Raw genomic sequence first — 115,343 nt, forward strand, 5'->3', positions numbered from 1 at the left:
GAGAACAAGCGCCGCAAGGAGGCCGGAGAGCCGCCCATCGAGAGACAGGATTTCTTCAAGATCATTCAGGGTGTAGAGGCCTATGTTGTGGATGACCTCAAGGAGATTGTAACCAACAATAAGGGTCAGAGTCTTGATGACACCACCTTTGTTGTTTTCGATAATCGAGACTACGGGATTTTCTCCCATCAAAAACAGGATCATTGAGATCGGTGCGGTGAAGATCAAAAACGGCGAGATAATCGACAGATTCTCGGAGTTCATCAATTCCTCAGGTACCTATTCCCTACAGGATCGAGAAACTCACCAGCATTACCGATGAAAATGGTAATGGATGCACCTACCAGGGAAGTGATCGTCCCTAAGTTCGTTGAGTTCTTGCAAAGACGCGGTACTGGTGGGACACAATGTCTCTTTTGACATAAGCTTTATAAAAACCAGAACTGTACAGACCTTGGTATAGATGTGGATTACACCACTGTAGATACCATGTGGCTGTCGAGATATTTCTACCCTACAAGAGCCAAACACACTCTTGATGCGGTAGCCAAAGATCATGAACATTGTGCTGGAGCATCACCACAGAGCCGTGGATGATGCGGAATGTACGGCCCTTATTTTCAATAAATTTATTCCCATGCTGAAAGAGCCAGGAGCAAGCTAACCTTACGGATGTCAACATCCTTGGTAAGCCAACGCCGGATATGGTAAAGCACTTAAGGCCCAAGCATTGTATTATCCTTGCTAAGAATACTCTGGGAAGGGTTAATCTCTATACCCTTGTCAGCAAGTCACACCTTGATTACTTTAACGGACGATTCCCTCTTATTCCCAAGAGCTTGCTGATGGAGTACAGGGAGGGCTCATCATAGGAAGTGCCTGCTGTGCAGGCGAGCTTTACGGCGCCATTGTTGAGGGCAGGCCCCCCGAGGAAATAGCAAATATTGTGAGCTTTTACGATTATCTTGAAGTTCAGCCTCTTGGCAAATACCGCTTCATGATAACCAGTGAGGATATTGAAGATATCAACAGCGATGAGGATAATTCAGGGAGATAAATTAAAGAGATCATAAGGGACTGGGCGAGGAGTTCAATAAAGCCGGTTTGTTGCAAACCTGCGACGTGCACTTTCCTTAATCCCGAGGATGAGATCTACAGGGACCATCATCCAGGCAGGTAAGGGTTATTGGACGACGGAGGAGCCGGCCGCCCCTTTACCTTCGTACCACCGATGGAGATGATGGCAGAGTTTGATTATTCTCTCCATGGAACAAGGCAAAAGAGGGATAGTTATCGACAATCCCAAGAAAAGATCAATGGGATATGTGCGAGGAGTATTTCTCCCGTTCGTCCCGACAAATGCGCTCCGTCATCGAGAACAGTGATGAGATCCTTACCAAGATCTGTTATGACAGGGGCTCACGAGATCTACCGGCGAGGAGCTTCCCGAGATCGTTAAGGAGAGGCTTGAGAGAGAGCTGAACTCCATTATAAAGGAAACGGTTTCGCGGTTATGTACATTATTGCCCAGAAGCTGGTTTGGAAAGTCCAATGAGGACGGATATCTGGTTGGATCAAGAGGATCGGTAGGATCTCCTTTGTGGCATTCACTTCCGGTATAACGGAGGTTAACTCCCTTAGCCCGCACTATGTCTGCCCCAAGTGCAAGTACAAGCGATTTCGATTCCGAGGATGTTCTTAAGTTACGGCGGCAATTCCGGCTGTGACATGCCGGATAAGAAATGTCCCAAGTGCGGAACCTATATGTACAAGGACGGATTTGATATTCCTTTCGAGACCTTCCTTGGATTCAAGGGAGACAAAGGAGGCCTGATATCGACCTTAACTTCTCGGGAGAGTATCAGTCCAAAGCTCACAAATATACCGAGGTTATCTTTGGCTACGGCCCAGACCTTCAGAGCGGGAACCATTGCGTCCCTGGCGGATAAGACAGCTTACGGTTTCGTCAAGAAATACTACGACGGACTTGGAATAGTAAAAAAGAAAAAGTGAGATCAACAGGATAGTGCAGGGCTGTACCGGCATCAGAAGAGGAACCGGCCAGCACCCGGGAGGAATCATAGTTCTTCCTGTGGGAGAGGACATCAACTCCTTCTGTCCGTGCAGCATCCGGCCAATGATATGACAACGGCCACCATCACCACACATTACGATTACCATTCCATCGACCACAACCTGTTAAAGCTTGATATTCTGGGACACGATGATCCCACAATGATAAGGTTCCTTCAGGATTGTACCGGACTTGATCCCAAGACGGTGCCGCTGGATGACAAGAACGTGATGAGTCTTTTCATGAATACGAAGTCTCTGAACATAGAGCCTGAACAGATCGGAGGAACAAAGCTTGGATGCCTTGGTCTTCCAGAGTTTGGTACGGACTTTGCCATGCAGATGGTTATCGATGCCAAGCCTTCGTCCCTGTCCCACCTTATAAGGATCTCGGGACTGTCCCATGGAACGGACGTATGGCTGGGCAATGCCCAGACCCTGATCCAGGAGGGCACAGCTACCATCGACACCTGTATCTGCTGTCGAGACGATATTATGATCTACCTTATCCAGAAGGGAATGGACAAGTCCCTTTCCTTCAAGACCATGGAGTCTGTTCGTAAGGGTAAGGGCCTTACTCCCGAGATGGAGGAGGCCATGGTGGCGGCAGGTGTTCCCGACTGGTACATCTGGTCCTGCAAGAAGATCAAGTATATGTTCCCCAAGGCCCATGCTGCGGCTTACGTAATGATGGCCTGGAGAATCGCATACTTTAAGGTTTATGTTCCTCAGGCATTCTATGCCGCATGGTTCAGTATAAGAGCCAAGGCCTTCAACTATGAGCACATGTGCCAGGGTGAAGCCCATCTCAGAAGGATCATGAAGGATTACAATTCAAGGAAAGACGAGCTTACCAATGCCCAGCAGGCCGAGTACGGCGATATGAGACTGGTGGAGGAGATGTATGAGAGAGGCATAGATTTCATGCCCATCGACATTTTCAAGGCCAAGTCAAGGGAGTTCCAGGTGATCGGAGATAAGATCATGCCTTCCCTTACCAGTATCGACGGCATGGGTGAGAAGGCTGCCGACCAGATCGTGGAAGCTGCCAAGGACGGTCCTTTCCTTTCAAAGGATGACTTCCGTCAGAGGACCAAGTGTCCCCAGACCGTTATCGACAAGATGTCTGATATGGGACTTCTTGGAGATATACCGGATTCCAATCAGATCAGTATCTTTGACCTGATGAAACAGGCCTGATGAATCTGCGGAATTTCGGAATGCGAAGATAAGACAATAAAAATAAGGCTGTGGCTTTAAGCGTAGATGACGCTTAGAGCTACAGCCTTTTTCTTACACTCTTAACGGTTGCCGAGTAACTTTTTCATTTCCTGTGCTTCTCTTTGAACCTCTCTTTTCAGAAGAGAAACATTCCTGCGATGCAGTGCCTGCGCATGAAGTCTGTCCCTCATCAGATTTACCTCATACTGCGCGATACCTTTCAATTCACCCATATTTGTTACCTCCTGTAAGTGTTTTATTGGAACACCCCCTCAAGATTCACAAGTTAATTGTATATACAAATTGTGTTCAGTCTGGGTTTAAATTCTGAAATATTTATGAAATATTTCATATATGAACATATATTTAACAATTGTGAAATAAACTTAACGGGCATGGAAAACCCGGAACACTCAGGAGTGATCCGGGTCAGTGTCAGTTCAGTATTTTCAGGATTGTTACATTCAGTTTCTTCATCATATCGATGATGACACCTGAGGTGAGCTTAATCTTGGGCCTTGACAGGTACTTCTCATTATTTTCGATGACGGTACCCTGCTGACCCGTGGACAGAAGAACATCACAGCCGATAGGATAGGGCGCCAGGTATTTAATGAAGGTGTTGACTACGTCAATGTCAAACATGGACCCGCTGTTCGCCATCAGGTATTCTATGGCATCTGAGGGATTCGAGGCATCTTTGTAGGCTCTTTTGGCTGTGAGAGCGTCATAAACGTCAGCTACGTGAATGATCCTTGCAAATAAATGGATGGCCTCCCCCTTAAGTCCTCTGGGGTATCCGGTTCCATTCCAGTTTTCATGATGTGAGTATACTGCATTTTTTACAACGGCGTGTATTTCTTCAGTTCCCTGGGATCTTCCGTCACGCAGTCTCTTAAGTCCGTACTCAGGATGTTTTTTCATTTCCTCGTATTCTTCCGAGGTTAGTTTAGCGGGCTTATTTACGATTTCCAGAGGAACGTCGCATTTTCCTATGTCGTGAAGAAGAGCCGCCTGGGAAAGCTTTTCAAGTTCTTCGTTCCTGAGCCCCATACCTATTCCGATAATGACGGACAGTACGTCAACATTTACGCTGTGTACATAGGTGTAGCTGTCATAGGAACTTAAGGACATCTGCTCAATGATCAGGGATTTTGAGCTTCTGATCTCGTTTACGATGTCGTTTGCCAGGAATATACAGGCGTTTATATCAAGCCTTTTCAGTTTGTTGATGGCCTTCATCCTTGTTTCGTCGGATACGATCTGTCTGGCTTTTGCCACATCATCTTTTTCAAAGATATAGACACCGTCAAACTGAAGTTTGCTGATCCTGTTTATAAAATACTCCGTCAACTGAGTATTGGCTTTAAGAAGTATCTTCTCGTTGTTGTCATACAGATTACTGGAGATGACCATCCCAGGCTGGAGGTCTTTGCTGCTGACATATCTCATATATCACACCTCCTTTGCAAGCCCGGTGGTGCAATTGTGGGATATTACTCCGTTGGCGATAAAGTTCCTTGAGGAAGTGATGATCTCAAACATATCTTCACATTTGGCCTCTTCAACGGATATTACCTTGAGAGTGTCAGGATGATTGTATATGATCTCAAAGTTTTCTATATTGCTCGTGGTGACCGGCTGAAAGACATTGTAGAATCTAAGAAGCTCTGAGGGCCCGCCCACGAGAGAAGCGGTCATTTCCTGACTGTCAAATACATACTCAAAGTCGTACATTTGAAGACCCTGTTTCATCAGATTGAGGAAATCCCGCTTGCAGCGGCGGACTCTTTTGACCATGGGATTTTCTGAGCCTTCCGCATCATAGGCTCCTCCAACGAAGCCTCTTAGGAAATCTTCTTTATCCCTGTTTTTGGAGAAACGCTCGGAGAAAGTTACCAGCTGAACATATGGAATGCTGAGCTTTGCTGTAACGTAATATTCATTGGTGTCGTTATCATGGGCAAAACAGTAGTCCAAAGTAGCATCTGCACCCAGGTACAGAAGATAATTGTACAGCCGGGCGGTAACTCCGGCTTCCTGTAATACTAAGGACGCAGTTTCGCCGCCTTTAAAGCGGGTCATGTTTTTGCAGTTGATCTGGGAACCGATAAAATAGCCCTGCATATAGAGCCTGGACTCTTTGTAGGAATCCTTCAGGTTTCCTGAAATGCCGGACATTTTGACATCTTTTTCCAAAAAGAACTTACCGTGGCCCAGGGTGTCATCATCAAAAGAAAACATCCAGCCCATTTTTGTAAGCCACTGATGAGTGGGACTGCATATAAGAGTTCGTCCATCGTTTAAGGTGATCTTAACGGCATTGCTCCTGCGCTTGTTAATGATGAGGACCTCGCTTTTGACATACTGGTATTTGTCCCCATTATAGCGTACACCATAAACAGTATCGCCTTTTTTGACATCCTTGATCTTCTTGACTGTATTGTTGTACATGAGGATGTTCATGTTTCCGTCAACAGAATCGAAGTTTTTGCCCATGGATACTCCTTTACAAGAAAAACGATGATACGTGAGCAGATATATTTAATTTTCTCATACTAAAATTTAATAGTCAAAAAAATGAAAATGAAAAATATGTTACATTTTTATAGGGGAAGCCGGGTTTTGCCGCGGGCTGAGAAAACAAAAAAATAACCCGGAACACTGATGTGTTCCGGGTTTCGGGTTGGGCTATTCATTTAATAGCTAGTACCTCGTAGCGGAATCGAACCGCTGATTCTGCCGTGAGAGGGCAGCGTCTTAACCGCTTGACCAACGAGGCATTTAAGTCGTCCGCATCGCGGCGACTTGTTTATATTATTACAAATCAAAACAAAATGCAAGCCCTAAATTTAAATTTTTTCAAAAAAATTTTTTATGCTATAATAAAGCCTGTATTTTACCGGGAAAGGGACTGTTTTAAATGAAAAAGAAAATTGCTTTGGGAGATTTACTTCTCCTGGAACTTTCGGTTGTCGTATATTCACTTTCGACAGTAGCAGGTAATATGGCGGGACAGAATGAATTCCTCTCGGGGAAGTACATCCTGTTCTTTGGACTTGAGTTTGTAATCCTTGCGGTTTATGCGGTACTGTGGCAGCAGGTGATCAAGAGATTTGAGCTGTCCATCGCTTATTGCAACAAGTCTGTGACCTTATTGTGGTCGATGCTGTGGAACTTCCTGATCTTCAGCCAGGGCATTACACCGGGGAAGGTTGCCGGTGTACTTCTTGTCATGGCCGGAGTTGTAGTAATGAATCTGGGAGGTGGCAGCAATGATTAATGTATTCTTTATTATTATGATCTTTGCGGAGCTTCTTGCCTCCACATCTCAGATACTTTTAAAGAAGAGTGCCCAGAAAGAGTATCCTTCATTTATAAGGGAATACCTCAATATTCTTGTTATAGGTGGCTATGGCCTTCTGGTTTTATCCATGGTTCTTTCCATTTTCTGTTACGGCGGCCTTGGATACATGGGGGTTGTTGTAATGGAGCCCATGGCCTACATCATGGTCATGATCCTCTCGAGAATCGTATTTAAAGAGAAGATCACCCCAAGAAAGATCATCGGTGTCGTGCTCATATTGGCCGGGATCGTAGTATTTTACACTCTGGGATAAGTTTAAGACTTGACTAATGGGCATAACTGTGGTATTTTAGCAGAGGATATAAGGTAACTGTTGAGAGTGGGCTTGCAAAGAGCCCACTTTCTTTATGCCATGAAAAGGCATAAAGAAAATGAACGAGGTTATTCTATGAAGAAAAATGAAATTGAAAAAAGGACCGAGGATATCCTGATCCCTATCGCGCAGGCCAACGGCGTTTCCATCTATGATGTGGAATATGTCAAGGAAGCGGGGGAGTGGTACCTGAGAGCTTACATTGATAAGCCTGAGGGCGTGGACATCAATGATTGCGTCAATGTTAATCATGCCTTGTCGGATGCCCTTGATGAAGATGATTTTATTGAGGAAGCCTACACTTTGGAGGTTTCAAGTCCCGGACTTGGCCGCCAGCTCAAGAAGGACAGGCACCTTCAGAATTCTCTTGGGAAGGATGTGGAGCTCAAGCTTTACAAGCCAAGGGACGGTGTTAAAGAGTTCGCCGGTACACTGAAGAGTTTTACCGATTCGGAAGTTACCGTAACTATAAATGACAAAGACGAAACTTTTATAAGAAAAGAGATATCAGTTATTAAGCTTGCTCTGGATTTTTAATCCGGACGGAAATGGAGATTACGATGAGTAAAGAATTAATGGATGCCCTTGAGCTTTTAGAGAAGGAGAAGAACATCAGCAAGGATTCTCTGTTTGATGCGATCGAGAACTCTCTGATCACAGCCTGCAAGAATAACTTTGGCAAGACTGACAACATCAGAGTTGAGATTGACAGAGACAACTGTGACTTCAAGTGCTATGCCGACAAGGAAGTTGTTGAGACAGCCGATGACGTTATGGATCCCATGCTTGAGATCTCTCTGGATGATGCCAAGAAGATCAGCAAGAAGGCAAAGGTTGGCGATATGGTAAGCGTATCCCTTAACTCCAAGGAGTTTGGACGCATTGCCACACAGAATGCCAAGAACGTTATTCTTCAGAAGATCCGCGAGGAAGAGCGCGGCGCCATCTATAATGAGTACTTTGAGAAGGAGCACGACATTGTAACAGGTGTTGTTCAGAGATTTATCGGTAAGAACATCAGCATCAACCTTGGCCGTGCAGATGCCATCCTCAATGAGAACGAGCAGGTTAAGACAGAAGTTTACAGACCTACACAGCGTCTTAGAGTATATGTACTTGAAGTTAAGAACGGTTCAAAGGGACCCAGGATCCTTGTTTCCCGTACACATCCCGACCTTGTTAAGAAGCTCTTCGAGCAGGAGGTTGCTGAGATTCAGGACGGAACAGTAGAGATCAAGAGCATCGCAAGAGAGGCAGGAAGCCGTACCAAGATCGCGGTTTATTCCAACAACCCCAACGTTGATGCCGTAGGTGCCTGCGTAGGTGTAAACGGAAACAGAGTAAACCTCATCGTTGATGAGCTCAGCGGCGAGAAGATCGATGTCATCAACTGGGATGAGAACCCCGGTAACCTGATCCAGAATGCTCTTTCACCTGCCAAGATCGTAGCAGTATTTGCCGATCCCGAGGAGAAGAGTGCAAAGGTTGTTGTTCCTGATTACCAGCTCTCACTTGCTATCGGTAAGGAAGGTCAGAACGCAAGACTTGCTGCCAGACTTACAGGATACAAGATCGATATCAAGAGCGAGACTCAGGCTAAGGATGCTCCCGGATTCCGTATTGAGGACTATATGGATGACGAGGATGATGAAGAGTACGAGGGATATGAAGAATACGATACCGAGGCTTCTGAGGATGCAGCCGATGAGGGCTCAGAAGAGTAATCCCAGGTAGATCGGAGTATCTATGCAAAAGAAAATTCCAACCAGAAAATGTGTCGGATGCGGAGAGATGAAAGAGAAGAAGGAACTCATCAGGATCATCAAAACTCCTGAGGGAGAGATCCTCGTGGACACCACCGGCAAGGCCAACGGCAGAGGGGCATACATCTGCAGCAATGCAGAGTGCTTCAGAAAAGCTGTCAGGAACAAGGGCCTTGAGAGATCCCTTAAATCTTCAATTCCCGCCGATGTGCTTGAGCGTATTGAAAAGGAGCTTGGCTGATATATTGGATTCAAATAAAGTTTATTCGCTTCTTGGCCTTTGTATGAGGGCAGGGAAGCTAAAGAGCGGAGAGTTTGCCACCATGGAAGCTATCCGCAAGGGAACTGCCAAACTGGTGATAGTAAGCAGTGATGCTTCGGATAACACCACCAAGCAGTTCAGTGATAAATGTAAGTTTTACAAAGTCCCAATAGTTTTCTTTGGTGATAAGGAAAGCCTGGGACACGCAATAGGTAAGGATGTTCGAACAAGTCTGGCAATAACAGACACAGGGCTGTCTGAGTCACTTCGGAAGAACTTACTGATAGAAGAAGAGGACGGAGGAAATGTGAATGGCAAAAATTAAAATATCCGAACTTGCTTTTGAGCTTGGATGCGAGTCAAAAGAGCTGATAGCTTTTTTGCAGGAGAATGGGATAGAGGCAAAACGCTCCAACAGTTCTATCGAAGAGACAGACGCTGAAGTGGCCAAGAAGCACTTTGGTAAGACTTCAGGAAAAGAAGATAAGCCTGCCAAGTCTGATAATGCTGACAAGAAGGCAGAGCCTGCCAAAGAGGAGAAGAAAGCTCCCGAGGTAAAAGAGGCTCCTGCTGCAAAAGAGAGCGCTGCTCCCCGAAAGGAAGAGGCAGCAAAGCCTTCTTTGGACAGACCTGCTGATGCAAAGGCTCCCGTAAAGAAGCCTGTTGACGGCGGCGAGCCCATCAAGAAAAAGAAGAAGATCATTGTTGTCAGCAATATGAACAACTCTAACATGAGAAGCAACAACCAGGGCGGTAATAACGGTGGCTTCGGCGGTCAGAGAAGAGACAACAGGGATAACAGAAACGGCGGACAGGGTCAGAGAAAGACATTTGCCCAGTCGCAGAATGTTTATCATCCCATCAAGCCTCTTACAGCACCTTCACAGCTTGACAGCTACAATACACCTGTGAACAAGTCTGTAACACCCAAGCCTGCACCCAGGAAAGAGCAGGAGCAGCCTGCAGCAGCTCAGGTACAGACCAAGGCACCTGTTGTTGAGACACCTGTTTCAGCACCCGCTCCCCAGCATACTCAGACAGAGAACAGACCTGTAAGAGAGAACAGGGACAACAGAGATAATAGAGATAACAGAGATAACAGAGATAACAGAGACAACAGGGGTAACAGAGACAGCAGAGACAATAGAGATAACAGAGGACCCCGCCAGGGCGGAAATAACAATCGTCCCGGTGACAGACCCGGATTCCAGGGCGGAAGAGGCGACAGACCCGGTCAGGGCGGTCAGGGAGGCAACAGATTCCCCGGCAAGAACGACGGAAGATTTGGCGGCAAGTTTGACAAGAATGCCGGTCCTGCTCGCGGAGGCTTTGATGCACCTGCAGAGAAGAGCGGCCCCGGTCACAGAGATGAGGACAGACGTCGTCAGGGTCAGGAGAAGGATAAGAGAAACAAGAAGGACCTTGCTTACGAGCAGGAAGAGATGATGCCAAGAAGCAAGAGAGTCGGCAGATTCATCAAGCCTGAGGTTAAGAAGGTGGAGGAGCCTGAGGAGCAGATCAAGGTAATCTCCATTCCCGAGAAGGTTTCCATCAAGGAACTGGCTGAAAAGATGAAGATGCAGCCTTCAGTTATCATCAAGAAGCTCTTTATGGCAGGACAGATCTCTACCGTTAACACAGAGCTTACTTATGAAGAGGCTGAGAATATTGCCATTGAGTACGACATCATCTGTGAGAAGGAAGTTCCCGTTGATATCATCGAAGAGCTTCTTAAAGAGGATGAGGATGCACCCGAGACTCTTCAGAAGAGACCTCCCGTTGTCTGCGTAATGGGTCACGTTGACCATGGTAAGACATCACTGCTTGACGCTATCAGAAAGACCAGCGTTACAGACAGAGAGGCAGGCGGTATCACACAGAGAATCGGTGCCTATACAGTATCTATCAACGATCAGAAGATCACCTTCCTTGATACACCCGGTCATGAGGCCTTCACAGCTATGCGTATGCGTGGCGCAAATTCCACAGATATCGCAGTTCTTGTGGTAGCTGCCGATGACGGTGTAATGCCTCAGACCATCGAGGCTATCAACCATGCAAAGGCTGCAGAGGTTGAGATGATCGTTGCAGTTAACAAGATTGATAAGCCCAATGCCAACATCGACAGGGTTAAGCAGGAAATGACAGAATATGGCCTTATCTCTACAGATTGGGGCGGAACAACAGAGTTCGTTCCCGTATCTGCCAAGACAGGTGAGGGTATAGATACTCTCCTTGAGACCATTATTCTTACATCAGATATCCTGGAACTTAAGGCTAATCCCAACAGAGAGGCCAGAGGTCTGGTACTTGAGGCAAGACTTGATAAGGGCCGTGGTCCTGTTGCCAACGTACTTGTTCAGAAGGGTACACTTCATGTAGGTGACTTCATTTCTGCAGGTGCAAGCTCAGGTAAGGTTAGGGCAATGGTTGACGATAAGGGCAACAAGCTCAAGGAAGCTAAGCCTTCACAGCCTGTTGAGATCCTTGGACTTTCCGATGTTCCCAATGCCGGTGAGGTATTCCTTGGACACGAGACAGATAAAGAAGCCAAGCAGTATGCAAACACATATCTGCAGCAGCACAAGAAGGATCTTATTGAAGAGACCAAGGCTAAGATGTCCCTTGATGATCTGTATTCCAAGATTGAGGAAGGCAGACTTCAGGAACTCAACATCATCATCAAGGCCGATGTTCAGGGTAGCGTAGAAGCTCTTAAGTCCAGTCTCTTAAAGCTTTCAAATGATGAAGTAGTAGTTAAGATCATCCACGGCGGCGTAGGTGCCATCAATGAGTCTGACGTAACACTGGCAGCAGCATCAAATGCCATCATCATCGGATTTGACGTTCGTCCCGATGCTATGGCCAAGAGCATGGCTGACCACGAGGGTGTTGAGATCAAGCTCTACAAGGTTATCTACCAGGCTATCGAGGAGATCGAGTATGCCATGAAGGGTATGCTTGCTCCCGTATATGAGGAAAGAGTTACAGGACACGCTGAGGTTCGTCAGATCTTCAAGGCGTCCAAGGTTGGTAACATCGCCGGTGCCTTTGTTAAGGACGGTATCATCAAGAAGGATTGCAAGGTTCGTATCACAAGAGACGGCGAGCAGATCTTCGAAGGTGATCTTGCTTCCCTCAAGAGATTCAAGGATGATGTTAAGGAAGTTAAGGAAGGCTACGAGTGTGGTCTTGTATTTGACGGATTTTGATTCCATCAATGAAGGCGACATGGTAGAAGCCTATGAGATGGTTGAGGTTCCCAGAACCTGATAAGAAAATCTCAGTCGCTTCCTTGTTCCGTAAGGAGAATAAATGAGAAAAAACAGTAACAAAAACAGAAGAATTAATGGCGAAGTTCAGAAGGTCATCTCTGAGGCGATCCGCTACAGCAAGGATCCAAGGATCAGTCCCTTTACGTCTGTTATGGACGTAGAGGTTGCCCCTGACCTTAAGACCTGCAAGGTCTGGGTTTCCGTAATGGGCAATGACGAGGACAGAGAGCGCACCGCAGAGGGCCTTAAGAGCGCAGCCGGATATATTCGCAGTACTCTTGCCAAGGAGCTCAACATGAGATACACACCCGAGCTCAGATTTATCATGGATGATTCCATTGAGTATGCGATCAATATGTCCAAGAAGATAGACGAAGTAACAGCCAAAGACAACGAGGCAAGACTTGCAAGAGGCGAGGAACTGTCAGAGGAGTCTGACGACACAGATCCGGAGGAAGAATGAAGATAGATAATTTCCTTGGCAGTGTAAAGACTATCGGTATATCCGGGCACATCAGGCCGGATGGCGACTGTATCGGTTCCTGCATGGGCATGTATCTTTATCTTGCAAAGAACTATCCCGAAATCAGGGTTGATGTGTTCCTGGAGAAGATTCCGCCCGAGTTCCTGTTTATTAAGGATATAGACAAGGTCAGGTCAGATTTTTCAAGCGATATTGATAGCTATGATCTGTTTATCGTATGTGACTGCGGTAAGGACCGGACCGGAGACGCCGAAAAGTTTTTTGACTCTGCAAAAAAGACAGTGAATATAGATCACCATGTGAGCAACCCCGGAACCGGGGATGAGCTTTACATCGTGCCTTCAGCAAGCTCTGCCTGCGAGCTGGTCTACGATGTGATCGACCATGACAAGATGGACGTGGAGATTGCCAAGACTCTTTACACGGGTATTGTCACCGACACAGGTGTGTTCAAATACAACAACACCTCACCAAAGACCATGCAGGCGGTTTCCGAACTGATTTCCTACGGCTTTGATTTCGGAAGCCTTATAGATCATGTTTTTTATGAAAAGACCTATCTCCAGAACCAGATCCTCGGAAGAGCCCTCCTTGAAAGCATCCGTATCATGGATGGCAGATGCATCTTTTCATCCATATCAAAAGAGACCATGGAGTTTTACGGCGCGGACAGCAATGACCTTGACGGTATAGTCAATCAGCTTCTTTTAACCATAGGAGTTGACTGTGCAATATTCATGTATGAGATTGCACCTCTTGAGTACAAGGTCAGCCTTAGAAGCAACGGAGCAGTAAACGTGGCTGAGGTTGCGCAGATGTTCGGCGGCGGCGGCCATGTTCGTGCGGCCGGCTGTAATGTCAACGGTACCGTGCATGATGTGATCAATAATCTTACTATGTATATTCATAAGCAGCTTTCCTAAAGGAGCTGCTTATATTTTTAGAGGACACTGATGCCAAACAACTACAACGGACTTATAAATATATATAAGGAGCCCGGATTTACTTCCAACGATGTGGTGGCCAAAATGCGAGGCATCCTGCATCAGAAGAAGATAGGCCACACCGGGACTCTTGACCCGGATGCGGTAGGGGTTCTTGTGGTATGCTTGGGCACCGGTACCAAGCTGGTGGAGATGCTCACAGACCATGACAAAGAATATATTGCCGTGGTAAAGCTTGGAGTGGTAACGGATACTCAGGATATGTCGGGGCAGGTGCTGGAAACAGCTGATGTCAACGTGACAAGGGAAGAGCTCAGGGAAGCCGCCAAGGCTTTTGTGGGTGACTACGATCAGATCCCGCCCATGTATTCGGCCATCAAGCAGAACGGCAAGAAGCTCTATGAACTTGCAAGAGCAGGAATTGAAGTAGAGCGTAAGCCCCGAAAGATCCATATTGATGCAATAACCATCCTTGATGATTCCTTGCTGGAGTCGGAACATCTTTTTACCATGGAGGTGAAATGCTCCAAGGGAACATATATCAGGACCCTTTGCCATGACATCGGGGCAAGGCTTGGATGCGGAGCTGCCATGCAGCATCTTACAAGGACCAGAGTAGGCGCCTTTTCCCTGGACAGTGCCATTACTTTATCACAGCTTGAGTCTATGAGGGATGAGGGAACCCTTGACAGTGTCATCAAATCTCCTGAGTATATTTTCAGGGATCTTGATGCCATACATGTGAAGGACTCTGCCAGAAAGCTTCTTGAAAACGGCAACAGCTTCAGGAAGGACAACGTCCTCAATGAAGACCCGTCAGGGGTCAATGACACCGAGTACGAAGAGGAGATGTTTAAGGAGGGAAATTCCTTCAGGGTATATTCCGAGGATGAAACCTTTTTTGGCATCTACACCTACAGTGAAAGAACAAGACTCTTTAACGTGGACAGGTTCTTTTACGAGAACAACTGAGTCAGGACAGCTATTTAATGCAGATAATATCAGGAACAACAGAATTTCATATTGAGGAAAAGACTGCGGTGGCCATCGGCAAGTTTGACGGCATTCATCTTGGCCACAGAAAGCTTCTTAACTATATCCTTGAGCAGAAGAAGGATGACCTTAAGGCTGTGGTTTTCACCTTTGATCCTTCTCCCGAGGAGTTCTTTGCCGGTCAAAGTATCAGCCAGCTCTTTACCCGTGAGGAGAAGAGAAACGCCTTCGAGAAGCTGGGGATTGATGTGCTTATTGAATTCCCCTTAACAGAGGTTACGGCAGCCACAGAGCCTGAGGATTTTGTAAGAAGGATACTTGTTCATCAGCTGAACGCTGACTATATCGCTGCGGGAACTGATGTATCTTTTGGCAACAAAGGAAGAGGCGACAGGCATCTTCTCAGAAGTATGGCAAAAGAGATGGGTTATGAACTGGAACTCATCGACAAGGTCAGGCTTGACGGCGAGGAGATTTCCTCCACCAGAGTAAGGAACGAGATCTCTGACGGCAACATGCCCATGGCAAAGAGGCTTCTTGGCGCCGGGTACAGTGTGAGCGGTATCGTGGAGCACGGAAGGCACATTGGGCACACCATCGGAGTTCCCACGGTGAACATTCTTCCTCCGGACAACAAGCTTCTTCCGCCTTACGGAGTGTACAGCAGCAACGTGTCCTTTGACGGAGCTGTATACAGAGGTATGACCAATATCGGCAGAAAGCCCACCATTTCCGACAAAGAGCGGGTGGGAGTCGAGACCTACATCTATGACTTTGATGCGGATGTTTACGGCAAATACATGGAAATCGAACTTCTTGAGTTCCTAAGGCCGGAGATGAAGTTCGACAGCATTGATGCTCTTAAGAAGCAGATAGAGAGCGATCTGGAAAGAGCAGCAAAATGATTTTGGAAAGCAATCTCATGGAACGTGGAAAGAGATGTTCCTCTTTACATATACATGGGTTTGTGATAATATTAGTTGGTTGCTGTCACAAGTGACAGTAGCAGAAACAGAAACGACCTTTACTAACGGTCATGGACACTCCAACCGGACCTTGGTAACAGGCGCATTTCAGGATTAAAGATCTATAAGGAGAAAAAAATGATCACAAAAGAGAAGAAAACAGAAGTTATCAACAAGTTTGCCAGAAAGGCCGGCGACACAGGTTCACCTGAGGTTCAGGTAGCAATCCTTACCGAGAGAATCCAGGAGCTCAATGCTCACCTTCAGAAGAACCCTAAGGATCACCACTCAAGAAGAGGTCTTCTTAAGATGGTAGGTCAGAGACGTAGCCTTCTTGGTTACCTCAAGAAGAAGGACATCGAGGCTTATCGTAAGCTCATCGCTGACCTTGGTCTTAGAAAGTAATTTCTGCGAATGCAAAGGCGGGATATGGCTGGCCCATTGCGGTCAGCTTGTTCCGTCTTTCTGTGTTTAATGAGAAAACAGCGTTTTTATGCGCTTTTCTAAATAGGAGAAAACATGTTTAACCTGCACACGCACCTGAAGCACATGGATCACATTACAGGATCCCAAGCTTTTTACAGCATGTGGATGATGGACCGCGGATGAGCAGGAGAAGGAGACAAAATGGTAAAAACTTATTCAATGGAACTGGCCGGACGTACACTCAAGATTGAGATCGGCAAGGTAGGAAAACAGGCAAACGGCTGCGCATTCATGCAGTATGGAGACACAACCGTACTTTGCACAGCTACAGCTTCAGCTAAGCCCAGAGACGGAATTGATTTCTTCCCGCTTTCAGTTGAGTACAGCGAGAAGTTCTATGCAGCAGGCAAATTCCCCGGCGGATACAACAAGAGAGAGGGTAAGCCTTCAGAGAATGCTATCCTCACAAGCCGTGTTATCGATCGTCCTATGAGACCTCTTTTCCCTAAGGATTATCGTAACGATGTAACAATCGAGACCATGGTTATGGCAGTAGATCCCCAGTGCAGACCTGAGCTTGTAGCTATGCTCGGTGCATCTGTATCTGTATCTATTTCAGATATCCCCTTCGATGGCCCCTGTGCTATGACACAGATCGGTATGATCGACGGAGAGCTTATTGTTAACCCCACCCAGGAGCAGTGGAATGCAGGTGACCTCAAGCTTACAGTTGCATCTGTAGGTCAGAAGGTTATCATGATCGAGGCCGGTGCCAACGAGATTCCTGAGGAGAAGATGAAGGAAGCCATCTACAAGGCACACGAAGTAAACCTTCAGCTCATCGAGTTCTTCAAGGGTATCGTTGCTGAGGTTGGAAAGCCCAAGCACGAGTACACAAGCTGCGCAGTTCCCGAGGAACTCTTTGCTGCAATCAAGGAAGTTGTTCCCCCCGAGGAGATGGAGACAGCTGTATTCACAGACGACAAGCAGACAAGAGAAGGCAATATTGCCGAGATTACAGACAGACTTACAGAGAAGTTTGCAGATAACGAGGAGTGGCTTGCTATTCTTGGCGAGGCCATTTACCAGTACGAGAAGAAGACCGTTCGTAAGATGATCCTCAAGGATCACAAGAGACCCGATGGTCGTCAGATCAAGGAGATCAGACCTCTTTCAGCTGAGATCGATCTTATCCCCAGAGTACACGGAAGTGCTATGTTCACTCGTGGACAGACACAGATCTGTGACGTTGTAACTCTTGCACCTCTTTCAGAGGCTCAGAAGGTTGAAGGCCTTGATGCTTTTGCTTCTGACAAGAGATATGTTCACCAGTACAACTTCCCTGCTTACTCAGTAGGTGAGACAAAGGTTTCAAGAGGACCCGGACGTAGAGAGATCGGACACGGAGCTCTTGCAGAGAGAGCACTCCTTCCCGTTCTTCCCAGCGTTGAGGAGTTCCCTTATGCAATCCGTGCCGTATCCGAGACCTTCGAGTCAAACGGATCAACATCCATGGCTTCAACCTGCGCATCCTGCATGTCACTTATGGCTGCCGGTGTTCCCATCAAGAAGATGGTTGCAGGTATTTCATGCGGTCTTGTAACCGGTGATACAGATGATGATTTCGTAGTACTTACAGATATCCAGGGTCTTGAGGACTTCTTCGGAGATATGGACTTCAAGGTAACAGGAACCAAAGACGGTATCACAGCTATCCAGATGGATATCAAGATCCACGGTCTTACAAAAGAGATCGTTGAGACAGCTATCGCACAGTGCCGTGAGGCTAGATTCTACATCATGGACGAGTGCATGAGCAAGGCAATCGCCGAGCCTCGTAAGGAAGTATCCAAGTATGCTCCCAAGATCGTATCTATTCAGATCGATCCCGAGAAGATCGGTGATGTTGTTGGTCAGAGAGGAAAGACCATCAACGAGATCATTGCAAGAACCGGTGTTAAGATTGATATCACAGATGACGGTAAGGTTTCAGTTTGCGGCGAGGATCAGGAGATGATCACAAAGGCCGTTGACATGGTTAAGACCATCGTTACTGATTTTGAGAAAGGCCAGATCTTCACAGGTAAGGTTGTAAGCATCAAGGAGTTCGGTGCATTCGTTGAGTTTGCTCCCGGCAAGGAGGGAATGGTACACATCAGCAAGATCTCCAAGGAGAGAATCGACCACGTTGAGGATGTACTTACTCTTGGCGATACTGTTAAGGTTGTATGCCTTGGCAAGGACAAGATGGGCAGAATCAGCTTCTCCATCAAGGACTGCGCTCAGTAATTTACGCTGTTGATTAAATACGGGCTGTGGAATAATATGTTTACCTTCTTGGGACGCTCTCGCTCCTTTCGCCTGGCAGCGGTACTAAGCACCTGAACTACAGGTGCTTAGTACCGGCCGTCTCAAAGGCCCTGCGAGAGGCAAACATATTTATTCGCAGCCCTTGTTTTTGATAAAAATTGAAATACACAGAGGACACAACACAATGGTAAACAGGAAGCATTAAGTTCTGAATTGCAATAGGAAACAGTATGCGATTCAGAAAGGATTAGATAGAAATGGGAAATACAAAAGAAACAATAGCAGAAATTAATAAGAGACGTACCTTTGCCATCATCTCTCACCCGGATGCAGGTAAGACTACCCTTACAGAGAAATTTCTTTTGTACGGAGGTGCCATCAACATGGCCGGATCCGTAAAGGGCAAGGCAACTGCAAGACATGCGGTTTCAGACTGGATGGAGATTGAGAAGCAGAGAGGTATCTCGGTTACATCCTCTGTTCTGCAGTTCAACTTTGAGGGATGCTGCATCAACATTCTGGATACTCCCGGACACCAGGATTTCTCAGAGGATACCTACAGAACACTTATGGCTGCGGATTCAGCGGTCATGGTAATCGATGCAAGTAAGGGTGTTGAGGCCCAGACCAGAAAACTGTTCAAAGTCTGCGCCATGAGTCATATCCCGATCTTCACCTTTATCAACAAGCTGGACAGGGATGCAATGGACACCTTTGATCTTCTTGATGATATCGAGAACAACCTTGGCATTGCTACTTGTCCCATGAACTGGCCCATAGGTTCAGGTAAGAATTTCAAGGGAATCTATGACAGAAGAGAAGGACATATCGTTACTTTCTCCGAGACCCAGAAGGGTACCAAGGAGGGAAAAGAGACATTTATTAACCTGGACGATAAGGCAGCAATTGATGCTCAGATCGGACAGGATGCATTTGATAAACTCACAGGAGAGATTGAGCTTCTTGACGGAGCCGGTGCAGAGTACGATCTTGAGAAGGTAAGGGCAGGTGAACTTACACCTGTATTCTTTGGCTCAGCCCTTCAGAACTTCGGTGTTGAGCTGTTCCTTCACCACTTCCTTAAGATGGCTACACCTCCCACAGGAAGAACTTCTTCCGACGGAACAAAGATAGATCCTCTTGAGAGCGATTTTACAGCCTTCGTATTTAAGATCCAGGCAAACATGAACAAGGCCCACAGAGACAGGGTTGCCTTCATGCGAATATGTTCCGGAAGATATGATGCCGACAAGGAAGTTAAGCATGTTCAGAGCGGCAAGGTAATGCGTCTTTCACAGCCTCAGCAGCTTATGGCTGATGAGCGTAAGATCTTAAGCGAGGCCTATGCCGGAGATATCATGGGCGTTTTTGATCCCGGAATCTTCTCCATAGGAGACACAGTCTGCATGCCCAAGGACAACGTGGTTTACGAAGGTATCCCTACTTTCGCTCCCGAGCATTTCGCAAGAGTACGACAGGTTGATACCATGAAGCGTAAGCAGTTTGTTAAGGGTATCACTCAGATTGCCCAGGAAGGTGCAATTCAGATCTTCCAGGAGTACAACACAGGCCTTGAAGAAATCATTGTAGGCGTAGTTGGTGTCTTGCAGTTTGACGTTCTTAAGTTTAGACTTGAAAGTGAGTATAATGTAGATATAATCCTTGAGAGCCTTCCCTATGAGTACATCAGATGGGTGGACAACGAAGATGTTGATATGTCTTCACTGGTGGGAACATCAGACATGAAGAAGATCAAGGATATGCACGACAGGCCACTGCTTCTTTTCATAAATGAATGGAGCGTTGGCATGACCATGGAGAGAAACAAAGGTCTGATTCTTTCGGAGTTTAAGAAGAACTGATCTTTCAGGGGACCCTACCGGGTATGAAAAAGGATTTTTACATGGGAAAAAAGATTTGGAGAATTGTCAGCACAGGGGCTGCCAGGGTATTTATAGCGGGAATACTGGCTATTTCTTTGCCGGGATGCGGATATTCAGGAATAGATGACTATCTGGATGCTCTGGGAATATCTGTACCGGAGGATTATCCGGATAACCCCGTTTATCCCAATGAGGAATTAAGCCTGGATCCGGCCTTTATCATCACGGACGACGCTTCGGTTTCTTATAATACCACGGAACTGGAGACGGTGGAGGAAGTGACTTCGGACTATTCAGTCGAGGGCCTTTCCATCGAGACTGCTGAGGAGACCGGGGCAGACCAGGAAGACACTCAGAAGAGAGAAGATATCGGTATTACCACCGAGAGCATTGAGGCCATCAAGAAACAGCAGGAGGGGCTCTATGCTTATGAGAGGCTGACTGCTTCAGGAAAGACTCTTTATGCGGAGATCCTTAAGATCCTTGAAAACGAAGGACAGGATGTAGTGGTATCCACCACCAGTGATGAAGCTATTGAGCAGGTATTTGACTATGTACTCATGGATCATCCTGAGATCTTCTATGTTGACGGTTACAGCTACACCAACTATACCCTTGGCAATACCATAACCAAGATAACATTTACCGGAAACTATCTGTACGACCTTGACGAAGTAAAGAGCCGCCAGACCAGGATCAACGATTATGTCAACAAGTGTCTTGCGGGCGCTCCCTCTTCCGAGGATGACTATTACGCGATTAAGTATGTGTACGAGTACATCATTGACAGTACGGAATATGACCTAAATGCCCCCGACAACCAGAATATCTGCTCGGTATTCTTAAACGGGCGAAGTGTCTGCAACGGATACGCCAAGGCTGCTCAGTATATCCTGAACAAACTCGGCATTGAGTGCACACTGGTTACAGGTACTGCGGATACCAACAATTCAATAGGTGTTCGCCATGCATGGAACCTTGTGCAGTGCAACGATGCTTTTTATTACATGGATGTGACCTGGGGAGATTCATCTTTCCAGACGGCATCGGGCGAGACTGCGGACGTTTCCAAGCTTCCAAGAATCAACTATGCTTATCTGAACGTTACAAGTTCGGACATAGCTGTCAACCACAAGGTATCCAATCTCATATCAATGCCCGAGTGCAACAGCATTGCAGACAATTACTATGTCAGAGAGAATGAATATTTTACCTCGGCAGAAATGTCACTGGTTCAGGATCTTTTTAACCGCAGGTACAATGACGGAAGCGACAACGTGACCATCAAGTGTGCTTCAAGGCAGATCTATGACCAGCTGTTTGAGGAACTCATAACCGGAAGAAAGGTATTTGACTATATCCAGGGAGAAGATAAATCCCAGGTTTCCTATACCACATTTGAAGAGTACGGGACCATCATATTCTGGATTTAAAAAGTCGGATGGTCGCCAGATGACCGCAAGCCCTCGCCTGGCTTGTTGCTTTGTGGTATAATATTGTGGATGTAGTTTCAAGAGTTAGAAATTGAGGTGCTTATATTATGGGAAAAGAAGTTAAAGATGTTGGAACAGTAAAAATCGCCGATGACGTTGTGGCAAGAATTGCTGCACTGGCTGCCCTTGAGGTGGACGGAGTTTCCGCTATGGCAGGCAATTATACCAGTGACAACCTTGAGAAGGTAAGCCGTAACAACTTAAAGAAGGGCGCCAAGGTTATGCTTGGAGACAACGAAGTTAAGGTTGATCTTGCTCTTATGATGGCTTATGGATTCAATATCCCCGCAACATGCCAGCAGGCTCAGACCAGGGTTAAATCCACAATTGAGAGCATGACAGGACTTACGGTCACCGATGTTAACGTAAGGATTGCCGGTATCACAATGCCAAAGGCTTAAAGGAACAGAGAATATATGATGAACAGATCAGAACTTAGAGAGCAGATTTTCGAGCTGCTCTTTCGTGTTGAATTCAACTCAATGGAAGAAATGTCAGAGCAGGCTGAGCTTTTCACCTCTGAAGAGGACAAAGAGCTCTCTGCCCAGGATGCAGAATATATCAAGAGCAAATATGAGGCTATAGCTTCAAAGCTCCCGGAGATCGACGAGGCCATCAACAAGGAGACCACAGGCTGGGACACCGGCAGAATGGCCAAAGTTGATCTTACCATCATCAGACTTGCCATCTACGAGATCAAGTATGATGAATCGGTTCCAACAGGAGTTGCCATCAATGAGGCGGTTGAGCTGGCCAAGAAATACGGACAGGACGGCTCACCTGCATTTGTAAACGGAGTGTTAGCTAAATTTGCGCAGTGAATATACAGTCACACAGGTTAATGCATACATCAGGAACATGTTTACTCAGGACTTCCTTCTTAAGTCTCTTACAGTCAAGGGAGAAGTGAGTAATTGCAAGTACCATTCCTCAGGGCATATCTATTTTACCCTGAAGGATTCCGGAGGAGCCATTGCCTGTGTTATGTTCCGCTCTGACAGAGAGCGGGGCGGCCTTAAATTCCAGATGAAGGAAGGCCAGCAGGTTAAGATTACCGGCACCATAGACGTATATGAAAGAGACGGCAAGTATCAGCTCTATGCCAAAAAGATAGAGCAGGACGGCGAGGGCGCTCTCTTTGAAAAGTTTGAACAGCTCAAAAAGAAACTGTCCGATGCCGGGATGTTTTCAGAGTTCTACAAGCAGCCCATACCGTCTTACATAAAAACTCTCGGCGTAGTTACGGCTCCAACGGGAGCTGCGGTTCGTGACATTATCAATGTCGCCACCAGGAGAAATCCACATATTCAGATTATTCTTTATCCTGCCATCGTTCAGGGTGATCAGGCCGCTGAGAGCATTGTCAGGGGAATCGAAACCCTGGCTCACACCGAGGCTGATGTCATTATTGTGGGACGTGGCGGAGGATCTATAGAGGACTTATGGGCATTTAATGAAGAGATCGTGGCACAGGCCATCTTCGATTGCCCGGTTCCCATTATTTCAGCAGTAGGACATGAAACAGATACTACAATTGCGGACTTTGTTGCGGACAAGAGGGCGGCAACACCCTCCCAGGCAGCTGAGTTTGCTGTTTTCGAATACAACAGGTTCCTTCAGGACCTTCAGGACTATGCAGGTACTTTGAAGGCAGGTATCGACCGCAATATCGGAAGATACAAGCTGGAGGAAAAGAGATATACAGAGAGTCTGCGGCACTTAAGCCCCATGGGCAGGATAAGAGACAGACTCCTTAGGACAGATCAGTATCGGGAGCTTCTGCAGAACCTGATGGACAGAAAGGTATCCAAAGACAGGCACAGACTAGAGATATCCATCGAGAAGCTTAAAGGTCTTTCCCCTCTGGACAGGCTGAAAGCCGGATATTCCTACGTGTCCGACGATAAGGGACAGAACATCAGGAGTATCGCAGGGGTAAAGGAAGGCGACGAGCTTACTGTCTATGTCAGCGACGGACAGATCAGGGCAAGCGTCACAGGTACTTCTTCCACAGAATTTACGGACCCGGAGGACTAAAATGGCAGAGAAGAAAGCGGCTGCAAAGGCTGAAAACAATATGACAATAGAAGAGGCCTTCAAGGAGATCGAGACCAAGATCAGTTCTCTTGAGGATGAGAACATCTCACTTGAGGATTCCTTCAAAGAGTATCAGGAAGGCATGAAACTGGTGAAGTTCTGCCACGATGCTATCAGCGAAGTTGAGAAGAAAGTCCAGAAGATCTCTGATGACGGCAGTCTGGAGGACTTTGAATAAATGGGAAAAGATACATTTGAGAAGGAACTCTTGGAAAGAGCCTCTCATGCAGAAGATATCCTTAAAAGGTATATGCCCTCTGAAGAAGGCTACGCTGCAACAGTGATAGAAGCCATGAACTACAGCCTTCTTGCAGGAGGTAAGAGGCTAAGGCCCGTGATGATGCTGGAAGCTTACAGGCTCTTTGCCGGAGCGGACTGCGATGAGAACGTGGTGGCGCCCTTTGCCGCCGCAATGGAGATGGTTCACACCTATTCACTGGTCCACGACGATCTTCCCGCCATGGACAATGACGAGTACAGAAGAGGCAGGAAGACAACACATGCTGTTTACGGCGCAGGAATGGCCACACTTGCTGGAGACGGGCTTTTGAATCTGGCTTTTGAAACCGCTATTATGGGTGCTTCATCGGGAAAAGAGCTATCGGCGTACGATGGAGATACCACAAACCGCTATATTGCAGCGCTTAATGTTTTTGCAAAGAAGGCCGGAATCTGCGGCATGATAGGCGGTCAGTGCGCCGACATCATGTCAGAGAACAGCAGCGAAAGCGATACTGAGAAAATGAAGGATGTCCTTCATTACATAGACGAGAACAAGACAGGTGCTCTTATCGAGGCAAGCCTTATGGTTGGAGCGATCCTCGGAGGAGCAACAAAGACTCAGGTTGACCTTATGGAGAAGGCAGGCAGCAATGTCGGCATTGCTTTCCAGATCCAGGACGACATTCTGGACATCGTAAGCACCAGCGAGGAGCTGGGTAAGCCTGTCGGTTCCGATGAAAAGAACAACAAGATGACTTATGTAAGTCTCTATGGAATGGAGCAATCCAGGAACAGGGTAAAAGAACTCTCGATAGAAGCAGAGAATATACTTGCCGGACTTGGATTTGAGGATTCCTTCTTAAAGGGGCTGTTTGAATACCTGATCTACAGGAAAAAGTGAACGGAAGGTAAGTAAATATGCTTCTGGATCAGATAAACAATACCGGGGATATAAAAAACATACCCCAGAACCAGTATCCTGAGCTTGCTCAGGAGATCAGAGAATTTCTTATCAATAAGATTTCCGTAACCGGCGGTCATCTTGCATCAAATCTTGGTGCTGTAGAGCTGACCATGGCTTTGCATCTGGCGCTGGATCTTCCTAAAGATAAGATAATCTGGGATGTGGGTCATCAGGCATATACCCACAAACTGCTCACCGGTAGAAAAGATAAATTTGATACCTTAAGGCAATATGGCGGAATGAGCGGCTTCCCCAAAAGAAGCGAATCCGATACGGACTCTTTTGATACCGGACACAGCTCCACCTCTATATCTGCCGGCCTTGGCATGGTCAAGGCAAGGGACCTTAAGGGTGAGGATTATGCAGTGGTTTCCGTTATAGGAGACGGATCTCTTACGGGAGGTCTTGCCTATGAAGCCATGAACAATGCCTCAAAACTTGAGACAAACTTCATCATCATTCTTAATGACAACGAGATGTCCATCTCCGAAAGTGTTGGAGGAATGGGCAAATATCTCAACAATATGCGTACGGCACAGGGCTACCTTAACTTGAAGGAAGATGTCTACGCTCAGCTTAAGACCAACAACAAGGTTGTGGACAGCATCAGAAGAGCCAAGAACAGTTTCAAGCAGCTCTTTGTGCCCGGCATGGTTTTCGAGAACCTGGGCATCACTTATCTTGGGCCGGTTGACGGCCATGATACCGCAGGCCTTGTGAAAATCATCAAGGAAGCCCGCAAGGTAAAAAAGGCTGTGATGATCCATATAAAGACCACAAAGGGAAAGGGATATGAGCCTGCGGAGAGGCATCCCGCAAGGTTCCACGGCACCGAGCCCTTCCTGGTAGAGAACGGACTTCCCAGGAATCCAAGATCTACGGCTAATTACCAGGATATCTTTTCCACGGTTATGTGTAAGCTGGGAGAGAGAGACGACAAGGTTGTAGCCATCACCGCTGCCATGGCGGACGGTACCGGACTTAAGAGGTTCAGGAACATTTATCCCGACAGATTTGTGGATGCTGGAATAGCGGAGGAGCACGCCGTGACCTATGCGGCAGGCCTGGCACTTGGAGGCTTTAAGCCTGTCTTTGCGGTTTATTCCTCATTCCTTCAAAGGGCTTACGATCAGATCCTGGAGGATGTGTGTCTGCAGAATCTTCCGGTTATTTTTGCTGTTGACAGAGCAGGACTTGTGGGAAGCGACGGCGAGACCCATCAGGGAATCTTTGATCTGTCATACCTTTCTTCAATGCCGGGAATGCATGTACTGGCTCCCAAGAACAAGTGGGAACTTTCCGATATGATGAAATTCGCGGTGAATCTAGGTGCTCCCATAGCAATAAGGTATCCCAGAGGCAACGCCTATGACGGACTTGAAGAGTTCAGAGCCCCCATAGAGATGGGTAAGTGCGAGCCAATCTATGAGGAGAAGGATATCTGCCTTCTGGCTGTTGGCTCAATGGTCAGGATCGCCGAGGATGTCCGCAGGATTTTGAAAGATAGAGGCTTACATGTAAGTCTGGTCAACGCCAGATTTGTTAAGCCCATAGATACTGATTATCTAAGTACCGCAGCAGGCAGTCACAAGCTCTTTGTAACCATGGAGGAGAATGTGGCAACGGGTGGCTACGGCGAGAAAGTCAGGGAATACGTTCAGGACAACAGGCTTGATGTCAACATTCTTTCCATCGCAATCCCGGATCAGTTTGTGACCCACGGAAGCGTGGACAAGCTCAGAAAAGAGCTGGGAATTGATGCGGAGTCTGTGGCTGAGCGGATACTTAAGGAAATACAAAGGTAAATATATTTATGGCAAAGGATAAAGAAAGACTTGATGTCCTTCTGGTAAACAGGGGACTGGCTCCCTCCAGGGAGAAGGCCAAGACCCTTATAATGGCAGGAGAAGTCTTTGTAAACGGCCAGCGTGAGGACAAGCCCGGCACCACCTTTGAGGAGTCCAAGATTACTTCTCTTGAGGTAAAGGGCGACACCCTTCCCTACGTAAGCAGAGGCGGTCTTAAACTGGAGAAGGCAGTAAACAATTTCGGCTTTTCACTTCAGGGCAAGGTCTGCATGGATATAGGCGCTTCCACCGGAGGCTTTACGGACTGCATGCTGCAAAACGGTGCGGCAAAGGTCTACTCAGTGGATGTGGGCCACGGACAGCTTGACTGGAAGCTTAGAAGCGACGACAGAGTGGTCTGCATGGAAAAGACCAACTTCAGATATATGGTCAGGGATGACATAGGGGATGACCTGGACTTTGCGTCCTGTGATGTTTCTTTTATCTCCCTAACCAAGATCCTCCTTCCCGCAAGGAAGCTCCTTAAGGACGGAGGCGAGATGGTCTGTCTTATCAAGCCCCAGTTTGAAGCGGGCAAGGACAAGGTCGGGAAAAAAGGCGTCGTAAGAGATGCGAAGGTTCATAGCGAGGTGGTGCACAGAATATTTGATTTCATGGGCATTGCCGGCTTTGAAGTTTTACACCTGGATTTTTCTCCCATTAAGGGACCTGAGGGAAATATCGAATACCTGATCCATATCAGAAAAGACCCTTCAAGGAACAGTGAGGTAGAGACCCTTACGGAAGCAGAGGGAGAGAAGCTTCTTCGGCAGATCTGTGAAGAGAAAAGCGGAATTTCATATCTAGACGATAACAACAAACTCATTGAGGAAACAGTAGCCGGGTCCGCGGCGCAGCTTGCGGGAGCCTGATGGAAAGAGGCCCATATGGAAAAGTTTTGTATCGTTACCAACAAAGTCAAGGACAAAGATCTATCAGTCACCATGCATATCAAGGAATATCTTGAGCAGCGGGGCAAGACCTGTGTGATCGCCAGTGAGAAGAAGGAGGAGGATCCCCTTCTTCTAAAGAGGGTGCACCTTAGCATTATCCCTGAGGACACCGATCTGGTCATAGTGCTTGGCGGCGACGGAACGATGCTTCAGGCGGCCCGAAGCCTTGCCTATATGGATATCCCCATGATAGGCGTAAACCTTGGCACCATGGGATACCTTGCTGAGGTTGAGGAGAAAGACATAGACGCTGCGCTTGATAAGATACTTCGCGGTGAGTATGAGATAGAGGACAGAATGATGCTAAGAGGCAGTCTCGAAGGGAAAAGAGACTACGCCCTTAATGACATCATCGTCTGCAGATATCAGGATATTTCCACCATCGGCTATAACATCTATGTCAACGACCAGTTCCTGTACAGCTATTTTGCCGATGCGCTTATAGTATCAACACCCACGGGATCCACCGGTTACAACATGTCTGCGGGCGGACCTATCATAGAGCCCCAGGCGAATCTCATACTGATAACCCCGGTTTGTCCCCACACACTGAACTCCAGGAGCCTTGTCTTTTCCCCGGAAACAAGGATAGAGGTGGAGCTTTTGAAGGGCAGAGACGGAGGCAACAAGCAGGCTATTTCAAGCTTTGACGGCAGTGGAACGATTCTGATGAATTCCGGAGACAGGATAGAGATCAAGAGGTCCAAGAAGACAACCAAGATCTTAAGACTTAATAAAGTAAACTTCCTTGATATGATAAGCAAGAAGTTTGAAAAATAAAGTGGTAAAGAGGGAAAAGGAATTGAAAAAGAACAGACATGACAAAATTATCGAGATCATTAACAATCACGTTGTAGAGACACAGGAGCAGCTTGCATGCCTTCTCAAGAAAGCGGGATATGATGTGACTCAGGCTACTGTATCCCGTGATATCAGACAGATGAAACTCACAAAGCAGGTCATAGAAGACGGCAGACAGAAATATGTATATACCACTGCCGATCCTGAGGTTATGCATGATAAATATGTCAATGTTCTTAAGGCCGGCTTTGTAAGCATGGATGTGGCTCAGAACCTTCTGGTCATCAAGACTGTTTCGGGCATGGCCATGGCTCTTGCTGCAGCTATTGACGCGCTGGAACTTCCTGAGGTTGTGGGATGTATCGCCGGCGACGACACGATCATGATCGCCATAAAGACCAATGAAGAGGCAGTCAAGGCGATGAAATATTTTGAAGATTTACTTGATAGAGATTGATATACATAGTTTTGGTGGGGTCCTCATTTTATAGAATGAGAGGATAATATGTTATACAGTTTACACGTTAAGAATCTTGCTCTTATCAAAGAGCAGGAGATTGAGTTTTCAAAGGGGCTGAATATTCTTACAGGTGAGACCGGCGCCGGCAAATCGGTGATCATAGGCTCAGTGAATCTGGCCCTGGGAGGAAAAGCAGATCCGGGACTTATAAGGACCGGAGAGGAGTACGCTCTGGTGGAGCTTTGCTTCGGTCTGGAGAGTAAGGAGCAAAAGCGCCTGCTGCAGGAGATGGATATTCCCATCGAGGATGACGACAGCGTAGTCATTCAGCGCAAGATCATGCAGGGCAGAAGCGTATCCAAAGTCGGAGGGGAAAGTGTCAGTGCCAGACAGCTCAAGGACATTTCCAATATTCTGATAAACATTCACGGTCAGAACGACCATCAGGAACTCCTTCACAAGAAAAAACACATGGATATCCTGGATAACTACTGCGGAGATAAGCTTGGCGGTCTTTTTGACGAGCTTTCCAAAGAGTACCACAGTATGCAGGAGATAAAAAGGCAGCTTGAGGAATCCGACATGGACGAGACCTCAAGGAAGCGCGAGCAGGAGCTTCTTGAGTTCGAGGTTGCAGAGATTTCCGATGCCGGGCTCAAGGAAGGCGAGGATGAAGAGCTTGATAGTTCCTACCGCAAGATGGTTAACGCAAGGAAGATCTCCGAGGCGGCCTACGGCTGCCAGGCTCTTACGGAAAGCGGCGACTCGGGCGAATCCGCCTCTGACATGATAGGCAGAGCGGTAAGGGAACTTACTTCGGTGGTTTCCTATGACAGCGAGCTGGAGGGACTTTTAGAGCAGCTTTCGGATGTGGAGAACCTTCTTGGCGATTTTGGGCATTCCCTTTCTGATTACATGAGGGGGCTTGAATTTAATGATGAGCAGTTCCGGGAAACCGAGGACAGACTCAATACCATCAATCATTTGAAGGATAAGTACGGCGGAAGCATTGAGTCGGTACTTAAGAGTCTTTCAGAGAAGGAAGCAAGGCTTGAGGTTCTGTCAGACCTGGACGCTCACAGAGCTTCTCTGGAAAAAGAGCTGGCGGCTAAAAATGCAGTTGTTCTGAAGCTTTGCGGGAAGATATCAGATATCAGGAAGGAAGGCGCTGCGGCACTGGAGAAGAAACTTGTGCAGGCTCTTGTGGACCTTAATTTCCTCGATGTCAGATTCAGGATAGAAGTAGAGGAAAGTAAGGACAGAGTCAGTGCCAGGGGCTATGATGAAGTGAGCTTTTTGATCTCCACAAACCCCGGAGAAGACCTGCGGCCTCTTGATCAGATCGCCAGCGGCGGTGAGCTATCAAGGATCATGCTGGCACTTAAGACCGTCGTTGCGGACAAGGACGACATAAGTACTCTGATCTTTGACGAGATAGATGCAGGTATAAGCGGAAAGACAGCCTGGAAGGTTTCCCAGAAACTCGGGGAGCTCTCAAGGGAGCACCAGATCATATGCATTACCCATCTTCCTCAGATTGCAGCCATGGCAGATACTCACTTTATGATAGAGAAGGGCCTGTCCGACGGAAGAACAGTTACAAGTATCTATGCTCTTGATGAAGATGCCTCGGTAAAAGAACTCTCAAGACTCCTTGGAGGTGAAGAGATAACCGATGCGGTTATAGAAAACGCCAGAGAGATGCGCAGGATGGCGGAAGAGACGAAAAGAGGATAATCAATGACTATCGATAATGACGATCTTATAAACAGTATAATCGCATCCCTTGGAAGGATAGACACCATCTCACTTGATGAGATACCGAATATCGATCTGTACATGGACCAGGTCACATCCTTTATGAACGACAGACTTAAGAAGACCACCAGGCACCCTGAGACCGATAAGATAATGACCAAGACCATGATCAATAATTATGCTAAGAATAACCTTCTTCCTCCCCCGGAGAAAAAGAAGTATTCCAAGGATCATATGATCATGCTGATCGTTATTTATTACATGAAGAGTGTACTGTCCATGAATGACATTCAGACTCTTATTGAGCCCTTCAAGCATCGCTTCCACGAGACGGAAGGTAAGCTCAACTTAAGCAGGATCTACGATACCTGTTATCAGCTTCAGGATGAGGCTCTGGAGCCTGTAATAGAGGACCTTAAAAAGAAATATGAAAGGTCCCTTGAGACCTTTGACGATCCGGACATCACGGAGGAAGAGCGGGAGAAGATGCATATTTTCTCTTTCATAACACTTCTTTTGTATGATGTTTATGTTAAGAAACTGCTGATGGAAAAGATAATAGACAATATCTCGGAAGCAGCGGAGAAAGAGAAAGATAAAAAGAAGAACAAGGATAAGAATTAATGGGAATTTACGATACACTTAACGGTCAGCAGAAGCTGGCTGTACAGCAGACGGATGGCCCGGTACTGATACTGGCCGGCGCAGGAAGCGGAAAGACCAGGGTGCTGACCCACAGGGTGGCATACCTGATTGATGAATGTGGTGTTAATCCCTGGAACATCATGGCTATTACCTTTACCAACAAGGCAGCAGGTGAGATGAGGGAGAGGGTAGACAAGATTGTGGGCTTTGGCGCTGAGAGCATCTGGGTTTCAACCTTCCATTCAAGCTGCGTCAGAATGCTTCGAAGATATGCAGACAAGCTTGGGTACAGCAACAATTTTACCATCTATGATACCGATGATTCCAAGGTCCTAATGAAGGATATCTGCAAGAGATTTCAGCTTGAGACAATGCAGCTCAAACTCCGTCAGATAATGAATGCAATCTCCAAGTGCAAGGATAATCTGGTAAGCCCGGAGGAGTACGCACTTTCAGTTGCAGGAGATTTTACCAAGACAAGAATATCAACAGCCTACACCGAATACCAGAAGGCGCTTAAAAAGAACAACGCCATGGATTTTGACGATCTTATAATGAACACGGTTACTCTTTTTAAGGAGCATCAGGATGTCCTTGAATCCTATCAGGACAGGTTCAGATATATCATGGTGGATGAGTATCAGGATACCAACTATGCGCAGTTTGAACTGGTAAGGCTTCTTGCGGACAAGTACAGGAATCTGTGCGTTGTAGGTGATGACGATCAGAGTATCTACAGATTCAGAGGTGCCAACATCAGAAACATTCTGGACTTCGAGAAGTATTATCCCGAAGCTACAGTGATAAAGCTTGAGCAGAACTACCGCTCGACACAGCAGATACTGGATGCTGCCAATGCGGTCATCAGCAACAACAGCGGAAGGAAGGATAAGTCTCTTTGGACTGATATCAAGGATGGAGAGAAGGTGCGCCTTCGCCAGTTTGATACCGGATACGATGAGGCTGAGTTCATAGCCTCCGATATCGGAAGACTTAAGAGAAACGGAAAACTCTCCTACGATGAGACCGCAGTCCTTTACAGGACCAATGCTCAGTCCAGACTTATAGAAGAGCGTTTTGTGGCAGAGGGGATCCCCTACGACATTGTGGGTGGTACCAATTTCTACTCAAGGCGCGAGATCAAGGATCTTCTGGCTTACCTTAAGACCATCGACAGCGGACTGGATGATATCTCGGTAAAAAGAATCATCAATGTTCCCAAGAGAGGCATCGGAGCCACCACAGTTGAGAATGTTCAGAATTATGCGGATGAGAGACAGATCAGTTTCTTTGAGGCGTTGTGCGAAGCTGACCAGATCATGACAGTAGCAAGGAGTGCAGGAAAGCTCCATGATTTTGTCACTATGATCAGGGCCTTCAGGACCAAGCAGAAAGTATATTCCCTTGAGGAACTCCTTAAGGACGTTATAGATGTCACCGGTTATATGACTTATCTTAAGTCTCTTGATGAGGATGATGACAGCGGTGACAACGACAGAGCGGCCAACGTGGACGAACTTATTTCCAAGATCGCTTCCTATGAGGAAAATGAAGAGCTGGAGAATCCCACACTTACAGGCTTCCTTGAAGAGGTGGCTCTTGTGGCTGATATTGACAGGATCGGGGATGACAACGAGAAGGTTCTTCTCATGACTCTCCATAGTGCCAAGGGCTTGGAATTTGAAAACGTATACCTGGCGGGAATGGAGGAAGGTCTTTTCCCGAGTTTCATGACTCTGCAGTCTGAGGATTCCGATCCGGAGGGACTTCGTGAGGAGAGAAGACTTGCCTATGTCGGAATTACCAGGGCCAAGAAGAGACTTACTCTCACCGCTGCCAAGCGCAGAATGATAAGAGGTGAGACCCAGTACAACAGGCTCAGCCGCTTCGTGGATGAGATCCCTTCAGAGCTTTTGGATAAGGAGAGACCTGTTACTATCACAAGCTATCTTTTTGACGGCGGGGAGTCTCTTGATGACTACGAGGGCGTTGAGGACAGCTTCGATAAGGATGACAGAGGTTTTGATGAAGAGGACAAAGGCTTTGATGAGAATGCAGGGCATTCAGGAATAAAGGCTAATTATGCCAAGGGCTTTTCTAAGGGCAAGGCGGGATATGATCCCAAAAAGTCGGATCTTTCCAATTCCTACAAGCTTAAGGCTGTTCCTAAGCCAAAAGTGAATAAGCCCAGGGCAGTTCCGGATAAGCCATATATAGCAGGCGCCGGAAGCACTCATGTAAAGGGCTCTCTGGCAGGACTTTCCAAGGGAATGCCTATGAAGGCATCCGCTCCCGACTATGTTGTCGGAGACAGGGTGTCCCATATCAAGTACGGCAACGGAGTGGTTACATCTCTCGAGGAAGGACCAAGGGATTACAAGGTGACAGTTGAGTTTGATGACTGCGGACAGAAAATCATGTATGCAGGTTTTGCCAAGCTCAAAAAGATATAATGCAACTATATATCGTGATATAATATTACTATCAAAAATTTTATGGAGGGGCTACAAATGGATGTAAGATCTAAGATTGATGACATTATTGAGATTACTAGGATCAACGAACTTCTGGACAAGAGAGAAGCTGCCAATGCCAAGAAACCCGCAACCATTATTCTCTGGGTTCTGGCCGTTATCGGTGCAGTTTCTGCAGTAGCCGTTATTGCATATCTGGTATATCGCTATATGACTCCTGCTTTTGAGGATGATTATTACGATGATGACTTCGATGATTTCGAGGACGATTTCGACGACGACGATTACATCACAGAAGGCTGAATGATTAAGTGAAGAAAAAAGATATAATTGAGGGAACTGTCAAACGAGTAGAGTTTCCCAACAAAGGAATAATTGAAACCGATGAAGGGAAGGTCGTTGTCAAAGGCGTCCTTCCCGATCAGAAGGTATCTGTTCAGGTTCAGAAAGTCAGGAACGGCCGTGCCGAAGGCAGGCTCCTGGAGATTCTTGAAGAGGCACCGGATGCCATAAACAGCCCCTGCATCCACTTTGGAAAATGCGGAGGCTGCAGTTATCTTACCATGCCTTATGTCAAGGAACTGGGTCTTAAGGAGCAGCAGGTCAAGACTCTTCTTAAACCGGCCATGGACAGACAACCGGACGTTAAGTTTACCTGGGAGGGAATCAAAACCAGCCCGGTTAAATTTGCTTACAGAAATAAGATGGAATTCACCTTTGGTGACAGTACGTTGGGTGGCCCCCTTTGTCTTGGCATGCACAAAAGGGGCAGTTTTTATGACATCGTAACGGTCACAGGCTGCAGGATCGTTGACGATGACTACAAGGCCATCATCTCTGCAACCCTGGACTATTTCTCACCAATGTACGACAGGAAAGAAATCTCTTTTTACCACAGGGTGAAACAGACAGGATACCTAAGGCACCTTCTGGTGAGGAAGGCCGTTAAGACCGGTGATATCCTTATTGACCTTATTACCACAACTCAGGAAGAGCATGACCTTACGGGATTTAAGGATGCTCTTTTATCCCTGGAACTTGCTGGCCGCATTGTGGGAATCCTCCACACCAGAAATGACAGCCTTGCAGACGCGGTCATAGATGAAGGCACGGAGATACTATACGGCCAGGACTATTTCTATGAGAGTATCCTGGGACTTAAGTTCAGAATCACACCTTTTTCATTCTTCCAGACCAACAGCCTTAGCGCCGAGGTTCTGTATCAGACCGTTCGAGGCTATATCAGAAGCCTTTACGATCAGAAGAAGATCAATGAGGATGGCGTTATCTACGATCTCTATTCCGGAACCGGAACCATTTCCCAGCTTCTTTCCAAGGTCTGTGATAAGGTCATCGGTGTTGAGATAGTTGAAGAGGCGGTAGAGGCTGCAAGAGAGAATGCAAGACTTAACCACCTTGAGGATAACTGCGAATTTATCTGCGGCGATGTTCTTGGTGTTCTTGATCAGATTGAAACCAAACCTGACATGATCATTCTCGATCCGCCCAGGGACGGAATAAATCCCAAGGCCCTTCAGAAGATCATCGGCTACGGTGTACCATACATGATCTACGTTTCCTGCAAACCCACATCCCTTGCCCGCGACCTGGAGATGCTGCAAGAAAGCGGCTACGTCATGACAAGGGCGGTTGCTGTGGACCAGTTCCCCTGGACAAGCCATGTGGAAACCGTCGTCCTGTTAACGAAGACGAGCGGTAGCGAAGGCTGAGTTATATATCATATTAAGAATTCTAATCATTGCGGCTGGCTATCTGCCGCCAGCCGCATATCTTTATATCTTATCCACGCAATTAAGTGTTTTTGAGATGCTAATTGCAATCGGATTTTTTTCTTGGTTTAATAGTTAAATAGCTTTAATGGTTTATTAGAGGAAAAAGTGGTAGAACCTCTGTCGCTTTGGCGAATTATATTGATTTCAACAGATGGTTTCGGACGGATATTTCTGTTGTGAAAGCAGATATTGTCAATTTCAACAGGTAGTTCTGGTTGTGTGTTCCTGTTGGAAATGCTGTTTTATCAATTCCAACAGATGGATTTAGTTGGTGGCTACTGTTGGAAATGTTAAAACTATCAATTCCAACAGTGAGAAAGCTTATAAGACTCTGCTGGAAATCTCATAACAAGTTTTACAACAGGTATAAATAGATACATTTATCTGTTGGAAATAGCAGGTATGAAAAATGCAACAGAATAACACAGAAAAACCTCCTGCTGATAATTATAAATAGCGCAATTGAAACAGGTGCATGCAGATATAATACACTGTTGAAATCAATGAAACTGAGTAATTCAGCAGTGTGATAAAAGTCAAGCATAAGTAAGTAACTACAACCCAAAAGAAAACTTTGTTGTGATAAAAAACAAAATAGCAAAATAACAAATTTAATGGAAAGGAATTATAGGAAGTGCAAGGACTAAAAGAATTGTTAGAAAAGGAATCAAAACGTATCAATGAAATCAAAAGAACAGTAGATGGAAGGCTTAAAAATGCTCCAGATGGAACACTTAGAATAACTACAACAAAGAATCAATACCAATATATACATTGTAAACAGGAACAGTACAAACAGGAACAGTACAAACAGGAACAATACAAACAGGAACAATGTGGACAGGTACAATGTACTGAAACGAGTAACAATCAGAAATTTAAATTGTCCTATATAAAGAAAGAAAACCTTTCACTGGCTAAACAGCTTGCTCAAAAATCTTATGACCAGAAAATCAAAAAGCTTGTGGACAGGAGAGAAAAGCAGCTGGAAAGACTGACAAAAGAGTACAGCGATGACGAAATAGTGGCAATCTATAACAATTTGAACCATAAAAGAAAGGAACTGGTCATCCCGGTTGAACCAACATATGAACAACTCTTAGCCCAGTGGAAATCTGTCCCATATGTAGGTAGGGACTTTAAAGATGTTAAAACGGAAATATACACTAAAAAAGGAGAGAGAGTAAGATCTAAATCTGAGAAAATTCTGGCAGATATGTTCTATGACATGGGTGTTGAATATAAATACGAGTGCCCATTGCATCTTAAGGGATATGGTATTGTCTATCCCGATTTCACATTCTTAAGCAGAAAGACATATGAAGAAATATACTGGGAGCATGACGGCAGGATGGATGATCCTGAATATGCGGAAAAAGCTATCAGGAAGATTGATCATTACACCAGAAACGAAATAATTCCCGGGCAACGCCTGATAATCACCTATGAGTCAGCTAATTACGCTCTTAATACTTATGTTGCGGAGAAATTTATAAAAGAGTATCTGCTGTGATGTTTATAAATAGCTCAGGTTAAAAGAAAGCATTCTGATCAGTTTGCGATAGCTGATGGGGTATTCAAATCATGTTGTTCAGATATTCATTAAGAATTAAAATAATGGTTATAATGAGTCAAGACAAAGCATTTTTGGGGAAAAGGTTACGCAAATGATTATTCTTATAACGGGAGCCTCCCATACAGGCAAGACAGTCTTAGCACAGCGTATGCTGGAAAAATACAAAAGCCCTTATTTATCTATAGATCATTTGAAAATGGGTTTGATCCGCAGCGGAAATACTGAGCTTACGCCGGAGAATGATGACAAACTTACGGAATATTTATGGCCTATTGTCAGGGAAATGATAAAGACGGCAATAGAAAATCAGCAGAATCTCATAGTTGAGGGATGCTATATACCATTTGAATGGCGAAAAGATTTTGATGCTGCATATCTATCTAACATCAGATTTATATGCCTTTCGATGTCGGAAAAATATATCTCATCACACTTTGATGAAATCATAAATCACGGAAATGATATTGAGAAAAGATTAGACGATTCTTATTGCAGTAAAGAACGGCTTACGTATGAAAACAAAATAATCATGAATGGATTTACACAAGCCGGTGAGCAGGTTGTTGTAATTGATGATGACTATGAAAGAACAGTTAGTAGCCTGTTGTAAATGGATATACATATTCAACTACTGTTATCTGATGATGAAGAGAAGAGAGGGAGAAAAGACGCAGTAAGGAGGAAGCCGCGTATGGATAAAGCAGATTTACACAGTAAATTGCACGAGCTTCAGGATTTGAAATACCGTGATATGCAGAAAAAGATAATCCCGAATATTGATCCCGAGTCGATAATTGGAGTCAGGACTCCGGCTCTTAAGACTTTGGCAAAAGAAATATTGAAGGCCGGAGATTATAAGGAGTTCCTTATGGAATTGCCTCATAAATATTTTGAAGAAAACCAGCTGCAGGCTTTTATCATCTCCGGGATAAAAGATCTGAATGAATGCATGGAGGAGCTGGAGAAGTTTCTGCCCTATGTAGATAACTGGGCCACATGTGATCAGATGTCTCCGAAGATCTTTAAGAAGCACAAGGAAGAGCTTCTTGTGCGTGTAAAAAAGTGGACAGGCTCAGAAAAGCCATATACCATAAGGTTTGGAGTAGGAATGCTGATGGAGCATTTCCTGGATGATGACTTTGATCTCTGTTATCCTGAGATGGTCGCTAAACTAAGAAGCGAAGAGTATTACGTTAATATGATGATAGCATGGTACTTTGCAACTGCCCTCGCCAAGCAGTATGAGAGCGTGCTTCCGTTCATAGAACAGAAGAGACTTGATGACTGGACCCATAACAAAGCCATTCAGAAGAGTGTGGAGAGCTACAGAATATCCGAGGAGCAAAAGAAGTATCTTAAGTCATTAAAAGTGGTGGTGAAACGTTCATGAGGATAGAATTAAAACCCGTCATGCGGGAAGATATTGAAACTGTCTGGAAGATGCAGGTTGAAGCTTTTTCTGATCTTCTAAAAAAGTATCAGGATCATGACCTGAGTCCTGCAGCAGAGGAGATGGATAAAGTTTCAGCAAGATTCGAACAGCCTTGGACAAACTATTATTTCATTATGGCAGATGATGAAAAAGTCGGTGTTATCCGTGTTATAGATAAAAAGGACGGAAGCAGAAAACGCATATCGCCGATATGGATCATGAAAGAGTATCGAAATAAAGGTTATGCTCAGCAGGCGATAGAAGAAGCCGAGAAGATATTTGGAAAAGAGCATTGGTGCCTTGATACGATTTTGCAGGAAAAGGGTAATCTATATCTGTATGAGAAAATGGGTTATCACAGGACCGGTAAGGTAGAGCACATTAATGACCGGATGGACATTGTATTCTACGAAAAAGACTGAGAAAGATGGATCACGCAAAAGACTATAACGAATTAAAGCCTCTCCCATAAGACATGGCGAGAGGCTTTTCATATTCACACTCTGTATTTTCTGTATCTTCCGAAAAGTATTCCATCATCCAGATACTGCTCGGTTTCCGATACCCACATGGGAAACTGGCCGGTAGCAAGAGCAGTCTGTCCGTTTAACATGCCTGTATGGAAAGAGATATGTCTGTACTGCCGAAGCACAAGTTCCATTCTGGTATATTTGCAATTCTTTGGCTTCTCATAGAGCATCTCATCTGTCAAAGAGTCCAGATATGACAGAGTATTTTTTTCTATTTCATCAAGATACTGTAAGAGCTGTTCGTCAGATAAAACCACGTCTGACGGATTGTCCGGATTATCTAATCCTTCTACGTGAAAAGAAGGTTCCTCATAGTCGAAGGGATTGATAAACCATTTGTCTGCGGAGTGAAGTGCGTGGTAGGCCCACCTCCAGCATGGTGCGCCAAGGCAGAGGGCATCTCTGTCATAAGCCTTTATGGATGTGCGGATGTTAAGAAAATTAGGCTCCACAGTATCCTTAATGATCTTACATAATTCGTTCATTGCTTATTCCTCCTTGCGTTCGCTTTATTTTGAATGTATAATAACGCCAAAACTTATATCTGTAAAATTGAAACAAATAATATAAATGTTCAATTTAATTGAACTAACAAAGGGAATGTGAACATGACAATAACGCAGCTAAGCACTTTTTTGAAAATAGCGGAACTAAACAGTTTCTCAGCGGCAGCGGGCAGCATGGGATACGCGCAGTCAACCGTAACAACCCAGATTAAGCTCCTGGAGGAGGAACTTAATTGTCGCCTGTTCGACAGATTGGGAAAGACGATTGTCCTTACGCCCCAGGGAGAGAAGCTTATTACATATGCAGAAAAGATGCTACAATTGGAGAGAGAGATCCATCTCGAAATTTCCGATGAAGAAGAACCTACCGGAGTGTTAAAGATAGGCGTTTCTGAGTCGTTATGTTACAGCTATGTACCGCAGGCTCTGATGAACTATAGAAATCAGATCCCCGGAATAGATATCCGACCGGTATTTATCACACATGATACGTTTCCGGATATGCTTCAAAAAGGGGAATTGGATCTTGTTTACACGCTGAATCCTTATATTGATGATGACAGGCTGACAATGCTGCACAAGAAGGCTGAAACCCTTGGATTTTACGCTTCACCTAATCATCCTCTTTCGGGAAAAAAGGTTACGGAGAAGGACCTTACAGATTATCCGCTGCTGGTGACAGGGCAGAATTGCAGTTTCAGAAGCATGCTTCTTTCAGATTTGGAGGGGCACAATGTTGAACCTAAAATCCTGATAGAGACAGAAAGCAAGGAGATACTCAAGCAATTTGCGTCAAACGGCCTGGGAATAGCATTCATTCCCGATATGACAGCAACAAGGGAAGTGAAGAATAAAAGCCTGAAAAGACTGGATTGGAGAGGCGATTCTTTTCCCATCTATTCTCAGATATTCGTTCATAAGGATAAACATATAAGCAGAGCAATCAGCAGTTTAGTAGATGTTATCAAAAGTGAAGCAGCCAGAAATTAGGGAAGGTGCAGACAGCTCTTTTCCCTAATGATCATTGCACGGAAAGGAAAATGAAATGCGTAAACTTTATGAAACGAAGGAAATAGTCTTTGCAGTACTTTGGATTGTGGCCTACTGCGTTGTAATGGGAACCATCAGAGGAAATTTCGGGGATGATAGCATTATTATGCTCCTGGCGCTTATTGCGTTTTCAGCAGGAATCATAGCATTTGTAAAAACAAATCATCTGGAAAAGAAATACGGACTTGCCGGATGGCCAAAAAATGCCGGGAAATATCTGTACTTTATTCCCATGTGGATCGTGGCTACAGGCAACATCTGGGATGGCTTTGCTCCTTCTTATCAGGGTATTGCGCTGGTTTTTGCGGTACTTTCCATGATACTTGTGGGCTTTGTGGAGGAAATGATCTTCAGAGGATTTCTCTTCAGGGCCATGCTTAAGGACGGTAAGCCGGTTGTGGCAATTGTAGTGTCTGCGCTTACATTTGGAATCGGTCATATTGTAAACCTCTTAAACGGACAGGCAAGTCTGGAAACGCTGGCCCAGGTCTTTTTTGCCATCAGCTGGGGATTCATTTTTACAATGGTTTGCTATAAGAGCGGCAGCATTATACCGTGTATCTTAGCTCATTCCATCATAGATGCTCTGGCAGTGCTTGGTGCGGATATCATGCTGTTCAGCTGGATAAGTATCGGGGTGACGATATTTACAGCTATTTGTTATTGCATTTATCTTGGCAGGCTTAAAACACAGGACGATACCGGCAATGCATGATATAATAGTGAAAAGCTGTCTTTTAACTGATTGACTATAGTAGCATGCTAAATATTTGAACTGCTGATTATTAGAGGTATCAAATATGAGGATAATTAACGGTGTTAAAACAATCTTTGGCTTGTTGAAGGGTCTGTGGTCGATGAGTCCAAGTGAAAAGTCCGATTTCTACAAGGATAAGTGCGAGTATTATCAGGGTATCGTTGAGCTTAGCCTTGTTGTGGCATGTTTGACTACCATATGTTTTCTTTATTCGGATTACATGATAAATGGATCCGTTCTTCCTACGCTTATTCCCAGATTGTCCATTCTGGCATTTATTGCCGTATTTTTCATTGTTACGGGTATAAACGGAAATGCCCGAGTGATGGTTGTGATGGATTTTTTCCTTGGTCATGGAATGGTCATTGCTGCTAGCTGGACAGCCTACAAATTGGTTGATAACAGCAACTCCGTTACAGGAATCATTATTGTTAATCTTCTTTGGATGGTAATCGGATTTGTGGCAACGCCCATAGATACATTGATCAATGGGGGTGTGTTCATTATCGAGATCATCATCACCAACATGTTTAATCATTACACCAACTATGATGTAATCCTTTCGCTGGAAATTCCCTGTATCATCGGTATCGTTGTAGTTCATTACATCATGACCGCCTTTTATCTGGATCACTACAGAGTCACTCAGAAGCTTAAGCTATCCATGGTAACTGATCCTCTGACCATGGTATATAACAGACATCTTCTGGAAAAAATAATCTCAGAGAACTCTTTAAAGATTCAGTCTCCCGGTGAGCAGATAGCACTGGCCATGCTGGATATTGACGACTTTAAGAAGATCAATGATGAGAACGGCCACTACACCGGTGACCTGACTCTTTATTTCCTTGGGCAGAAGCTGAACACAGAGACCCACGAGGATGACTATGTTATTCGCTATGGAGGAGAGGAATTTGTACTGATCCTCAGGAATTGCAGTGTAGACGATGCATACGCCCGTATGGAGCAATTCAGAGCAGATATCGAGAAGGCAAAAGACACACCGGTGCCATTTACGGTTTCAATAGGTGTGGCAGGTTACACAGGCGATTATTCCGACACTCTTATGAAGGTGGACGATGCTCTTTATAAGGCTAAGAATACGGGTAAAAACAAGGTTGTCGTGAGTTGAAGTTTGTGACTTGTAATGTATACTGTATTGACAACTGTTTATGTCGGCGATATCATAGCAAACAATAAATCAATAAGGAGCACTTATGAATCAGCGATATATGCATAACTACATGGAGATTATGTACAGACGTATTCGCTTATAGCTGGGATTTATCCACACAGCTGTGAGCCGATAGGTCTTATCTGTCTGTGTGGTTTTTCGTATAGGATGATTTTATGAAAAGCACAGGGCAGATTGTAATCTTGCTGATGTGCTTTTTTTGTTGCACAAACCGAAAAGCGAATGAATGATTGCGAAAAGCAGGAATCAACCTGTTCGATTGCAGAAAAGGAGGATCATGAAATGGGACTTGAGGGAAAAGAGCTTAAAGAGTTATATCTGAGACAGTACTCAGGCGCAGGAGAAGAGTATCGCTTATTCAGCACAAAAGTAAATGAAACAGAATTCAGATTGACCATGCACTACATCCATAAGTATCTGAAAAACGGCGACAGGATCATAGATATAGGCGCCGGCTGCGGAGTTTATACTAACGCTCTGTCCAATGAAGGCTATTCAATCGATGCTATAGACCTTCATCCGGACAACGTGGCCAGAATGAAGGAACTCTTTAAAGACACAGAGAACATAAACGTGCATCAGGCCAATGCTATGGATTTAAAAGGCTTTCAGGATAATGCCTATGATCTGGTACTTGAACTCGGCCCTGTCTACCATCTTCATAAGACACCGGAGAGAGTAGCAGCGATAAAAGAAGCTGTAAGAGTAGCAAAAAAGGGTGCACCGATATTTGTAGCATTTGTACTTCAGGATGCTCCGCTTATACAGTACATATTCCAGCACGAGAATTCGGCTGAAGAGATAAAGACAATAGGCTATGAAAGAGACACAGCCAGAGTCACAGATAATACCGGCTCATCCATATACCTTGATACAATACCCACAATAGATGAATTGGCAGAGCTGGTGTTACAAGAAGTGCCAGTCACAAAAGGTCCAAGATTTGCGCAGGATGGACTCTCACATGTCATCAGAGACTCAGTAAACAACATGTCGGAAGCCTCCTATAACGAATGGCTTCAGTACCTGATTGCAACAGCTGAAAGGGCTGATCTGATGGGCTATTCCAACCATGTGGTGCAGGTTTTCATCAAGCAATGACGATGGCTATTTCTTGTGAGCTCCATGGTTATCGGATATAATTGAATAATGGTCCCTGGGGACGGGGTTAGGGACCATTTTTGAGCCCATTGGGAATGAGATGAAGGACATTTTTTCATGAGGATAAAAAAGACTTTGGCAAAGCAGATGCAGCTTATAAATGATGATTTTCTGGGACGTATAGAGAAGCTTCGCCACGCATGCAGAGGAATACTTGTAAGGGATGGAAAAGTTCTTTTGTGCCACGAGCCAAAGAGCGGACTTTACATCATCCCCGGCGGCGGAGTGGAAGGTCATGAAAACTACACTGATTGCTGTGAGCGCGAGATGTTGGAGGAGACCGGCTACAGGACAAAGGCCGTAGCAGGATATCTTGATATTGAAGAGCTCTTTGACGTCTGGAGGCACATCAATCATTACTACATTTGTGAACTCATAGAAGACACAGGAGTTCAGCACCTTACAGAAGCAGAAATGCTTGCAGGCTACACAAATGCATGGGTTCCGCTTGAGCAGGCGCTGGAGATATTCGGTAAATACGAAGACTACCATGACAGGGACATAGCAATTTACGGGCTTTACAGGCGTGAACTTGCTGCGCTTAATGAGTATGAGAAGTTCATCTCAGGAGGAAAGCGCAATGGATAACAGGTCTTTTGACTCAAAGAGAATTGCGCTTGGTTATGCCAAACGCCCGTGGCTTCACAAATCCGTGATTGAGCAGCTGCTTTGCGACTGCAATCTTGACGAAGCATATAAATTCAAAAACGGCCTCGACGTCGGCTGCGGAGCAGGCTTATCTACAAAGGCACTTCGTCTTGTTTGCGACAAGGTGAGCGGGACCGATATTGCGGAGTCAATGGTAGAAGTTTGCAGAGATTTATATGGAAAAGACCCTTCTTATTCCTTCTACGTTGCAAAAGCCGAAGAGACAACAGTCCCCGAGAACAAGTACGACATAGTAACTGCCGCAGGTGTTATTAACTGGGTTGACGAGAAGAAGTTCATGGCAAACATGTTTGATGTCATGGAAGATGGTGGCCTGCTTGTTATATACGACTTTGGAATCACTGACAGAATGACCTGGAGCGACGCCTACACTACATGGTATCGGGACGAGTATCTAAAGAGATTTCCCAAACCATTCAGGAAGGAAAATAAGTGGGCTCAGGCGGATCTGCCGGATGGCTTCACTATGGAGAAGCAGACTGAGTATGACATGGAGTATGAATTTGAACTTGAATCATTTGTTGATTTCATGCTGATCCAGTCAAATGTGAATACACAGATAGAGGGTGGAAATATTACTGCTGATGAAGCCGGAGAATGGATAGAGACGTCTCTTGCGCCAATATTTGAGCACAGTAAAAAGAACCTTATCTTCCACGGCTACAGCTGGTACATAAGGAAAGTGGCTACGACCTAAAGACAACAGGGAATGGAGAATGAAAATGCCCAAGCAGAACATATTTGACAACGAAACATTCTTTGAAGGTTACAGGAAAATAAGAGAAAAAGAATCCAACGCCAACGACCTGTTTGAGATTCCGACGCTGTTTTCTCTTTTACCTGACCTGACAGGGAAAAGAGTTCTCGACCTAGGATGCGGATATGGCGAGCACTGTATCTCTTTTGTCCAAAAGGGTGCCGAGAAGGTTGTTGGAATTGATATTTCAGAGAAGATGCTGGAAGTGGCAAAGTCCGAAAACAGAAATCCAAGGATTGAATATCTCCTCATGCCAATCGAGGATATCGCACAAATCGCTGAGAAGTTCGACGTGGTCATAAGCTCACTGGCCCTTCACTATGTTGAGGACTTCGAAGGAGTAGTAAGGAACGTCAATAACCTCCTTACACCCGGAGGCGAATTTATTTTTTCACAGGAACATCCCTTTAATACCTGCCACAGCACTGGGGAGCGCTGGACAAGAGATGAGAAGGGGGAAAAGATACATATCAATCTGAAGAACTATGGTATTGAGAGGGAGAACGAGAGCACCTGGTTTGTTGACGGTATCAAGAAATATCACAGGATGTTTTCGACGATAGTAAATACGCTGGTAGAGGCCGGCTTTGCCATAGAGAAGATGGTAGAGCCGCTGCCTGATGAAGAACTTCTTAAGAAATTTCCGGAGCATAAGGATCTTTTCCATAAGCCGGATTTTCTGGTCATTAAGGCAAGGAAACATTTAGGAACACCATGAAAAGACTTTTCGAAATTGATTTAAAAGACTATAAGGAATCAGGCAACGTATTTCGAAGACCATCTGCCAGAGCAATCATCAGAAAGGGCGACAAGATTGCACTGGTGTACAGCAAGAAGGAGAAGTACTACAAATTCCCCGGTGGCGGAATACACGATGATGAGGATAAAAGAGAGGCTCTTATCCGTGAGGTCAGAGAAGAGGTTGGAATGGTCGTCATCCCCGAGAGTATCAGGGAGTTCGGCAGTGTCCTTAGGAGGCAAAAGAGTGACAGAGGTGAGAATACCATTTTCGAACAGGAAAATTTCTATTACTTCTGTGATGTAAAGGATCAGCTTGTTGAGCAGGATCTGGATGATTACGAGAGCGACGCGGAGTTTGTTCTAAGAATAGTGGATTTGGACACGGCAATCGAAGCCAATGACGTTTATTCCAGTGATGTCTTTTTTAACGAGGTAATGATAAAAAGAGATCTCAGAGTACTGAGGCTCCTTAAAATGTCAGAAAGACGAATCGATGATGAGATCAGGCTGATTCCATATTACAGAAATGATGAGGTTTCACTTGCCTGGTATCAGGATCTTGATGTGTGCAAGCAGGTTGATAACAAAGATGAGCCGTATGATCTTGAGCTTTTGCACAGAATGTATGATTTCCTCAGTACACACGGTGACTGTTATTATATCGAGTATCAGAACGCTTTGGTCGGAGATGTTTCCATTAGGAATAACGGGGAAGTTGCCATTGTGGTATGTAAGGAATACCAGAACAGACATATCGGAAGGCGCTGCATAGAAGAGATGATAAAGCTTGCCAAAGAGAAAGGCATGAAGTCGGTCAAGGCCAATATTTATTCTTTTAACAGTCAGAGCAGAAAGATGTTTGAGGCTGTGGGATTTAAAGAAACTGAAGATGAATGGTATGAGTATTCTTTAAAAGACTGACAGAAAAAAGAGACAATAAGGAGCTGTAAGCTAAACATGGAAATAAGACGAATAGAGGAAGATGAAAAGGTAGGAAAGTTCATCAACAAGGAGTTCACGGATTATGCGATTGACTGTGATGTGGCGCTGAACTTTGAGGAATTTACCTTTGCTGCAGAAGATGATGGAAAGATAGCGGGGGTCATCACGGGACGAGCATATTACAACGAGGTTCATATCGGTGATCTGATAATCGGAAAAGATTACAGAAGAGCCGGTGTCGGCAGAAGGCTCGTGGCAGCAGTTGAGGATGCTTTCAAGGGAAAAGGGTATGAGAAAATCGCCCTTACTACCTTTGGATTTCAGGCACCGGAGTTTTATAAAAAGCTGGGCTATGAGCTTGAGTTTGTGAGAGAGGATAAAGACCCGAAGCTTAGTAAGTATTTTTACCTGAAGAAGATTTGAGAATGGGGAAAAGACCTAATGATTAAACTGGAAACAGACAGGCTGATCCTCAGAGACTACACTGAGAGCGACTTTGATGCCTACTACAAATTAAAAACCGATGATAAGACCATGTACTATATGCAGGACATCAAGCTGGATTCACCTGAAGATGCCAGGGCAGAGTTTAAAGAAGTACTGGCAGATATAAAGAAGCCTGATAGGGAGTTTTATTTTCTTCACATGGAACTTAAAGACACCCATGAGCAGGTAGGGAGCGTTGGTTATACGGTTACAGACAACACGCCGGTTGGCAAGCTTGTTCATTTTGGATACTTTACATACCCGAAGTTCTGGGGAAACGGATATATGTCCGAGGCAGTGCAGAAGGTGCTCGAATTTGCTTTCACTCAGGACAACGTGTACAGAGTCACAACCGGGTGCCTGGCTGAGAATATCGGCTCTGAAAAAGTCATGAAAAAGAACGGGCTCATAAAAGAAGCTGAGCACATCGACTATGAGTGGCATGACGACAGAATGAAAACCCGCCTGGAGTACAGGATCCTTCGGCATGAGTGGGAGAAGTTGCAGAAATGAAAAAAGTACTTGTACTGGGGTGCTCCGGAAGTGGTAAGAGCACCTTCTCCATAAAACTTCATGAGAAAACAGGACTTCCGCTTTACCATCTAGCTTGATCCGGAACTGGTGGAGCTGGTTAAGAACTATGAGGAAGAAAACAAGCCGGTACTTTACGAGCTCTTTTCCAAATATAAGGACAAAAACGTGATAACATTTAGCACCAGAGAAGAGGCAGAAAAATGGATTACAGAAATTTGAATACAGACAGAGTAAATGAACTTAGAAAAGAATGGGAAGCGGAGGAGAAGATCGCCCACATTCACGGCTGGGACTTTTCTCACATCCATGACAGATACGAAGAGGAGGACGACCTTCCCTGGGATTACAAGAAGATAATTGAGGAGTACCTTGATCCTGACATGAAGCTCATGGATTTTGATACAGGAGGTGGAGAGTTCCTGCTATCACTAAAGCACCCTTACAAGAACACAGCAGCAACCGAAGGCTTTCCGCCAAACGTTGAGCTGTGTAAAGAGACTCTTTTGCCACTTGGGATTGATTTTAAGCCTTGCGATAATGAGTCAGACATTCCTTTTGCCGACAGCTCTTTTGACATAATGATCAACAGACACGGCAGCTTTGACCCCAAGGAGATACACAGACTCCTTAAGGATGACGGCATATTCATCACTCAGCAGGTGGGAGGCAAGAACGACAGGGAGCTGGTGGAGATGGTTCTTCCCGGCACACCTGAGCCCTTCCCTGAGCTTGAGCTCTCTATCCAGAAAAAGAAATTTGAAGAAGCCGGATTTGAAGTGATCCGCGGAGAAGAAGTGTTCAGACCCATCAGGTTCTATGATGTGGGAGCATTCGTGTGGTTTGCTCGCATCATAGAGTGGGAGTTCCCCGGATTCTCGGTGGAGAAGTGCTTTGACAGGCTCCTTAAGATGCAGGAAGAAATTGATAAAAACGGCTTTGTGCAGGGAACCATCCACAGATATCTGATTGTTGCTAAGAAGTAAAAATGGTCCCTAACCCCCATCCCTAGGGGTCAAAAATGGTCCCTGGGGACGGGGTTAGGGATCATTTCATGTCATTTCAGTGGGGATTTTGTATAATTGAGAGGAAATGAATTGTCCAAAAAGGCAGTGATGCTATGATTGGTATATAGAAAAACGGAGGCGGTTGTGGGAGACTCATCTTTTTATCTAATCGGTTTTGTCATATTGGTTGTGATACTCATTGCCTGTATTGCTGTCCTAATAAGGAACTACATGAAGCTGATAGCCAGGAACGATGCACTTATGGAAAGCGTCGATAACCTGTGCAGGCTCAATGACAAACTCAGAATGGACAGACATGACTACCTTAACCATTTGCAGATCATCTATGGGCTGATGGAACTTGAGGAATACGATGAAATGAATTCGTACCTCAGGAAAGTCTACAAGGAGCTGCTAAAAACAGGAAAAGCTGTAAAGACGTCAAAGCCTGCGATAAATGCACTCCTGGCAGCCAAGATGGCAGAAGCGGAAGCACAGGGAATCGAATTTCAGGTCGATGTAAAATCAGATCTGAAAAAACTAGCCATAGAGGACTGGGAGCTGTGCAAGGTTCTCTCCAATCTTATAGACAATGCCATGAAGGCACTTGAAGATTCCACCGGCGAGGAAAAGAAGCTCAGAGTGCAGATCACGGAAACCCCTGAGAGATACATTTTCAGCGTGGATGACAATGGCCCAAAGATCCCCGAAGATATAAGAGATAATATTTTCAAAAGAGGCTTTTCAACCAAGAAAGGCGAAGGCCATGGAATGGGGCTTGCAATCGTATCCGAGATTCTGAGTAAGAACAGTGGAGATATTGAACTTTCGTCAGATGACGAAGAGACAGTATTTACGGTAAGCTTTGGAAAAGGAGAATGATTATGGGAGCAGTTCAGATATTGGGAGTTATAGTCCTGATAATAGGAATACTTCTGATAGGCGTCGAGTTCTATATGCCCGGCTTTGGCTTTCCGGGAATAGCAGGTATCATCTTTACCGCAGCCGGCATATTCCTCACCGGAAGAAACTTCCAGGAAAGAGTGATCGTCGGCGTTATCGCTATTGTTATAATCGCAGTAATGCTGGTTATAAGTATAGTGATATTCAGCTCGAAGAAGGTAAGATCACCCATCAAACTCGATGAGGATCTGCAGGGCAAGAACCTGTTTATCGAAGAGAAGGATATGGAATATCTTATCGGGAAAAAGGGAGTTGCCATTACAGACTTAAGACCTGCAGGAAAGGGTGAGTTTGACGGCGTAAAGTTGGATATTCTATCAGCAAATTATTACATAAAAAAGGATTCTGCCCTTGTTATTACAGAAGTTAAGAATAACAGCATAATTGTCGAGGAGGAGAAATAAAATGATGACACCTATAATAATAGCAGCGATTGTAATCGTACTTTTAATTGTATTTTTTGCCGTAATCCCTGTTGGAATGTGGATTTCAGCGATAGCCAGCGGAGTTAAGATCAGTATCTTTTCCCTGGTAGGAATGAAACTTAGAAGGGTTAAACCTGTAAAGATCGTAAGCCCTCTTATCAAGGCTACAAAGGCCGGAATAAATGTCACAACCAATCAGCTTGAAGCTCATTATCTCGCAGGCGGAAATGTAGACAACGTTGTAAACGCCCTTATAGCAGCAGAGAGAGCCAGCATGAATCTTTCCTTTGAGCAGGCATCGGCCATCGACCTTGCAGGACGTGATGTGTTCGAGGCCGTAACCATGAGTGTTACTCCCAAGGTCATTGAGACACCTCAGATCGCAGCTGTGGCAAAAGACGGTATCGAGCTTCTCGTTAAGGCCCGTGTTACTGTAAGGACCAATATCGACAGACTCATCGGTGGTGCAGGAGAGGCAACTGTTCTTGCAAGAGTAGGTGAAGGCATCGTAACTACAGTTGGTTCTGCAATCACTCACAGCAGCGTTCTTGAGAATCCCGATGATATCTCAAAGGTTGTACTTGAAAAGGGACTTGATTCCGGCACAGCTTACGAGATCATGTCCATTGATATAGCAGACATCGACATCGGCAGAAACATCGGAGCTAACCTCCAGAGCCTTCAGGCAGAGGCCAACACCAAGATCGCTCAGGCTAAGGCTGAGGAGAGAAGGGCAATGGCCGTAGCTCTTGAGCAGGAGATGAAAGCAGAGGTTGTCAAGGCAGAGGCAGAGATTCCAAGAGCAATGGCAGAGGCCCTTAGGTCAGGAAATATCGGAGTGCTTGACTACTACAATCTCAAAAATGTCCAGGCAGATACCAAGATGAAGAACGACATCGGCAACAGTATCGCTGAATATGTCGAGACCAAGAAAGACAAGAAATAATACAGCTCAGTACCAGGGAAAAGAGCTATGAAGGGGCGAAGTTATGATAAAAGTAATGATAGTTGAGGATGAAGAGCAGATACGGAATATTCTGAAGAAAATGATAGAGAAGACCTCTGATTGTGAAGTTGTATCCTCATGCGGCAATTTCGCAGCGGCTATCAGCGACTTTATCAAACTTCGCCCCGATGTTGTCTTCATGGATATTGATCTGTCCGGTGAGAGCGGCCTTGAATGTGCCAAGGCTATTACTGAGGTGGATCCCAAGGTGAAGATAGTTTTCGCAACAGCCCACAGCGAGTATATGGCCAATGCTTTTGAGATATACGCTTTTGACTATCTCGTCAAACCCTTCGATCTTGAGAGGATAGGCAAGACACTTGGCAGAATAAAGAGTATGACAGCGGAAAAAGAAACTGAGGCAAAAGCTGAAGGCTCTTTTGACAAGCTGGTGATCCGCGGAAAAGAAGAGATAAATCTCATTGATACGAAGGATATTATAATGATCGAGAGGACCGATGGCATAAGCAGGATAGTGACGGAGGATGAGACCTTCCTTACGTCGTCATCTCTTTCTTCTATACAGGAGAAACTCGATCCTGACAAATTCATGAGATGCCACAAGTCGTACATAATCAGAGTGGAAGCAGTCAAAAAGCTTGAGGTGTACGGCAGATGGACATATACGGTAACACTTAAGGGCACGGATGAAACTGCTCTTATGACTTCTGAAAAATATAATGAGATGAAGCAGAAGCTGGTATTCTGACGAACTAAAAAACACGTTGACTTTAAAGCGCACATTTGTTACTCTGTGTAATGTAATAAAAATCTTGAGGAAAGCGAGGTAATCATAATAATGAGTGCAAACAGAACAGAGATTGTAAATGAATATAGTATGATGACCTCGGTTTATGCCTTCTGATATCTGCAAGGCATTTATATAGCGTATTTAGACCGTGGCATTTTTGTCACGGTTTTTATTTGGGAATTTTCATACATCTTCCAATCACGCCCGGTTCGGGCAGCGTTCCATGAAGAAGAAACAAGGTCTCCATACTATTACAGAAAACTATAACTAAAGACTATTAGACTTAATTTTTTCAAGGAGACAAAACATTGAATAATTTAATAATCAGAAAAGAAACTACAAGTGATTACTACGACACAGAACTGATGACCATGCGCGCTTTTTGGAACATTCACGGTCCGGGATGCAACGAGCATCTTATGGTCCACAAACTCCGCAGCGCTGATGAATACCTGCCGGAGCTCAGCCGCGTTGCAGAGCTTGATGGCAGGATAGTAGGCGCGATATTTTACTCAAAGGCCAAGGTCGTGGATGGCGATAAAGAACACGAAGTGCTGACCTTCGGACCTCTGGCCGTTGAGCCTACATGCTTTAGCGCAGGGATAGGTGCGGCGCTGTTAAAAGAGACTATTGCTCTTGCAAAGGCAGCAGGATACAAGGGAATCGTGATCTGCGGAGAGCCCGAGTATTATCCAAAGCACGGCTTTAAGACCTGCGACAACTTTGATATCCATCACCCGGCATTTGGAAATGCAGATGCGTTTATGGCACTTCCTCTTAACGATGGATTCGAGGATATTCACGGCCTGTTCTATGAAGCACCCGTATTCGAGGAGTGCGAGGATGAAGATGAGGTAAAAGAGTTTACGAGTAAATTCCCGTATTACAAACCTCTTAAGCTTTCCTGCCAGTGGCTTCATGAAGAAAAACTCGGAAGAATATCGCAGGTAAGCAAAAACAGCTACATGATAAAATTCTGGGAACAGGAAATTCCGGCCAAGTTAAAGGGAAACTTCTACGGTGAAGATGCAGACAAGCTTCCGGTAGTGGGAGACTATGTGACATTTCGCTATAACAGGCAGGGGGATTCAATGATCCTTTCTGTATGTGAGAGAACTAGCTTCCTCCAAAGACCCGACCAGGCCAAGACAGGAGTTATGCAGTACATGGTTTCCAACGTGGACTACTGCTTTATTGTCACGTCCCTTAATGAGGACTACAACTACAACCGCATAGCAAGGTACGCAAGCGTTGCGCTTCAGGGAGGCTCTACTCCTGTTGTGATCCTCACCAAATCAGACCTCTGCAACAATACAGGAAGATATGTGCGTGAGGTGGAGCAGATATCTGATAAGGTACGGGTTCATGCAATTTCGGCAATCTATGGCATCGGACTTGAGGAGCTCAGAGAATATCTGATCCCCGGAAATACGATCTGCCTCATGGGCTCTTCCGGTGTCGGAAAATCAACGCTTGTCAACACTCTGATAGGGGAGGATATCATGAAGACCTCAGAGATCAGAAAAGATGATGACAAGGGACGCCACACTACAACCATCAGAAGGCTTATCGAGACATCAAATGGAATCTGCTTTATTGACACTCCCGGAATGCGCGAAATAGGCATGGCAAACACCGCTGAAGGTATTGATGATACCTTTTCCGATATTGTAGAATTGGAATGTCAGTGCAAATTCAGTAACTGCAGGCACGAGACAGAGCCGGGATGCGCAATTAAAGCAGCCATCGCAAACGGTGAACTCTCCCCTGAGAGATATGCGCTGTACAAGAATCTTGGCTCAGAGAATACCAAGAACTATGCCAAGAAAAAAGAAATTTCCAAGTGGGCCAAGGCATATAAGAAAAACAATAACAGGTACATGGAATGAAATCTTTTATAAGACTTACGGATCACAAAAAAGAAGAACTTCTTAAGATATTTGAAATTGCCGATACCATCGAGGAGTATGACGGATTCCTTAAAGGGAAGACCATAGTTATGTTCTTTCCGGCATCGAGCATAAGAACCAGAGTGTCTTTTGAAAAAGGAATATACCTTCTCGGTGGCCAGTCCATATTGTTCGATCCGAAGACACTGGATAAGAAAGAAGAAATAAAGGATGTGTGCGGATATCTGCAGAACTGGGCAGATGCTGTAATCGTGCGTTATCCTGATATTAGTATGTTAGACAGGATGGCTGATGCAATGTCAGCCCCTGTCATTAACGCTATGACTGATGACAATCATCCCTGCGAGATGATGTCCGATCTATACACACTTTCTGGAATCAGAGAGGATTACCTTGGCGATAAATACTTATTTGTCGGCGGCGATGGAAATATTGGAAAGGCCTGGAAAGAGGCATCGGATGCTTTTGGTCTTTCGCTGACTCAGTGTGGACCGGACAAATACCGCATCCCCGGAGTTCCTTACGGCGACAATCTGAATAATGCAATCGTAGGAAAAGACATTGTCTGCACCGATTCCATTCCATCGAGTATGCTTGAGAATTTTAAGAACTATCAAATAACAAAAGACCTGATGGAGAAGGCAAATAATAATGCAATCCTGAATCCGTGTCCTCCGTTCTATCGTGGAGAAGAAGTATCTGCGGATGTGATCGATTCAGATTTCTTTGTGGGATATGAGTTTAAAAAGAATCTTTTGAAAGTTCAACAGGCAATCATGATCTATGCTTTGAGCTGAAGGAAAGAGGAGCGTGTTATGAAAATACTTGTTGTGGGTGGAACAAGATTTTTTGGAATTCCAATGGTCAATGCACTACTGTCCGCCGGCCATGATGTGACAATTGCCACGAGAGGAAATGCCAAGGCGGATTTTGCAGGAGAAGTGAAGAGTGTTGTCTTTGACAGAACAGATTCTGACAGTATAAAAAGAGCTTTAAGCGGTCTTGAATTTGACGTAATAATCGATAAGATTGCCTATGGCTCCAATGACGTAAAAGCTCTTTTGGAAAATGTAACCTGCGACAGGTATATTCAGATGTCCAGCTGCTCTGTTTATCATGAAGATCACGCGGATATCAGAGAAGAGGAATTCATAACAAAAGATCATCCTCTGAAATGGCAGGACAGACTTCCCGATTATCCCGAGACTAAGCGCAACGCAGAGCGTGCAGCTCTTGAGTTTATGGATGAAGCTTCATGCACTTTTGTGAGGTATCCTGTTGTTCTTGGAGAAAATGATTATACCGGACGACTTCGTTTCTATGTTGATCATATAAGAAGCGGGAGTCCTATGTACATTGATGATTGTGACAGAGCAATGTCTTTTATCCATGAAAAAGAAGCAGGGGAGTTCATCGCATACCTTGCAGATCACCCATGTGACGGCGCTGTGAACGGATGCTCAAACGGAGTCATAAAGATTTCGGAGATAATTGATTATGCTGAAAAGAAAATCGGTAAGACTGCGATTCTTGATGCTGCCGGCGACGCAGCGCCATACAATGGTCTGACAGATACACTTAGCTTTAATACTGACAAGGCGAGAGGCATTGGCTATACATTTTCGGATTTAGGTGATTGGATATATGGGCTATTGGATAATTGCAACGCTTGCAGCGTTTTATGTTAAGGGGCTTTGCGGATTCGCAAACACTCTTGTTTTTACGTCGATATTAAGCTTTACGGCTGCTAATATAAATATTTCGCCATTGGAACTTGTTCTTGGTTACCCGACTAACCTGATAATAAGCTGGAAAGAGAGAAAGGCAATTGACCTTAAGATTGTTCTTCCGCTGGCAATCATGGTGATTGTCGGAAGCTTTGGAGGAGCTCTTTTCCTGAAGAATGCGGATGTTACGCTGGTCAAGATAATCTTCGGAGTGCTGGTGATAATTGTGGGCATAGAGATGCTGCTCAGGGAATTGTCCCACAAGAAGGTGGGGAGCTCGAAGATACTGCTTACGATAATAGGTATTCTGTCGGGATTTCTGTGTGGGCTCTTTGGAGTCGGCGCTCTGCTAGGTGCCTATATTGGCAGGACGACAGATGATATGAAGTCTTTCAAGGCCAATATCTGCACAGTATTTGTGATTGAGAACACCTTTAGAGTAGGGCTGTATCTCTTTTACGGAATTCTCACTGTTGCTGCACTTAAAAGAGCTCTGGTGCTTGCACCATTCATGATTATCGGACTGGTGGCAGGAATGCTGAGTGCCGGCAGGATTAGTGAGAGGGTAGTAAAAAAGATTGTGATCATCCTGCTGATCGTTTCAGGAGTAACATTAATTCTGAATAATGTATTGTAAAGAGGTTCAAAGAGGTTCTTTGCGAGCCTCTTATTTTTTTGCATTTTTTCGCAAAAACTGTTGACCCTGACGTTGCGTAATAGTTTAAGCTATAATTACACGTGAAGGAGATGAAAGCCATGATGACAGTAAATGAAGTAAGTAAACTGACAGGAGTGAGTATACGCACCTTGCAGTATTATGACAAAATAGGGCTTCTTGCGCCGGCGGAGTATACCGGGGCCGGATACAGGCTGTATGACGATGCAGCCCTGGAGAAGCTGCAACAGATTTTACTGTTCAGGGAGCTGGAGTTTCCGCTAAAAGATATAAAAGAAATTGTGACCAGATCTGATTTTGACAAGAGGAAAGCACTGGATCAGCAGATTGGGCTCCTGGAACTTAAGAAGGAGCACATCGAGAACCTGATCGATATGTGCAAAGGACTAAAACTGAGAGGAGTGAGAAAATTGGATTTTAAAGCATTTGATATAAGTAAAATTGATGAATACGCAAAAAGAGCAAAAGAGCAGTGGGGAAAGACTCCCGAATTCAAAGAGTTTGAAGAAAAGGATAAGAATCGCACCGATTCTGAAAAGTCAGATATGATGGCAGATTTCATGAAGATATTTGAGGAGTTCGGTGCAATGAAGGATTCAGATCACGCATCCGATAAGGTCCAGGCTCAGGTTAAGAAGCTTCAGGCCTACATCACTGATCATTTCTACCACTGCACCGATGAGATTCTCTTTAGCCTTGGCAAGATGTATACCGGGGCCGGAGAGTTCACCGACAACATCGACAAGATGGGCGGCGAAGGAACTGCAGAGTTTGTCTATCAGGCAATCAAGGTATATTGCGGCAAGTAATGAATTGTCAGTAAAAATAACCTATAGACAGAAAATTGTATTGACAATGCTCTAAGTGTCCCGTATACTTACAACTAATTATTTCATCGGAGCACTGACAACTTTAGACCTTATCAAGCACATGTTTGGTAAGGTCTTTTTTCATACAAAAAGGAGGGCATGAGATGATAATTAAGAATGAGATACCAATACTTGAATACGATGATCACTCAGTCGAAGTCATAACTCCAAACCACGACTGGCCTGAGCTTAAGCTCCCGAAGAAGTGCCTCTTTACATTTCTGGGCGACGTGGTTTCGAAATTTGCGCAGGAGCATAATGCTGAGGTGGTGGAGAACTTTATCACCGTTTCATATACTGTTAAGATATACGTTCTTAATGAAAACGGTGAAGATATTTGTCTTGTACAGTCTTTGATAGGGGCTCCGGGAGCAGCGTCTTTAGTTGACTGCCTCATAAGCTGCGGGTGCGAAAAGATAATTGCTGTAGGCTCATGCGGAGTTCTTGCAGATCTTCCTGAGAACGTCTTTATTGTTCCAACAAAAGCTCTTAGGGCTGAAGGCACATCCTATCACTATCTACCGGCTTCGAGATATATCGAGCTGGATAAAGAACCGGTGGCAGCAATTGAGAGGTGTTTTAATAAACATGACCTTCCATTTGTAACCTGCACCACCTGGACTACAGATGCATTTTTCAGAGAGACAAAAGACATGGTAAAATATCGTTTGGAGGAAGGATGCTCTGTAGTTGAGATGGAGTGTGCTTCACTTGCCGCAGTATGCAGAAAGCGAGGAGCAAGCTTTGGCCAGTTCCTGTTTACAGCTGATTCTCTTGCAAATGTTCATGAATATGACGTAAGAGATTTTGGAACAGGTTCACATGAAAAGGCTTTGCTGCTGGGACTGGACGTACTGAAGGAATACACAGACTGACAGGAAAGGAACCACCAAAAAATGACAATAGAAGATATAAAGCAGGCAGCCCGGGAGGCAGGAGACATCTTACTCACAGCCAGACGCCCAAAGATCATGGAGAAATCAGGACATGCGAACTTCGTAACCGAGACGGATGAGACGGTACAGAGGTTTCTTGTTGATAAGTTAAAAGAGATTCTTCCCGGAGCAGAGTTTCTGGGAGAAGAGGACGGGCAGGACGTATTCTCAGCCAAGATGGCAAGCGGTTTTTGTTTTGTAATAGACCCCATAGACGGAACGTCCAATTTCATCTATGAATACAGACCATCAGTAGTATCCATCGGTCTTCTGAAAGATGGAAAGCCCTACATGGCTGTAGTCTACAACCCCTACGATGACATGATGTTCTCAGCCATTGCAGGAGAAGGTGCATATATGAACGGAGAGAGGATAATGTCCTCTGAGGCGCCCTTGTCAGAGCAACTCGCCTGCTTTGGTACTGCGCCATATTACGAGGAACTTAGAGATAAGTCTTTTGACATAGCAAAAGAGCTCCTTCCGCTGTGCGTGGACCTTAGAAGATCCGGAACTGCAGCCTGGGATATGTGCTGCGTCGCCATCGGAAGGTGCGGACTGTACTTTGAGCTTAAAATCCAGATATGGGACTACGCTGCAGCAGCTCTCATTGCGCAGGAAGCGGGCTGCAGTGTGACAGACATAGAAGGCAAGCCCCTTTCATACACAGGGGCTTCATCAGCGCTTTGCATGAGCAGGGGAGTAAAAGAGATACCGGAGTGCTTTGGGGCATGACCTTGTTACGCATGAGCAGGGAGTAAAAGAGGTGCCGAAGTGCTTTGGAACATGAGCCTTTTTGCAGAACTGGTTAAATATGCGGAAGTGACAGACAGTAGTTGCTGTGGTAAGTTTTTATAGTAGGAAAAAGTGTTGTTTAATGGAGGAAAAAAGATGAGCAATGAAATGAATAATGAATTGGAACAGGAAGCACCTGTTCAGAAGAAACCCGGGGTGGCAAAAGAGGTGATCGGGATCATCGTGGTATTTATTCTGATGCTTCTGCTGAATATTCTTGTAAGTACAGTGCTTGTACTGGCTGAAGTTGAAGTCCCCCTTGTGATTTTCGGAACTATTACCGAGGTCGTAGTAGTTCTTCCCGCTATAATCTATACCAGGATGAAGAAGGAACGTGTCATAGAGAGCTTTGGTTTCAGGAAGATCAAGCTTTCAACAATTCCCTGGACCGTTCTTCTTACAATAGTCAGCGCCCCGCTTTTATGGTGTGCTAATTCTCTGTCACAGGTTTTTGTTCCCAACACCGTTGTGGCAGCATCAGATCAGTTTACTTCAGGATCTTTACTGGCATCCTATATTGTTGTGGCAATTGTTGCACCTGTATGTGAGGAGTCAGCCATGAGAGGCTTCTGCTTCAACAGATTCAGAAGAGTTACTTCCCTTGCTGTGGCAGCAGCTGTTTCCGGAATAATGTTTGGCATCCTTCACCTTAATATCAATCAGATGTGCTATGCCATAGTTCTTGGCGTAATTTTTGCCCTTGCCAACTTTGCCAGCGGAAGTATCTGGACATCGATCATTATGCACTTTATATTTAACAGCTTTGGTTTCCTGGCTCTTGCAGCAGCGCAGGCAGCAGCTGAACTGTCAGGAACTGATATTGCACAGCAGGCTGAGGTGGCCAGAACAGAGTCCAACGTTATGCTGATAGCAGGTCTTGTCCTTCTGGTTATTTCCGTAGGACTTTCATTCATTATCAGGAAGGTTTTAAGAAGGATCGCCATGAATGAGAACAATCAGGAAGCGGTAGAAGTATTCAGCAAGAAGAAAAACAAGGAAGCAGTAGCTGAGTAAAAAGAGGCAATCACGCAGCAAATTGCACAGACAGGAGATAAAGCATGGGCAAAAGAGTCTTAAACAGTTTTGCAAGTGATTTTGAAAAGATGGGAAAGCAGGAGCTTCTAAGCGCCATTGCCGAAAGCGAAGGAAGAACCATTATGACGGAATGCATCGGCATGTTTACGCCACAGTGCGAGGATGTGTCAAATGCGGAGCTGTGCGCGGCTTTTGGCTCCGACTTTATTCTCTGCAATATTTTCGACGTGTGGAATCCCGATATAAATGGACTTCCGGACCACAAACCGGAAGATACCGTAAGACTTATGAAGAAACTTACAGGCCTTCCTCTTGGGATCAACTTAGAACCGGGAAAAATTGTGGAGGGTTCTGACAACCCCTGGGCACTGACAAAAGGCCGTGTTGCCAACGCTGAAAATGCAATCCGTGCCAGGGATATGGGAGTTAACCTTATCCTCATAACAGGTAATCCGGGCATAGGGGTAACCAACGAGGGAATCCTTAATGCCATCAGGGAGATAAAAGAGGCAGTGGGAGAAGATGTTATCATAGCATCCGGCAAGATGCATGCTGCAGGCGTGGTATCCGAAGGAGCTGATGCTATTCTTACCATGGAAGATATTGATGCCTTCTCTGAAGCGGGAGCGGACATCATTCTTCTTCCCGCACCCGGGACAGTTCCCGGAATAACCCTTGAGTGGGCAAGAGAGCGTGTTACCCATATTCATAAGCTGGGAAAACTTTCAATGACTGCCATTGGCACAAGCCAGGAGGGCACCGACGAAGAGACGATAAGGCAGATAGCTCTTTTGTGCAAGCAGACCGGAACTGACCTTCACCACATCGGAGACAGCGGCCATCCCGGAATTGCAGCACCTAAGAACATTATGGCATACAGCATCAGTATTCGAGGCATCCGTCATACCTACCATCGAATGGCTGCCAGTGTCAGAAGATGATCAAATACCGTACCTTACCCATATGATGGGACGAATGGCACCTGCGGGCTTGTTAACGTATTTCACGCCAAGTTCAATGGTGCCATCTTCAGTTACAATAGGAGCTGTGAGGCCAGAAACCCCGTCATCGCCCCGAAGCCACCACCAGGAGGTATGGTATTCCTTCATATCCCAGCTGTGGATCTTGCTCATGAGGTTCACATTGGTACCACGGTTTTTTGCAACGTCTGAGATGATAAGCTCCCGCTCCGCATCCGATCCAAAGAAAGCTTCAGCTTCATCTGCAGTAAGAAGGCCGAAGTAATCCCCGTCATGGTCTGACTCTAAGCTTTTCATCTCAAAGGGGTTAAAGGTTTTCATATATCTGTCTGAATTTATATATGCACGAAGATCCGAGTCCTGCCAGGATACGGCTTCGTGTTTTTGATTGTAGTAATTGCCGTCTATTCCTGCTTTTGCAAGAAGTGTGGCAACTCCGCTTTTTTTGCTGACAACGATCCAGGTCATGCGCTCGGCACCGGGGATGAGAGGATTGGTATCAAAGCGCCCATAGAGGACTTCCTCCCCGACGGCGGCTTTCTTGATGACCTTCATCTCTTCCTTGTAGTTTTCCTCTGCAAAGAAGAATCTCTCTCCGTAAAGGAGCCCTCCAACAACTGCAAGGAAAACCAAAAGCACAGTAAGAAGACCAAGAGCTACCTTCTTTTTGTTTCTCTCATCTGATGTCAAAAACTGAAGGGCAGTGATGGCTCTTTTGACCACGAAACCAATAACCGGGGCTATAAGTGCAGTGGCGGCGATGGACACAAGGTAAACTATCAAAAACCGGATACCGTCCGGAGCTTCGATCCTATCAAACACCAGCTCTAAAAGGGTGCCGTGGATCAGGAACAGCTCAAGGCTTACACCGCTTATAAACTTAAGGAAGCGGCTTCTAAGAGAGATCCTCATGGACAGAACAAGGATCAGGATCGCAAAGACGCAGGAATCAATGTTCTGGGCGATCAGGGTGATAACGCCGTCTCTTGTGGCGGAAGGCATTCCGGTATGGTAGTACCCAAGAAAACGAAGGCACATAACCGCCGTAAAGTGGGTGATTACGGACAATACAAAAGAAGCGATGAGCACGGGATAATAGTGCTTTTTTATAAATCCGTCAATGCCGTCCTTAAACCTTGCATAGACAGTGCCAAGGATAAAGGAGGTCGTTGAAATATACCACCATTCCCCGTGGAACCAGGTGCTCTTTACACCCTCCGGATCGTGTCCCTGAATATAGGCATAGGGGATTATGGCAAGAACAGCGATGCTAAGAAGGATAAGTGCCGCATCCTTGTTTTTTACAAGGCGGAAGATCACGTAGAACATCAGATAGATCACCGCGATTTCGATGATGAACCATCCGTTGCCGTTTATCAGCTGCAGTCCGAACACATCCTTAATGACCTCGATAATGCCTTCCCTTGTTCCGTAGGCAAACCTGCTTATCAGGATGTCGATGAAGTTAATGAGCCAGAAGGGCAGGAGTATTGTGGGAATCCTCTTTATAAGAAAGGTGTCAAGATACCTCTCTTTGGTATAGAAGCTTGTAAGAAGACCGTATCCGGAATAGAAAAAGAAGATGGCTGTAAGCAGGTATCCCATGTCGTTGAATACGTTTATGGGACCTCTGTCGATATTGCCGTATACGGAGATTTTCTGTACCAGGTGATGGAGAATTATGAAAAGACAGGCCGCCGCCCTTATCATTTTGCTCTGGAGAAAAAAGTCATCGTGGGGAGCATAGGGATTGGAACATCCGGACGGCTTTACAAGCCCTGCAAAGTTTGCGCCAAAGAAAATCAGAATTGTGAGAATAACAGGGAAAATAAGAAAGAAAATGTCCATGGATTTTATCCGCCGTTTGAGTATTTTTTTATGTACATATCATAGTTAACCACACTTGTGGTTTATTTGCAAAAGTTATCAGCATTGCATATAATTAATAATGTTCTAACAAAAAAAACACACGGAGGTACTAATATTATGGCAGGTATGGCAGCAAAGGTTGTAGAAGCGTTTTTTGAGGCTCAGGAAACAAAGGCAACGGTTATAAATGACACGCTTCTTAGAGTGGGCTGGAATTTCGAAGGCGGCTCCATCAGCATTTTCTTTGATTTTGATGAGGACGATGCTCATGTTCATCTTGAGGGACTTGAGTATATTACTGTTCCTGCAGAAAAATACGATAAGATTTACCCCGTACTTAATGAGGTTAACGGACAGTACAGACTGGTGAAGTTTGTGCTTGATACTGAAAACGGCAGCATCAGCGCCAAGTTGGATGCAGTTATCCAGTTGGATTCCTGCGGCCCTGAGTGCTTCGAGCTCATGATCAGAATGGTGAAGATCGTTGAAGGCGCATATCCGGTATTCATGAAGGCCCTTTGGGCATAAGGCATGAGCGCCGGCCGTAATAAGGTTTTCGAGGTTGCGATGCAGTTCTGTCGCGACGCAGATGTATATCCTGACAACGTGATATTTGGCTATTCCAAATTACTTACGCTGGATGAGACTCAGGTTGGCATCTTTGTTCCGTCGGAATGCACGGACGATCTCGAGACGGCACGTAAGTGGTTCTCTGATAATAAGCTGGATTTGGACATGATCAAATCCGGCTTATTACTGCTATTGCCGTATATACCTAAGGACAGGATCAGAGAAGCAAAAGAGAAGTTTGAAGAGTATCTGAAGGGAACAACCCCTGACACTGCTTCTTCCGAAATTCTAGAAAAAGCACGGGAACTCTCATATGTTTCCATGGACAAATATTTTTCCGAGGGAAAAGAGCTGTCGGATGTATATAAGTACATGGGAGAACTCAGGGAAAATATGCCCCGGGAAGAGGTGGGTGAAAAGGCCGCAAAGGCAGAAAAGACAGAAATCACAGAGCCTAAGGTCAATGAGAAGACAGTCAGATACGATACCGGAAGTGTAACGGACAAGAAAGAGGATTCACCGGCGGAAAAAGAACCGGCTTCCAAAAGCAAGGATCAGGCCGGGAAAAGTGATGAGCCAAGAAACCTTTCAGATCTTTCAAAGAAGTACAGGGAACTGAGTATAGCCCTTCTTGATGTGGTAAAAGGTCAGGATCAGGCGGTTCTTAAGTTCATCCAGGGGTATAACCAGGGAGAACTTTTAAGGAAAACCAGAGAAGGAGACAGACCTAAATCATTTTTCTTCTTCTTCGGACCTCCCGGGGTGGGTAAGACTCTTTTGGCCGAGACAGCAGGTAAGTCTCTGGGGATCCCGTACAAGATCTTTAACATGAGTGAGTATGTAACCTCACAGGCTATTCAGGAGCTCATCGGAAGCCCGGGTAATTTCAGCAGCGTATCCGAGAATAACATTGCAGGTTTTGTTTCCAAAAACCCGGAATGTCTGCTTGTGTTTGATGAAATAGAAAAGGCTCATCCCGTTGTTCTGAGGCAGTTTTTGCAGATCCTCGGATCAGGAAGACTCAATGGCACAATGGGCAAAAAGGTTGTCAGCTTCAGGGATGTAACTATAATATTCACCTCCAATGTTGGGCGTGAGCTTTACTCTGACAGGAGCGTAAATCTTACAACTCTTCCGGAGAAGGTTGTGGTGGATGCCATTACCTCCGAGAAAGGACCTGACGGTGAACCTGCGCTGTCACCTGAGTTCTGCTCCAGGATAGCTTCCGGCAACATCATTCTTTTTAATCACCTCTCCGTTAAGTATCTGGTGGAGCTGGTTAAAGACAATTTCGATCAGATAGTGCGTGGTATGGAGGAGGAATACGGCGTTAAAGTCAAGTATTCCAATTATCTGCCTCTTCTTTTCATCTATAACAGAGGCGGAGATATCGATGCCAGAGTCGCTGTGGGACAGAGCGGAAAGTTCTTAAAGGATGAGATCTATGAGCTTCTTCGCCAGATGGAGAACAGTAAATCCGCTGACAATGCCATAAAGTCCATTAGCATTGATGTGGAATGGGACGGAATAGATCCTGAACTTAAGGGACTGTTTAAGAGTGAAGAGAAGAGCGAGGTTCTGTTTTTCTCGGACAATGAGATGTTTGATGACCTTGAAAGCAGCAGGTACACCATCCACAGGACAGCCGACTATGAGAAGGCTAAGGAGTATCTTAACAGCGATATTTCAGCGGTTTATATCGATCCCTTCCTTGGCAGGAACAAGGAGGACGATACGATCCTCAGTATTGCAGACTACAATACAAAGGGCGTAAAGCTTCTTCATTACATTGCTGATACACAGGCTGAACTTCCCATCTATCTGCTTGAGATGAACGGGAAATTCTCGGATGTTGACCGCAATACCTTCATTCAGGAGGGAGCTGCGGGAATTGCATCCGTTGACACCGGTCGGGGAGCTGGCTTTAAACGTCTGTTTACCCAGATAATGGAAGAACTGTATATGGAGAGGGAGAGCCGCGATTTCACCCAGAGAGGCTGGGTTATAGACTTTTCCACCAAGCAGGAGATCAACGAAGGAAAGGCTCTGATCCGCTACTACGATCTCAAGAAGAGAATGGCGGTGGATGTGGAGAGCCGCGGTTCGATCCTCAGCGACGCCGAAAGACCCAATGTGCGGTTTTCTGATATCATCGGTGCAGAGAAGGCCAAGGAAGAGCTTCAGTACTTCGTTAAGTATCTCAAGAATCCCAAGCAGTTCCTGGCGGCAGGAGGCAAGGCGCCCAAGGGTGTTCTCCTCTACGGACCTCCCGGAACAGGTAAGACCATGCTGGCAAAGGCCATGGCCGGGGAATGCGATGTTCACTTTATGGAGACCAGCGCGGCTAATTTCAAGAACAAATATGTGGGTGAGAGTGAGGCCAATATCAGAAAGCTCTTTAAGAGGGCCAGAAAGTTTGCGCCTGCCATCATTTTCATAGATGAGATCGATGCCATAGGTAAGCAGAGGACCGGATCTGAGTTTACAGCCGTAACGGACAGCATGCTGAATGTCCTTCTGACGGAGATGGATGGATTTTCTTCTGCCAGCAGTTCCAAGCCTGTATTTGTTCTGGCGGCCACAAACTACGGCGTAGGAGCGGAGTCCGATGGAATTTCATCCTTGGACAGCGCCCTGATCCGAAGATTTGACAACAAGATATATGTGGATCTTCCCAACGAGGAGGAGAGAAAAACCTATATCTTAAGGCTTTTGAAGAACAAGAACATAGAAGGCGTTTCTGAGGAGATAGCAAAGAGCGTAGCTGAGAGGACAACCGGGCAGAGTCTTGCTATCCTTCAGAATGTTATTGATCTTGCATTCAGAAATGCCGGAAGAGAAGGAAGACAGGTAAGCGACAAGGACATCTTAAATGCCCTGGAAGAGTATAACTACGGTGAAAAGAAAGAGCACACACCGGACTACTATCGAAAAGTGGCATATCATGAGACCGGTCATGCCTATGTATCCTACCTTAGCGGAGACAAGCCTTCCTACATAACCATTGAGTCAAGAGGCAACTTTGGCGGCTATATGCAGCATGCCAATGCGGAGGACATTCCGGAATATACCAGGGAGCAGCTCATTGGCAAAATCAGGACTGCGCTGGCTGGACGTGCAGCCGAGCAGATATTCTTTGGCAAGGATGCATCCCTTAATACCGGTGCCTCAAGTGACCTTAAGCAGGCCACGAACCTTGCTTTCCGCATTCTGTGTACTTACGGAATGGAGGATGACCAGATGATGGTTCTTGACAGAGACGAGATCATGAAGTCTGCTCTGGCCTCTGAATATGTTGCCAAGATCAACTCTCTTTTGAGAAAAGAGATGGCGAATACTCTTCAGATCATCACTGAAGGCAGGGATAAGATTGAGAAAATCGTAGATGTTCTGGTAAAGGAAAATCGCCTCACCGGGGCGCAGTTTGAAGCACTTATGGAAGAGCGGGCGTAACATGAAGGACGTAAGCTTTCACGAGGTAATCAGAATATAAGGATGCCAAAAGGCTGTACAGTTGCTAGCTGTACAGCCTTTCTTTTGCGGCTTTTTTTCTGAAATAGATTGCAACACAGGCTGCAATGATCATAAGGGCCAATATCCAAACCCAGACGGGAACGGAGAGGATATTGAAGCACCTCACTCTTATCCACATACGATTGATCACTTCACTCTGTGCCTTGTCAAAATAGATCATGATGGAAGCGCGGCGTATCACGTCAGCGGAAGGGTACTGAGCTCCCAGCTGGCGATCGAGCTGCTCTGTGGGTACAGTCAGTACATAGTCCTCATCCTCAGGATCTCCGGAAAAGAAATATCCAACGGGATAATCCGTTGCTTCATCCTCGTCTTCGGCTCCGTAGTTCCACTCAAGATATTCAAATACCCGTCCGTCGTCTCCTCCTGAGATAACAGAGGTATATCCGATATAGTACATATCCCTGATGGCATTGTCGGGGCGGGAGATGAAATTGATGAATGCCTCGGCAGCCTGCTGCTTGGCAGGGTCCTGAGCAATGCCTTTTTTCAGCATTACCCAGCCGTCAAAGTAGATATTGGTGCTTTCTTTGGGAGCGGCAAAGTTAAGATAATAGTCGTCCTCTTCAGCCTGATCCATGGCGTATACCGCATCTCCGGACCACTGGTAGTTTGCAACAACCTTGCCGGTTATCATATCGGCCTTTCCGGAATCGGTCTCAAAGGAGTACAGGTTGTCCTTGATTCCCTGGAGATAGTGCTGTGCGTTGTCTATGGTTTCCGGCGAGACGTCATTCATTTCTTCCTGCAGCGCCATGGCATAGTCATCACGGCCTGTAAATTCTGCCGAGGTCAGAAGATCCGACTTAAGTGCCCCCACAGCGGCAAAGTATGCGTCTCTTACATTATCCTTGATGGTAACCTGACGGCGGTATGCAGGATTTTCAAGAAGTCTCCAGGTGGAAGCCTCTTCCTTGCTGACAACTTCGGGATTATAAACGAATCCCGTTATTCCCCACATGTATCCGGCAGCGCATTTGTCCCAGGTGACACCGCCTATATCGTGGGTCTCAAAGATGTTCCTGATGTAGGGGGATACACCTTTGATGTAGTAGTTGGTTTCTATACTGGGGTCAAAAAACTCCTGAGAGAGAGGCTGAACCATGTCATCAGCCATAAGCTTCATGATCATATACTCTGAGGGACATACAAGGTCATATACATCGCCTATGGTAAGCATATTGTAGAGATCTTCGTTTGTTCCGAAGGTGGAATATTCTACGATGACTCTTTTCCCGTAGGTCTCATAGTACCAGTCCTCAAAATCACTGACCATGGAGTTCTCACCGAATATATCTCCGCTTTCAAGGTCAATGACTTCATCTTCTCCCCAGTCACCCTGGTCTATATATTCCTCCCAGTTGCAGATGCGCAGTGTTACGGGCTTTTCAGCCTCCGGTGCAGCATATACAGGACGACAGTCAGCCGCCAGAAGGCTTGTTGTTAAAATGAGAGCAGGAATAATTTTGCCTTTCATCACAGTCTCTCCTCTTTCATATTTCTTCTCTCGATCTTCATATTTCTGACCACAACGATCAGGATAACTATCAGGAAGATCAGTGTGGACAGTGCCCAAAGTGCTGTCTTGATGCTGGTTTGGGATCCCTTTGTGGCATTAACCACGTAGGTGCTGATGGTGTCGAAGGTAGCAGGCTTGGTGTAGGTGGCAATAAAGTAGTCATCCAGGGACAGGGTGATGGCCAGCGAAAATCCGGAGATCATACCTGAAAGGATCTGGGGGATAACTACTTTTCTAAGGGCCTGGAAGGGCTTTGCACCAAGGTCAAGTGCGGCCTCATACAGACTTGAATCCATCTGCTTGAGCTTGGGAATGACCGACAGGTAAACAAAAGGAGCGCTTAAGGTTACGTGGCCGAAGAGAAGAGGAATATAGCTCTCCTTGCTGATGCCAAGAACCACAACAAGCAGGATGCACAGTGAGAAACCGGTAACAACATCAGCATTGATGACCGGGATCTGGTTTACCGTGTCTATTGCAGAAGCGGCGCGCTTGTTGGAATAAAAGGCGCCTATAGCTCCTAAAGTTCCCAGAACTGTGGCAATAAGTGCCGACGAAAGCGCCAGCAGAACAGTGCCCAGGATCATGTTCTGAAGCTCCGGGGTAGTGAACAGCGTCACATAATTATCAAGGGTAAAAGAGCGTATGGCTCCGATCTGGGTTGAGTCCGTAAAGCTGTACAGTGCCAGAACCAGGATCGGTACATACAAAAACAAAAGAACAAGAGTCGGTATCGCGATGCGGGTTATCTTTCTGGTCATAACAGCGCACCTCCTGTCCGTGTAGTCTCGCCTTTATCATCGTCGTTCACAAGATTGAACAGGCAGATGATGCCAAGCAGGATCAGTGCGATCATAGAACCGCCGTTCCAGTTGTAGGCGGAGAAGTAGCTTCCTATAAGACTTCCCATGATATAGGTGCTGTTATAGAGCATATCAAGGACCACGTAGTTGGTCATGGCAGGAAGAAGAACCATGGAAACACCGCTTATGATCCCCGGAAGGGAAAGGGGCAGTGTTACCCGAAGGAACGCATTCCTGTCATTGGCACCAAGGTCCTTGGCTGCTTCAATAAGAGAGCCGTCCATCTTTGCAAGAGTGTTATAGATGGGCAGTATCATGAAGGGCAAAAAGTCATAGGTCATTCCGATAACGGAGTTGATAAAGGGGTAGAAGGCAAGGTTGCCTTCAATAAGTCCAAGTATCTCCTTAAGCGCAGTTATGCGCAGGGAAAAGTTGATCCACATAGGCATAATGAAGATCATGATTATTACAGTATTCTTTTTAAGCCTTCCTGTGGTAAGAATATAAGCCGTAGGGTAGGCAAGAAGAAGGCACAGAGCCGTGGTGGTAAGTGCCAGGGCAAAGCTGTAAACCAGCGTGCCAAGAGTATTCGGATCAGTAAAAAAGTCTGTGAGGTTCCGAAGCGTGAACTGTCCCTGTCCGTTGGTGAAGGCATAGAAGAACAACACCAGGAGAGGCGCTACCACAAAGATAAGCAGGAACACGGCATATGGGATACCTAAGGTCTTTCTGGAAAATCTCATGGGTTCCTCCTTATTTCTTTACCGTGAAATGCATTTTATCAAGGGGCAGGATCAGACCGACTTTATCGTCCATATTCCAGAGGTACTCATCATTTACGATGAAGTCCTGTCCGAAATCGGTATTGATGACATAGCTGTAATGGTCGCCTTTGTAGATGAGGTTGCTGATAATGCCCTGTACAAGGACCTTCTCGTCTTCAGCATTATCCGTCATCTGAATGTCTCCGGGTTCAATGGCAGCTATGATATGGATCTTGTCTGGATCGATGACCTCGCCATGCTCGTCCAGAAGCTCATGGTTTTCATTTCGACGGCTTCCCTTAATGAGCTGTGTGAGGCTTACATCAAGCTCCTTGTTATTGAACTCAAGGCGGTGGTTTCTGTTCATATCCACGTGGAAGACATTGGTGTGGTTCTCGGCGATCATGATGTGGATTCCGTCGGGCTCAACCTTTATGCCTACGTCGCTGCCCACTTCGGCAGACTTGGTGTTCTGGATGACAACCTCATAGCGGCCGGACTGAACCGTGATTTCATAGTGGATGCCCTTAAAGATAACGGAAGTAACCCTGCCGCGGATCTGGCCCTCACCGGGAGCTACAAGCTCGATGTCCTCGGGACGTACAACAGCAGTGATCTGCGTTCCTTCGGGAACATCATCCACGCATTTGAAAAGACCGCCGGCAAATCTTGCCTGCATGCTGCCGGTCATGATTCCGTTAAAGATGTTACTCTCACCGATAAAGTCCGCAACAAAGGCGTTTTTAGGTTCGTTATAGATATCTTCGGGGGTTCCGATCTGCTGGATCTTGCCCTCTGCCATGACAACGATCTTGTCAGACATGGTAAGAGCTTCCTCCTGATCATGAGTGACATAGATGAAAGTGATGCCAAGCTCGTCATGCATAGCCTTAAGCTCTATCTGCATCTCTTTTCTCATCTTAAGATCCAGGGCGCCCAGGGGCTCATCAAGAAGCAGGATCTCAGGTTCATTTACAAGAGCTCTGGCGATACCCACACGCTGCTGCTGACCGCCGGAGAGGGTAGATACGCTTCGCCTTTCAAAGCCCTCAAGATCCACCAGCTCAAGGACCTTTTTGACTTTCTTCCTGATCTCGTCAGCAGGGAGCTTCTTGAGCTTCAGGCCAAAAGCGATATTGTCAAATATATTCATATGAGGGAACAGAGCATAGCGCTGAAAAACCGTGTTGATAGGCCTTTCGTAGGGCGGGAGTTTAGAGATGTCCTTGCCGTTAAGAAGGATGTCTCCGGAAGTGGGCATATCAAAACCGGCGATCATCCTAAGAGTCGTGGTCTTGCCGCAGCCTGAAGGACCAAGGAAAGTCACGAACTCACCGCGCTTTACCTCAAGATTAAAATCCTCAACAGCCTTGAAACCATCTTCAAACGTCCGGTTAATGTGCTTGAGTTCGATGATGTTATCGTACATGTTATCCATTATGTTCTGCTCCTTATTAAAATTCGATAAACTTGCCTATTATTATAGCAAAAAAAGCCCCGGGGAAAAGCCCCCGGGACGATAGTAAGACAACTTACTTAATCTTTATGGTAAGCACGTTAAGGCCAAGCATATTCTGATATGAGAATTCGTCCGCAATCTTGGAAATCATGCGGATTCCGATGTTTTTGGAAGGGTCCTCGGGTTTAAGGAGCTTCTCCATATCAACGGGATTAAAGGCTTTGCAGTCATCCTTGATCCTGAGCATTATCCCATCATTCAGGGAAACGACCCTTACGTCCATGTCATGCTTTCGGCTGTCGGCATTAAAACCGTGGTTCACGATATTACCCGACATTTCCTCCATGGCAAGAGCGGAGAAATAGGCAGTTCTTTTTGCATATCCCTTATCAGAAACAAATTTCTGTATCCTTTCGGAGGAGCCGATAACATCATCCATGCTGTTAACAGTGATGCACAGTCTGTCTTCATCTTTTACTCCGAAGTCGCTTCTGAACAGGAGCCATTCGTCCACGCCCTTCGGAAGACGTTTCCAGTAGATTAGTGCGTAGATGGGGTATACCATCGTGGTTATTACGATACCGATAGGAGTGGCCCACCATACACCAAGGGCGCCCATTACAGGTGCCAGAATAAGTGAGGGAACAACAACGCTTAGGTATCCGTCCACTATTGATGAGGCGTGAACCGCCAGAGTGTTTCTGGTGGCCTGCAGATAATTGGTCTGTATCTGAACCAGAAGAACTCCCGGCAGAGCAAGCGAGTAGATCATAAACTGCTGCCTGGTAAGAATGTAGACCTCTGAAGCTTTATCCGGGAAGAATATGGCAGCCATGGGCCCGGCAAACAGGATCATGATTACCATGAGAACACAGGTCATTGCCATCAATTTGGTCAGAGCCAGTTTTATCAGATGCTTGATGGAGTCCTTGTCCTCCTCGCCCACATATACGCTGGCAAGCATCCTGATGACTGTTCCGCCGCCGACTCCCAGAGCTACAAAGAAGCTGGCGATCATTCCCATTGAAGCCCTTGAGGAAAGTCCGGCTTCTCCGCCGTAGCGAAGAATAACTCTGTTCAGGGTAAGATCTCTCATGGCAAGGCAGAACTGAAGCAGGGCTCCGGGACTTCCTATCCTGATAAGTTCAAATATCTTTTCCCAGAGGATATTTGTAAAACTGAATTTCATCTGGGATTTACCGGAGATATAGTAGGGCGCAAGCACCAGAAAATAGATCCAGTTGCAGGCGCTGGTTGCATAGGCCAGACCAAGGACACCAAGGCCAAGTACCGTAACAAAGAGGATATCCAGGGTGATGTTAAAAAAGATCATGGCTGCAACGCCCATATAATTTCTTTTGCTCTGGGTTTCAAGCTGAAGGTAGGATGCCAGCTGCTGGGAAAGGAACATGGGAAGAATTCCCAGGGCGTATCCTCTTGAATACTGCATAACGCTCATCATCAGAGACTCATCTGCACCGCAGAATACGGCAATCTGTCTCGGAAAGCAGAAGCATACAAGAGAGATTACTACTCCTATAATGAAGGAAAGGCTGATACACAGGGAAAAGACTCCTCGCGTCTTTTCAAGGTCTCCGGCACCGATGTAGTTGCCGCTAAGGACCGTTCCGCCTCCAAGTATGACAGAGCTTATGGCAGACACGATACCTATCACGGCAAAAAACAGACCGATGACGCCAACGGTCTTTCCGTCGATGTAGCGCCCTGCGATGACGCCGTCCACGATGGAATTAATGGAGTTCATTCCAAAGATCATGATCTGGACGGGAAGAAGTTTAAAGAACAGTCTTTCAAGTACCTGGTTTTTAGAAGTCATGAATTTCCCTCTTTTCATAAAGTAGGTTTGTGTTAAAGTGGGTTTGTGTTTGAAGTTTCGATAAATGGTTAATTTAATTATATCGCGGATAATGTACGAGAGCAAAATGCTTCAAGATGGCTTTTTTTATGTGATGTCTTTGAAATAATAACTTTCAGTTTTATCGACTATCCACAATGGAAAAATAGTGAAAAAATAGTGTAATTTTAATGTAATTTTTTGCCTCGTTTTGTTATAATGTTATCGAGGTGACATCAAGATGATAAAAGTAAATCTTACAAATGAAATTCTGAAATACATAACAGAAATTGAAAAGAACAGATACAAAGTGTCTACAGTTAAACTTCCAAGATCTGTTGCAAGCAAACTGCGCAAGAATTCAAAGAAAAAGAGTTCCTATGCTTCTAATAAAATAGAAGGAAATCCCCTTTCTGAAAAACAGGTTGATGAAGTTATAGAAAATGATGAAAGAAAGCATTTCCTTAAGCCGGAACAGGAAGTGCGTAATTATTTTCTTGCGCTAAATTATCTGGAGGAGAAGGTTAAGAAGAAGGAGCCATTCTCTAAAAAACTGATATTAGATGTTCAGAAATATGTTGAAAAGGGTGCTCCAAAAGAAAAGATTGGACTAAGAGGGCCTATGCCGCCGGGAATTCTTTTTGCTGTATATGATTCTCAGAGTGGAAATCCTGACTATATTCCTCCGGAGTATTGTGATATTCCAAGTTTATTGGACGAGCTGGTTGATTATGTTAATACTACTGATGATCATCCGCTTATTGTTGCTGCTGTAGTACATTATCAATTGGTAACGATACATCCTTTCGAGGATGGAAATGGTAGAACAGCACGTCTTTTATCAGGTTACATTCTGGATATAAATGGATACGGCTTCAATGGCATTGGTTCATTGGAAGAATATTTTGCTTATGACATCAATGAGTACTACGAATCAATACAGATGGGACTACCAGCCCTTTACTATTCCGGAAGGGATAATCCGCCGCATCCGGAGATTTGGGTCAATTATTTCCTGCGTATGGTACTGCTTTATTCAGGCAAAGTCTGTGAGCTATCGGAGAGTTCCAGTGAAGATGAGATAAGTGGCAGCTTATCATATCTAAAAGGTAAGGAAAAAGAGCTATTATTATTCCTGATCAAAAAGTACAAAGGTGAATTTACTCCGATTGAAGTAAGTCGTGAAATAGGTGTGACCAATAAAACAGTGATTAACAGATTATCTGTTCTAGCCAAACATGGTTTTGTGGAGCCTTTGATGGTAAATCAGCGAATCCGATCCTACAAACTGAGTGATCTCGCAAAAAACAATGAGAAGATAATAAAGAAAAAGGTTTAGATTGGTGACTGCGGATTGACGCTTCAAAATATTGAAGGTGAAATGCTTCCTGAAGATAATGACATGCGTATATTAAAAGGCGAAACTGAAAAATGTATATTTGAGTTTAAGTTATAAATTCCCGTTTGTCGGGCTGATGTGTTAGCGTGTTCTATTTGAAGATAATCTGCCGACTCTACTCTTCGTAGGTACCGTTATCAGAAAAACTGATTTACAATCTGTGCATGGAGGTGAGAACGAATATGAACCAATATGTTACAGGCACAGTTATTAAGGATCTGCGGGAAAAGAATAAGATGACACAGCTTCAGTTAGCCAAAAAGCTGGGAGTGAGTGATAAATGCGTGTCAAAATGGGAAACTGGCAAGGGGCTTCCGGACATTACTCTTCTGGAACCTATAGCAGAGTCGTTCAGAATTTCAGTTACGGAGTTGATATCAGGGAACACCATCCACAATGCAAATGTATCTGCAAATATGCTGCGGTCGAAGTTTTATGTCTGCCCGGTCTGCGGAAATGTGATACACAGTATGGGTGAAGCAGCTATTCATTGTCACGGCATTCAGCTTATGCCTTTAGAGGCTGAACAGACAGATGAACGGCACATGATCTTTATCGAACGTGTTGAGGATGAATATTATGTGCGTATCGATCACAGCATGACGAAGGAGCATTACATTTCCTTTGTGGCGGCGGCTTCGTTCAATGATATTCAGATGGTGAAACTCTATCCGGAAGGGAGCGCTGAAGCAAGGTTTAAGATCAGAGGGGTCAAAAGAATCTTCTTTTATTGCAACCGTGATGGCATGTTTTCAATCGATCCGGTAAAGGGGATTGATGACAGGGAAAGCGGATATGATGATACGCAGGACAGGAGAGAATTGGAAGAGACAGCAGGCAGACTGTTTGGATAGCTTGACAGAGATTGGATCATGAAGAAATGGTATAGTGGATAATACTGTAATTCGGCAATTATTGACGAAAGTGACAGATTATAGTAGTTCTGTCTGCCTTTATTATTCTTAGCAACAAGCCTGATTTTAACCTGGATGCTATTAGTAACTATGACATGAAGAAGGATAAACTTGCCATAGAAGTGGTTTCAGCTGAAAGAAACAAGGGAATGATGTCTCTTAAAGACGAGAAATTATATGATGTTGTTGAGATATGACAAATATGGCAGAGTAAAAACTTACTCTGCAAAACACTCATTTCTTTTTATTTGCCTGCCATTTTGCCAAAACATCCTCAAGTTTTTTAAAGTCTAAACATCTTTTGCGGATATTGTTATTGGCTTTGTCAGAATTTATCATTTGATATAGCTTATTAGCCTTTTTGATGATTGCATCTTGATTCTTTTGAACCCAATCAAGTTCGTTGGCGCAAAGGTTTTTATAGGCTTTTGTTTCAGGGGAATCGTTCTTGTTGATTTTTATATTCATTTTCTTGACTAAGGTACTATCGACTGGAATCATATTATTGAAGTTCATAACGCCGATAAGTTTTTCGTCATGAAAAATCCTTGTAAAATCAATATCGTTTTTCATAGTGAGGTGCTTTGGTTTGGGATGATCTAAAGGGATACAGTATTGATGTTCACCACATATTACTACAACACCAACAAATGGTCGGTTGCTTTTATGAATCTGTGGTGAAACTGATTATACTCTGTCATCGGCAGAATGGAGATTACGGACATATTTCATATCCATGGTGTAAAGATAAAGCTTTTCTTGATTCATATTCCTCCAAAATATAAGAAGGCTGCAACATGTGCAGCCCTCATTCGCTTCCACTTAACGGTAGGATTCACCGCTTTAATAGCTCCCACTCACAGTAGGGTTCACTGCTAAGTTAAGATTATCCTAAAGTCATATTTAAGTCAATATGACTTTAGGAAATTTCATAGCCTTCACAGATTTTTTACATAGGGCAGCAAAAGTCGGATTCGCCTGGGTTACCAATTTGCCACAAAATCTTCAATGACTGTTGAAGAAGCTTTTGAGTATTCGAATATTGGAATAAACAGAATAAAGAGTCAAGGGGAGGGTTCTTTTGACTCCCCCCCTGACTCCCCAACATATTTTTTACAAAATGGTCCTGACATGGTAATATATATTCGCCGTGTTAGGGCTATTTTTATGTAAATAATTGTTTTAAAGGAGATAAATTACCATGAAATTGGGCATCGTCGGACTTCCGAACGTCGGAAAGAGTACACTTTTTAATTCACTTACAAACGCAGGAGCACTGGCTGCGAACTATCCTTTCGCAACCATCGATCCCAACGTGGGCATCGTTGCAGTTCCGGATAAAAGACTTAAACTGCTTGGAGATCTGTATAATTCCAAGAAGGTTACACCCGCAACAATAGAGTTCGTTGATATCGCCGGACTGGTAAAGGGTGCATCAAAGGGTGAGGGACTTGGAAACCAGTTCCTGGCAAACATCAGAGAGACAGATGCCATCGTGCATGTAGTTAGATGCTTCGAGGATCCCAATGTTATTCATGTAGACGGAAGCGTAGATCCTGCAAGAGATATAGAGACCATCAACCTCGAGCTTATCTTTGCCGACCTTGAGGTTTTAGAGAGAAGAATTGCCAAGGTTGCAAAGCTTGCCCGCATGGATAAGAGTGCAGCAAAAGAGCTTGAGATTCTCGAGAAGATCAAGGCAACCCTTGAAGATAACAAGATGGCAAGTGCGATGGAACTCGATAACGAGGATGACAGAGCATTTGTTAACAGCCTGGACCTTCTTACCTGGAAGCCTGTGATCTATGCAGCAAACGTTAAGGACGACGACCTTGCCGATGACGGCGCATCAAACCCTTATGTTGGAGCAGTAAGAGAGCTGGCAGCCAAGACAGGAAGCGAAGTATTTGTGATCAGCGCACAGATCGAGGCTGAGATTTCAGAGCTTGAGGCCGATGAGAAGGCAGAATTCCTTGAGAGCATGGGTCTTACAGAGTCAGGCCTTGATAAGCTCATCGCAGCAAGCTACAAGACTCTTGGTCTTATGAGCTTCCTTACCTCCGGTGAGGACGAGACAAGAGCCTGGACCATCAAGATCGGAACCAAGGCACCTCAGGCAGCAGGTAAGATCCACACTGACTTCGAGAGAGGTTTCATCAAAGCGGAAGTTATCAACTATCAGGATCTTCTTCGCGAGGGCTCACTTGCAGCAGCAAGAGAGAAAGGCCTTGTTCGCATGGAGGGCAAAGAGTACGTGGTTCAGGACGGCGACGTTATCCTGTTCAGATTCAATGTGTGATACTGCAAAACATCGCAGCACTCAGAATACAAGTGCCTGTTCATGCTTGCATGAAAACAGGTACTTGTATTCTGAGTGATATGAGGCGCGCAGCGCCTCAACGAGAAAACGCGAAGCGTTTTCGAGTCTGCGATGTAAGTAACTATAGGGGAGGAACTTAAATGCCTGATATAATGGGGGCTATGGACATTGCATTTCCCAATATCAATGTCTATCTTTCTAACGTACCCAAAAACTTTACCGTGTTCGGCTTTACCGTGGCCTTATACGGCGTCATCATAGGCCTTGGCTTTTTGACAGCTCTTTTGATCATAACAAGAGTTGCCGGCTGGACAAGCCAGAAGAGCGATGATTACTGGGATGTAGCCATCTACATCATTATCTTTTCAATCATAGGAGCCAGGCTCTACTACGTGTTTTTTGCCTGGGACTACTACAAGAGCAATCCCATCAGTATCCTGAACATAAGGAACGGAGGTCTTGCCATTTACGGCGGAGTAGCGGCCGGTTTCCTTACGCTTTTCATTTACACGAAGCTTAAGAAAAAGAGCTTTTTCCTTTTTGGAGACACCATCATGCCGGGACTGGTCTTCGGTCAGATTATGGGCAGATGGGGGAACTTCACCAACAGAGAAGCTTTCGGTGAGTATACCAACGGGCTTTTTGCCATGAGACTTCCCGTGGAAGCTGTAAGAAGCGGCGAGATCACCGAGCTTATGAAGGCCAACATGGTTGAGGGCACCAACTACATTCAGGTAAGCCCAACATTCCTTTACGAGAGCCTTTGGAACATCATGATCTTCATCCTGATCCTTCTTTATACCAAGCACAAGAAGTTTGACGGAGAGATCATCCTTCTGTACCTTGGAGGTTATGGCCTTGGAAGAGCCTGGATCGAGGGACTTAGAACAGACCAGCTTATCATGCACACCACCGGACTTCCCGTATCCCAGGTGCTGGCTATATGCCTTGTGATCTTTGCGGTAGTAACCGATGTGATAGTCAGACTTCGCCTTAAGAAAAAGAACGGGTGATAGGAAGAGGTGACCTATGATAAATTACACTGACGGCAATACCCTTGTCTGCGGACTTATAGGAAATCCGGTAAGACACACCATGTCCCCGATGATCCACAACACCCTGGCTGATATGACGGATATCAATCTGGTTTACGTGCCCTTCGAGGTTGCGCCTGACGGGGTAAAAAACGCAGTGAGGGGAGCCTACGATCTTGGCATCAGGGGACTTAATGTGACAGTTCCCTACAAGAGCGATGTCATCCCTTATCTTAAATATACAGATCCTCTGGCAGAGGCTGTGGGTGCCGTGAACACTCTGGTTCGCGACGAAGCTCTCGGGGGCTTCAGGGGATACAATACAGACATGACAGGACTCTACAGAGCCATGCAGGAAGAGGGCATTGAGCTTGAGGGAGAGACTGTGGTAATACTGGGAGCAGGTGGCGTTGCAAGGCCAACTGCTCATTTGTGCGTTAATAAGGGAGCAAGAAAAGTCTATATCCTGAACCGTACTCTTGAGAAGGCGGAAGAGATAGCTGACGAGATTGATAGCGACACTGTCGTTGCCATGGACATAAACCGTTACAGGGAGATTCTTGAAACGGAAGAGCACTTCTTTGCGATCCAGTGTACTTCGGTAGGTCTTTTCCCTGATGTTAACAGCGCGGTCATCGAAGACGAGGAGTTCTACAGGCACGTGCATGCGGCTCTGGATGTGGTGTATAAGCCGCTTGAGACCAAGTTCCTTAAGCTTGCGGCAGCTGCCGGTGCCAAGACCTTTTCGGGGCTTAAGATGCTTCTTTATCAGGGAATCGATGCCTATGAATTCTGGAATGCGGACCGCGACGTGAAGATCTCCAAAGACCAGGCGGATCGGATCTACAGATCCCTTATCCTGGAGGTTACAGGTTCAAGAAACATCATCCTCGAGGGCTTTATGGGAAGTGGCAAGACCACGGTTTCGCAGCTCCTTTCCGATAAGCTGGACCTTGACCTTATGGACACCGACGAGGCGATCGAGACCACGGAAGGCCGCAGCATCAGCGATATCTTTGCGGAAGATGGCGAAGAGGCCTTCAGAAAAATGGAGACAGAGCTTTTAGAGACAATTGTAAAGGACCACTGGAGAGACATGGTGATATCCCTCGGGGGCGGACTTCCCCTTCGTGAGGAGAACCGCAGTCTCTTAAAGGAGGCGGGCAAGGTCATCTATCTTAAAGCCAGCCCCGAAACTGTATACGAGAGAATAAAGGGAGATACCACAAGACCACTGCTTCAGTGCGAGGATCCCCTTTCAAAGATAAAAGAGCTGCAGGCTGCAAGGAGCGATCTTTACGATGCAGCAGCTGATCTGGTGATAGACACCGACGGCAAGAGCCCCGAGGAGATCACCCAAGATATTTTAAACGGACTTGGAATATGAACAAGGTTAATTATGCAAAAGAGCTGGATAACAGAATAGAGAAATTCGGCAAAGAGGGGCTTGTTCCAAAGCTCCTTCTTCATGCCTGCTGCGCGCCCTGCTCTTCCTACTGCCTTGAGTATTTAAGAGAGTACTTTGATGTCACTGTGTTTTTTTACAACCCAAACATCACCGAGAGCAGCGAGTATCACAAGCGTGTCGAGGAAGAAAAGAGGCTTATAGAAGAGTACAACAAGCAGGTGGAATCAGGAGCTTTTGACGGAATGAATTCCACCCCGAAGGCAAGGAAGATAGAGATCATTGAGGGTCACTACGATCCCAGGGAATTTCTTGATATCGCAAAGGGCCTTGAGGACTGCCCCGAAGGCGGAGAACGCTGCAGAAAGTGCTTTGAACTAAGACTACGGGAAAGCGCCAAAATCGCCAAGGAGAAGGGCTTTGACCTTATGACCACAACCCTTACCATAAGTCCCTTAAAGAATGCCGATGTTCTCAATGAAGTGGGAAAAGAGGCAGCTAAGGAATTTGGAATAGAGTTTCTTCCTTCGGATTTCAAGAAAAAGAACGGCTACAAGAGGTCCATTGAACTGTCCCACATGTACAGCCTTTATCGTCAGGACTACTGCGGATGCGCCTTTTCCAAGGCGGAAAGGCTGAATTCTCAGGCAGCAAATGGAACTTTATAAAGAATAACGTTTATTATATAATCATTACTTAGAACAAGTTTAAGGAAGAGGAATAAAGAATGTTTTGTAACAATTGCGGAGCGCAGATCACTCCGGATCAGAAGTTTTGCAATAATTGCGGCGTGGCGCTGAACCCGCCCATTAACCCGCAGCCTCAGATGCCGTCAGGTGCGAATCCTTCAAATGTGCAAGGACCGCAGCAGCCCGTGATGCCCGGAGTGCAGCAGCCTGTGCAGATGCAGCCAAAGGCTCCGGCCGGTGCACCGCAGCAGGGCGTACCCGGAATGCCGCTTCCCCAAAAGAAGTCGATATGGCCGCTGATGCTCATCCTTATAGCAGCTCTTTTGCTGGTATCGGTGATCAGCGTTTTCGGATTCAGATGGATGTTCAATAAGCTGACAGCCAGGTTTGGTGATTCGGGAAGCAGTTTCACAGCATCAGAGAGAATTGCGGAGGATCTTCTTCCGGACACTGATGATATTGAGGGGATTGATGATCTCAACGATTTCTTCAATGAAAACGGCCTGGGGGATGCGGCTGAGGCTCTTGAAGGAATTGAAGGGATTGAAGACCTTGAGGAGTTCTACAACGACATGCTGCCCTCGGATTACGAGTACGAGGAATATGAATACGCCAACATGGTAAAGAGCGACGGTTTCACTGTTTTTGAGCCCAACGGGGAAGTTGATGGAACGACGCAGCTTCGTCCCGGCAAGGATCTTGATGGACTGTGTGATTTCATAGATTCAGAGGTCCTTGAGGATGGAAGAAAGATTGACAGAAACCTGCTATATGATCTCATCTCAGTAAATATTGTGGACAGCTCTATTATTGACGACGACAGTCAGCTTGAGAATAATCTCATGTTGTGTCTTACCATTGCCAATGAGTTCAGCTCGGAGAATATCAGAATAGAGAGCTGCATGTATGAGGATGAAAATCCCGACATTTATTACTACAACATAATCAAAGAGGATGGTGACACTGACACCTGGCTTGTAAATATCAGCGAGGGAACCATTGGAATGGACTACGGTATGACTGAGTACAAGTCAGCAGGACAGTACGGAATGTTTTCCTCCGATGCACTGGCCATCTGGATCACTGTTATAGATATGTACTATGAAATAGGTTAAAAGAACTATAGAAAGAAGGAAGAACTTTGGAAAAATTACTGGAACTCATATCAAAAGAAGTCGGAAATGCATTTGAAGAAGCCGGATACGAGAGGGATCTTGGAAGGGCAACAATCTCCAACAGACCGGACCTTTGCGAATATCAGTGCAACGGTGCCATGGCAGGAGCCAAGAAATACGGCAAGGCACCCTTCATCATTGCAGATGAGGTTGCACAGAAGCTTCAGGATAGTGACATGTTTGAAAAGGTGGATTCCGTTAAACCCGGATTCCTTAATATCACTTTAAGCGGTGACTTCGTAAGAGGCTACATCGTAAGGATGCTTCACGAGAAGCACATGGGTGTTACAATGCCGGGACATGCTCCCACAATCATTCTTGACTACGGCGGAGCCAATGTTGCAAAACCTCTTCACGTAGGACATCTTCGTCCTGCCGTAATCGGAGAAGCCGTAAAGCGCATCCTTAAATATGCAGGAAATAACGTAATCGGCGATATTCATATGGGCGATTGGGGACTTCAGATGGGACTTATCATCACAGAGCTTAAATGCCGTCATCCTGAACTTCCTTATTTTGATCCCGAGTTTAAGGGACCCTTCCCCAAGGAGGCACCTTTCACAATCCAGGAGCTGGCTGAGATCTATCCCGTAGCCAGCGGCAAGACCAAGGTTTCTGAGGATGCCACAGAGGAAGAGAAGAAGGCTGCAGAGGCCTTCAAGGCAGAAGCCCTTGAAGCCACAAAGCGCATGCAGGACGGCGACAAGGCCTACAGAGCCATCTGGCATCATATCATGAACGTTTCCATCCCGGATCTTAAAAAGAACTACGACAGCCTCAATGTTCACTTTGATCTTTGGAAGGGTGAGTCCGATGTTCATGACGTGATCCCCGGAATGGTTGAGTATCTTAAGCAGCACGGATATGCCCACGAGAGCCAGGGAGCCCTGGTTGTTGATGTGGCACAGGAGTCCGATTCCAAGGAGATGCCTCCCTGCATCATCCTTAAATCAGACGGAGCAGCTCTTTACGCTACAACAGACCTTGCAACCATACAGGAGCGTATGAAGGAGTATCGTCCCGACGGAATTTACTACTTCACAGATAAGAGACAGTCACTTCACTTTGAGCAGGTATTCAGAACCTCCAAGAAGAGTAAGCTTGTTCTTCCCGAGACAGACCTTCGTTTTGTAGGAAACGGAACCATGAACGGTCCCGACGGCAAGCCCTTTAAGACAAGGGATGGCGGCGTAATGCACCTTGAGGATCTTGTTCAGGAGATCAATGACAAGATGTATGCAAGGGTAAAAGAGAGTAACCCTGATATGCCCGATGATGAGGCTAAGAGTACAGCAAAGAAGATAGCTCTTTCTGCTCTTAAGTACGGAGACCTCTCAAACCAGCCTTCCAAAGATTATATCTTTGATATAGACAAGTTCACTTCCTTCGAGGGAGATACAGGCCCCTACATCCTCTACACCATCGTAAGGATCAAATCCATCCTTAAGAAGTATGAGGCAGAGGGCGGAAATGCCAAGGAAGCTAAGCTTGGTAATCCCGACAGCGAGGCAATGAAGAATCTTATGCTTCTTCTTACAAGATTTGCCGATGCTGTGGAGAGCGCAGCCAAGGACCTTGCTCCCAACAGGATCTGCGGATATATCTACGAGCTCAGTAATGCTTTTAACAGCTTCTATCACGGAACCAAGATCCTTGCAGAGGCTGATCCCAATAAGAAGGAGAGCTACATCTCACTTCTTAACATAACACTTAAGGTCCTTGAGACCGGAATAGACCTTCTTGGATTTGATTCTCCCGAGAGAATGTGATCACAAGCAAAAATAAAGGCCGCATTGCCAATGGCATGCGGCCGATTACTTTTACAGTTCGTACTTGGATTTTTTCCTTGTGATCTCGTTCATGTAGGCTGCAGTGATGATACCTGTAGGAAGTGCAATGACGGCCATTCCCACCAGAGCCGATATCATGGTGATCATACGGCCGATGGGGGTTACAGGCGAGATGTCGCCGTAGCCTATGGTGGTGATTGATATGGTGGCCCAGTAAAGGGCATCAAAGAATGTGGTAAAAAGATCCGGCTCCAACTGGAACACCAGCATTGCCGAGACGAAGATATATACAATGATAAGGATCAGTACCGCCAGAAGCTGGGATTTGACCTTCCTGATAACATTGGAGATGATGATCATGGTCTTGGAATAGCGGACCAGCTTGAATACCCTGAAGAAACGGAAGAGTTTAAAAAACCGCAGGAACCCTATGGCAGGGACAAACAGGGTTATTACAGGGAGAATGGACAGAAGGTCAAAGATTGCAAGAGGCGTTGTCACATAAGCGATATAAGCCCTTGTTCCACGAAAGCCCATCTTGTAATCGGCAGTATATACGCGGATACAGTAATCAACCAGAAAGATGAGACCTGTGAGGATCTCGATTATCCGGGTGTAATTGTTTTCACTCTTTAAAGTCATGGGGATAAGACCTACAATGACGGCAGTGGTTATCATGACGTCGTAGGCACGGCTTGATTTGTCTCCTATATTGGAAACTTCGATTACTTCATAGATCCTCTTTTTTACATCGTACATAGGCACACCCTTACATGTTTCCGACTACAAGAGCCACAAGTCCAAGGACAATCATAACTGCGGTGAGAATTCTGCAGAATACCACAAATACAGTGATATGGGTGGATTTGGAGGTCTTATATACACCGTCGTCGCCAATCAGATGATCTTTTGAATTATTACCTAATCCCATATATTTTTCTCCTATATATCAATGTTAGCATACACGCTGTACCAGGGCAATTTTTAGGCAGGGAGTTTATAAAATGATAATAGCTCAGTATTTTGTTGAATTTATTTTTTACAGTTTTTTAGGATGGGTGTGGGAGTCCATTTACTGCACCATAAATGAAAAGAAATGGGCGGACAGAGGGTTCCTTTTCGGCCCGGTATGCCCAATCTACGGATCCTGCGTAGTTGCGGTATCCATACTCTTTAGTCTGATCCCGGCACTTTCCGATCCCTCTTTTCCCATATGGGCCATATTCATCATATGCATGATAGGAAGTGCAGTGGCAGAGTTTGGAACCTCCTGGGTTCTTGAAAAGAGATTTCATGCCAGATGGTGGGATTACAGTAAACTGCCTTTGAACATTCAGGGAAGGATCTGCCTTCCCGTCAGCGTTTGCTTTGGAATAGCGGGTGTCCTTATCGTTAAATATCTTATGCCCTTTGTGTCGGGGCTTCATGCTCTGATACACCCTTCAGTCTATGAGGTATTTGCCATAATTCTGGCAGCTGTTTTCGGAGCTGATTTTGCCCTTACCGAGGCAAGCCTTTCCGCACTTCTTAAGGATGTTGAGATGATGCATCAGGAGTTTGTGGAGAAGGCTCAGGCCAACTACGAGAGAGTGGAAGAGCGGGTTAAGGAAGCCAAGGAAAGGAAGCTTGCCATGGAGGAGAAAGTCAGGGAAGCCAGAGAGAACCTTCCAAGGCTTCACGCAGGCGGGCTGTCTCTTAACCAGAAGAGAATCCTTGTGAGCATCGAAAAGTTTATGCCCGATAAGAACAAAACCCTTGATCAGAACGAGGACAGGAACCTTCTTATCAGTGAACTGAAACACCATGTTATAAAGCTTCGCAGCAAAGTTAAGAAATCATAAAACTTTATATTGTGGGAGGAGAGAGCAATGTATGGTGCAATTGAAGCCGGCGGAACCAAGATGGTGGTTGCTGCAGGCGATGAGAACGGGAACATCTTAAAGACAGCCAGAATACCTACAGGGACGCCTTCAGAGACCATTCCAAAGATACTGGAATTCTTTGAGGGACAGGACATAGAGGCCATAGGCATAGGAGCCTTTGGACCCGTCTGCCTTGATAAGGACAGCGCCGATTATGGAAGGATCGGTAAGAGCCCAAAGCTTCCCTGGGTTGGATTTTCCTGGAAGGAAGCCTTTAGCGGAACCGGAATTACCGTTGCGGTTGATACCGATGTGAACGCGGCATGTCTTGGGGAAGTCATGTATGGAAGCGGCAAGGGGCTTAGTGATGTTATCTACATCACCATAGGCACGGGAATCGGCGTTGGAGTATACTGCAGCGGAGAGCTTCTTCACGGAATGCTTCATCCGGAGGCAGGACACATCCTTCTTCCCGTGAGAGAAGGCGATGATACAAAAGGAAGCTGCCCCTATCACAAAAACTGTTTTGAGGGTCTGGCTTCTGGCCCCGCAATAAAGATCCGCTATGGCAAAGAGGCCTTTGAACTTTTGGAGAGGGAAGAGGTATGGGAGCTTGAAGCGGATTATATCAGCAAGGCTCTTATGCAGTATATCTGCTGCTATTCTCCAAAGCGCATAATTCTCGGCGGAGGAGTCATGAATGTTGAAAAGCTCTTTCCCATGATCAGGGAAAAGACATCCGGATATCTTAACGGATATCTTGATACTGCTGAGCTTAAGAACATGGATAACTACATTGTCCCCGCGCTTTGTAATGGAGATCAGGGAATAAAGGGAGCTCTTTTCCTTGCAAAAAATATAACCGGAGGACAATCATGAACGAATATGCAGTAACCAGATACAGATATCTTAATAAGAACGCCATAAAGGGTGAGACTTTGTTTGTGGGATCGTCTCTGATGGAGCACTTCCCCATAGATGAGATCCTGATGAGCAGAAGGATAACCAGGGTCATTTACAACCGCGGTATCAGTGGGTATACTATTCCGGAGCTTCTGGAGTCCATGGATGAGCAGATCTTTAACCTTGAGCCTTCTGTGATATTCATAAATATCGGAACCAATGATATCAGCCACCGGGAGGAGACCGCGGAGGTTTTTGAGGAGGACTACAGGAAAGTCCTTACGCAGATAAAGGAAAGGCTTCCAAAGACCAAAGTGTTCATGATGGCTTATTATCCTGTTAATCAGAAAGTTGCGGATACCATAACAGCCTGGCCCGAGGCGCCTCTTGCAGCGAAGCTTCGCGCGGAGAGACTGGATAAGGCAAACGGGATTGTAGAGAAGCTTTCAAAAGAATTCGGCTACAGGTACATCAACGTGAATGAGGGGCTGTTCGGCGAAGACGGTCAGCTTCTTGAGAAGTATACCACCGACGGCATTCACATGTGGCCCTGCGCATATGAGCTTATCTTCGACAATATGAAGAAATACATTTTTGAGTAATAAGGTCGTACTTAAATGAAACGTGTTGATTTTGAGAACGGAAATACATTTACCAATATCCTTGCCACAGCGATACCTATGCTGGTGGCGCAGATAATAAACCTTTTATACAACATCGTGGACAGGATCTATATTGCCAGGATTCCTCTGATTGGAACGGTGGCCCTTGGGGCAGTGGGACTGTGTTTTCCGCTGGTTATCCTGACCACAGCCTTTACGAACATGTTCGGAAGCGGCGGAGCACCGCTGTTTTCCATAGCGAGGGGACAGAAGGATGACGACAGGGCAAGGCAGATCCAGAACACCTCGTTCTTTTTGCTGGTCGTTACCGGAATAGTGCTGATGCTGGCGGGAGAGATCTTCGGAAAGCCGATCCTTACTTTATTCGGGACTTCAGAGTCCGCCATGATCTACGCCCTTCCCTATCTTAGGATATATCTTCTTGGAACTGTCTTTTCCATGATAGCAACAGGAATGAATCCCTTTATAACTGCCCAGGGCTATTCCATTGTGGGAATGACCACCATTGTGGTGGGAGCGGCAGCCAACATAATCCTTGACCCCATATTTATCTTTGTCCTTGGTATGGGCCCGGAAGGAGCAGCCATAGCAACGGTTATATCCCAGGGGCTATCGGCTGTTTACGTCCTTAGATTTTTCTTTGGGAAAAGATGCGCCTACAACCTTAAGATCATGTCTTTTGCCGAGATAAGAAAGTGCGGCAGGACAGCAATGAACATTATCGGGCTTGGCAGCGCTGCTTTTATCATGCAGTTTACCAATGCCATGGTTTCCGTATCCTGCAACAGCGTTCTTGCAGACGTGGGAGGAGATCTGTACGTTTCCATAATGACCATGGTGAATTCAGCCCGTCAGATGATGGAGACTCCGATCCTTGCCATTGCGGAAGGAACATCTCCCGTTATCAGTTACAACTACGGAGCTCACCGCTTCGACAGGATCAAGCGATCCATTGCCATAATGGTTGCCATGGAATTCGGATACACCTTCCTGGTGTGGATGTTTATAAGGCTCTTCCCGGCAGCAGTCATCGGGGTATTCAGCAACGACAAAACAATCCTTGCGGATGCCATACCTGCCTTTAACCTGTATTTCTCCACCTTTATCTTTATGACCTTCCAGCATTCCGGTCAGGTGGTATTTAAGTCCTTAGGAAGAAAAGGCCACGCCATTTTCTTTTCCCTGTTCAGAAAAGCAATGATCGTGGTCCCTTTAACCTATATATTGCCCTATCTGTTTAAGATGGGTACAGACGGTGTGTTTGCAGCAGAGCCCATTAGTAACGTGGTGGGCGGAACCGCCTGTTTTGTAACAATGCTCTTTACCGTAAGGAAAATGAATCCCAAAAGAGCAGGGCAGGAAGCGTAAGCTTACCTGCGTCCGCAGCATTTGCAGACCTTAGATAGTTACCTCACCTGCGATATTGATGGAGTAGTAATCCCTTATCTCTGCGGGATTATCCGTCATTCCAAGGATCCACATCAGCTTTGTGAGAGCAGCTTCGCTGGTCATGTCATGGGCCTGAAGAACGCCTATCTCAAGGGCGCGTCTTCCGGTCTCATATACATCCATTTTTGAACCTTCATAGGGACACTGGGTTCCGACAACCACAGTGATCCCTTTTTCTATCAGCTTCTCTACGGTGCCCGTAAAGTCATGCTTTACAAAGGGCATTCCGCCTATTCCGTAGGCCTCAAGATAAATCCCCTTATAGCCCTGATCCGCAAGAGATTCAAGAAGTGACCGGTGCATGCCCGGGAACATCTTTATCATGCAGACCTTGGAAGAGTAGGAGTCCGACAGATGGAACACACCGCTGCGCCTTGGCACTGCCTTATCGTCTATGCTCATTCCAAGGGAGCTTATGGTGGCAACATTCGGATAGTTGATGCTCTCAAAGGCGTCGAAGCTTAAGGAGCGAACTTTTGAAGCCCTGCATCCAAGCATTACCTTTCTGTTAAAGGCAACAAATACACCGGGAATCCCGCTGGCAGCCATGTGTATTGCGCAGCGGCAGTTCTCCATGGCATCCGCCACAGGATTCTTGATGGAAAGCTGGGAGCCTGTTATCACAACGGGAATGGTGATATTCCTCAGCATAAATGAGAGCATGGAAGAGGTGTAGGCAAGGGTATCGGTACCGTGTATGACCACAACTCCGTCATAATCGTTTCTTACATTCGCGATCCTTCTTGCCAGATTCTGCCAGTCCTCGGGGAAAATATTGGCGCTGTCCAAAGAGCAGAAATCCTCGATCTCAAGGTCGGTATCCCCCGAAACTATATGCAGCTCTTTTTGCATGTCTGTTGTTGTAAGTCCCGGCGCCAGTCCGCTGTCCTTCATGACAGAAGACAGGGTTCCGCCGGTATTGATTATAAGTATCTTTCTTTTCATAGTATTGTTCTCCATACGTAGATTATAACATCGTGCTATACTGTATTGAAGTTAATAAACTACAGCCTGATATATAAGTGATGCAGCGGCAGAAAGAAGAGAGAAGATGAAAAGGGTAAGTGAATTTGTTGGGAAATATATGGCGGTAATTGTACTGGTGGTGGCTGCACTGGCGTTGTTTGTACCGAAGACGTGCTTGTGGGTTCAGACTTCATGGATCAACTATCTTCTGATGGTGGTTATGTTCGGAATGGGACTTACCTTGAAGCTGTCGGACTTTGCCATTGTGTTTAAGAGGCCCAGGGACATTATCATAGGATGCGTTGCACAGTTTACAATAATGCCGCTTCTGGCATTTTGCCTTGGTAAAATGCTCGGGCTTGATGCCGGGCTTATGGCAGGCGTCATTCTTGTGGGAACCTGCCCCGGAGGCACCGCAAGCAATGTTATGACTTATCTTGCAAAGGGAGATGTTGCTCTTTCAGTGGGGATGACCAGCGTAAATACGCTGCTTGCTCCGTTTCTTACTCCGGCAATAACCTATCTGCTTCTTAAGACAACGGTTACTGTGGATGTGATGAGCATGTTCCTGTCCATTATCAAGGTTGTCATAGTTCCAATAGCTCTTGGATTTATCATCAACAGATTTTTTGGTAAATACACGGAAAAAGCTACAGATATCCTTCCGGTTATTTCGGTAACTGCCATCACACTTATTGTAGCGGCGGTGGTTTCACATAACAGTGAGAGAATTCTGGAAACCGGAGCTCTTGTATTTATAGTGGTTATACTTCACAATGTCCTTGGATACATTGTCGGATTCGGCCTGGGACTTGTTCTTAAACTTCCCATGACCAGAAAGAAGGCTCTTGCCATAGAGATCGGAATGCAGAATTCGGGGCTTGCCACATCCCTGGCGGGCTCAGCATTTCCGGACCTTGCCATGGCTACTGTTCCCGGAGCGATATTCTCTGTATGGCACAATATTTCCGGAGCCCTTCTTGCCAATGTTTTCAGAAGACTTAAAGATAAAGATGATTAGAAAGACTGAGGATTTTTATGAAACAGGATTATAACAACCTTCCCGCAGGGCTAAAGAAAAAGTACGAGGAGCTTAAGAGCTGCCTTGCTTCTCTTGGAAGCGTGGCGGTGGCTTTTTCCGCAGGAGTGGACTCCACCTTCCTTTTGTATGCGGCAAAGGATGTCCTTGGTGACAATGTCATAGCTGCAACTGCGGTTTCGAATTTCATCCCCGGAAGGGAAGTGGAGGAATCGGAGGAAATCTGCAAAAAGCTTGGAGTAAAGCATGTTATATCAAGGGTTGATGTGGATGACATTCCTCATTTTTCTGAAAATCCCGTAGACAGATGTTATCACTGCAAGAAGTTTATTTTCGCCGGGCTTAAAGAAATAGCGACGGGAGAGAACAAGGACTTTGTCGTTGACGGCTCCAATGCCGATGATGTGGGGGATTACAGACCCGGCATGAGAGCGCTTGCGGAGCTTAAGATAAAGAGCCCTCTCAAAGAGGTGGGCCTTACCAAAAGTGAGATCAGGCAGCTGTCTGAGTGCTTTGAACTTCCCACCTTTAACAAGCCCTCCTTTGCATGCCTTGCTTCCAGGATTCCCTACGGCAGCACCATCAGCAAGGAGAAACTGGCAATGGTTGAAAATGCGGAAAATCTCCTTTTGGAACTTGGCTTCAAACAGTTCCGTGTAAGACTCCATGGAAGCGGAGATGGCAGCAAAGATGCGATCGCCAGGATCGAGCTTTTACCGGAAGACTTCGAAAGGCTTATGGACCTTCAGCTTCGGGAAAAGATATATCAATCCTTTAAAGACTTTGGCTTTGCCTACACCGCATTAGACCTTAAGGGATACAGAACTGGCAGCCTTAACGAGACCATAAACAAAGATAAGGAGTGACATTTCGTCACTCCTTAATTTGATTAATCGCTGCAAACTCTGTCTTTGCCTGAGTTCTTGGCCTGATACATATGCTCATCTACCCTGGTTATGGTGGCAAGAACGGTTTCACCGGGGTTATATCCGGTTACACCAACGCTTATTGTTATGGGATGTTCATAATCACAATCCGTTCTGACCTTTATGCGAAGATTTTCGGCAATTTCTTTAACCTCTTTATCAGAGCGGCCTTTGATAAATATCATGAATTCTTCACCTCCCCAGCGACCGGCACAGGCGCCCGGGATTTCATGCGTATACTCATCAAGAAGCTTAGCCAGAGCTTTGAGGATGGCATCGCCCTCAATATGCCCTCGGCTGTCATTTATCTTTTTAAAATTATCCAGATCGAACATTATAAGATGCCAGTCTTTTCCGCCTTCTTCATAGTAATCATATATACTGCGCTCGATGGCTCCGCGGTTAAGTAGGCCGGTCAGGGCGTCGTGGGATGCCTTGTAGAGCATGTCGTTGAGCTGATTGTTTTTCTCCATCAGCTCTTCACTGATAGTGTTGATGAACAGGGCCAGCCTGGCTGTAACGGGAATGTTGGAGCTTTTTTCAAAAAGGTCTATATCAACCTCGGGAACCTCTTTCTTTGCCCCTTCCCTCATGGCGATAGTCACTATGGACAGATTGTTTAAAAGAGTAGTTCCCTTGTGACGCATGATCTCGCCAAGAGCACTGAATCCCATGGTGTTCATAAGCTTGGAGAGCACGGAAATCTCCACATCTTCCTTGTCTGACCAAAAGAGCTTTCGTCCCATGCAGTTTATTATGTTTATAACTTCCGGTGCAAAGTCCTTCATTTCCAGAGTTGTCTGTTTGGTATGGAACATTATCCTTCTGGGATCGCCGTAGGTCAGACGAATTTTGCTTCCCTCAGGGATTACGGAAGACATGAGAATCGATCCGTCGGGATTTACGGATTTGGCGTGTCTTAAGTAAGCGGTTTCTTCATCGATGCGTACTTCCCACGGGAACTCCAGAGCATCGTAAAAGAAATTGTCGTCCTTTTTTATATGCAGATAATGGTTGTAAACATCATAGGCGGGTTTTCCGTCAATTTCGTAGACCACAGCGCCTTCGGATCTTGTGACAGTCAGGGGATAGCCTATCGGTTTCCAGCCGAACATTCGATTTGATAGAAGGTGAAGCTCTTTTCCGCTGTAAACGACATATGCAGTGCCATTGAAGGATTCCGGGAAGTCATCCGCAAAAACGAATGCGGGGTGCTTATCGTCTCCTACAGCAACACCTCCGAATATCTCGATTTCTTCCGGAAGATTATCCATAATTCTGCCGGCGGGTTCCAGCATGGAATAGGAAGCGGAGGTAATCAGTTCGACTCCCTTAAGATCAGGAATACTTCTGGCATACTCAAGAGAATTACCTGCATCTTCTCCATCAGGTCTTGCATAATAGGGAACAACTGTCGCAGAGGTAGAAGGATCTTCAAAAATCATTACAGATACAACAGAATCGTCGTCATTCAGCTGTCCGCCGATGATAACACCTGTGGAACTGCAGCCTATCACGGGGACATCGGGAACATAGGTCTTTAATATCTGTCTTATCCTCTTTGTGTCCTCATCCCGAAAATGCGCCGAATAGGGTATATATACGTGAATCAAAGCGGAATAACCATTACTGATTATGGCTTCCGCCCAGGACTTTACTGTCTTTTCAAACTCTGTATTGAATACAGTCTGAAGAAGTTTCAAGGTGATGCCTCCTGTGGTTTTACATCTGCTTTAATGTTTGTGTAATACTATAATTTTACACCATTAGTGTTTAAATTGTGATAAATATAGAATTAAATTAAGTGATATTTCGGATTTTAGGTTATTTTTAGGTTTGGTCTGTATTATTGAGCATGTAAAGAGAAAACAGCTCTTTACATCCCCCACATCACTTTTTTTCATAACACACTTTCGCTGCCGGAACATGCAGATCCGGCAGCACCTCCAAAAAATACTAAATCAGAAGGAGATTTATTCATGAAGATAAGAGAGATCAAAAAGGTTTTATCATTGGGAATTGTTACCGCACTGTGCGTGGCAGTCACAGCCTGCGGACAGGGAAGTGAGGCGGCAGGAGCGGCTGCTACCACTACAGAAACTATAGGAGAGGATACTGCGGCGCCTGAGGAAGGCACGCCTGCAGACAAGCCTGAGGGCGAAGCTCCCGATGGAATGCCGGAGGGTCAGGCTCCCGACGGAGCTCCCGGCGAAAAGCCCGACGGCGAAGCACCCGGAAATCCTCCCGGAGGCGGCTTTGGAGGAGGAAGCAGCAGCGCAGACATCGACTACAGCGGTGCGGCTGAAATTACAGGCTCCGACTCAAGGGATGGCGAGACCTATGCCAGCACCACAGCCGATGAAAGTGCACTTCTTATCAGCACAGCCGATGACGTGACAATTAAAAACGCCACAGTTACAAAGACCGGAGATTCGGACGGCGGTGATAACTGTAACTTCTACGGACTTAACGCAGCTGTTCTTGTTAAGGACGGATCAACAACCACCATTACCGGTGCAAATATAACTTCAGATGCTGACGGCGCAAACGGTGTTTTCTCCTATGGCGGAAACGGCGGTAAGAACGGAGCGGAAGGAGACGGAACAACAGTAGTCATCTCAGACAGTACCATCACCACTACAGGAGACGGCTCCGGCGGTATCATGACAACAGGCGGCGGAATAACAAAGGCATCCAACCTTACGGTTGAGACTTCAGGAAGATCTTCGGCAGCCATAAGGACCGACAGAGGCGGCGGAACAGTGACAGTTGATGGCGGAACCTACACAACAAACGGTCTTGGTTCTCCGGCTATCTATTCAACAGCCGATATCACGGTTTCGGATGCTACTCTTGTTTCAAATCTCTCTGAGGGCGTATGTATAGAGGGAATCAACTCCATAACCTTAAATGACTGCGACATGACAGCCAATAACACTGATACCAACGGCAATGCAACTTTCTACGATACGATCATGATCTACCAGTCTATGTCAGGAGATGCCGACAGCGGTACATCTACCTTCACAATGAATGGCGGAACACTTACCAGCAAGAACGGACATGTATTCCACGTTACCAATACATCTGCCGTGATAAATCTTAATGACGTTAATATCGTAAACAAAGATTCAGAGAACATTCTTCTCTCCGTATGTGCTGACGGCTGGAACGGAGATACCAATAAGGCTACAGTGAATGCTTCTTCACAGACTCTTGAAGGAACGATCCTTGTGGGAAGCGATTCCGAGCTTACCCTTAACCTTACTGAAGGATCAAGCTTCACAGGAAGCATTGGAGGCAATATAACAAATGCAAAGGGGGATACTGTATCCACAGAGGTCGGAACCGTTTCGGTTTCCATCGACAAAAACAGTACCTGGACTCTGACAGCGGATACATATATCACATCCTTTGACGGAGACGTATCAAGTATTGTATCTAACGGATATACGCTCTATGTTAACGGCACAGCCATTAATTGATAACAGACAGGACTTGATCCTATACACAAAGAAGACCCGCATCCAACTTGGGATGCGGGCTTTGTGTGTATTATGATCAGCGAGGATTTTTTCAGTTATCAGTTTTTTCAGATGAGCTTGTTTGCTACTCTGTGCTCGAACATGCCTGTTGTGTAGTAGTGAGTGTAAAGGCTGTTTGCATCAAGTCCGAAAGCATTTCTAAGATCAGGGTAGTTCATGTAGTAATCGTAAGCGTTGAAATCTTTGTTATTGTAAGCATACCATTTAAGGAAAGCTGCTTCATCAGCTCTTCTTGCATATTCATAATCGATGTTCTGAACATATACTTCGATCTCATCGTAGAGGCCCTGGTCTGCTACAGCGTTATCTCTTACGTAGAAGTAGAAGGAAACGTTCTTCTGTGTCTCATCGGGTCCGATGTGAAGTCTTACATATTCGGATCCGGCCTTCTCTGAGCACTCGATATAGGTTCTGCTGCTGGTGTGAGGTCCAAGGTAGCAGGTGTATTTGTAGTTTGATCTTACCCATACATCCTTGTAGGAACCTGCATCTATTGAAACTGTGCAGTCACCGAAATCGAAGTAATCGGGAATGTCGCTGTAAGCAAATGCCTGAATGTTAAAGGTTGTTACGGTGATTGCAAGTAATAATACTGCTGCGAAAAACTTTGTGATCTTCTTCATTTCTTTTTCCTCCTCAGATATCCTTTGGCAGCGGTGCTGCGGGATCATTGTTGTTTGTTTTCTGACTTTTTATACGAGCGTTGGAAGTCTGTGGCAAAAATTTTTAAAAAAATTTTTCAGGCGGGACTTAAAGCAGCCTCAAAACCGGCTGAAGCGGGCCCCAAAAGGGCGGTTTTAGTAACGATATAACGATGATATAATGTAATAAATATACAAATTATCCGAATGAAAGGAAGTGACCCATGGCCGGGATCAAGGAGATAGCAGAAAGAGCCGGAGTGTCAATGACCACGGTCTCCAATGTTCTTAATAAGAAAAAGAATGTGGGAGCAGAAACCAGAGAGCAGGTCCTCAGGATTGCACAGGAACTGGGATATACCCACAAAAAGCAGAACGGGATAGATGGAAAAAAACGCACCATCATAGTCAGCTTCAGTGATTTCGATACACTTTTTTACCTGGATATTCTTCACGGGGTAAGCGACTATGTGAATAAACAGGGATACCACATCCTTATATGTAACGGCGATGATCTGGCCCACTATTCTGACCCCGACGAAGTATGCGGATGCATAATCCTAAGTTCCATGATCCGTGACGAGCAGGTCCTTGCGGTGGCAGATAAGGGACTTCCCGTTATAACCCTGGACCGTGAGCTGGAGCACCCCATGGTTAAGGCAATGATCGTCAATAACTATGAGGGCGAGAGGCAGCTCATGCAAAAGCTTGTGGATGAGGGATTTAAGACCTTTGCCTATGTTACCGGTCAGGATACCCCCGACAACAAGGAGCGCTACAGGGCCTTCAGAGATGTGCTTCGGGACAACGATATTTCTTTTCACAGGAATGATCTGTACGAGGGGGATTGGAAAGAGAAGAGCGGAGTACAGACCGCAAGGCTTATCATGCTAAGGGACCTTATGCCGGAAGTTCTGGTCTGTGCCAATGACATGATGGCCATCGGCGCGATCCGTCATTTCCAGGAGAATGGCATAAGGGTGCCGGATGATATTTCCGTCTGCGGCTTTGACGATATTATAATCTCCAGATATCTGGGACTTACCACGGTAAGCGTTCCGGATTACGAGAGGGGATTTCTTGCGGGACAGGCGCTTCTTAACATACTGGACGGAAGCGGGGACTATGAGACCTACAGGATTGGGGCCCGGGTTAAATGGAGAAGGACCGCCGGTCATGGGAAAAAATAAGCGGGTTTGCGGGTCTTGACCCTGCAGATCCATTGATGAAAGCAACTTGTTTTACTAAATTCAACTAAAAAATACAACTATTTTAGTAAAATCAATTATCGTTTAGTAAATTAATCAACCTTCCATGTGTGAAAATGACACATGGGAGGTCCTTTTTTGTTGCAAACAACCAAAAAAAATCTGCCATATTGCGGCTTTTTCGGTAAATAGCTTACCATTAGGGCATCAAAGCGAACGAAATGATTTTTCATATAAAAGGAGGGAACTATGAAAAAGAAAGTTTTAACAACATTGCTTGCAGCTACAACCACACTTACATTTGCGCTTACAGGATGTGGCACAACAGGCACAACAGAGGCACCGGCTGCAACAACTGACCAGGCAGCTACAGAGGCACCTGCAGATACGCAGACAGCCGAGGCTCCTGCAGCAACAGACGATTCCGCAGAGGGAACAGTTATCAAGCTGGTTAACAACAAGGCAGAGATCCAGGAAGGTCTTGCAGTTCTGGCAGACACCTACAAAGAGCAGACAGGTGTTACCGTTTCCATCGATACCATCGGCGGCGGACAGGACACACAGGCTATCCTGAAGAACTACTATCAGGCAGGCGATATGCCCGACATCTTCGTGTTTGAGGGTGACACTCATTACGAGACATGGAAGGATCTTCTTGCAGACCTTTCAGACGAAGCATGGACAAAGGATACAGAGGCTGAGTACGTTGGTCCCGACGGACACGTTTACGGCTTCCCTACAACAACAGAGGCTATCGGCCTTTCCTACAACAAGTCAATCCTTGACAAGGCAGGCATCGATCCTAAGTCAATCACAGGTCCCGAGAGCATGAGAGCAGCTTTCGAGAAGATCGACTCCATGAAGGATGAGCTTGGACTTACAGCAGTAGTTGGTTACTACACAGAGTCAGCTAACCTCTGGTGGACAGCAGGACAGCACCTCTTCGGAACATACCTTGATTCCGGTCTTGCAAGAAACGACACAACATATCTTGATCTTATCAACGACGGTGGAAAGCTTGATCCTGAGCGTATCGCAGCTTTTGCTGATATGGTAGCTCTTTTCAACGAGTACACAGATCCCCTTGGAATCTCAGGTTCCTATGATGATCAGGTTCTTGGATTTGCAAGCGGCAAGTATGCTTTCGTAACACAGGGTTCATGGATCGGTGCATCTATGACAACAACCTATGCTGATCAGTACGCAGCAGCAGGCAACTTCGAAGTAGGCATGATCCCTTATGCATTCATCGAGGGCCAGGATACCATCCAGACCAATTCACCTAACTGGTGGGGACTTTACAAGGACGGAAACGTAGACGCAGCTAAGGCATTCATTCAGTGGTGCTCACAGAACGACGGCGGACAGCAGATTCTTGCTGAGAAGTGCGGATGCGTATCACCTTTCGTATCATCACAGTACGCTCCTGCAGATCCTTATGCTAAGACCATTGCTGACTACACAGCAGCAGGAAAGACTTCTGCATGGCACTGGCAGGGATGGAAGGCCGGTCTTGCACAGAACGTATCTTCCGTAATCTTCCAGGATTTCGCAAAGGGATCTATCAAGGATACAACTCAGTTCGTAGATACACTTCAGAAAGCGGTAGAGGCTTATTATGCACAGCAGTAATCGTGTCATAAGACGAGACGAGAGCTATGATCCAAAAGAACTAAAACTTAATGAAACGTTGTTTTCAAATGCCAACGGGTATATAGGAATCAGGGGCACACTTGAAGAAGGTGTGCCCGCTGATTTTCCAACCATGAGAGGCATGTATCTTGCCGGAGTTTATGAGATCATTCCCATGAAACAGGCGGAGAGCCTCTGCAATCTCATCGAGAAGAAGCAGACCATGCTCAATGTTGCAGATACCCAGTCCATCGACCTGTATATCTGCGGCGAGCGCTTCGATATGGGAACGGGAGAGCTCATCTCCAATCAGAGGATCCTTGACATGGATAACGGGTATACTTCCAGGGAAATCCTTTGGAAGAGCCCCCTTGGCAATACGGTGAAGATCGTAACAAAGAGGATGGCACATCTTGCTGTGCCCCAGCTCTTTACCATTGAATACAGCGTAACTTCCATGGACTTCGACGGCGAGATAGTTTTTGATTCCTGGCATATTGCCAATGTCACAAACTACTCGGATCCAACCGACCCGAGGCTTGCAGCCGAAAGCCCTTCATATCTTACGGTCACATGTGCGGAAGCCATCGGCGACTCCACACTTTGTGTAAGCAAGACTGGTGTCAGCGACATCAGTATTGCATCTGCCACTTCCAACATCCTGCTAGGCGAGGACGATCATATCGGAGTATATGACAACACCGATGATAAGAGGATATGCAGCTATATGAAGGCTCACATATCCGAGGGCCAGGAAATAAGACTGGTCAAGTTCTCGGCTTTTTCCGACTCGCTGAAGAGTGAAGATCCGGGAAAAGACGCTATGGCGGTCCTGCAGGATGCTCTGGAGGAAGTTAAGGCAGATGGAAGTGGTCTTGCTTTACTATATAACAGGCAGACTGAGATCCTTAAGAAATTCTGGGACCAGTCAGCTGTGGAGATCATGGGCGACGAGAATCTTGACCTTGCCATGAACTTCAACATGTATCAGTTATTCTGCTCGGCTCCAAGGATTCCGGGCTACAGCATGGCTGCCAAGGGACTGACGGGAGAGGGCTATGAAGGACATTATTTCTGGGATACGGAAATGTATGCTCTTCCTTTCTTTACACTGACTGATGCAAAACTTGCTGAAAACATACTTCATTTCAGATACAGGACACTTAACAAAGCCAGGGAAAATGCAGGCCTTCTTGGTCACAAAAAGGGAGCCCTTTATCCATGGCGGACCATCACAGGTGAAGAGTGTTCCGGTTATTTCCCCAGCGGAACGGCTGCCTATCATATAAACGGCGCTGTTTCCTATGCCATAGTCCAGTACTTCCTGGCAACCGGGGATGAGGACTTCATCCTCAAAGAAGGCGCAGAGATGCTCATCGAGATATCAAGGCTCTGGCTGGATACCGGTAACTACGACAGAAAGGGCCGCTTTGTCATCAACGAGGTGACAGGTCCCGACGAGTACACCTGCATGGTGGACAACAATTTTTACACCAATTGTGCAGCTGCCCACGGCATGAATTGGACATTAAAGCTGCTTAAGAAATTTGCCGACACTCCTGAAATAATATCTCTCAAACAGAGGCTTGCCCTTACAGATAAGGAGATATCGGAGATTTCAAAGGCTGCAGCAAGTATCTACCTTCCCTATGATGAAGAGCTGGGAATAAACCCCCAGGATGATTCATTCCTGCAAAAGCCCGTATGGGATCTTGCGGCAACACCTAAGGAGGAATTCCCTCTTCTTCTTCATTACCACCCGCTGCACCTTTACAGATACCAGGTCTGCAAACAGGCAGATACGGTTCTGGCACATTTTCTTTTCCCGGACAGCGCTGATGCTGTAACCCAGGAAAAGAGCTTCAGGTATTACGAAAAGATAACGACCCACGATTCATCACTGTCTACCTGCGTGTTCTCCATGCAGGCATCGAGGCTTGGCCTTTACGACGAAGCGGCAGCGTATTTCGGGGACTCTGCAAAGCTGGATCTTTTAAACCTTCACGGCAACAGCTCTGACGGAGTACATACGGCTAACATGGGTGGCTCCTACATGGCGTTCATCTATGGCTTCGGCGGCATAAGGATCGACGAGGAGGGACTGTTCATCAATCCTTTCCTGCCCGGGATGATCAAGGGATATTCCTTTAAATTCAAGTATCAGGGCAGACTTATCAGAGTAGCTGTTTCGGAAAAAGAGGCAGTGGTTGAGCTGATAAGCGGAGAAGAGCTTTCGTTCTGTCATGGAAAGGACCGCTTTAAGATAAGCGAGGGAGAAAAATGCAATATAAAGCAGTAATATTCGATCTTGACGGAGTGCTGGTCTTCACGGACAAGTATCATTATCTGGCCTGGAAGAAACTGGCAGACAGACTGGGGATAGAATTTACACAGAAGGATAACGACAGATTAAGGGGCGTAAGCCGCGAAGAGAGCCTTAACATCATACTGGAAAAATACCACGGTGATCCCATCCCGGAAGATAAAAGGAAAGAGTATCTTAAGGAGAAGAACGACACATACAGGGAAAGCCTTGGCGGCATGACAAGAGATGATGTTACAGAGGAAGTTCGCGACACTCTTAAAAAACTCAGGGAAATGGGGTATCGCCTTGCCATTGGCTCCTCCAGTAAGAACACTTCCTACATCCTTGAGAGGACAGAGCTTACGGATGCCTTTGACGCTGTTTCCGACGGAACAATGATCACCAGGTCCAAGCCCGATCCTGAGGTGTTCCTCAAGGCGGCAGAGCTTCTAGGCATGGAGCCGGGAGACTGCCTTGTGGTTGAAGACGCTGACGCCGGAGTTACTGCAGCTCATGCAGCCGGAATGGATGCGGCAGCCATAGGCACCGCCACCTTAAGCGGAAGAGCAGATTACAATCTCGCTGCTTTTGAGGACCTTTTAGGGATTCTTGAATAATAAGAGAATATAAGTATTTTTATGTGAAAGGGAACTGTCATGCAGTTCCCTTTTATGTTAGTATTAGCGTATTATGACAGACGAAAACAAACAGTTTTACAAGAATCTTATAAGTATTTCTCTTCCCATCGCACTGCAGAGCCTTATGCTGGCGCTTGTTGCGGCCTGCGATGCTCTTATGCTTGGAAGGGTTGCCCAGGAGCAGATGACGGCTGTATCTTTGGCTACTCAGATACAGTTCGTTCAGAACATGTTCCTTTCTGCGGCAACTGCAGCAGGAGCTATTCTGGGAGCTCAGTACTGGGGGAAGGGTTCTAAGAAGACTTTAGAGGATATCTTCAACCTGATGCTTCTTTTCTGCGGAGCGGTGTCGCTTCTGTTTTTCCTTGGATGCGAGCTGTGCCCTGAGGTTCTGATGAAGATATTTGCCGCAGATCCCGGGCTTATCAGGGTGGGCAGCTCATATCTTCGCATAGCGGGCTGGTCCTATCTTATTACCGGAGTATCCCAGTGTTATCTCACCATCATGAAGGTTACGGAGAACGTGAAGGCAGGTGCTGCCATAAGTTCCGGAGCGGTGGTCATCAATATCCTTCTGAATGCCGTATTTATCTTCGGACTCTTTGGGGTTCCCGCAATGGAAGCAAGGGGAGCGGCTCTTGCCACCACTCTTGCAAGAATTACCGAGCTTGTGCTGTGTCTTGCATTGTCATCCGGAGTAGGTTATATAAGGCCCGCACTTTCAAGAATGTTTAAGGTGTCAAAAGATCTTGTGGCTGATTTCTTCAGACAGTGTCTGCCTCTTATGGGCGGCGGACTTTGCTGGGGAGTCGGCTTTACTTCCTATACGGCAATAATGGGACATATGGGAGTAGATGCTGCTGCGGCCAATTCAGTGGCAGCGGTGGTAAGGGACCTTGTCTGCTGCATGTGCAACGGTATCGGAAGCGCAGCGGGTATTATCGTCGGAACAGAGCTTGGAGCCGGCCGCCTTGAACAGGGCAAAAAATACGGTATTAAACTCAAGAATATCTCCTATGTCATTGGTATAATCTCCACAGCCATAGTCCTTGCGGTGACTCCACTGGTTGTAAACAGTGTGATATTAACTGATCAGGCCCGCAGTTACCTTACCTGGATGATGGTCATAATGTCCTTTTACATGATCGGAAGGTGCGTCAACACAGTCACCATCAATGGAGTACTGGACGGAGGCGGAGATACCATATTCGATCTGTACAGCCTTATCGTATGCATGTGGCTGGTGGCCATACCACTGGCTCTTTGCGGAGCCTTTGTATTTCACTGGTCACCGCTTTTAGTCTACGCCTGCACCTGTCTTGACGAAGTGGGTAAGATCCCGTGGGTAATGTACAGACTCAGAAAGTATAAATGGGTAAAAGACCTGACAAGATGATCGCGGCAGCGAACATAAGGAGGAAGTTATGGCACATAAGGATCAAAGGTGGTTATTCGGAAAAGATGTTGAGGGAGAGCCTGCAGGAGAAGGTGTAGTCCGCTTTGTGAAGAGCTACACCGATGAGGTGATGGTGGTGGAGAACCGCTTTGAGAAGGGCGCTGTGGGCGCAATGCACTCCCATCCCCATACCCAGATAACCTACGTGGTTTCGGGCAAATTTGAATTTACCATCGGCGAGGAAAAGAAGGTTGTCACTGCCGGTGACACAATGCTTAAAAAAGACGGAGTCATCCATGGCTGCGTATGCCTTGAGGAGGGCGTTCTTCTGGATATCTTTTCCCCTATGAGAGAGGACTTTGTATGAGCAGGAATATCGAGATCTACATAGACAAGCTCTATCGCTACGACAGGAAGAATGAGCACTGCTACATAGGCTTTCCTCTTGAGAGGGGCGTTGTATGGGATGCTGATAGTATCAGTGTAAAAGACCCGGCAAAAGAGACTTATCTTCCCGTTCAGGTAAAGGCCACATCCCGGTATGATGATGGCTCTTTTCGCTTCGTGTTCATAAGGTTTCTTGCGGATATCCCTGCCAATAAGAAGAGCACCTACATCTGTGAGATAGCATCCGGGAAAGAGACTGTGACAGAGCCTAAAGAGTGTGCAGCTTGCGATCCTCTGTGTCTTAAGAAGACTGAGGATGGCTTTGAGATATCCTCAGTGGATGATTCCACAAGAAGGACGATCTGTTACAGAGTGAAAGACAATTCCGATTCCGTTTTCAGCTCTGTTTTCTTCGGTGAAAAGACCTATGAAGGAAGCTGCTTTAGCGGCCCGTCCCTTAAAAAGAAAGATGAAGAGGGAAGCTTTGACATAGAAACAGGAAACTGGGAGATTGCTGAAGAAGGGCCTCTTTGTGTCATCTTAAAAAACAGGGGTATTCACAAAAATGCAGATTCGGACAGAATATACAGCTTTGAGCTTCGTCTGACCTTTGCTGCAGGCAAACCATATGCAGAGGTATCCTACAGGATAATAAACGATACGGATGATCCCCTTGAGATCGGGGAACTTGAATTTCGCATAAACACAAACGGTACTGTTGCAGCCAATAAAGAAAGCGTAGCAACCACCGAGCGATCCCTTGATTCCACGGGATGCGGTGATAAGCTCTCCTTTGAGGGCTTCGGCGAGGGCCCGCTTTTCCATGCGGGAAGCAGCGAGGAGGCAGATAAGATCTGCAATGGCGTAAATCTTGGAAAGGTGAGGGCTGTGACCGCATCTTCCAACTACAAGACTGATTATTTTATAGGAAAAGAGGGTGCGTCCTCTGCAAGAGTCATTGACTCCGGGTGGCTTATGAAGGAAGCCAACGAGCACTTTGCCGAGGTTTTCTACGGAACCTTTTTTGCTGATTATACAGATGATGAAGGCGGCATATGTGCCACCATCTTCCAGGCACAGCAGAACTACCCCAAGGCTGTCAGTGCAGGTGCTTCCGGCATAGCTCTTTTCCTGGTTCCAAAAGACACGGAGAGAATCGTTCTTCAAAGCGGTATGTCAAGGGAGCAGAAGTTCCTTCTTCACTTCCATGACAAGGACGAGACTTTGAGCAGCTTAAATGACAGAAGCATAGTCTATCAGATGCCCTACAGGCCTTATGTGAGCCCCGAGGTTCATAGGAGGGCGGGAGTATGGCCCGATGTCTTTGCAAAGAAGGGCGACTTCAAGGTAGAGCAGAACCTCATAGCCAGGGCGGATGGTCACTGCAGGGCATACGGAATGCTGAATTTCGGAGATTCCTATGACCCCAACTATACTGCCCAGGGAAGGGGCGGCGGAAGACTGGTATGGTGCAACAACGAGTATGATTATCCCCATGCCTGCGCGCTGCTTTACGCAAGGACCGGTATCAGAAGATTTATGGATTACAATATTGCCTCGGCCTGCCACTGGATGGATGTGGACGTTTGCCACTACCACAAGGATCCGCTCTACATCGGAGGACAGTGGGAACACACAGCCGGGCATGTGGTGAACGGCACCATGGTCTGCTCCCATGAGTGGGTTGAAGGACTTTTGGATTACTATCACTTAACAGGTGATGAGAGGGGACTGGAAACAGCCATCGGCATCGGAAGGAACGTGAACAGACTTCTTGATATGCCAATGTATGCAAAGGCAGGAGAGACCAACGCCAGGGAAACCGGCTGGGCCCTTAGGACCCTGACAGCTCTTTATATCGAGACCGGTGACAAGAACTGGCTTGTTAAATGTAAGAAGATACTTGATGACTTTAAGATATGGGAAGAGCAGTACGGACACTGGCTCGCTCCCTATACCGACAATACTGTTATAAGAGTCGGGTTCATGATCAGCGTGGCTGTAGGGTCCCTGATGCGTTACTACAGGCAGTTTCCGGATGAGGAGCTGAAGGGCCTTATCTTAAGGGCTGTGGATGACATGATCGAAAACTGCTATGTGAAGGAATGGGGGATCTTCTATTACAAGGAGCTTCCATCCCTTAACAGGCTTGGAAACAACACCCTTCTTCTTGAGGCTCTCACCATAGCCTATGACCTTACTAAGGATCCTTCATATCTTGATTACGGAATGGAGACCTTCAGAAAAGCAGTTGCGGATACTCCGGGCTACTCAGGCACCAAGAGAAAAGAGGAGGATGCTGTTCTTGTGGGAAATACCAGCAGCAAGAATTTTGCCCAGAGCATGATACCCGTTGCAGGATTCTACAGGGCCATGATTGAGGCAGGTAAAACGTTATGAGATCAACCGGAAAAATAGATATGACAACCGGCCCCATTATGGGGAACATAATGATGTTCGCACTGCCCATCGTTCTGGGAAACATATTGCAGTATCTCTACACCACGGTGGACACCCTGGTCATCGGGCATTACTGTGACTACACCGCCATTGCCGCGGTGGGCACCAGTTCTCAGCCAATAGAGGTTCTGCTTTGCATTTTCCTCGGGATAGGAACGGGAGTCAGCATTCTTATATCGCAGCATACGGGAGCGGATGATGCTTTGGGCGTAAGAAACGCCTGTAAGACAGCCATATCCTTTGTGTATCTGTGCGGCATTCCCATCAGCATAATAGGATGGTTTGCTGCGCCCCTGATCCTTAGGTTTATGGACGTTCCTCCGGATGTCTGGGACAATGCGCTTCTTTACACAAGGATCGTTCTGTGCGGCGCCATCGGCAACATAGGCTATAACATGAATGCGGGAATCTTAAGGGGCCTCGGGGACAGCAGGGCATCCCTTTACTTCCTTGTGGTTTCAACCGTTGTTAACATCGTACTGGACATCACCCTTGTTGGCTCTTTAGAGCTTGGAGTGGCGGGAGTTGCCCTTGCTACAGGCATAGCCATGTTCCTGGCCTGGATCGTGAGCATCATCTACATTATGCGAAGATATCCGGAGCTGGAGTTCACTCTTTTCCCAAGGACCATAATAAAGAGCGAGCTTAAAAAGATAATGACCATCGGCCTTCCCATTGGTCTTAACAATTCCCTTTTCTCCTTCGGGCATGTGGCTCTTCAGACCCTTATAAATGCCGAAGGGTCCGTGTTCATGGCAGGCTGGTCCATAGCGGGAAGAGTAACGGGGCTTGCCAACATGGCAATTACGGGAATATCCTCCGCTGCCACAACCTATTCGGGACAGAATTTCGGAGCCGGAAGGATAGACCGCTTAAGACAGGGACAGGTGATAATACCCTTTGCAAACGGCGCAATCACTCTGGGCTTCGGACTTATCTTTATACTGCTAAGGTACCCGATACTTGGGCTTTTCACTGACGAAGCGGGGGTACTTGCCCTGGCCGGAAGGAACGTTGTGATCATGCTGTCCTGTCAGTGGATGTATGCTGTGTTTAACGCTATTTCCTGCATAGTGAACGGCACGGGAAGGGTGAAATATACAACACTTATAAATCTTATGATGCTATGGGCTGTTCGTATTCCTTCAGCCTACCTCATCTCAAGATTCATAGCCGGAAGACATCTTATGTTCTGCTTCCCAATCTCCTTTGGGTTCGGAATGCTGTGTATGATAGGCTACTTTTTATTCTCTCCCTCCTGGAGGGCGCTTATGAGGACATCATCCTTGCAAAAAGGCTGAAATAAAGCGGCTTTTTTACAAAAAAGCTGAAACAAATCCCTTGCTTCAATGTATAATAAATTAGTGGGCAAAAGTAACTAAAGGATAAGAGTAAAGTTAGAACGCAAGGGGGATCGAGCATGATCAGAAAGTACAGGATAGGGAATCCGATTCCTACTGATTCCGTGATAGAAGATATCCCGGTTTCACAGGACGGCATTCCCTATTTTAAAGTGGATGAGGAGGCAAAAGAGCTGTCTCTTTTCCTGGAAAAAGATGATAAAATATTCGGTCTTGGTGAGACCGTAAGAGGAATGAATAAGAGGGGATGGCTGTATACCAGCAACAATACGGATGACCCCAATCACACAGAGAACAAGCACTCATTATACGCATCACAGAACTTTTTTGTTGTTTTCTCAAAGAAGAGGTGTTTTGGCGTGTATGTTGACACTCCGGGGAAGGTGAGTTTCGACATCGGCTATACGACTCTCGATAAGCTGGCTGTAGTCTTTGAGGATTTTGATGCGGATATCTATATTGTTGAGGGTGACAGTGTTTTGGACATTGTCACAAGTTTCAGGCAGATCATAGGACAAAGCTATATTGCGCCCAGATGGGCCTTTGGCTTTGGCCAGAGCAGATGGAGCTATATGACTGCCGATGAAGTGAGGGAAGTTGCCGATAAATACGAGGAAGCAGGCATTCCCCTCGATATGATCTATCTTGATATCGATTATATGGAGAGGTACAAGGACTTCACGGTGGATGAAGGCTCTTTTCCCGAGTTTCCAAAGTTCGTGGAGGAGATGAAGAACAGGGGCATTCATCTCGTTCCCATCATCGATGCGGGAGTCAAAATCGAAGAGGGATATGACGTCTACGAAGAGGGCGTAAAGAACGGTTATTTTGTCAAAAAAGACAACGGGGAAAACCTGGTGGCTGCTGTATGGCCGGGCAAGGTACATTTCCCTGATTTTCTGAATGACGATGCAAGAGCCTGGTTTGGTAATAAGTACAAGGTGCTTACGGATCAGGGAATTGACGGCTTCTGGAACGACATGAACGAGCCGGCGATCTTCTATACCGAGGACCATCTTAATGAGGTCTTTGAACAGATTGAGGATTACAAGGGCAAGAACCTTGATATCGAGTCCTTCTTTGCCTTCAAGGAGCTGGTGGGTTCCATTGACAATTATCCCGAAGATTACAAGCGCTTCTACCATGAGTACAAGGGCAGGAAGATAAGGCACGACAAGGTTCACAACATCTTCGGTTACAACATGACCAGGGCAGCAGGCGAGGCTTTTGAGAGGATATCTCCCGACAAGAGGATCCTGATGTTCTCAAGGTCATCCTACATCGGAATGCATCGCTACGGCGGAGTGTGGCACGGGGACAACCAGTCCTGGTGGTCACATCTTCTGCTTAACATCCAGCAGCTTCCGGCCCTTAATATGTGCGGCTTCCTTTACACCGGAGCGGATATAGGGGGATTTGGAAGTGATACCACGGAGGACCTGGTGCTCAGGTGGACGGCCTTCGGCATTTTTACGCCTCTTTTCCGAAATCATTCTGCTCTTGGAACAAGGAGGCAGGAACTTTACAGGTTTAAGAACATACAGACTTTCAGGAATATCGTAAGACTGAGGTATGCGCTGATACCTTACCTCTACTCGGAGTTTATGAAGGCGGCACTGGGCAGCAGGATGCTGTTTAAGCCACTTTGCTTTGAGTACGGCGATGACAGGAGCGCTCTGGTGGAAGACCAGCTGCTTCTTGGTGAGAGCATCATGCTGGCGCCTGTTTACACCCAGAATGCCGAGGGCAGATATGTTTATCTTCCTGAGGATATGAAGCTTGTAAGGTTCAGAGCTTTTGACGATTATGATGAGGAGATCATGGGCGCCGGGGACCACTATGTGAAGGCCGGTCTTGATGAGATCCTTGTGTTTGTAAGAAAAGGCCATGTGCTGCCTCTTGCGGATCCGAGCCGCGGAATGGAAGAGGCGAAGGCATCTGAACTTAACTATATCTGTTATGAGGCCGATCCCGAGTCCTATGAGCTCTATACCGACGATGGTATTGGCAGACTCTGAAGAAACTATAAAAATTCTATTAAAATGCGGGTTTGCGCCCTTTGACGGATTTACTTGTGTAATATTTTTTGCTATAGTACCCCTTGTGGCTTGTAAATGAAATAAAATTGCAAACTACTTATGAGGAAAAGGGGAGAGAGAAAATGGAACACAAGATCACAGGAAATGAAGGTACAATCGAAAGGACTATATCAGATACCGTAGAACTTGAGAAGACGCTGGCATCCTTCGGGGCGCTCAGAGCGGTTTCAACGGTGAGAAAAAGTTTCCTTAACAATTCCGGTTCAATGAAGAGAAAAACAACAGTATGAATTAAGAGAGGTCACCTCAGCTTTGAGGTGACCTTTATTGTGGGAAGTTTTGCGCCGGGGCCTTGAGCCCGGAGCAAAAATGTGTGATATAATCATTTTTAATGTATGAAATAAAGATTGGAGGAGAGTAGCAATGACACAGAAGATTAAAGATGCAGCCGGCAAGGGCAAGGGTTTTGCCGGAGAGTTTCGTGAGTTCATCATGCGCGGCAATGTAATGGATATGGCAGTCGGCGTTATCATCGGCGGTGCGTTCCAGAAGATCATCACTTCACTTGTAGATGACATCATCATGCCTGTCATCGGACTTCTTACAGGCGGTGTTGACCTCAACAACAAGTTTATTGTTCTTGACGGCGGAACCTATGAAACGCTGGAAGCTGCCAAGGAAGCAGGAGCAGCAACACTCAACTACGGAACCTTTATTACCGTAGTAATTAACTTTATCCTTATGGCTCTGGTGATTTTCTGCCTGGTTAAGTTCATGAACGGAATGAGAAATAAAGTTAAAAAGGAAGAGGAGCAGGCTCCCGCAACAACCAAGATCTGCCCTAAATGTAAGAGTGAGATCCACATTGATGCCACAAGATGCCCTCACTGCACATCAGAGGTTTGATACATACACGGCGGTGATCTAAAGTCCCTGATCGGAAACGGTCAGGGACTTTTTTGCGCGTGGCTGCCTCTGCATTTTGGTCCCCTGGGTGGTTCCCGGGGACTTAAGTCATGGGACCATTTGGTATGCTGAAATGTTTTTTATAACGATTATAGATTTACTTAATATAATGTTTATAATCTTTGTGTATACTTAATTACAGCGAAGTTATCGCAAATTATAAACATGTCTCTATATGGAGGTCTATTATGAGTGCAAACCCGTCTAAGAAATCAGGTACATCACCAAAGGCAATCAGCGCCAAGATTTCACTTCTGTTCGTAGCGCTGCTGATCATCACGATCATCGTTTCAGAAGCGACCATTTTTTCTCTGGGTTATTCAATGATCAGCGATCTTATCTACAATTCCTTAGAGAATGAAGTCTCTGTAGATGCCAGCAAAGTAAACAGAGAACTTAACTCTACATTCTATTACCTGAATGCAGTTGCTGATTCTGTTGAGCAGAATGAATTTGCTTCCAATGAAAATCTGATGTCATATCTTGCCGGAACAGTTGGAAGATATGCACTTCTTCCCACCGGAACTTATTTAATGCTCAATGATAAGACATTTCTTTACCCGGCAGATCCCACATACGAGATTGAAGACTGTACGGAAAATGTCATGTACAAGGAAGCCATGACATACACCAACAGCTGGTTCTATTACTATGACGTTCCTTACTTTGATAAGGTTACCGGCGGCCTTTGTGCATCGGTTATCAGACGTGTTCACCTGAAGGATGGTCGTGAAGGCGCATTTGCGGCAGATATGTTCCTGTCAAGTGTTCAGGAAGAGCTTGGCAATGTTAAGATTTACCAGACCGGTGGCGCAATGATGATCACAGGTCAGGGCCTTTTGCTTACATATAAGAATGCCGATGTTTGCGGAAGCAACATAGCAGATATCACTGATGATCCTTTCCTTACTGCAATTGGCAAGTTTGTGGCAGAGGAAGCGGGAAAAGAAACTCATGAAGTTGCCACAGTTAAGATAGGAGGAGAGAAGTATTACCTTGCTGCTTCTCCGGTCAGCGGTACAGACTGGTTTGTAATAGCCTATGCTAAGCAGAAAGAAGTACTCTCAGCTCTTAACAGACTTGTGGTTATACTTGCTATTGTTTCAATAGTTGCGGTGGTTGCTGTTATCATAATTATGAACATCGTTCTTAAAAAGCTTATTAAGAACCCTGTTACAAGCCTTACAGGTAATATTGAAAAGATTTCAAACGGTGACTTTACTGTTGATATTTCTTCAAACGGAGATGACGAGATTGCTTACATGAACAATGCCATGGGCGATTTTGTAAACGGTATGAGATCATCCTTAAGTGAGATAAAAGATGTTTCCGGAAGACTTCTGGGAGATGCGCAAAACTCCAAGAGTACAGCCGAAGATCTTGAAGGGGCAGCCAATGAACAGTCTGCCAGCATGAATCAGATCCGTGAAAACATTGAAAACATGGCACAGGCTGTTAATGAGGTTGCTGAAAATGCAACAGTTCTTGCTCAGACAGTTGCCAGTGTAACAGAGCAGGAACAGCGGATAGAAGAGACAATGAATGAGCTTGTATCTAAAGCTGATTCCGGACAGCATGAGATGGCCGGCGTTGCCAATGAGATGAACGACATAGTTGATTCCATGAGGGATATGGCTGACGCAGTTTCAAGTGTTGACGAGGCTGCCGATAAGATCAATCAGATTGTTGACCTTATCAATTCCATTTCTTCGCAGACAAATCTTCTTTCACTCAATGCCAGCATTGAGGCTGCAAGAGCAGGAGAAGCAGGTAAAGGATTTGCTGTTGTTGCCCAGGAGATCGGACAGCTTGCCCAGAACTCTGCAGATGCCACAAAACAGATTGCTGATATTATTAAAGAAATGTCAGCCAGAGTTCAGCAGCTTTCGGAGAAATCAGAGACAAATACACAGCTTATCAATTCCAGCGCAGAGTCTATCAATAATGCAGCTACTACATTCAAAGAAATCACTCAGCAGCTGTCGGATGCCAACGAGACACTTACCACAATGGCAGGACAGATGGATAAGGTCAATGATGTTGCATCCAATATGGCATCAGTATCTGAAGAACAGTCAGCATCAACTCAGGAGATCGCTGATAATGTAGAAAGAGTAACAGAAGCAGCCAAGGGAGTTGCATCTTCATCAGAACTTGTTGCAAGTGCTGCTTCCTCAGTATCTGAAGCTGTTGATACCATCAACGGAAACCTCAACAGATTTACAATTCAGTAATAGAATTGCACTATACAAAAAGATCCGCGGCACATGCTGCGGATCTTTTTAATACCCGGGTGGTCCCCGGGGACTTAAGTCAAGGGACCATTTTTGACCCAGGGGACGAAGTCATGGGACCATATTTTACGCCTGTGCTCACCACTTCTTCGCTGGGCAGCGGGCGCCTTTTGACAGTGCCCTGATCTCAACATAGCAGCCGCATTTAAGGCATGTGGCATCAATAAGCTTGTCACAGTCTTTGCAGGTGGCAAGCCTTTTTTTATACTCCTCATCGGTAGCTCTTTCGTCTTCTGAAAGCAGCTTCCTTGTCTTTTCAACCTGGGCAATCACATCGTCTTTTCCCGCCATTTCGTATAAAAGGCATCTCTTGCATCCACTATTGGCATTATTTTCCATAAGAATCACTCCAATTACGTAATTTGCATTTAAATATCAGGCTTTTTCATAGTATCATTAGAACAGGATGAATACCAGAAAAATGGTCCCGTGACTTTGTCCCCGTGGACCATTAATAAAAATCACAAGGAGGCTCAAGATGGCAACTACCGAAAAGAAAACAACTGCAGCTAAGAAGACAACCACGGCAAAAAAGACAACTACAGCGAAGACTACAGCAGCCAAAAAGCCTGCAGCAAAGAAGACTACCACTGCAAAGAAAACGGCTTCAACGGCAAAGAAGACAACCTCCGCCGGCACTTCCGTTAAGGTTACTGCTGCCGAGAAGAAGCTTCTTGAGCTCTACAGAGCAGCGGATTCCGATACCAAGAAGGCTGCGATGGCTCTTTTAAAGGGGGAGAAATCTCAGCTTGGCGGTGTCCTTGATGCCATCCTTGAAAATAAGACTATAATGAATACAGTAACAAGTCTGTTTAAATAAAGGGTAAGAACTGAAAAGATTTGTGAGCAGGTAAACCGGTAAGTCTTCCGGGGATCAAAATCAGTTGCAAAGGAGAAAGACATTATGTTGGAAGTGGGAACAAAGGCACCGGCATTTGAACTTCCTGATCAGAACGGAGTAGTTCATTCGCTGGAAGAATATAAAGGCAAGAAGGTCATACTGTATTTTTATCCGAAGGACAATACTTCCGGATGTACCAAGCAGGCCTGCGGTTTCTCGGAGAGATATCCTCAGTTTACAGAGAAGGGTGCGGTAGTACTCGGAATAAGCAAAGATACTGTGGCTTCCCATAAGAAGTTCGAAGAAAAATACGGTCTGGCATTTACATTATTGGCCGATCCGGAGCGCAAGGTAATAGAGGCTTATGATGTCTGGAAAGAAAAGAAGAACTACGGAAAAGTATCCATGGGTGTAGTCCGGACAACTTATCTTATTGATGAGGATGGAATCATCATAAGAGCAAATGACAAGGTTAAAGCGGCTGAGGATCCGGAAAATATGCTGGGAGAGCTGCAATGAGGATAATCCTTTCCCCTGCCAAGAAAATGAATGTATATACTGATGTGCTTGAATATCAGGATTTTCCTGTTTTCCTTGATCAGACACAGGAGATCCTTGACTGGCTCAGAAAACAGTCAGGCGCCGATTTGCAGAAGCTGTGGGGATGCAATGACAAAATAGCTGAGCAGAATTTTAAGCGTATCAAAGAAATGGATCTCCATAAAAGACTGACTCCGGCTATAATTTCCTATGAGGGGATTGCCTATCAGTATATGGCACCCGCTGTATTTGAAGACAGCTCTTTTGATTATGTGCAGGAACATCTGCGGATTTTGTCAGGCTTTTATGGCGTGCTTAAGCCTATGGATGGAGTTACGCCATACAGGCTGGAGATGCAGGCAAAAGCGTCTATTGGCGGATACAGGGATCTGTACGATCTATGGGGTTCGAGACTGTATGATGAGGTAAAAGATGATTCCGGAGTGATCATCAATCTTGCTTCGAAGGAATACTCAAGGTGCATTGAAAAGTACCTGAAGCCCGGAGACTGCTACATTACAGTCACTTTTGGTGAGCTTGTGAACGGAAAGCTTGTGACCAAAGGCACCTACGCCAAGATGGCAAGGGGAGAGATGGTCAGATACATGGCCGAGAACAATATTACAGAGGCAAAAGAAATCAGAAAGTTTGACAGACTTGGCTATGTTTACAGGGAAGATCTTTCAAGTGATACGGAAATTGTTTTTGAAAGACACTACTATATGCACCACCGATGATTTCATTAGAGGAGAACAGGATCCGGATGAAGAAAAAGAAATATAGGAAACTAAGAAAAGATACAAATAGTAACCGGTTTGAGGAGATGATGCAAAGCCTTGGAAAAAGGGAAATTATCATCATCTCATCGGTCATTTTTGCGGTTACCCTTGCAATCATTCTGCTTATGGCGGTCAGAAAAGGTTACATGGACAATGGCTTCTCCAATGTTGTAAGTGAGGAAACCACTGTTGACGGCAGCGCCCCAAATGCAGCTTTGGATGGGGAAGATATGCCTGTAGTCGAGACGG

113 protein-coding genes, 1 tRNA gene and 1 pseudogene (1 of these 115 running past the window's edge) are annotated in these 115,343 nt (G+C 45.8%); 97 read left to right on the forward strand and 18 right to left on the reverse strand.

All coding sequences use genetic code 11. The annotated features are described in order from the left end of the window. From T456_RS24230 to T456_RS24255, 6 genes are all read left to right on the forward strand, one after another. A partial coding sequence (locus tag T456_RS24230; RefSeq protein WP_197026839.1) for a hypothetical protein occupies positions 1-207 on the forward strand: 207 nt, incomplete at its 5' end. Beyond that, positions 137-322, forward strand: coding sequence for an exonuclease domain-containing protein (locus tag T456_RS24235; protein ID WP_155837987.1), 186 nt, complete (start codon positions 137-139; stop codon positions 320-322). The genes T456_RS24230 and T456_RS24235, both read left to right, overlap by 71 nt. A gap of 1,129 nt (positions 323-1,451) precedes the next feature. Further along, the gene (locus T456_RS24240; protein ID WP_442855969.1) at positions 1,452-1,622 is read left to right on the forward strand and encodes a hypothetical protein; all 171 of its coding nucleotides are present in this window, start codon (positions 1,452-1,454) and stop codon (positions 1,620-1,622) included. A gap of 70 nt (positions 1,623-1,692) precedes the next feature. Further along, on the forward strand, positions 1,693-2,013 hold the full coding sequence (locus T456_RS24245) for a hypothetical protein (RefSeq protein ID WP_024864364.1): 321 nt from the start codon (positions 1,693-1,695) through the stop codon (positions 2,011-2,013). A 13-nt stretch (positions 2,014-2,026) separates the two neighbouring features. Next, positions 2,027-2,146, forward strand: coding sequence for a hypothetical protein (locus T456_RS24250; protein ID WP_442855968.1), 120 nt, complete (start codon positions 2,027-2,029; stop codon positions 2,144-2,146). Further along, positions 2,143-3,273, forward strand: a complete 1,131-nt coding sequence (locus tag T456_RS24255) for a helix-hairpin-helix domain-containing protein (protein WP_330369662.1) — start codon at positions 2,143-2,145, stop codon at positions 3,271-3,273. The genes T456_RS24250 and T456_RS24255 overlap by 4 nt, the downstream gene beginning before the upstream one ends. 101 nt (positions 3,274-3,374) lie before the next feature. Here the strand turns inward: T456_RS24255 and T456_RS22220 are convergent, their stop codons facing one another. The 4 genes from T456_RS22220 to T456_RS0100325 form a co-directional block, all read right to left on the reverse strand. Beyond that, the gene (locus tag T456_RS22220; RefSeq protein ID WP_155837989.1) at positions 3,375-3,527 is read right to left on the reverse strand and encodes a hypothetical protein; all 153 of its coding nucleotides are present in this window, start codon (positions 3,525-3,527) and stop codon (positions 3,375-3,377) included. 202 nt (positions 3,528-3,729) lie between these two features. Then, on the reverse strand, positions 3,730-4,746 hold the full coding sequence (locus T456_RS18800; RefSeq protein ID WP_024864366.1) for an HD-GYP domain-containing protein: 1,017 nt from the start codon (positions 4,744-4,746) through the stop codon (positions 3,730-3,732). 3 nt (positions 4,747-4,749) lie between these two features. Then, positions 4,750-5,793, reverse strand: a complete 1,044-nt coding sequence (locus tag T456_RS0100320) for a Hint domain-containing protein (protein WP_024864367.1) — start codon at positions 5,791-5,793, stop codon at positions 4,750-4,752. A gap of 211 nt (positions 5,794-6,004) precedes the next feature. After that, positions 6,005-6,076, reverse strand: a tRNA-Glu gene (locus T456_RS0100325). Positions 6,077-6,217: 141 nt separating this feature from the next. On the opposite strand from T456_RS0100325, the gene T456_RS0100330 reads away from it, so the two are divergent. From T456_RS0100330 to T456_RS0100495, 33 genes and pseudogenes are all read left to right on the forward strand, one after another. Continuing rightward, positions 6,218-6,577 (forward strand): hypothetical protein, encoded by a 360-nt coding sequence (locus T456_RS0100330; RefSeq protein WP_024864368.1) that lies wholly within the window; start codon positions 6,218-6,220, stop codon positions 6,575-6,577. Continuing rightward, positions 6,570-6,914: a multidrug ABC transporter gene (locus tag T456_RS0100335; protein WP_035800906.1), complete on the forward strand. Its 345-nt coding sequence runs from the start codon at positions 6,570-6,572 to the stop codon at positions 6,912-6,914. The genes T456_RS0100330 and T456_RS0100335 overlap by 8 nt, the downstream gene beginning before the upstream one ends. Before the next feature lie 135 nt (positions 6,915-7,049). After that, positions 7,050-7,511, forward strand: coding sequence for a ribosome maturation factor RimP (gene rimP / locus T456_RS0100340; RefSeq protein WP_024864370.1), 462 nt, complete (start codon positions 7,050-7,052; stop codon positions 7,509-7,511). A 23-nt stretch (positions 7,512-7,534) separates the two neighbouring features. Continuing rightward, complete coding sequence (gene nusA, locus T456_RS0100345) at positions 7,535-8,698, forward strand: transcription termination factor NusA (protein ID WP_024864371.1); 1,164 nt, start codon at positions 7,535-7,537, stop codon at positions 8,696-8,698. 22 nt (positions 8,699-8,720) lie between these two features. After that, a complete protein-coding gene (gene rnpM, locus T456_RS0100350) occupies positions 8,721-8,978 on the forward strand; it encodes an RNase P modulator RnpM (RefSeq protein ID WP_024864372.1) in 258 nt (85 codons plus the stop codon). 4 nt (positions 8,979-8,982) lie between these two features. Next, positions 8,983-9,324: a L7Ae/L30e/S12e/Gadd45 family ribosomal protein gene (locus tag T456_RS0100355; protein WP_155838145.1), complete on the forward strand. Its 342-nt coding sequence runs from the start codon at positions 8,983-8,985 to the stop codon at positions 9,322-9,324. Next, positions 9,311-12,272: pseudogene (gene infB, locus T456_RS18805) on the forward strand (translation initiation factor IF-2). Before T456_RS0100355 ends, infB begins: the two are co-directional and overlap by 14 nt. Before the next feature lie 42 nt (positions 12,273-12,314). Beyond that, positions 12,315-12,737, forward strand: a complete 423-nt coding sequence (rbfA, locus tag T456_RS0100365; protein WP_024864374.1) for a 30S ribosome-binding factor RbfA — start codon at positions 12,315-12,317, stop codon at positions 12,735-12,737. Continuing rightward, positions 12,734-13,681 carry a DHH family phosphoesterase gene (locus T456_RS0100370; protein ID WP_024864375.1) on the forward strand — a complete coding sequence of 316 codons (948 nt, stop codon included), beginning with the start codon at positions 12,734-12,736 and terminating at the stop codon, positions 13,679-13,681. Before rbfA ends, T456_RS0100370 begins: the two co-directional genes overlap by 4 nt. Positions 13,682-13,711: 30 nt before the next feature. Further along, positions 13,712-14,674, forward strand: a complete 963-nt coding sequence (gene truB / locus T456_RS0100375; RefSeq protein ID WP_024864376.1) for a tRNA pseudouridine(55) synthase TruB — start codon at positions 13,712-13,714, stop codon at positions 14,672-14,674. A gap of 17 nt (positions 14,675-14,691) precedes the next feature. Then, positions 14,692-15,600, forward strand: coding sequence for a bifunctional riboflavin kinase/FAD synthetase (locus T456_RS18810; protein ID WP_035800908.1), 909 nt, complete (start codon positions 14,692-14,694; stop codon positions 15,598-15,600). A gap of 198 nt (positions 15,601-15,798) precedes the next feature. Then, on the forward strand, positions 15,799-16,065 hold the full coding sequence (rpsO, locus tag T456_RS0100385; protein ID WP_024864377.1) for a 30S ribosomal protein S15: 267 nt from the start codon (positions 15,799-15,801) through the stop codon (positions 16,063-16,065). A gap of 222 nt (positions 16,066-16,287) precedes the next feature. Further along, positions 16,288-18,375, forward strand: a complete 2,088-nt coding sequence (locus T456_RS0100395) for a polyribonucleotide nucleotidyltransferase (RefSeq protein ID WP_024864378.1) — start codon at positions 16,288-16,290, stop codon at positions 18,373-18,375. Between the two features lie 278 nt (positions 18,376-18,653). Continuing rightward, positions 18,654-20,258, forward strand: a complete 1,605-nt coding sequence (locus tag T456_RS0100400; RefSeq protein WP_024864379.1) for a peptide chain release factor 3 — start codon at positions 18,654-18,656, stop codon at positions 20,256-20,258. Between the two features lie 41 nt (positions 20,259-20,299). After that, complete coding sequence (locus T456_RS0100405) at positions 20,300-21,712, forward strand: transglutaminase domain-containing protein (RefSeq protein WP_197026841.1); 1,413 nt, start codon at positions 20,300-20,302, stop codon at positions 21,710-21,712. 107 nt (positions 21,713-21,819) lie between these two features. Continuing rightward, positions 21,820-22,173: an Asp23/Gls24 family envelope stress response protein gene (locus tag T456_RS0100410; protein WP_024864381.1), complete on the forward strand. Its 354-nt coding sequence runs from the start codon at positions 21,820-21,822 to the stop codon at positions 22,171-22,173. A gap of 18 nt (positions 22,174-22,191) precedes the next feature. Then, positions 22,192-22,593 (forward strand): transcription antitermination factor NusB, encoded by a 402-nt coding sequence (gene nusB, locus T456_RS0100415; RefSeq protein WP_024864382.1) that lies wholly within the window; start codon positions 22,192-22,194, stop codon positions 22,591-22,593. Further along, positions 22,583-23,809, forward strand: a complete 1,227-nt coding sequence (gene xseA, locus T456_RS0100420) for an exodeoxyribonuclease VII large subunit (protein WP_024864383.1) — start codon at positions 22,583-22,585, stop codon at positions 23,807-23,809. The genes nusB and xseA overlap by 11 nt, the downstream gene beginning before the upstream one ends. Position 23,810: 1 nt before the next feature. Continuing rightward, complete coding sequence (gene xseB / locus T456_RS0100425) at positions 23,811-24,047, forward strand: exodeoxyribonuclease VII small subunit (RefSeq protein ID WP_024864384.1); 237 nt, start codon at positions 23,811-23,813, stop codon at positions 24,045-24,047. After that, positions 24,048-24,992, forward strand: coding sequence for a polyprenyl synthetase family protein (locus T456_RS0100430; protein ID WP_024864385.1), 945 nt, complete (start codon positions 24,048-24,050; stop codon positions 24,990-24,992). A gap of 17 nt (positions 24,993-25,009) precedes the next feature. Beyond that, positions 25,010-26,860 carry a 1-deoxy-D-xylulose-5-phosphate synthase gene (dxs, locus tag T456_RS0100435; protein ID WP_024864386.1) on the forward strand — a complete coding sequence of 617 codons (1,851 nt, stop codon included), beginning with the start codon at positions 25,010-25,012 and terminating at the stop codon, positions 26,858-26,860. Positions 26,861-26,868: 8 nt separating this feature from the next. Continuing rightward, positions 26,869-27,774, forward strand: coding sequence for a TlyA family RNA methyltransferase (locus T456_RS0100440; RefSeq protein ID WP_024864387.1), 906 nt, complete (start codon positions 26,869-26,871; stop codon positions 27,772-27,774). Positions 27,775-27,789: 15 nt separating this feature from the next. Next, on the forward strand, positions 27,790-28,635 hold the full coding sequence (locus tag T456_RS0100445) for an NAD(+)/NADH kinase (protein WP_024864388.1): 846 nt from the start codon (positions 27,790-27,792) through the stop codon (positions 28,633-28,635). Between the two features lie 22 nt (positions 28,636-28,657). Beyond that, on the forward strand, positions 28,658-29,113 hold the full coding sequence (locus T456_RS0100450) for an arginine repressor (RefSeq protein ID WP_024864389.1): 456 nt from the start codon (positions 28,658-28,660) through the stop codon (positions 29,111-29,113). Positions 29,114-29,161: 48 nt separating this feature from the next. Then, the gene (recN, locus tag T456_RS0100455; RefSeq protein ID WP_024864390.1) at positions 29,162-30,853 is read left to right on the forward strand and encodes a DNA repair protein RecN; all 1,692 of its coding nucleotides are present in this window, start codon (positions 29,162-29,164) and stop codon (positions 30,851-30,853) included. Positions 30,854-30,856: 3 nt separating this feature from the next. Continuing rightward, positions 30,857-31,498, forward strand: coding sequence for a DUF1836 domain-containing protein (locus tag T456_RS0100460; RefSeq protein ID WP_024864391.1), 642 nt, complete (start codon positions 30,857-30,859; stop codon positions 31,496-31,498). After that, positions 31,498-33,972 (forward strand): ATP-dependent helicase, encoded by a 2,475-nt coding sequence (locus T456_RS0100465; RefSeq protein ID WP_024864392.1) that lies wholly within the window; start codon positions 31,498-31,500, stop codon positions 33,970-33,972. The genes T456_RS0100460 and T456_RS0100465 overlap by 1 nt, the downstream gene beginning before the upstream one ends. A gap of 57 nt (positions 33,973-34,029) precedes the next feature. Further along, complete coding sequence (locus tag T456_RS0100470) at positions 34,030-34,296, forward strand: hypothetical protein (protein WP_024864393.1); 267 nt, start codon at positions 34,030-34,032, stop codon at positions 34,294-34,296. An 8-nt stretch (positions 34,297-34,304) separates the two neighbouring features. Beyond that, a complete protein-coding gene (rlmD, locus tag T456_RS0100475) occupies positions 34,305-35,723 on the forward strand; it encodes a 23S rRNA (uracil(1939)-C(5))-methyltransferase RlmD (protein ID WP_024864394.1) in 1,419 nt (472 codons plus the stop codon). Between the two features lie 715 nt (positions 35,724-36,438). Next, on the forward strand, positions 36,439-37,299 hold the full coding sequence (locus tag T456_RS18815) for a hypothetical protein (protein WP_155837991.1): 861 nt from the start codon (positions 36,439-36,441) through the stop codon (positions 37,297-37,299). A 154-nt stretch (positions 37,300-37,453) separates the two neighbouring features. Then, the gene (locus tag T456_RS0100485; protein ID WP_024864396.1) at positions 37,454-37,972 is read left to right on the forward strand and encodes an adenylate kinase; all 519 of its coding nucleotides are present in this window, start codon (positions 37,454-37,456) and stop codon (positions 37,970-37,972) included. Between the two features lie 81 nt (positions 37,973-38,053). Next, positions 38,054-38,752 (forward strand): DNA alkylation repair protein, encoded by a 699-nt coding sequence (locus T456_RS0100490; RefSeq protein WP_024864397.1) that lies wholly within the window; start codon positions 38,054-38,056, stop codon positions 38,750-38,752. Then, entirely contained in the window at positions 38,749-39,216 is a 468-nt protein-coding gene (locus T456_RS0100495; RefSeq protein WP_024864398.1) for a GNAT family N-acetyltransferase, read from the forward strand. Before T456_RS0100490 ends, T456_RS0100495 begins: the two co-directional genes overlap by 4 nt. A gap of 74 nt (positions 39,217-39,290) precedes the next feature. On the opposite strand, the gene T456_RS18820 is transcribed toward T456_RS0100495, so the two are convergent. Then, entirely contained in the window at positions 39,291-39,809 is a 519-nt protein-coding gene (locus tag T456_RS18820) for a hypothetical protein (protein ID WP_035800912.1), read from the reverse strand. 123 nt (positions 39,810-39,932) lie between these two features. Here T456_RS18820 and T456_RS0100505 point away from each other — a divergent pair, with 123 nt between their 5' ends. The 24 genes from T456_RS0100505 to T456_RS0100630 all read left to right on the forward strand — a co-directional run bounded on the left by T456_RS0100505 (position 39,933) and on the right by T456_RS0100630 (position 61,156). After that, positions 39,933-40,820: a LysR family transcriptional regulator gene (locus T456_RS0100505; RefSeq protein ID WP_024864399.1), complete on the forward strand. Its 888-nt coding sequence runs from the start codon at positions 39,933-39,935 to the stop codon at positions 40,818-40,820. 55 nt (positions 40,821-40,875) lie between these two features. Continuing rightward, positions 40,876-41,595, forward strand: a complete 720-nt coding sequence (locus T456_RS0100510; protein WP_024864400.1) for a CPBP family intramembrane glutamic endopeptidase — start codon at positions 40,876-40,878, stop codon at positions 41,593-41,595. 85 nt (positions 41,596-41,680) lie between these two features. Further along, entirely contained in the window at positions 41,681-42,769 is a 1,089-nt protein-coding gene (locus T456_RS20875) for a GGDEF domain-containing protein (protein WP_024864401.1), read from the forward strand. Positions 42,770-43,114: 345 nt separating this feature from the next. After that, positions 43,115-43,933: a class I SAM-dependent methyltransferase gene (locus tag T456_RS0100520; protein ID WP_024864402.1), complete on the forward strand. Its 819-nt coding sequence runs from the start codon at positions 43,115-43,117 to the stop codon at positions 43,931-43,933. A 117-nt stretch (positions 43,934-44,050) separates the two neighbouring features. Then, on the forward strand, positions 44,051-44,581 hold the full coding sequence (locus T456_RS0100525; protein WP_024864403.1) for an NUDIX hydrolase: 531 nt from the start codon (positions 44,051-44,053) through the stop codon (positions 44,579-44,581). Continuing rightward, positions 44,574-45,359: a class I SAM-dependent methyltransferase gene (locus T456_RS0100530; protein ID WP_024864404.1), complete on the forward strand. Its 786-nt coding sequence runs from the start codon at positions 44,574-44,576 to the stop codon at positions 45,357-45,359. The genes T456_RS0100525 and T456_RS0100530 overlap by 8 nt, the downstream gene beginning before the upstream one ends. 25 nt (positions 45,360-45,384) lie before the next feature. Further along, the gene (locus T456_RS0100535) at positions 45,385-46,137 is read left to right on the forward strand and encodes a class I SAM-dependent methyltransferase (protein WP_024864405.1); all 753 of its coding nucleotides are present in this window, start codon (positions 45,385-45,387) and stop codon (positions 46,135-46,137) included. Then, complete coding sequence (locus T456_RS22945; RefSeq protein WP_081748942.1) at positions 46,134-47,081, forward strand: GNAT family N-acetyltransferase; 948 nt, start codon at positions 46,134-46,136, stop codon at positions 47,079-47,081. Before T456_RS0100535 ends, T456_RS22945 begins: the two co-directional genes overlap by 4 nt. A 36-nt stretch (positions 47,082-47,117) precedes the next feature. Continuing rightward, complete coding sequence (locus T456_RS18830; protein ID WP_024864407.1) at positions 47,118-47,525, forward strand: GNAT family N-acetyltransferase; 408 nt, start codon at positions 47,118-47,120, stop codon at positions 47,523-47,525. A gap of 18 nt (positions 47,526-47,543) precedes the next feature. Continuing rightward, positions 47,544-48,101 (forward strand): GNAT family N-acetyltransferase, encoded by a 558-nt coding sequence (locus T456_RS0100550; protein ID WP_024864408.1) that lies wholly within the window; start codon positions 47,544-47,546, stop codon positions 48,099-48,101. Between the two features lie 221 nt (positions 48,102-48,322). Beyond that, positions 48,323-49,105 (forward strand): methyltransferase domain-containing protein, encoded by a 783-nt coding sequence (locus tag T456_RS0100565; protein WP_024864409.1) that lies wholly within the window; start codon positions 48,323-48,325, stop codon positions 49,103-49,105. A gap of 165 nt (positions 49,106-49,270) precedes the next feature. Beyond that, positions 49,271-50,008, forward strand: coding sequence for a sensor histidine kinase (locus T456_RS18835; RefSeq protein ID WP_051464938.1), 738 nt, complete (start codon positions 49,271-49,273; stop codon positions 50,006-50,008). 2 nt (positions 50,009-50,010) lie between these two features. Further along, positions 50,011-50,493: an NfeD family protein gene (locus tag T456_RS0100575; RefSeq protein ID WP_024864410.1), complete on the forward strand. Its 483-nt coding sequence runs from the start codon at positions 50,011-50,013 to the stop codon at positions 50,491-50,493. Position 50,494: 1 nt separating this feature from the next. Beyond that, positions 50,495-51,460 (forward strand): flotillin-like protein FloA, encoded by a 966-nt coding sequence (gene floA / locus T456_RS0100580; RefSeq protein WP_024864411.1) that lies wholly within the window; start codon positions 50,495-50,497, stop codon positions 51,458-51,460. A 43-nt stretch (positions 51,461-51,503) separates the two neighbouring features. After that, a complete protein-coding gene (locus T456_RS0100585) occupies positions 51,504-52,229 on the forward strand; it encodes a LytR/AlgR family response regulator transcription factor (RefSeq protein ID WP_024864412.1) in 726 nt (241 codons plus the stop codon). A gap of 350 nt (positions 52,230-52,579) precedes the next feature. After that, the gene (rsgA, locus tag T456_RS20880) at positions 52,580-54,160 is read left to right on the forward strand and encodes a ribosome small subunit-dependent GTPase A (RefSeq protein WP_024864413.1); all 1,581 of its coding nucleotides are present in this window, start codon (positions 52,580-52,582) and stop codon (positions 54,158-54,160) included. Further along, positions 54,157-54,978 (forward strand): ornithine carbamoyltransferase, encoded by an 822-nt coding sequence (locus T456_RS0100595; RefSeq protein WP_024864414.1) that lies wholly within the window; start codon positions 54,157-54,159, stop codon positions 54,976-54,978. The genes rsgA and T456_RS0100595 overlap by 4 nt, the downstream gene beginning before the upstream one ends. A gap of 18 nt (positions 54,979-54,996) precedes the next feature. Next, complete coding sequence (locus T456_RS0100600; protein WP_024864415.1) at positions 54,997-55,869, forward strand: NAD-dependent epimerase/dehydratase family protein; 873 nt, start codon at positions 54,997-54,999, stop codon at positions 55,867-55,869. Beyond that, positions 55,826-56,545 carry a sulfite exporter TauE/SafE family protein gene (locus tag T456_RS0100605; RefSeq protein WP_024864416.1) on the forward strand — a complete coding sequence of 240 codons (720 nt, stop codon included), beginning with the start codon at positions 55,826-55,828 and terminating at the stop codon, positions 56,543-56,545. The genes T456_RS0100600 and T456_RS0100605 overlap by 44 nt, the downstream gene beginning before the upstream one ends. A 119-nt stretch (positions 56,546-56,664) precedes the next feature. Further along, positions 56,665-57,393, forward strand: a complete 729-nt coding sequence (locus T456_RS0100610) for a MerR family transcriptional regulator (RefSeq protein WP_024864417.1) — start codon at positions 56,665-56,667, stop codon at positions 57,391-57,393. A gap of 164 nt (positions 57,394-57,557) precedes the next feature. Beyond that, positions 57,558-58,328, forward strand: coding sequence for a nucleoside phosphorylase (locus tag T456_RS0100615; RefSeq protein WP_024864418.1), 771 nt, complete (start codon positions 57,558-57,560; stop codon positions 58,326-58,328). A 21-nt stretch (positions 58,329-58,349) separates the two neighbouring features. After that, complete coding sequence (locus tag T456_RS0100620) at positions 58,350-59,120, forward strand: inositol monophosphatase family protein (RefSeq protein WP_024864419.1); 771 nt, start codon at positions 58,350-58,352, stop codon at positions 59,118-59,120. 156 nt (positions 59,121-59,276) lie between these two features. Beyond that, the gene (locus T456_RS0100625) at positions 59,277-60,194 is read left to right on the forward strand and encodes a CPBP family intramembrane glutamic endopeptidase (protein WP_024864420.1); all 918 of its coding nucleotides are present in this window, start codon (positions 59,277-59,279) and stop codon (positions 60,192-60,194) included. Between the two features lie 44 nt (positions 60,195-60,238). Next, the gene (locus tag T456_RS0100630) at positions 60,239-61,156 is read left to right on the forward strand and encodes a DUF7916 family protein (protein ID WP_024864421.1); all 918 of its coding nucleotides are present in this window, start codon (positions 60,239-60,241) and stop codon (positions 61,154-61,156) included. Here T456_RS0100630 and T456_RS0100635 read toward each other — a convergent pair whose 3' ends face one another. Then, on the reverse strand, positions 61,157-63,043 hold the full coding sequence (locus tag T456_RS0100635; RefSeq protein ID WP_024864422.1) for an acyltransferase family protein: 1,887 nt from the start codon (positions 63,041-63,043) through the stop codon (positions 61,157-61,159). A gap of 138 nt (positions 63,044-63,181) precedes the next feature. On the opposite strand from T456_RS0100635, the gene T456_RS0100640 reads away from it, so the two are divergent. Continuing rightward, entirely contained in the window at positions 63,182-63,592 is a 411-nt protein-coding gene (locus T456_RS0100640; RefSeq protein ID WP_024864423.1) for a YbjN domain-containing protein, read from the forward strand. A gap of 39 nt (positions 63,593-63,631) precedes the next feature. Continuing rightward, on the forward strand, positions 63,632-67,087 hold the full coding sequence (locus T456_RS20885; RefSeq protein ID WP_197026842.1) for an AAA family ATPase: 3,456 nt from the start codon (positions 63,632-63,634) through the stop codon (positions 67,085-67,087). Positions 67,088-67,151: 64 nt separating this feature from the next. On the opposite strand, the gene T456_RS0100650 is transcribed toward T456_RS20885, so the two are convergent. The 5 genes from T456_RS0100650 to T456_RS0100670 form a co-directional block, all read right to left on the reverse strand. Then, the gene (locus T456_RS0100650) at positions 67,152-68,645 is read right to left on the reverse strand and encodes an extracellular solute-binding protein (RefSeq protein WP_024864425.1); all 1,494 of its coding nucleotides are present in this window, start codon (positions 68,643-68,645) and stop codon (positions 67,152-67,154) included. Further along, a complete protein-coding gene (locus T456_RS0100655; RefSeq protein ID WP_024864426.1) occupies positions 68,645-69,448 on the reverse strand; it encodes an ABC transporter permease in 804 nt (267 codons plus the stop codon). Before T456_RS0100655 ends, T456_RS0100650 begins: the two co-directional genes overlap by 1 nt. Further along, positions 69,445-70,233, reverse strand: coding sequence for an ABC transporter permease (locus T456_RS0100660; protein ID WP_024864427.1), 789 nt, complete (start codon positions 70,231-70,233; stop codon positions 69,445-69,447). The genes T456_RS0100655 and T456_RS0100660 overlap by 4 nt, the downstream gene beginning before the upstream one ends. 10 nt (positions 70,234-70,243) lie before the next feature. Further along, entirely contained in the window at positions 70,244-71,692 is a 1,449-nt protein-coding gene (locus tag T456_RS0100665) for an ABC transporter ATP-binding protein (RefSeq protein ID WP_024864428.1), read from the reverse strand. A gap of 94 nt (positions 71,693-71,786) precedes the next feature. Beyond that, complete coding sequence (locus T456_RS0100670) at positions 71,787-73,550, reverse strand: MATE family efflux transporter (protein WP_024864429.1); 1,764 nt, start codon at positions 73,548-73,550, stop codon at positions 71,787-71,789. Between the two features lie 259 nt (positions 73,551-73,809). On the opposite strand from T456_RS0100670, the gene T456_RS0100675 reads away from it, so the two are divergent. Further along, a complete protein-coding gene (locus tag T456_RS0100675; RefSeq protein WP_024864430.1) occupies positions 73,810-74,907 on the forward strand; it encodes a Fic family protein in 1,098 nt (365 codons plus the stop codon). A gap of 242 nt (positions 74,908-75,149) precedes the next feature. Then, positions 75,150-75,821 carry a helix-turn-helix domain-containing protein gene (locus tag T456_RS0100680; RefSeq protein WP_024864431.1) on the forward strand — a complete coding sequence of 224 codons (672 nt, stop codon included), beginning with the start codon at positions 75,150-75,152 and terminating at the stop codon, positions 75,819-75,821. Between the two features lie 294 nt (positions 75,822-76,115). On the opposite strand, the gene T456_RS18850 is transcribed toward T456_RS0100680, so the two are convergent. After that, positions 76,116-76,553, reverse strand: a complete 438-nt coding sequence (locus T456_RS18850) for a type III toxin-antitoxin system ToxN/AbiQ family toxin (RefSeq protein WP_278246910.1) — start codon at positions 76,551-76,553, stop codon at positions 76,116-76,118. 306 nt (positions 76,554-76,859) lie between these two features. Here T456_RS18850 and T456_RS24260 point away from each other — a divergent pair, with 306 nt between their 5' ends. The 7 genes from T456_RS24260 to argS all read left to right on the forward strand — a co-directional run bounded on the left by T456_RS24260 (position 76,860) and on the right by argS (position 84,273). Continuing rightward, the gene (locus tag T456_RS24260) at positions 76,860-77,054 is read left to right on the forward strand and encodes an excisionase (protein ID WP_442855970.1); all 195 of its coding nucleotides are present in this window, start codon (positions 76,860-76,862) and stop codon (positions 77,052-77,054) included. Between the two features lie 28 nt (positions 77,055-77,082). Beyond that, positions 77,083-78,180, forward strand: a complete 1,098-nt coding sequence (gene ychF / locus T456_RS0100695) for a redox-regulated ATPase YchF (RefSeq protein WP_024864432.1) — start codon at positions 77,083-77,085, stop codon at positions 78,178-78,180. A 161-nt stretch (positions 78,181-78,341) separates the two neighbouring features. Then, positions 78,342-79,214 carry a prolipoprotein diacylglyceryl transferase gene (lgt, locus tag T456_RS0100700; RefSeq protein WP_081748945.1) on the forward strand — a complete coding sequence of 291 codons (873 nt, stop codon included), beginning with the start codon at positions 78,342-78,344 and terminating at the stop codon, positions 79,212-79,214. Positions 79,215-79,230: 16 nt separating this feature from the next. Next, on the forward strand, positions 79,231-80,622 hold the full coding sequence (gene aroE / locus T456_RS22235) for a shikimate dehydrogenase (RefSeq protein ID WP_024864434.1): 1,392 nt from the start codon (positions 79,231-79,233) through the stop codon (positions 80,620-80,622). Further along, complete coding sequence (locus T456_RS0100710) at positions 80,619-81,308, forward strand: epoxyqueuosine reductase QueH (RefSeq protein WP_024864435.1); 690 nt, start codon at positions 80,619-80,621, stop codon at positions 81,306-81,308. The genes aroE and T456_RS0100710 overlap by 4 nt, the downstream gene beginning before the upstream one ends. Positions 81,309-81,367: 59 nt before the next feature. Further along, on the forward strand, positions 81,368-82,444 hold the full coding sequence (locus tag T456_RS0100715) for a zinc ribbon domain-containing protein (RefSeq protein ID WP_024864436.1): 1,077 nt from the start codon (positions 81,368-81,370) through the stop codon (positions 82,442-82,444). A gap of 26 nt (positions 82,445-82,470) precedes the next feature. Beyond that, positions 82,471-84,273: an arginine--tRNA ligase gene (gene argS / locus T456_RS0100720; RefSeq protein WP_024864437.1), complete on the forward strand. Its 1,803-nt coding sequence runs from the start codon at positions 82,471-82,473 to the stop codon at positions 84,271-84,273. 51 nt (positions 84,274-84,324) lie between these two features. Here the strand turns inward: argS and T456_RS0100725 are convergent, their stop codons facing one another. After that, entirely contained in the window at positions 84,325-85,053 is a 729-nt protein-coding gene (locus tag T456_RS0100725; RefSeq protein WP_024864438.1) for a potassium channel family protein, read from the reverse strand. Between the two features lie 10 nt (positions 85,054-85,063). Continuing rightward, positions 85,064-85,225 carry a hypothetical protein gene (locus T456_RS22240; protein WP_155837993.1) on the reverse strand — a complete coding sequence of 54 codons (162 nt, stop codon included), beginning with the start codon at positions 85,223-85,225 and terminating at the stop codon, positions 85,064-85,066. A gap of 73 nt (positions 85,226-85,298) precedes the next feature. Here T456_RS22240 and T456_RS20895 point away from each other — a divergent pair, with 73 nt between their 5' ends. The 4 genes from T456_RS20895 to T456_RS0100750 are packed head-to-tail and all read left to right on the forward strand — an operon-like array spanning position 85,299 to position 89,050. Beyond that, positions 85,299-86,135, forward strand: a complete 837-nt coding sequence (locus T456_RS20895; protein WP_024864439.1) for a putative ABC transporter permease — start codon at positions 85,299-85,301, stop codon at positions 86,133-86,135. A 27-nt stretch (positions 86,136-86,162) separates the two neighbouring features. After that, complete coding sequence (locus T456_RS0100740; RefSeq protein ID WP_024864440.1) at positions 86,163-87,035, forward strand: ROK family protein; 873 nt, start codon at positions 86,163-86,165, stop codon at positions 87,033-87,035. Further along, positions 87,032-87,661 (forward strand): GDSL-type esterase/lipase family protein, encoded by a 630-nt coding sequence (locus tag T456_RS0100745; protein WP_024864441.1) that lies wholly within the window; start codon positions 87,032-87,034, stop codon positions 87,659-87,661. Before T456_RS0100740 ends, T456_RS0100745 begins: the two co-directional genes overlap by 4 nt. A gap of 15 nt (positions 87,662-87,676) precedes the next feature. Then, a complete protein-coding gene (locus T456_RS0100750) occupies positions 87,677-89,050 on the forward strand; it encodes an MATE family efflux transporter (protein ID WP_024864442.1) in 1,374 nt (457 codons plus the stop codon). 30 nt (positions 89,051-89,080) lie between these two features. On the opposite strand, the gene T456_RS0100755 is transcribed toward T456_RS0100750, so the two are convergent. Then, entirely contained in the window at positions 89,081-90,076 is a 996-nt protein-coding gene (locus T456_RS0100755; protein ID WP_024864443.1) for an asparaginase, read from the reverse strand. Between the two features lie 106 nt (positions 90,077-90,182). Here T456_RS0100755 and T456_RS0100760 point away from each other — a divergent pair, with 106 nt between their 5' ends. Both T456_RS0100760 and larE read left to right on the forward strand, forming a co-directional pair. Next, positions 90,183-91,118 carry a bile acid:sodium symporter family protein gene (locus tag T456_RS0100760; protein ID WP_024864444.1) on the forward strand — a complete coding sequence of 312 codons (936 nt, stop codon included), beginning with the start codon at positions 90,183-90,185 and terminating at the stop codon, positions 91,116-91,118. 17 nt (positions 91,119-91,135) lie between these two features. Next, a complete protein-coding gene (gene larE, locus T456_RS0100765) occupies positions 91,136-92,002 on the forward strand; it encodes an ATP-dependent sacrificial sulfur transferase LarE (RefSeq protein ID WP_024864445.1) in 867 nt (288 codons plus the stop codon). Positions 92,003-92,025: 23 nt separating this feature from the next. On the opposite strand, the gene T456_RS0100770 is transcribed toward larE, so the two are convergent. After that, a complete protein-coding gene (locus T456_RS0100770; RefSeq protein ID WP_024864446.1) occupies positions 92,026-93,765 on the reverse strand; it encodes a sensor domain-containing diguanylate cyclase in 1,740 nt (579 codons plus the stop codon). 276 nt (positions 93,766-94,041) lie between these two features. Between T456_RS0100770 and T456_RS0100775 the strand changes: the two genes are divergently transcribed. Then, a complete protein-coding gene (locus T456_RS0100775) occupies positions 94,042-95,547 on the forward strand; it encodes a hypothetical protein (RefSeq protein ID WP_024864447.1) in 1,506 nt (501 codons plus the stop codon). Positions 95,548-95,654: 107 nt separating this feature from the next. Here the strand turns inward: T456_RS0100775 and T456_RS0100780 are convergent, their stop codons facing one another. Next, positions 95,655-96,230 (reverse strand): hypothetical protein, encoded by a 576-nt coding sequence (locus T456_RS0100780; RefSeq protein ID WP_024864448.1) that lies wholly within the window; start codon positions 96,228-96,230, stop codon positions 95,655-95,657. A gap of 242 nt (positions 96,231-96,472) precedes the next feature. Here T456_RS0100780 and T456_RS0100785 point away from each other — a divergent pair, with 242 nt between their 5' ends. The 12 genes from T456_RS0100785 (at position 96,473) to T456_RS0100840 (ending at position 112,874) form a co-directional block, all read left to right on the forward strand. Continuing rightward, the gene (locus T456_RS0100785; protein ID WP_024864449.1) at positions 96,473-97,438 is read left to right on the forward strand and encodes a LacI family DNA-binding transcriptional regulator; all 966 of its coding nucleotides are present in this window, start codon (positions 96,473-96,475) and stop codon (positions 97,436-97,438) included. A 267-nt stretch (positions 97,439-97,705) separates the two neighbouring features. Continuing rightward, a complete protein-coding gene (locus tag T456_RS0100790) occupies positions 97,706-99,088 on the forward strand; it encodes an ABC transporter substrate-binding protein (RefSeq protein ID WP_024864450.1) in 1,383 nt (460 codons plus the stop codon). Further along, positions 99,075-101,387, forward strand: coding sequence for a glycoside hydrolase family 65 protein (locus T456_RS0100795; protein WP_024864451.1), 2,313 nt, complete (start codon positions 99,075-99,077; stop codon positions 101,385-101,387). Before T456_RS0100790 ends, T456_RS0100795 begins: the two co-directional genes overlap by 14 nt. Next, the gene (pgmB, locus tag T456_RS0100800; RefSeq protein ID WP_024864452.1) at positions 101,369-102,010 is read left to right on the forward strand and encodes a beta-phosphoglucomutase; all 642 of its coding nucleotides are present in this window, start codon (positions 101,369-101,371) and stop codon (positions 102,008-102,010) included. Before T456_RS0100795 ends, pgmB begins: the two co-directional genes overlap by 19 nt. 73 nt (positions 102,011-102,083) lie before the next feature. Next, positions 102,084-103,427: an MATE family efflux transporter gene (locus T456_RS0100805; protein ID WP_024864453.1), complete on the forward strand. Its 1,344-nt coding sequence runs from the start codon at positions 102,084-102,086 to the stop codon at positions 103,425-103,427. 28 nt (positions 103,428-103,455) lie between these two features. After that, complete coding sequence (locus T456_RS0100810) at positions 103,456-103,794, forward strand: cupin domain-containing protein (RefSeq protein WP_024864454.1); 339 nt, start codon at positions 103,456-103,458, stop codon at positions 103,792-103,794. Continuing rightward, entirely contained in the window at positions 103,791-106,214 is a 2,424-nt protein-coding gene (locus tag T456_RS0100815) for a beta-L-arabinofuranosidase domain-containing protein (RefSeq protein ID WP_024864455.1), read from the forward strand. The genes T456_RS0100810 and T456_RS0100815 overlap by 4 nt, the downstream gene beginning before the upstream one ends. Then, on the forward strand, positions 106,211-107,575 hold the full coding sequence (locus tag T456_RS0100820; RefSeq protein WP_024864456.1) for an MATE family efflux transporter: 1,365 nt from the start codon (positions 106,211-106,213) through the stop codon (positions 107,573-107,575). Before T456_RS0100815 ends, T456_RS0100820 begins: the two co-directional genes overlap by 4 nt. 119 nt (positions 107,576-107,694) lie before the next feature. Next, positions 107,695-109,653, forward strand: a complete 1,959-nt coding sequence (locus T456_RS0100825) for a glycoside hydrolase family 31 protein (protein WP_024864457.1) — start codon at positions 107,695-107,697, stop codon at positions 109,651-109,653. 143 nt (positions 109,654-109,796) lie between these two features. Continuing rightward, positions 109,797-109,964 carry a hypothetical protein gene (locus T456_RS22245; protein WP_155837994.1) on the forward strand — a complete coding sequence of 56 codons (168 nt, stop codon included), beginning with the start codon at positions 109,797-109,799 and terminating at the stop codon, positions 109,962-109,964. 133 nt (positions 109,965-110,097) lie between these two features. After that, positions 110,098-110,580: a large conductance mechanosensitive channel protein MscL gene (mscL, locus tag T456_RS0100835; RefSeq protein WP_024864458.1), complete on the forward strand. Its 483-nt coding sequence runs from the start codon at positions 110,098-110,100 to the stop codon at positions 110,578-110,580. A gap of 248 nt (positions 110,581-110,828) precedes the next feature. Further along, positions 110,829-112,874 (forward strand): methyl-accepting chemotaxis protein, encoded by a 2,046-nt coding sequence (locus T456_RS0100840; RefSeq protein WP_024864459.1) that lies wholly within the window; start codon positions 110,829-110,831, stop codon positions 112,872-112,874. A 138-nt stretch (positions 112,875-113,012) separates the two neighbouring features. Here the strand turns inward: T456_RS0100840 and T456_RS0100845 are convergent, their stop codons facing one another. Beyond that, complete coding sequence (locus T456_RS0100845; protein ID WP_024864460.1) at positions 113,013-113,273, reverse strand: DUF6171 family protein; 261 nt, start codon at positions 113,271-113,273, stop codon at positions 113,013-113,015. Positions 113,274-113,412: 139 nt separating this feature from the next. Here T456_RS0100845 and T456_RS22710 point away from each other — a divergent pair, with 139 nt between their 5' ends. The 4 genes from T456_RS22710 to T456_RS0100865 all read left to right on the forward strand — a co-directional run. Further along, positions 113,413-113,754 carry a hypothetical protein gene (locus tag T456_RS22710; RefSeq protein WP_024864461.1) on the forward strand — a complete coding sequence of 114 codons (342 nt, stop codon included), beginning with the start codon at positions 113,413-113,415 and terminating at the stop codon, positions 113,752-113,754. An 84-nt stretch (positions 113,755-113,838) separates the two neighbouring features. Then, positions 113,839-114,294 carry a thioredoxin-dependent thiol peroxidase gene (gene bcp, locus T456_RS0100855; RefSeq protein ID WP_024864462.1) on the forward strand — a complete coding sequence of 152 codons (456 nt, stop codon included), beginning with the start codon at positions 113,839-113,841 and terminating at the stop codon, positions 114,292-114,294. Next, a complete protein-coding gene (gene yaaA / locus T456_RS0100860) occupies positions 114,291-115,052 on the forward strand; it encodes a peroxide stress protein YaaA (RefSeq protein WP_024864463.1) in 762 nt (253 codons plus the stop codon). Before bcp ends, yaaA begins: the two co-directional genes overlap by 4 nt. A 26-nt stretch (positions 115,053-115,078) precedes the next feature. Further along, positions 115,079-115,343: the 5' end (the start) of a GDSL-type esterase/lipase family protein gene (locus tag T456_RS0100865; RefSeq protein ID WP_024864464.1), read on the forward strand. 1,214 nt of this gene lie beyond the right edge of the window; the window shows 265 of its 1,479 coding nt (coding positions 1-265); the start codon lies at positions 115,079-115,081; its stop codon lies off the right edge, out of view.

Origin of the sequence: Butyrivibrio sp. FCS014, assembly GCF_000526935.1 — a bacterium.
Lineage (GTDB): Bacteria > Bacillota > Clostridia > Lachnospirales > Lachnospiraceae > Butyrivibrio.

Coding starts and splice junctions, on each gene's coding strand:
- T456_RS24235 (WP_155837987.1), top strand. CDS start 137: ATGACACCACCTTTGTTGTTTTCGATAATCGAGACTACGGGATTTTCT.
- T456_RS24245 (WP_024864364.1), top strand. CDS start 1,693: ATGTTCTTAAGTTACGGCGGCAATTCCGGCTGTGACATGCCGGATAAG.
- T456_RS24255 (WP_330369662.1), top strand. CDS start 2,143: ATGACAACGGCCACCATCACCACACATTACGATTACCATTCCATCGAC.
- T456_RS22220 (WP_155837989.1), bottom strand. CDS start 3,527: ATGGGTGAATTGAAAGGTATCGCGCAGTATGAGGTAAATCTGATGAGG.
- T456_RS18800 (WP_024864366.1), bottom strand. CDS start 4,746: ATGAGATATGTCAGCAGCAAAGACCTCCAGCCTGGGATGGTCATCTCC.
- T456_RS0100320 (WP_024864367.1), bottom strand. CDS start 5,793: ATGGGCAAAAACTTCGATTCTGTTGACGGAAACATGAACATCCTCATG.
- T456_RS0100330 (WP_024864368.1), top strand. CDS start 6,218: ATGAAAAAGAAAATTGCTTTGGGAGATTTACTTCTCCTGGAACTTTCG.
- T456_RS0100335 (WP_035800906.1), top strand. CDS start 6,570: ATGATTAATGTATTCTTTATTATTATGATCTTTGCGGAGCTTCTTGCC.
- rimP (WP_024864370.1), top strand. CDS start 7,050: ATGAAGAAAAATGAAATTGAAAAAAGGACCGAGGATATCCTGATCCCT.
- nusA (WP_024864371.1), top strand. CDS start 7,535: ATGAGTAAAGAATTAATGGATGCCCTTGAGCTTTTAGAGAAGGAGAAG.
- rnpM (WP_024864372.1), top strand. CDS start 8,721: ATGCAAAAGAAAATTCCAACCAGAAAATGTGTCGGATGCGGAGAGATG.
- rbfA (WP_024864374.1), top strand. CDS start 12,315: ATGAGAAAAAACAGTAACAAAAACAGAAGAATTAATGGCGAAGTTCAG.
- T456_RS0100370 (WP_024864375.1), top strand. CDS start 12,734: ATGAAGATAGATAATTTCCTTGGCAGTGTAAAGACTATCGGTATATCC.
- truB (WP_024864376.1), top strand. CDS start 13,712: ATGCCAAACAACTACAACGGACTTATAAATATATATAAGGAGCCCGGA.
- T456_RS18810 (WP_035800908.1), top strand. CDS start 14,692: ATGCAGATAATATCAGGAACAACAGAATTTCATATTGAGGAAAAGACT.
- rpsO (WP_024864377.1), top strand. CDS start 15,799: ATGATCACAAAAGAGAAGAAAACAGAAGTTATCAACAAGTTTGCCAGA.
- T456_RS0100395 (WP_024864378.1), top strand. CDS start 16,288: ATGGTAAAAACTTATTCAATGGAACTGGCCGGACGTACACTCAAGATT.
- T456_RS0100400 (WP_024864379.1), top strand. CDS start 18,654: ATGGGAAATACAAAAGAAACAATAGCAGAAATTAATAAGAGACGTACC.
- T456_RS0100405 (WP_197026841.1), top strand. CDS start 20,300: ATGGGAAAAAAGATTTGGAGAATTGTCAGCACAGGGGCTGCCAGGGTA.
- T456_RS0100410 (WP_024864381.1), top strand. CDS start 21,820: ATGGGAAAAGAAGTTAAAGATGTTGGAACAGTAAAAATCGCCGATGAC.
- nusB (WP_024864382.1), top strand. CDS start 22,192: ATGAACAGATCAGAACTTAGAGAGCAGATTTTCGAGCTGCTCTTTCGT.
- xseB (WP_024864384.1), top strand. CDS start 23,811: ATGGCAGAGAAGAAAGCGGCTGCAAAGGCTGAAAACAATATGACAATA.
- T456_RS0100430 (WP_024864385.1), top strand. CDS start 24,048: ATGGGAAAAGATACATTTGAGAAGGAACTCTTGGAAAGAGCCTCTCAT.
- dxs (WP_024864386.1), top strand. CDS start 25,010: ATGCTTCTGGATCAGATAAACAATACCGGGGATATAAAAAACATACCC.
- T456_RS0100440 (WP_024864387.1), top strand. CDS start 26,869: ATGGCAAAGGATAAAGAAAGACTTGATGTCCTTCTGGTAAACAGGGGA.
- T456_RS0100445 (WP_024864388.1), top strand. CDS start 27,790: ATGGAAAAGTTTTGTATCGTTACCAACAAAGTCAAGGACAAAGATCTA.
- recN (WP_024864390.1), top strand. CDS start 29,162: ATGTTATACAGTTTACACGTTAAGAATCTTGCTCTTATCAAAGAGCAG.
- T456_RS0100460 (WP_024864391.1), top strand. CDS start 30,857: ATGACTATCGATAATGACGATCTTATAAACAGTATAATCGCATCCCTT.
- T456_RS0100465 (WP_024864392.1), top strand. CDS start 31,498: ATGGGAATTTACGATACACTTAACGGTCAGCAGAAGCTGGCTGTACAG.
- T456_RS0100470 (WP_024864393.1), top strand. CDS start 34,030: ATGGATGTAAGATCTAAGATTGATGACATTATTGAGATTACTAGGATC.
- T456_RS0100485 (WP_024864396.1), top strand. CDS start 37,454: ATGATTATTCTTATAACGGGAGCCTCCCATACAGGCAAGACAGTCTTA.
- T456_RS0100490 (WP_024864397.1), top strand. CDS start 38,054: ATGGATAAAGCAGATTTACACAGTAAATTGCACGAGCTTCAGGATTTG.
- T456_RS0100495 (WP_024864398.1), top strand. CDS start 38,749: ATGAGGATAGAATTAAAACCCGTCATGCGGGAAGATATTGAAACTGTC.
- T456_RS18820 (WP_035800912.1), bottom strand. CDS start 39,809: ATGAACGAATTATGTAAGATCATTAAGGATACTGTGGAGCCTAATTTT.
- T456_RS0100505 (WP_024864399.1), top strand. CDS start 39,933: ATGACAATAACGCAGCTAAGCACTTTTTTGAAAATAGCGGAACTAAAC.
- T456_RS0100510 (WP_024864400.1), top strand. CDS start 40,876: ATGCGTAAACTTTATGAAACGAAGGAAATAGTCTTTGCAGTACTTTGG.
- T456_RS20875 (WP_024864401.1), top strand. CDS start 41,681: ATGAGGATAATTAACGGTGTTAAAACAATCTTTGGCTTGTTGAAGGGT.
- T456_RS0100520 (WP_024864402.1), top strand. CDS start 43,115: ATGGGACTTGAGGGAAAAGAGCTTAAAGAGTTATATCTGAGACAGTAC.
- T456_RS0100525 (WP_024864403.1), top strand. CDS start 44,051: ATGAGGATAAAAAAGACTTTGGCAAAGCAGATGCAGCTTATAAATGAT.
- T456_RS0100530 (WP_024864404.1), top strand. CDS start 44,574: ATGGATAACAGGTCTTTTGACTCAAAGAGAATTGCGCTTGGTTATGCC.
- T456_RS0100535 (WP_024864405.1), top strand. CDS start 45,385: ATGCCCAAGCAGAACATATTTGACAACGAAACATTCTTTGAAGGTTAC.
- T456_RS22945 (WP_081748942.1), top strand. CDS start 46,134: ATGAAAAGACTTTTCGAAATTGATTTAAAAGACTATAAGGAATCAGGC.
- T456_RS18830 (WP_024864407.1), top strand. CDS start 47,118: ATGGAAATAAGACGAATAGAGGAAGATGAAAAGGTAGGAAAGTTCATC.
- T456_RS0100550 (WP_024864408.1), top strand. CDS start 47,544: ATGATTAAACTGGAAACAGACAGGCTGATCCTCAGAGACTACACTGAG.
- T456_RS0100565 (WP_024864409.1), top strand. CDS start 48,323: ATGGATTACAGAAATTTGAATACAGACAGAGTAAATGAACTTAGAAAA.
- T456_RS0100575 (WP_024864410.1), top strand. CDS start 50,011: ATGGGAGCAGTTCAGATATTGGGAGTTATAGTCCTGATAATAGGAATA.
- floA (WP_024864411.1), top strand. CDS start 50,495: ATGATGACACCTATAATAATAGCAGCGATTGTAATCGTACTTTTAATT.
- T456_RS0100585 (WP_024864412.1), top strand. CDS start 51,504: ATGATAAAAGTAATGATAGTTGAGGATGAAGAGCAGATACGGAATATT.
- T456_RS0100595 (WP_024864414.1), top strand. CDS start 54,157: ATGAAATCTTTTATAAGACTTACGGATCACAAAAAAGAAGAACTTCTT.
- T456_RS0100600 (WP_024864415.1), top strand. CDS start 54,997: ATGAAAATACTTGTTGTGGGTGGAACAAGATTTTTTGGAATTCCAATG.
- T456_RS0100605 (WP_024864416.1), top strand. CDS start 55,826: ATGGGCTATTGGATAATTGCAACGCTTGCAGCGTTTTATGTTAAGGGG.
- T456_RS0100610 (WP_024864417.1), top strand. CDS start 56,665: ATGATGACAGTAAATGAAGTAAGTAAACTGACAGGAGTGAGTATACGC.
- T456_RS0100615 (WP_024864418.1), top strand. CDS start 57,558: ATGATAATTAAGAATGAGATACCAATACTTGAATACGATGATCACTCA.
- T456_RS0100620 (WP_024864419.1), top strand. CDS start 58,350: ATGACAATAGAAGATATAAAGCAGGCAGCCCGGGAGGCAGGAGACATC.
- T456_RS0100625 (WP_024864420.1), top strand. CDS start 59,277: ATGAGCAATGAAATGAATAATGAATTGGAACAGGAAGCACCTGTTCAG.
- T456_RS0100630 (WP_024864421.1), top strand. CDS start 60,239: ATGGGCAAAAGAGTCTTAAACAGTTTTGCAAGTGATTTTGAAAAGATG.
- T456_RS0100635 (WP_024864422.1), bottom strand. CDS start 63,043: ATGGACATTTTCTTTCTTATTTTCCCTGTTATTCTCACAATTCTGATT.
- T456_RS0100640 (WP_024864423.1), top strand. CDS start 63,182: ATGGCAGGTATGGCAGCAAAGGTTGTAGAAGCGTTTTTTGAGGCTCAG.
- T456_RS20885 (WP_197026842.1), top strand. CDS start 63,632: ATGCAGTTCTGTCGCGACGCAGATGTATATCCTGACAACGTGATATTT.
- T456_RS0100650 (WP_024864425.1), bottom strand. CDS start 68,645: ATGAAAGGCAAAATTATTCCTGCTCTCATTTTAACAACAAGCCTTCTG.
- T456_RS0100655 (WP_024864426.1), bottom strand. CDS start 69,448: ATGACCAGAAAGATAACCCGCATCGCGATACCGACTCTTGTTCTTTTG.
- T456_RS0100660 (WP_024864427.1), bottom strand. CDS start 70,233: ATGAGATTTTCCAGAAAGACCTTAGGTATCCCATATGCCGTGTTCCTG.
- T456_RS0100665 (WP_024864428.1), bottom strand. CDS start 71,692: ATGGATAACATGTACGATAACATCATCGAACTCAAGCACATTAACCGG.
- T456_RS0100670 (WP_024864429.1), bottom strand. CDS start 73,550: ATGACTTCTAAAAACCAGGTACTTGAAAGACTGTTCTTTAAACTTCTT.
- T456_RS0100675 (WP_024864430.1), top strand. CDS start 73,810: ATGATAAAAGTAAATCTTACAAATGAAATTCTGAAATACATAACAGAA.
- T456_RS0100680 (WP_024864431.1), top strand. CDS start 75,150: ATGAACCAATATGTTACAGGCACAGTTATTAAGGATCTGCGGGAAAAG.
- ychF (WP_024864432.1), top strand. CDS start 77,083: ATGAAATTGGGCATCGTCGGACTTCCGAACGTCGGAAAGAGTACACTT.
- lgt (WP_081748945.1), top strand. CDS start 78,342: ATGCCTGATATAATGGGGGCTATGGACATTGCATTTCCCAATATCAAT.
- aroE (WP_024864434.1), top strand. CDS start 79,231: ATGATAAATTACACTGACGGCAATACCCTTGTCTGCGGACTTATAGGA.
- T456_RS0100710 (WP_024864435.1), top strand. CDS start 80,619: ATGAACAAGGTTAATTATGCAAAAGAGCTGGATAACAGAATAGAGAAA.
- T456_RS0100715 (WP_024864436.1), top strand. CDS start 81,368: ATGTTTTGTAACAATTGCGGAGCGCAGATCACTCCGGATCAGAAGTTT.
- T456_RS0100725 (WP_024864438.1), bottom strand. CDS start 85,053: ATGTACGATGTAAAAAAGAGGATCTATGAAGTAATCGAAGTTTCCAAT.
- T456_RS22240 (WP_155837993.1), bottom strand. CDS start 85,225: ATGGGATTAGGTAATAATTCAAAAGATCATCTGATTGGCGACGACGGT.
- T456_RS20895 (WP_024864439.1), top strand. CDS start 85,299: ATGATAATAGCTCAGTATTTTGTTGAATTTATTTTTTACAGTTTTTTA.
- T456_RS0100740 (WP_024864440.1), top strand. CDS start 86,163: ATGTATGGTGCAATTGAAGCCGGCGGAACCAAGATGGTGGTTGCTGCA.
- T456_RS0100745 (WP_024864441.1), top strand. CDS start 87,032: ATGAACGAATATGCAGTAACCAGATACAGATATCTTAATAAGAACGCC.
- T456_RS0100750 (WP_024864442.1), top strand. CDS start 87,677: ATGAAACGTGTTGATTTTGAGAACGGAAATACATTTACCAATATCCTT.
- T456_RS0100755 (WP_024864443.1), bottom strand. CDS start 90,076: ATGAAAAGAAAGATACTTATAATCAATACCGGCGGAACCCTGTCTTCT.
- T456_RS0100760 (WP_024864444.1), top strand. CDS start 90,183: ATGAAAAGGGTAAGTGAATTTGTTGGGAAATATATGGCGGTAATTGTA.
- larE (WP_024864445.1), top strand. CDS start 91,136: ATGAAACAGGATTATAACAACCTTCCCGCAGGGCTAAAGAAAAAGTAC.
- T456_RS0100775 (WP_024864447.1), top strand. CDS start 94,042: ATGAAGATAAGAGAGATCAAAAAGGTTTTATCATTGGGAATTGTTACC.
- T456_RS0100780 (WP_024864448.1), bottom strand. CDS start 96,230: ATGAAGAAGATCACAAAGTTTTTCGCAGCAGTATTATTACTTGCAATC.
- T456_RS0100785 (WP_024864449.1), top strand. CDS start 96,473: ATGGCCGGGATCAAGGAGATAGCAGAAAGAGCCGGAGTGTCAATGACC.
- T456_RS0100790 (WP_024864450.1), top strand. CDS start 97,706: ATGAAAAAGAAAGTTTTAACAACATTGCTTGCAGCTACAACCACACTT.
- T456_RS0100795 (WP_024864451.1), top strand. CDS start 99,075: ATGCACAGCAGTAATCGTGTCATAAGACGAGACGAGAGCTATGATCCA.
- pgmB (WP_024864452.1), top strand. CDS start 101,369: ATGCAATATAAAGCAGTAATATTCGATCTTGACGGAGTGCTGGTCTTC.
- T456_RS0100805 (WP_024864453.1), top strand. CDS start 102,084: ATGACAGACGAAAACAAACAGTTTTACAAGAATCTTATAAGTATTTCT.
- T456_RS0100810 (WP_024864454.1), top strand. CDS start 103,456: ATGGCACATAAGGATCAAAGGTGGTTATTCGGAAAAGATGTTGAGGGA.
- T456_RS0100815 (WP_024864455.1), top strand. CDS start 103,791: ATGAGCAGGAATATCGAGATCTACATAGACAAGCTCTATCGCTACGAC.
- T456_RS0100820 (WP_024864456.1), top strand. CDS start 106,211: ATGAGATCAACCGGAAAAATAGATATGACAACCGGCCCCATTATGGGG.
- T456_RS0100825 (WP_024864457.1), top strand. CDS start 107,695: ATGATCAGAAAGTACAGGATAGGGAATCCGATTCCTACTGATTCCGTG.
- T456_RS22245 (WP_155837994.1), top strand. CDS start 109,797: ATGGAACACAAGATCACAGGAAATGAAGGTACAATCGAAAGGACTATA.
- mscL (WP_024864458.1), top strand. CDS start 110,098: ATGACACAGAAGATTAAAGATGCAGCCGGCAAGGGCAAGGGTTTTGCC.
- T456_RS0100840 (WP_024864459.1), top strand. CDS start 110,829: ATGAGTGCAAACCCGTCTAAGAAATCAGGTACATCACCAAAGGCAATC.
- T456_RS0100845 (WP_024864460.1), bottom strand. CDS start 113,273: ATGGAAAATAATGCCAATAGTGGATGCAAGAGATGCCTTTTATACGAA.
- T456_RS22710 (WP_024864461.1), top strand. CDS start 113,413: ATGGCAACTACCGAAAAGAAAACAACTGCAGCTAAGAAGACAACCACG.
- bcp (WP_024864462.1), top strand. CDS start 113,839: ATGTTGGAAGTGGGAACAAAGGCACCGGCATTTGAACTTCCTGATCAG.
- yaaA (WP_024864463.1), top strand. CDS start 114,291: ATGAGGATAATCCTTTCCCCTGCCAAGAAAATGAATGTATATACTGAT.